This window comes from Paenibacillus sp. GQ49, from assembly GCF_059759055.1.
In genome coordinates, this window is record NZ_JCAXEL010000001.1 from 576,716 (window position 1) to 692,058 (window position 115,343).

Below are 115,343 nucleotides of genomic sequence, written 5' to 3' on the forward strand. Positions count from 1 at the left end.
CAGTTCATGATGATTTGGCTTCACCAGCAATGGTGCATGTTCAAGAGCTTCCATTAACGCAGGGCCAGTTGTATCAATCACAAATTCTGCACCCGTCTGCTTGCAGACTTTAATGAGACGATCATAAAAATCCGTTCCAAGTGAAGGCGGTACACTTCCGGAGAGGATGACAATATCTCCTTTTTCCAATGAAGACAATCTGTGAAGCAACTGCTCTGCCTCTTCGGCACTAATTGCAGGTCCAAGACCATTAATCTCTGTCTCTTCTCCATGCTTCAGCTTGATGTTAATGCGAGTATCGTCTGCAATTGTGACAAAGTCTGTCCGAATGTTATCTTCTTGCAACTTGTCATTAATGAAACGTCCCGTGAATCCACCAAGGAAACCAATGGCCGTGTTATCTGCTCCAAGTTGATTCAGTATGCGAGAGACATTAATGCCTTTGCCGCCAGGGAGCTTCAAATCCCGATTCATTCGATTCAATCCGCCAAGCTTCAGCTCATCCACTTCCACGATGTAATCAATGGACGGGTTAAGTGTTATCGTATATATCATCGTTATCCCTCAATTATTTTAGTTTTCTGGGCGATTCCAGGCCGCCAATGTTCTGGCATCTGCTCGGTAATCAAATCGGCCTCCTCCAAATCAAACAATTTGGCAAAAGTAATTTCCCCTATTTTGCTGGAATCAGCCAGCACATAAGATTTTCCCGACAATTGATGTGCACGCCTTTTAATCAAGGCTTCCTCCGGATCCGGTGTTGTATACCCCATTTCGGGATCAACTCCGTTGCTTCCAAGAAAACATTTATCAAAACGGAAATTATCCATGTTCTGTAATGCGATACTGCCAATAACTGCTTTTGTATGAATTTTCATCATACCTCCGAGCAAGTAACTGCGAATACGCTTGCTTACCAAAGCTTCAACATGTGAAAGTCCGTTAGTAACAACCGTTACGTCCTTAGCTTCAATGAAAGGAATCATGGCTAACGTTGTCGTCCCTGCATCCAGATAAATGCATTCGCCATTTTCGATCTCCTGTGCAGCCAAACGGGCAATCGTTGTTTTTTGTTGAATGTTTTTGAACGTTTTTTCTTCCATGCCCGGTTCTAGCGTTTTTTCATTCACCAGTGCGGCACCGCCGTGGATGCGTTTGAGCATCTGACGACTCTCCAGATCAATCAAATCACGTCTAATCGTTGATTCAGAAGCACCCAACACATCAACTAGTTCTTGTAATTTCACAATTCCCTGTAAATGTAAGCGCTCTATAATTGCAGCATATCGTTCTTCAGTCAGCATCTTCATTCCTCCAACTGCTTCTATAGTATCATAATCCACTCAAAAAACAACCACTTTCATTCAAAATAATTTAAAAACATTCAAAAACCCGCAACTTTCGACTTATTTTCTTGTCCAATTGTCCCTTCGCGTCTTCATTAAAAATCCTGCAGCTTCCAGCGCTTGATGCGCGGCGTTGCAGGATTTTGCTTATCATGGGAACTTTATGACGTTTATGACCCTACAAACATTGCATCCGGTTTGGGTTTAAGCCATTTTCCATCTTCATTAATAAAAGCCCCCTTGAAGCGGCCCATTTCCAATTGTTCTATCAACCGCTCCTCATTCATGACCAGAATCTCAGCCAATTGCCCCGAGGTGTAATAATGAGCGGGATTGTAATCGAGCAGCACAGGAACAGACGTATCATATAGTTCTTTGATCAGATTCTCAAAGGAATGCCGACCCAGGTTCTCCATGTCTCTATAAAACTGCAAATGTTGGGACACCATATTACGGAAAGATTTATTCTCCAGATGCATCCACAACGTATTGCAGGCCTGAACACTCATATGATTTTGTTCCACATCGTAAAATTGAACTTCTTCAATCTTCATGTATTTCTCTTGAAATGCAACGATTTTAATCAAAGGTACATTTCGTTTACGCGACGCTTTCTTCAAATGGGCTCTAAATTGTTCATAGTTCATTTCATTCATCTATTATCCCTGCCTTTAACATGTTCCAACCGACATTTTACAACAAATTAAAGGCAAGTGTAACCTTCATCATATGAAAAACAAAAAAACGTGCAGCATCAGATGCCACACGTTCACAATATTATAGAGTGCGATTACTCAGCGAGGGCACCACTTTTCACCCACGTAGCGGTAAATTCCTGTTCTTCATACGCATAGAATTGCTGCAAAATAATCTCCCGATCATCGAGGAACAACTGATCCGCTATCGCAGAGACCAGTTTCGGCACGGCACTCTTGGTTCCCGATATTGCCGATGCCGACAGACCACAGCTGGCAAGTGCAGAGTAGTTGAATACAAACAGTCCATGTAACGGTTTCTCACCCTGTTCACTCCTGCTGGTCATTGCAAACCCAGAACTCAGGTAAGGATGTGCATCCAGCAATGCATTGCGATGCTCTGGCGGAGCCTGGTAACAGTCCCCCCAGCGCGCGATGTATGGCTCCACAAGCTTCAGTTCAGGACGGAGTGCCGGATCACTAAGGAGACCTGTGCTAATAATCAGAAAATCAAACGTAAATGCTCCCTTTGCCGTGTGCACAATCGCACCTTGGTCCGTCGCTTCTACACTCAGCCAAGGCGAATTCAAATGTAGTTCGAATCCAGGCCAGGCTGCCGCACGATTAAACGTATCGTTGGTTGGCGGTTGATTGAATTTGAAGAAGTGAGAGATCACTTCATATTTATCAGCAACCGGAAGAGCGTGGTATCGCTCAATCATACCGGATTGTTCCATCTGACGAATGGGATTAATACTTGGCAGTTGTTCCCGCCGCACAAATACATGAGCTTCCGCCACACCCGTGGCAAGGGCATAACTCGCATTATCGAATGCAGAAGCACCGCCGCCAAGCACAGCAACCCTTTTACCTTTTAACCGATCAAAATCAATCGCTTCAGACGTATGGGCATACCGCTCCCGAGGTAATCTATCCGCAATCATGGATGGCACATGCCACTCTCCACCACCTTGTATTCCCGTAGCAAACACTACTTTGCGAGCAAGGATAACGTCCATCTGAGCTCCTGCCTTGTTCACATGAAGTCGATGTATTCCGTTCTCTATTGGCTCAACCAGCGTTAATTTCACCTCATTAAACACAGGCAGATTCAGCACTTTCCGATACCAGCGTAAATAATTCATCCAGTCTCCACGCGGGATCTTGTCTACCTCTTCCCAACCTTCGGGCCCAACCTGTGCTTCCCACCATGAGCGAAAGGTTAACGAGGGGATACCCAGATCGATGGAAGTCAGATGCTTGGGTGTGCGCAAAGTAACCATACGTGCATAAGTCTCCCAAGGTCCTTCAAGCCCCGATGCATTCTCGTCAATGACAACAATATTGGAGATCCGTTCCCGTAGAAGTCCAAATGCCGCCCCTAATCCACTCTGTCCTCCACCCACAATGACAACATCATAGACATGACCATCCGCATGTTCTCTTGAACGTACCCAGTTCGCTCCACCAAATGACAAATAATCCAGATCTTTCTTCACACGTTCATTCAAAGCTTCCAGGCTCATGATTCATCAACCCTTTCGAGATACATATATGAACTAGTCTTTCTTTGATTATTTGATGTAAGTTTTTTGTTAGATATTATTGAGGATGATTGTGATTTCACCTTGTATTGCTGAAATATATTAGCGTTATTATATGAGTTATCCGAGATCATTTGAAGTTCGCGGCAGCTTTATTGTCATCAAAACTAAAAATATCTAACATGCTTGTTAATATTCACGAAATACCTAATTAGATGGTACCTTCCTCTTTTGATGTGCTTCCTTTTAGACGGAAGATTTGCAGAAAACAAAAAAAGACAGACCAAGATGTAACCTTGATCTGTCTTTTAAAGGAATGCTATTGGCCGGCCTGTTCCCGGCGCTGCAATTTTTCATTGGTTAATTTCTCAGGGGTCACATCATGCCCCAGCGGGTCCACAACGGATACTGCCAGCATGGTTGTCAGTACCTGACCTCGAATAGCCTGCAAATATTGTTTTCTAAGCTCGTGCTGCTCGCTTTGTTCTGCTTTTGTCAAACCGACGCTGCTGCGTTGTTTTCGACTTAATTCGTTAATGCGTCCCAAAATAGGAATCATGAAATCCACCTCACTTGTTAGTCCAATTTCCAAAAGATATTTCGAATATCTTCAAACTAACTTATTACAACTTTACGAATTTGTCCATAGGCATAATCCGTTGAGAAGTGTTTAGGTGATCTCATGCACAGACCACACAATGCCATTTGTAGCACCACTGCCCAGGTTCAACGTAATCGTCTGAAACAGATTCGTACCATGCGGTACAAGAGTGTCTGTTCACTGCTGGAGAAGTTTACGCAATCGGGATTCCGAACCCAGCTTCGGACAACTGTCACAATACCCATGTGCGTGACTGCCGCTCCCAACCTGATAAGCCAAACAACAATATCGACGTATCAAGAACGGCGGTCCCTGCCAACTGGAATGTTCGAAGCACAGTAGCTCATTTGCAAATGTACATGCATTATCGTTTTGTCGTTCCAGCCAGAGGCTTTGATCTGCTTGAATCTTTGCAAGCCGTTCATCTGTCTTCCATATGCTCTGATCATTAATCATTCGTGCATACAATTGTTGCACATTATGCGCAACCAGAGACCACATGACCTTATCGTTCGCTCCTGTAGCGACGGCCACTGCTCGCAGAACAGGTTCCAGATGTAACAGCATTCTCTTCTTGAGCAAGCCGCTCTCTGATCTGCGCTGAACAGGATCTCCCCCCTCCAACAAGGAGCTCTTCAGCCGAGTCTCATATCGCATGCCACCTGCTCCATTCAATTCAAACCGCACATCATCGTCTGCAACGCTAAGTATAGTATCGTATAGACTGAAAGCTGAGATTACGGACATAACAAATACGGAGTAACGTTTGGCAAAAAGTGTACCGACGGCCACACTTCCTTTGCCGCCCAATTGAAGCCCTTGCTGCACAGCCTGTTCACGCAATATCAAGTTTCGTTTCTCTTCATTCAGCAGATCTTTCACATGGAAAGGATACTTGGAATCATCACAAGTCGCTTGGATCGTCGTCACAAAAAATTGCTGTAACGCTTCCGACATCTCTGAATAATCATGTCTTGGATAACGTCTCATCTATTAATCATGTCTTCAACTTCGTTGATAATCTCGCTTCGCCCAATTGCTCCCCAGCCCTTAAACAACCAGAAGGAATCTGTCGTATAGACCTGATCTGTACCAACAGCCGGTACTCCCTTCCAGAGTGAGCTTGCATTGATGTTGTTTAAATACTCATCGGCATTCGGGTCAATCTCCAGAACTACGAAATCAGCATCCACATCTGCAATTTTCTCCATGGACAAATCCTCACGTTGTTCGGCAGGTGTCACAGTCGTTGGCACAAATCCAAGATCATGATACAAAAGTGTGTTGGTTGGATGTCCTTTTGCCGCGTAAATTTGCAAGGTCTTCTCTCTTACACGCAGATAAGCCAACTTTTTTTGATCCAGTTGTTCGATCTTCGCTTTTAATTGCTTCGCCTGCTGCTCTACCTTGGCTATCTTTTCTTTTGCCAGATCCACTTTGTTGTACATCCCGGCAATGGTCAACAGATCCTCTGTCCAATATGTTGTATCATCAACAAAATCCAGCCATTCAGTACCAAGTACAATCGTCGGAGCGATTTTCTCCAACTGATCATACGTACTCTCCGCAGTTCGACTCTCAATAACGATGACATCCGGATCAATCTGAAGGATAGCCTCCAGGTTAGGACTGTCTGCAGACCCTACCGTTGGAATGCCGGCAAGCTGATCTGCAAAGTAAGGCAAATAATCTCCTCCGTAACGAACTTCTACATTAACGCCTGCTGGTTTCTCACCAATCGTCAACATGTGATCGATGTAAGCAGCAGATAATACCACCATACGCTCTATTTTTTGCGGTACAACCGTTGTTCCTTTAAGATGCTCAATCGTTTGTGTTCCACTCTCTTCCACAGGTGTATCCTGTTGCGGAGGCGTTGCTTCTGTTGCCTTGCTACATGCCGTCAGAACGAGCACAAGCAGGGCAAACAGTATCATCGTTGTTGCTCTCTGTCTTACCATTTGTAGTAAATCCCCTCTACTATTTAATAATAATAATCATTATCACTATAGTAGGGAAAAGCGTACAGGCTTACCATGGATTATTCCACTCTCTTCTCTTGCACAATATCACCGTAAGGTAACCCCAAGTTGCTCTGCCACATATCGCATGGCCCACATGCGTCCGGTGGGACCCAGCGTTTTGAAGAAAATATCTCCTGCATTATATACATGGCCTTCTTGAACAGCCTTTAATGCCAACCATGCACTGGATTGCTGTAATTGCCTCAGTCGAGCACGTGCGTCTTCTGTGGGATCGACCATTACAAACACATGATCCGCGTCGTATAACTGCAAATCGCAAACTTTACTCTCTACAGCCCACTGTTGTTCCGGAAAATCACGAGGCAAATAAAATCCCAGATCATCATACAATAGCGCCCCTGTCTGGTTGTTCAATCCATACATTCGGTAGAAATGAGAAGTCACCCGGATGAACATGGCACTCTGTTTCCCCCACCTCGATTGAATGCGTCCTCGAAGAACCCGGCTCAGTTCAGCATGTTGTTCTATCCACTGTACAGCCTGTTCGGTGCGACCCATAATGTCCGCCATATACAGAAGCCTCTCGCCAAAATGGTTGGTGTGCTCCAGCATGGTGGTAGGCGCGATCCGATGCAGGGAGTCATTTGGCTCCAAACGATCACTTGTAATGATCAGGTCCGGTTGGACTCGCCTCAAATCATCATAGTTCTGATTGAAGCTATCCAGAATAAGTCCCTGATGACTGTGTGCTTGAAGCGCAGGTATGGCAACATGACGAGCCACCCTCTGACCATAGGATAAAGCGGATACTGGCCTCAAACCAAGCGTTATCACATAATCGTCCAACCCGTAATACAAGGTCGCAATGCGATTCACTTTATTTTTCATATACAACGTTGGGGCGATTCCTTCATTTTTCTTGAAGACTCTGCTGAAATAGTGCTCGTCCTTATAACCTACTTGCTCCGCAATTTCCTTGATTTTATCTGAAGAAAATAACAGCTGCTTGGCCTTCGTCATACGTAGTTTCATTATATATTCAATCGGGGTCATATTTAATTGCCGTTTGAATGTTCTTATAAAATGATTCACACTAAGACCTGCCATGCGGGCCATCTGATCCATTCGAATGTCTTCCATATACTGATGCGTCATATATTCAAGTGCCAGATCCATCCCTGTTACAGGGGTAGTTGCTTCTTTCACGTGCATCATTAACTGAATCAACAACTCATGCAAAAGATGTTTCCTGCGCGTCTTCTCAAGACTCGTGATGGAGTACTTTCCATTCATCAGGGTATCCATCATCTCCTGAATATCACGTGTATTGGAAGGTACATTAAGCTTGCCCGTCACAGGGAGATCAAATGCCTCAGTATGCCAAGCATTCTGACGCCGGGTAAGTGTAACACAGGAAAATAAAATGATCTGATATCGGACAGGTGCTCCCATATCTGTCTGAAACTCCACATGCATTCCTGGCTTCAACAAAAACCACTCGTCTTGAGACACCGTATGTACAATGTTATCCATAGACACAGATCCCTTGCCAGCGATGACCCTGCAAATGGCGAACCTTTTCCATATCCGATGATGGACAGCCCCCGGATTGCTAAAGTAATGACAGACGTGGACAGCAGAGAAATGTAGTTGCTCCAGTTGTTTGATCCAATCATTTTTCTCCATGATGACGTCACCTCCCTGTTTGAATCGAACCTATAATCGCCTGATTAAACCATATCCTTTGCCTTTCAGTTAATTATAGATAGATTGATAACAATTCTCAATAACATAAACAATCAATATTAACTTATCCATTTGGACAACATATACGGACTGTAATGTAACATAGCGGGATAATAGCGCCAGCATCAGCAACATTTTCTAACCTGTTGCAAAATCATAAAAGGCATGATATATTAATTGAGCCATCAATGATTGACGCATCAAATATTGATACATCAATGATCGAGAGCATCCAAATAATCATTAGGCAATGGCATTGTATACTGCAACATTAATCATTGGTTAACATACGCCGTTGTTCATGATTCAGATTCACCCGGGAGGTCTAGTCATGACACGTATTGTTTCCAAAGAAGAACAAATCATCAATCTGTTGAACGTGTTGGGTAACAAAATCAGTCCCAAGTTTGAACGCTGTACAGGTATCAGTTCCTCTCGCTTCGAAATTCTGCATGAGCTGGATCAGGTAGATGAGATTAACCAATCCATGCTGCAGAAAATCATTAACATTGATAGTGCTGCGATTACACGGCACTTGAAACAGCTTGAGGCGGACCTGATGGTTACAAGACGCAAGAACCCCGAAGATAATCGGGTCACTTTTGTTCGTTTGACGGACCACGGTCGGAAGCAGATTGAAGGCTACAAAGCAGAGAAGACCAATTTTATCAACCAGATTTTACAGGATTTCAGTGAAGACGAAGTTCAGTCACTCGCCGATTTCCTGGAACGTATGCACAACAATTTCTAAACCCATATATAGAGGAGAGATCCATTCATGAGTACAATTCAAAGCAAATTCCAAAAAACCAATGATTTTAACGAAATTACCTATGGTCGCCGTTCTGTTAAACTTTACGATCCTGAAGTGAAAATTAGCCGTGAAGAGATGACAGAAATTCTGTCCGAAGCTTCCCGTGCACCATCTTCGATCAATCTGCAGCCTTGGCGTTTTCTGGTTGTAGATACGGCTGAAGGTAAAGAAAAGCTTGCTCCACTTGCGAGATTTAATCAAAATCAAGTGCTGACTTCTGCCGCTGTTATTGGCGTATTTATTGATATGAACAACGTTGAATACATGGATGAGATTTTTGGTAAAGCTGTAGAACTTGGTTACATGCCACAAGACATTAAGGATATGCAGCTCAAAACTGTAATGCCTTATTACGAAAAGATGGCTGCTTCCGATCTTCGTGACGTTAACCTGATCGATGCTGGCCTTGCTTCCATGCAATTGATGCTTGCTGCTCGTGCTCATGGTTATGACACCAACCCAATTGGTGGTTATGAGAAAGATCAAATTGCAGAAGCATTTGGCATGGACAAAGAGCGTTATCAACCCGTTATGTTGATCTCGATCGGTAAATCGGCCAAAGAAGGTCACCCTTCCTACCGTCTGCCTGTAGAAACCATCACAACTTGGGCATAATATCAGGGACGGTTTCCCTGTAAGTTCGATTATATTGGTTAGTAACCATACATTCTTAACACATTCCAAACAAACACAATATGGAGGTTATACATTATGATTATCATTCACGCGCATCTGCAAGTTAAACCGGACCAAGAGCAAGCATTCCTCGCATCTGCGAAAGAACTGATCGCTGCAACACGTCAAGAAGAAGGTAACATCAGCTACGATTTGGCAAAAAGCACAGAACGCGAACAACAATACACGATGATCGAACTGTGGAAAGATGAAGCTGCTACAGCTTCCCACAACACAAGCGCGCATTTCCAAGCTTTTGTTCAACAAGCAGCAGCATTCATGGCCGCTCCAATGAACGTTGAAGTATTTGCTGGAGAACAAGTTAAAGCTTAATAGCTCATTAACTGCCATGCGTATCTAACATGTGAATAAGCTGCTCTTGGTCATATGACCGAGGGCAGCTTTTTAGTTTTCTTTTTGAAAATAATTCACTTCAACAAGTGAACATGGACTACACTATCCGAGCTGGCGTGATGCTCTGCGGATTGTTGAACACATTTTTCGGGTCATACTTGGCTTTGACTCTCCGCAGTCTGGCATAGTTGGCTCCATAGTACACTGGACCGGAATTTTTGATCCCTTGGTCTGGAACGTTGATATAGGAACCCACAATGTATGGTTGCAATTTCTTGCGAGTATTACGAGCGAGTGCGATATTTTTGGCGGCATGGGATGGTTTGAGCCACGTACTGGTCCATTCCACATAGAACTTCTCTTTACGCCAGAAGAAGGCGGTTGATCTAGGTGATTTGCGACTTACTGCTCCGCCCCAGTTGAGGAAATAGAATCCGCCTGGTCCCTCTTCCAGGTTCTCCAAAAATGTTCGCATCGATTTAATGGCTTTCTCGGGGAATGGTTTTCGTCCAAAACCGGACGAGAACTGGTTACTATACCGTTGAGTCTCGGTCGGATCAGGTTGTAATAAGAACTTCACAACTTCCGTGTAAGGTAACAAACGAACAATGGAACTTGTCGGTGTGCCAACACTCGTAATCGGCTGCAATAGACGGAGTGCCTCTGTTTTTGACCCTAGGAACAGCCCCTCCATGACAACATTGCCACCCTTTTTCGGTCCGATGGACAACTCGCTGCCCAGTCTTGTATCCACAGAGGGAGCCCACCTCTGCCATACTTTGAGCACCTTTTCGAATTGAGCCCATGGCCAGGTGATTTTAAATACAGTCGCCTTCGCTGGAGCACGGCGCACTTTGAATTTGTAACGTGTGTATACTCCGAAGTTACCGCCTCCTCCTCCCCGCGAGGCCCAAAAGAGATCCGAATTACGATTTTTATTGGCCCGAATCACTTTTCCTTTGGCGTCCACCATCTCTACCTCAAGCAGGTTATCACTGATGAGACCGATGGTACGCTGGAGAGGCCCAATTCCCCCACCTAATGTAATTCCACCGATCCCTACAGTAGGGCTGTCACCAAAAGGAGCTATGAATCCTTGTTTCGCAAGGGTGTTTGCAATTCTTCCCACTCGGTTTCCTGTTCCAACAACAACCGTTCCATTTTTTTTATCAAGTTTGATGGAATTCAGATCACTCACATCAATCACGATACCGCCATTCACTTGGGAAAGATTCACTTCCAGCGCGTGTCTGCCACTCCGCGGACGAATCGGAACATTATTCTCACGAGCCCATCGGATAGCGTTGGATACATCCTTCGTCTTTTGGGCAAAAACAAAAACTTTGGGAAATCTGTCCGTATGCGGGTCCCAGTTCTTACGCGCCGCTTCATATCCTGGATCACCTTTGTAAATAACCCGTCCGGTAAGCTTGGTTGATGATTTCACACGTCCCACTCCCTGCTGAATAATTGTCCTACAGCCTCTGCTGCATCAAGCACTTTATACTGTATGACGGACATTCGCGGAGGGAATGGGCGGTTGCCCTTAATTTCAAGGTTCATGTTTCAGAGGAATCAATTCTGATTAACTTGCGCGCTTCCTGTTCTTTTTCACCATACCAGACGAGCACGTCGGCAAACAGATCCATGATGCGAACAAAGTTCTGCTTATCTGCTTCTGAAATCTGATCTGCATACTTGAAAATTTCATCAAAGCAAAGCTCCCTTACAAATTCGGTATACTTCGCATATACCTCGCGACCTTTCGGTGAAGGTTTGACGTAAATGTCTTTGCGGTTGCCGCTTAAATGAAATTTCTCGAGCAGCCCTTTTTCCGTCAGATTCTTCACATTCTTGGAAAATGTACTGCGGCTTACGCCCAGGCATGCGGCCATTTCCGACATCTTCTCTTCTTTGTCCTCAGCTTCCAGAATGTATTCCAGCGTCTGAATCTGTGAAGCCGAGAACATCATGTCTGTACCATAACTTCGTTGCAACTTGTACGTGTTCGAGTACGCATTACCGTATTTGATAATTTTCTCAATCAGTTCCCGATGGTCGCCCATCCAATCTAATTTCATGAGTAATCCCTTTCATGTTCAAATTCTCTCTTACTCTACTGAAATCAGATTCGTTTTTCAATCCATGTAATTGCTTCTTCAATAACATCATCACGAGTCGGTTCATTAAAGATCTCATGCATCAGATGAGCATAAATTTTGAGTGTTTTATCCGTTGAAGCGATATCGCCGTAAAAGTCACGGGAATCCTTTTCGCTGACCAGTCCATCATTGGCCCCATGCAGTACAAGCACGGGATCTGTAAACTGCTTGGGGTTCTCCTTGAGCCATGTTATTCCATTTCCCAAGCTGTTAAATAAATCTACAGAGATCTGCTTTTCAACCAGTGGGTCATTCGCGTAAGCGGATACAACTGCGGGGTCACTGCATACGCCGCTGCCCAGCTCATTTGGGAAATACGTGCCTGTAGGAAGTTCCATCGGCAGTTCTCCGGCAACTTTTGTATTGTAACGAGTGAGGGCTCCGGATAGCACGATGCCTTTGACCTTGCCTGGATATTTCGTTCCAAAGGACGAGGTTGCAAAACCGCCCATACTATGTCCGATGACAAACAGCGGAAGATCGCCGCTCTCTTGCAATGCCGCCTCGACAATGACACGAACATCTTCAATAAGATGATCAAATTCTTTATAGAACGTACGCTGTCCCTCGGATCTGGCATGACCCCGATGATCGAAGCGATACACATTAAAACCACGTTTATTTAGTTGTTCCGTCACATAATCGTAACGCCCTGCATGCTCAGCTAGTCCGTGAACAATAACGACAGCGGCTTTTGCATCACTAACTAAATTTTTACTAGAATATAGCCGAGTACCGTCAAAAGATTCAATTGTTGTTTCAATTATACTCATAATATTTCCCATCCCTCTCGTTACGCTCAAGCACCAAATAATTAAAATTCTTTAGCACAGGGCGTTATTCGTATACTTAAGAATGAAGTCCTTATAATTATATTTGATAAGAACAATATAGTTTCTTATAGAAACAATATATCATCCGATATAGCTGTTGTCCACAACAATTTTAAAGCGCTTTCAAATAAATAGTATCACTGCTATGAATCATAAAAAAAACCACTAAACACTTGAGAATCCTTGTGTTTAGTGGGGGCTTTTATTTTACTTTCTAATCATTCATTTCATCAACAGCAGTCTTACCAGCGATTCGTCCAAAAGTAAAGATATCCGTCAAGGCATTACCGCCTAAACGATTGCCTGCATGTATACCTCCTGCAACTTCCCCAGCGGCATATAGATGTGTAATCGGCTGACCATTTTCATCCAATACGCGAGTTTGGGTATCGATCTTGATACCACCCATTGTATGGTGAACCGCCGGTTTTCTAGGCGTAGCATAGAATGGAGACTTCTCAACTTTTAAGCTAAACGTATCCTTATGGAACTCCGGATCAAAGCCCGCATCCACATATGAGTTATACTTATCAATCGTATTTCTAAGAACTTCAGGTTCCATATTGATTTTCACGGCCAGCACTTCTAACGTATCGGCTCTGAACAAGGTACCTGCTTCGACTTGAAGGTCTATCTTTTCCTGGCTTGTATTTGCTGCGGTTTTCTTGATCTCATCATCCGCAATCAGGTAAAATAAACTTCCCTGCTCGATAGCCGCTTTGGTTAAGACATCTCGTCCAGAGAATTCATTAACAAAACGTTCTCCCTTTTTATTAACAATGACAAAGTTTTCAGGTGGTACTTGCAGTCCACTGAAAAGTTCGCCAGTTTCAGGATCGGCTACCGGCATCATTTGAGTGAAGCCCATGCCTGTCAGTGCTGCTCCTGCACTCTTACCAAGTGATATTCCATCACCAGTCATCGCATAGGAATTTGTTGTTTTGATATCATCGTCAATATGGCTCCAATACGTGTTGTATTCCTTGAGCATCTGTGTATTTGCACCAAAACCGCCGCTGGCAAGCACAACGGCTTTGGCATGAATGGTGATTTTCTGACCATTGACACCTGTTGCGATAACACCTGTTATTTTTCCATCTTTGATGATCAATTGTTTGACTGGGCTATCTGTAATTATTTTTCCTGAATGCTCTTCTACATATTTGCTAAGTGCAATGATAAAGGCAGAGCCATAACTTTTGACAGGTTTATGGCCGCGGCGCCAAAGGGCACCCACTGGAGCAAATACGATACTCTTATCATACTCAACCCCGATATCCTCAAGCCACGTTACACTTTCCAAGGCACGGTCTGTAAGTACTTTGACCAGATCGTACTGTCCATAGATCGTGTTTCCATTCAGATCCGTTCGTTTGCCCCCAAAATACGTTTGCATTCTGTGAAGAAGTGGCGAGTCGAATAAATAAGCCTTTTCTGTGCCGAACTTTTCCTGATACGCAGTAAACTCTTCTTTGAGTGCATGGAAATCATCGATATATTCCGGATGGATCAAGCTCTCATCGGTACTCAATAAATTCTCAATCGTCTGTCTTTCCCCTGGATTCTCAGTGAACTGTTGTTGCCATACAGGGTCTGCAGCATTGACAGGACCACCTGAGCGGATCGTGTTTCCCCCAACAGCAGGATATTTCTCAAGCACAATCGCACTTGCTCCTTGTTGTAAAGCTGTAGCAGCAGCACTAAGTCCTGCGCCGCCTCCACCTACAACGACCACATCGCAAGTGTATTCTTCGTCCTCTTTCATCTGGCTGCTAGCAGGTTTTGGACGTCTTTTCAGGATGTCAGGATTCACTCCGGCAAGCTTAACCGCTTTGGCTACACCATTGATGACAGCATTACTGGTTTCAGAAGCACCTGAGAGAGCATCTACATTCAGCGTCTGTCCCTCAATGATTTTATTCGGAATTCTTACAAAAACAACATCGGCGATGCCTTCGGTTTCACCCTTCGAATCGATATCGATGCTTTCAATTCTATTTTCACTAAAGGATACCTTCATCGGAAGATTGCCACTATGACCTATGGCATTGATCTCATACACACCGGGTTTGTAGGTAAACTCCTCTTCTTCGTTGAGCTGATTTGAAATTTTGGCAAACCGAAGGAATCGCAGGAAACATGTTTCCAGGAAATCAATCGTTCCTTCATTGTTCAGGTTACCTGATTCGTCAAATGCTTTATGTGCCGTTCCAAGCAAAAACTCATACCCTGGCATCACATTGGCTTCGACACCCGGTGCATCCAGGATTTGACGAAGATGCAACTGTGCACGCGAGGAACCTTGTGTTCCCTGTGACGCACCTATGATCATCACGGGTTTGCCAGCCAACGGATGGATTTCAAAGCTCAACCATTCCAGCAGACTTTTAAGGGATGACGGGATGGAATGGTTATATTCTGGAGTCGCAATAATGACACCATCACTTGCTATAATTTTTTCATTAAACGATTGTATAATTGCACTGTTTGTTTGGTTATCGGACTGATTAAACATCGGAACATCTGTAATATCGAGGATTTCAATGGCTGCTCTGGACTCAAAATGCTTTTGCATGAACTGAAGCAGTTTGCGATTATACGATTTCTTTGCATTTGTGCCAACGATCGCTATGATTTTCATTGTGATTAGCCCCCTACTCTTGCCAGGAAAATTTTTTCGTTTTTTTCTTCAACGTCCTTTTTGATAACAGTTCCGTAGTGATCTCCGTAAACAAAACAAACTCATTGAAGATTTCGGCAAGCTCGGCCACCTTTTGAGCGTCAATAAGATTGCCAATGTTATCAAATGCACTCTGGGATTTTCCCAAAAGAAACTCGCTGCTAGGCATCATTCTCGCACCAAGCTCAGGCGAATCCAAGATTTGTCTAAGATGCGCTTGTGCCCTGGAAGAACCGAGTGCACCATGTGAAGCACCCACAATCAGAACTGGCTTGTCTTTCAGGGTTTGAGTGGTATAACTGATCCATTCCAGCGCACTTTTCAACACTGCAGGGATCGCATGATCATACTCAGGAGTAGCGATAATGACACCTTTCGCTTTAGAGATTTGATCTAATAAGTCTTGTACCTTCACAGGAATATCAACTTCAGCATCCTCTAATTCATCTTTTTCAATAAAGGCAGGCAAATCCTTAATTTCAAACAAGTCAATCTGGGCTTCACTAGCAAAATACTTTTGCATAAATTGAAGCAGCATGCGGTTAGTTGACACATCCGAATTCGTGCCCACGATAGCTAAATAGTTCATCTTAATCCCCTCTCTGTCATTCGAGATGATGTTCGTAACTGTCAGGCTCAATCTTTCGGCCTAACTCTAACATATCAAAGCTCAAATGATCTAATAGTTATTCATTGCAGTTTGATAACTAATTTGTTATAATCACCTCAAATTCAAAGTTTGTTACTTTTTTCACAAAGGGTGAGGGACATGTCTAAGTTAGAATCTCAAGATATCTTGTGTTACATTGACAGCCTATTAAAATACAGCAACTATAGCAGGGCCGCCCAATCCCTTTACATATCTCAGCCCTACCTCACAAAGGTTATCAAAAAAATCGAAATTGAGTTGGGCTGTGAGCTAATCACTCGCAACAAACTTCCGTACCGATTAACCGAACAGGGGAAAATATATTATCAATACTTAACTTCACTCGAAAACAGCTACGTCAAGCTTATTAGGGAAATCTCATATGTATCGGATATTGGCAATAAGGTGATACGGATCGGCATTCTTCCGAGCCTCGGTGTGTACTTAACGCCCCTTTTTTTACCAGATTTTCTGGAGCTTCATCCTGCTTATAAAATTAATCTTGTAGAGGATTTACCTGAAAAAAATGAGAAACGTCTCCAAAATAATGAGCTGGACTTCTGGATCGGGCAAAATTCAAGCAGTATCTCCCCTAACTTGAACTCGTTTAACTGGGGCAGGCATAGTTACCAGGCCATCATTCCGCGTTGCTGCGAATTATATCAAGAGAATGTTGCAGTCATCCCGGAGGGCACAATTGAGATCAGCACCATTTTGAATCAAAAGCTTATTCTAACGTCCAAGGGTTCGGCAATCCGAAAACAGATTGATCAATTGCTCAGTGTCTACAAGATACAGCCTAATATCGTGATGGAGAGCAAAGAAATCTATACGGTACTGAAGCTGGCAAAGCATAATTTAGGTCTGACCTTTGTGCCTGAAAGTATTCATATCAAGGAGTGCCCTTCGGAATACAACATCTATCCAATCCCTATAGAGAAGATGAGTCTGGATTATTTTATAGCCCATCATGGAGCAAAAAAGCTGAATAGCGTGGATCATGACCTCATCCATACTTTTCTCAATCACGGACAACAATGTGCAATATAGGAGGCTATCATGAAATCTTTTACGAGAACGATACCGCTTATGGGAACTAACATATCACTCTATATCGAGGGGACAGATGCTGAAAAGCTTGCCGAGGAAGCAGTGAATATGCTTGTCCATTATGAACAAGTATTTAGTGCCAACAGTGGGCACTCGCAGCTTGCCATGCTAAAAAAAGAAGCCGCATCACATCCGCTTAGAGTAGACAAGGAACTGTATGATCTTATTAAGATAGGCAAAGAACACAGCCTGAATCAAGATTCATTTTTAAATATTGCTATAGGGCCTTTGATCAAATTGTGGAGAATTGGTTTCCGCGAGGCACATGTGCCGGAGGATGCAGAGATTAAAGCGGTGCTGGAGCTTTTGAATCCGGAGCATATACAGCTTGACGATGAGCTGCAAACGGTTCATTTATTCAAAAAGGGCATGGAAATTGACCTTGGAGCGATTGCTAAAGGTTATTTTGCTGATCAAGTTATGTCATTTTTCAAGAAAAACGGAGCTACATCAGCTATGGTCGATATGGGCGGCAATGTTCTGGTTCATGGCGATTCTCCCACCGGGTCCAGTCACTGGAAAGTTGGAATCCAAAATCCCTTTTTACCTAGAGGAAATGCAGCAGCACTCGTTAGTATACGGGAGCAATCCGTCGTTACATCAGGAATATACGAGAGAGTTTTAGAGAAGAAAGGGGGTCAGTACCATCATATATTTAACAGCGGAACAGGCTATCCAATCGAAAGTAATATCGCTTCGTTAACGATTATTGCGGATAGATCGCTCGACTGCGATATATATACTACAGAATTATTTGGGTTAGATGCGGTCTCCATTATTCATAAAGTTAATAATATGAAGGATATCGAGGCTGCCGTAATCACGACGGATGGAAATCTGGCCTATACCGATAATCTTAGGGGAAGAATTGAGCCCGTATTAAGGTAAAGTTAACAGCTACTTCTTTAGGCCAGGATCTAACGGCTTTTCCTGCTCACTGATTAAACAGATAATAAAGTGGACGGAACAAGTTCTTCCGCCCAACTTTATTATCTGAGTGAATCAATAGTAACTGCCTTATACTTAACGTGTCTACATCAAACCCAACAAATTATAGATCATCACTGCTGCTTCTGCACGGCTAGCATTCTTCTTCGGTGCAAACTCATCGTTACCTACACCGTTTATTATGCCTGCTCCCTGTATTGCCTCTACCGCTTGCTTCGCATAACTTGCGATGTTTGCTTCATCCTTGAAGGCTGTAGCTTCACCACTTGCTAACGCTAGTTGCTTAATTTGGATCGCCTTGTATACCATAACCGCCATATCTTCTCGCGTAATGTTCTCATGAACTCCGAATCGTCCATTTGGTTTCCCGTTCACAATCCCCAGCTTCTGCGCGGTTGCGATATTTCCATGGTACCATTCTCCTTGCTTCACATCACTAAAACTTGTCGTTGCGCTCTCATCCGATAGCTCAAACATATTCATCAGCATGGTGATGAATTCTGCTCTTGTCACTTGACCATTCGGATTAAACTCGCCGTCGCCTACACCCTTCACAATGCCTCTTGCTCCCAATGCTGAGATCGCATCCTTCGCCCAATCTTGGGTCACATCCTTAAAGCTCGTTGCAACATACGCTACCGTATACTTGCTTAGATACGTTGGCTTGAACTCTACTTTTCCTGTCGCTGCATTATATTTACCATTCGTCACCACTCTTAGCTCTCCGTTGTCCTTCACATCGTATACAACGACGTTGTTTGGATTTTCGCCAGCCTTTAGTGTGTATGGCAATTCAATCACGAGATCATCTCTGCCATCAAACTCTGTACGTTTCTTACCATCAATCGTTAGCTCGATATCGTATACGACCTCACCGGTTAGCCCAGCTTGTGCACTAGCTGGCAGTTGATTAGCTGTTATTTTCTTAATCGACAATCCTAACGTTTTCCCTGCACTTGTTCCTGTTCCAAGCAATTCGGTTGCCACGGTTACGACTGCAGAGCCTGTGTTGATCTCGATGCGATCTACCGTAGAAGATCCACTTGTTAAACGCGGATCTACTGCTAGCTCAATCGTTAGCCCGTTCAAGCTTTCATCAGCTTCGACTCGCACCCGTAGCTCACCGCCTGTCGTTTGATCAAGCGCACGCTTCACCGTATCCGCACTTAACTTCACTTCAGAAGTACCGCTCTCATTTACAACTGGTTTAATGTTTATTTGGCCGTTGTTCATGACCACTGGCTCATTTCCACCTGGAGCTGTTGGTACTGTAGGTGCAGGAATGTTACCGCCACCACTTCCATCACCACTGCTTGGTGCTTGTGGTGTTCCATCAATCGATGATGTTACCGTTACCGTAGCGCTGGATGATAACCCACCATCTACTGTAGTTACTGTAATGCTTGCTGTTCCTGATGCCACAGCTTTTACTTGACCTGTCGCACTTACAGTGGCTACTGCTGGGTTACTGGAACTCCATCTTACTGCTTTTTTCGTTGCATTTGCCGGTGCTATCGTAGCTGTCAATTGCCCTAATTGACCTTCTACGATGGACAATGTCGTTTTGTCCAAGCTAATTCCGCTAACCGGTACGTTCTTCCCACTGAGTGCATCATACTCACTTTGTGTAATTGGAATTACCGTTCCGTGACGAGGACTAGCGGGTAAGTTGTAGTTAGAAGATAATGTCCAGACACCTGATGCAAGATTGGTTGTCTCGAATGGAACATAACCTCTTCCACCAAACTCATCTACGAATAAATACCATTTTTCATCTGTATTTGATTTGAAGATCGTTGGACCCTCAACCCATTTGATGTTACCAACGCCTTGATTAATCATCTTGAAGGCTGGATCTAGGATCGAGTCACCCGCCTCTTGAAAGATCATCTTGCCAAATGGAGCAGAAGCTCCATTGTCTTGCTCATCCTTCGTAAAACGATACACTTTTCCATCATGCTCAATCATCGTTGTGTCAATGATGGAATATCCATAATCCAAATATACTTGCGGTTCAGTAAACGTATAGAAATCTCTTGTCTTGCTATACATCATTTTTTGATATGCACTGCCTGTATGGGATGCATCATCAAACATTCTTGATGCCCAAAATACGATATATTCACCCGTTGTCTTGTCGTACATAATTTCTGGTGCCCATGTATTACCCGCTTCTTCTGGTGCAACCTCTACCATGCGTTGATTTGTCCAGTTGACTAGATCATTCGATTCCCAAACCATAATGGAACGACTGCCCCATGTCTGTGCTCTACCCCAGTTACCATTGCCGTTAATTTTCAGATCGGTAGCGATCATGTAGAACTTATCACTTTCAGGCGAACGAATAATGAACGGATCACGTACACCCTTCTCCCCTAAGGTAGAGGTCAATACAGGTTTACCATTATTCAATTCTCGCCAGTTCAACGGATCATTGCCGTTACTTAGTGCAAAGTAAACTTGCTCCCCTGTTGCAGTACCTTCTCCAGTGAAATATGTGAAAAAGTATCCCGCATATTTTTCATCAGCAGGCAGTTCCTTCACCTTCGCAATGAATTCCTTCGTCGTGGATGCTGAATTTAATGTAATCGTAGCTGTAAGCTTCACGTCTACATTTCCACTACCGTGTGCCGGACGTTTTACTTCTCCAATAACTGAAACAACGTTCGGTTGAGCAGAAGCCCAAGTAATTGTTGTTCCGTATAGTCCAGATGCTGGTAGTGTTATATGACCTCTTACATCATTAATGTTATGAACGACTAGTGCTGCTTTTGCTTCATCTACAGAAGTGACATCGTTTGGCAATGCCTTAACCGTCAACTGAAAAGTTTTGTTAACTGTCTCTGTACCATCTGTAAATACTGCTGTTAACGTTACAACTTGATCACCTTTTGCGTTAGCTGGTCTGGTTACAGCACCTGTAGTTGAGATGACATTACCCTTATCTGAAGTCCAGCTTATTGTTGTGCCATAAGCACCTGATGTTGGCAAGGTTACATTGCTTATAATCGTATCTTTTGATGCATTAGAAGCAAGAAGATCATGAATCGTTAATTTCTCCGTCGCAGCCGATACAAGCATGCCCTCCATTTTAGCAATCTTCTGATCTGAATGGGCCTTAAGTGATGTAATATCTGCCGCAGTCATAGCACCATCATAGATTTGGAAGTCTGTAATCATACCACCGAAGTATGGATCAGCTGGATAGAATGACTTAGCGATGGTTCCACTACTGCCTGAAGTATTTTTTATTTGTTCTAGTGTCATTCCATTCGTTGAGCCTGATGCAACTGCAACACCATCAATATAAAGCGTTAGTGTACCATCCGTGCCTGAAACAACAGTCGTAACGACTTTCCATTCATTATTCTTTAAGCCCGTGGTAGAAGTTGAAGACTCATTATTCCAAGCATTCGTCGCGATACCTAAACGAGCTAGACCGTTAGCGTTATAACGTGGTGTGAAGTACGTATAGTGCGTATTATTGTTTGGTCTTCCTAATGCATATAACCACTCCGCAGCGTTTTTACCGCTCCAGTTCACAATGGATGAAACGGTCATATCCGTTAATCCATCGAGAACTCCTTGTGGTAGTTCTACATAAGAGTTAGTTGTGCCACCAGTAAAGCTTAGTACACCAGCATCTTGTGTACGAATCCATTCTGCTTTAGACGGATTCATCCATTTTCCATTGAAGTTTCCTGTTTGATCAATAACCGTCGCACCATCGATATCATTCATATCGTAGTGAAGAATGAGCTCTGCCCCAGATGGCTGCTCTACTGGAGGAGTAACGTCTTCATCAGCTAATGTTGCAATCTCTTCAACGGATAATGCACGATTATAAATACGGAAATCATCAAATTTACCATCAAATAAACTATGAGATCCGTTTCTCGATTTACCAATATAATTCATCGTTGTTTCCAGTAACATTCTCGGCTCCACGTTAAATGTCGAGCTACGTTTAACCTCTCGACCATTCACATACAATACTGCATCAAATTCATCCATTGTAATGGCAACATGCTGCCAAGTCCTTGTTGGTAATAACCCGGAATTTCTCACCGCATATTTATATTCTGATCCCAGTCGAGTGCTGTCATTGCTAAATTTCTCTGTAAAAGGGGTTACGACAGCAAACTCTAGACTACCTGTATCACCTTGTGTGCTCAAGTACATGGTGTTGCGGTTAACCTGTCTGCCTGTGTCGGAAGCAAAATCAAATATTCTTTGATTTGCTTGATTTCTGTCCATTTGAACCCATGTAGAGAACGTAGCCTTCTCAAGATTCAAGGATTGAATCAAGTTATCTGGCAGCTTCACATATCCTGTTGATCCATTAAGCTCTAATGCACCACCCGTTTTACCGATGCGATCCTCCTCATTAATCGTTGCTCCATCTACTAGTGTTGCGTGATGACCATTACCAGAAATGTCATTCACCGTTGTACCATTCACTGTATTTGCATCAAATGAGTAATGTACAACCGGGTCTGTTGATGGTGCTGGACCTTTCCAGGCATACTTCTCTTGCAAAGCATCATACTCTGCACGTGAGATTGGAATTACGGTTCCGTGTCGTGGTCCTGGCGGAAGTGCATATTGATCACTACTTAATACATTGTTCATATATTGCGTACTACTATCCAGATCTGTTGTATATCGGACATGATATGGCCATGAATCAAGGAACAGATACCATTTGTCTTTATTATTATCTTTAAAAATCGTCTGCCCTTCGTTGTTTCCATTATTTCCGATCAAGCCAAGTTTATTATCACGTGTACCCGGAACAGCGTCGTATTGAAGGCCGTTTGCTGCAATACCGTCCTTGTCATAATAAAAAGTTGGTGCTTTCTCCACATACACTTTAGTATTCACTTCTGATTTGGTGAATCGGTACAACATATCATTATGCTCAATAAACGTCGTATCAATGGTTGGAAGTGACTCATCAATCATGACCTTTGGCTCAGAGAAGTTATAGAAGTCTCTTGTTGTTGCGTAGTACATCACATTGTACTGACCTTCCGGTCTTCCGTTATAGTCACCATATGTCTCTGTGTTTTTCATCGATGATGCCCAGAATACGATATACTCTCCAGTTACTGGATCATAGATAGCTTCTGGTGCCCACGTATTTCCTCCAGTCTTAGGAGCAACCTCAATCATACGCTGCTCGCTCCAATGAACGAGATCCTCCGACTCCCAAATCATCATGTAATGACTACCCGTAATTTGAGCTTGGTCAAAATTTGTACTTTCGCCCATTTTCAAATCGGTTGCCAGCATATAGAATTTATCACCTTCTGGTGACCGAATAACGAATGGATCACGAAGTCCTTTTTCACCCATATCGGATTGAAGGATCGACTTACCATTATTCAGCGCTTTCCAGAACAATGGATCTTCAGCTGTGGCGAAGGATATCTCTTCACCACCCTCATATTCACCTGTAAAGTACGCAAAGAAGTAAGCATCATGCTGCACTGGAGCAGCTGCTTGTTTAATCGTAACGTTAAACGTAAGCTCTTTAGAAGCTGCACCATTCGTAATTGTAGCTATTAGCGTAACGGGCGTATCCGTAGCTTGACGGCTTACCCAGCCTAGCTGTGTAGCGTCACCAGCCGCTTCAGCCGTTCCTTTCACAACCGCAGGTTTGCTAGATACCCATGTAATTGTGGAGCCTTGTTCACCTGTAGTGACAAGACGTAAGTTACCTTTAACGTTGTCAGCATTGTAGATCTCTATTTGTTCAGCGTCCAGATCAACCTTCTGCTGATCATCGAATTGCTTCAAGATCGTAACAGGGAATACAGCTGTAGTTGATACGCCTTGATACGTTAAAGTAGCCGTAAGCTCTGCTTGAACATTACCTGCTTGAACAGCTGGACGTTGTACAATGCCATGGTTAGAAATGACAGTAGGATGACTAGAACTCCAAGTAATGCTCACGCCGTTTTTACCGCTTGTTGGTAATGTAACGTTTCTCGTTATCTTATCCGTGCTCTTATCGCCTTCACCTAAGTAACGATTGAGGTTAAGTTGATTTGCTGCATCATCAACAGTGAGCTGACGTATTTTTGAGATGTGAGTTGCTGCTTCTTGTTGATATAACTCGCCTACTTCTTGCTCTGTCAAGGCGCGATCATATACTCGAAAATCAGCTACGCTACCTTGAAGGTATGGATCGTTTGAGAAGATTGATTTACCGATAAAGCCAGAGAAAGTAGCATCCGGATTAATAATTTCTGACAGCTTTAGTCCCTTTGCATTACCCGAAGCAACCTTAGCTCCATCCACGAATAACGTTATCCTATTGCTAGCTTCGGACAAGGACACCGTTACATGCTTCCACTGCCCACCGATAAGGTTTGAGTTTGCGCTACCTGTAAATAATGCTTCGTTCGGCCAGCCATTTTTAGAGATACCTGTAGCAATCATATTACCTGATCCACTACCGTGACGTGGTGTTACGAAGAAATATTTGTTCGTTTCTGGTGTTAATACAGTACCCAAACCGAAGATCCAGCGATTAGTCCCATCATTCGTCCAGTTCACGATTGAAGATACTGTAATCTCATTCAGACCGTGTAGTAGATCTAGTCCATTTGAGCCCTTAGGAATCTCAACATGCCCACTATTAGATGTAGAGCTTCCACCATTGAAGGAAATAAAACCAACCTCACTGTTTGAAATGAATTGTCCATTGTTTGGATTTCTAAATATTCCGTCAAATGTAACTGCCTTATTGGCAACATCCTTCAGTACGAGTTGACCGTCTACTTCTTCAGTCGACTTCATGTTGTAATGAAGAATAAGATCATCTTTTAGCGATTTTCCCTTAACGGTAACGGCTGATGTAGCTGTAAACTCTCCATCTTCAGTCTGTACCGTAATTGTGGCTGTACCTTCACTAACAGCTGTAACTTTACCCGTTGAATTGACAATCGCTACACTGGAGTCACTAGATGCCCAGATAACTCTTTTATTTGTTGCATTTGAAGGTGAAATAGTAGCTACTAATATCTCACTGTCCCCCGCTGATAAAATAAATGTAGGTTCATTAAGCAAGACACTCTTAACGGCAATCTGCTCAATAGAGTCATCCTTAGGTAGTAAGGTAACAATAAACTCCTTCGTTGTTTGGGTTCCACCTAAAGAAATGGTTGCAGTTAACGTCACTTGTTGTTCAATTTCTCGTAAGATTACTTCACCAGTCGGACTGATCGCACTCTCATCACTAGAAGTCCATGAGATCATTGCGCCATTCTTATCTTGAGTGGGCAGTTCAAGAGATTCTGTAACTGCTGATATGTCTCCTAACGTTAGCTCTATTTTGCCTTGTTGTACTTGCTTTTCATTAAACGATTGTTCATATACTACAGCGATATCTTCATTATTTAGTGCCTCTCCGTAAATTCTTAAATCTTGAAAGCTGCCCGCAAAAGTAGCATCCCCTAAATAATTGGAGCGCCCGATGTAAGCATGCAAATCAGTACCAAAGCTTGCTGTTGTTTTCTCTTTGGCGATCGTGCCTATACTTACACCGTTAATGTAACCTGTAATAGAGCGTTCTGTAATAACCGTCGTATAGTGAACCCATTGACCTTCGTACGGTGACGTTGAAGTGCCTGATACCCCTACCTCAGTTGTCCAAGGCTGGTCAACATTATTGTTATTCGTAAATACTGACTTAAAATCACCACTTGGATTCGATGGATTAAACATCCAGTAATTCGTTGGCAAGTTATTGCCAGCTGCTGGAGTACCGTAGAATAATGCTGAGTAGTTCCCACTTCCAGTGTTACTCTTGATCCATACAGATATCGTTGTATTTTCTTGATTATCAAACAAACCAGTAGGAAGCTGAACGTAATTTGTATTACTATCTGTTCCCCCAGGCAGAGTGAGACCATCCGTGTACGTAATGTCTCCTACGGCCGTTCCATGCTTTTCATTCCCTGATATATCCTGTACATCCTCAAGCAATGGATAATGTGCCAACATCGTTGGTGTTATTGTGTCCGCTGAAGCTTGATTGCTAAATGGCAGAACAAGATTAAACCAGCTACTGAAGGTCATAAGTAAAACTAACATTAGGATTGTAATTTGCTTCCGCATAGCATTCTTCCCTTCGATTAATTTTCAGAAGCATACAACCCATATCTCTCACCTTTAAAACCAGACCCCCTCGCTCAAGGAAATAGAGATACGGCTTAAAAAAGAATGCGCTTACATTTCTTCTCATATTACGTCTTCAACACTTCCAATTCAATGTAGTATCTTGTTAATAAGGTGGATTTTTTTATTGATTCACTCAAACTTCAACACTATCCCTATACTCCGAAGTAATCGTTTTCATTATAAATATACTCTATGTTTAAATTAAAGGATTGAACGCCTGATAAACATAATATATATAGTTGGGCGCTTGTCATATGCACAACGTGTCCGAATACGATGCGGTAAGCCATGGGCGCACCGGATCGAAAAATAAGGAGGATTTTCATTTATGCCAAAACGATTTAGCAGAATGCTCGCGTTCCTCTGTTGCTTGGTAATGGTGGCATCGCTAATGCCTACCAGCTATGCCGCCGCCACTGACAACATCGAGAACGCAGAAGCGAATGAAACACCCACCGCCATTTTTGGAACTCCCGAACTCGGGTCGAACGACCCACTCTGGGGCCAGACCATGGAGCATCACATCAACAAAAGCACTGTGCCCGCCGATCCCAGACCCCATGCCACGGGCACAGCCAGAATCCTTTGGGACCATGACTACCTATATTCCCGAGTACTTGTGAATGACAGTAATCTATATCAGGGAGCTGGCGGAGATCACCAGTACGACAGCCTGGAGTTTTATGTCGGCACCGGAACCGGAGGCTCAAACCAATGGCGCGTCAGCGCGACGGGTGTGTTCTCAGGGCAGGCAGCTCCGGGCAGAGCTGTATGGACCCAGATCACGGAAACAGGATATATCGTGGAGATGAGAATACCCAAAAGAACCTTGACCTTTGAGGAGGGCAAGCTTACCTTTGAGGTTTACATTAATAACTCGACGGAAAAGGGCGGTGACCGATATGAAGTCGTTTCCTCTTTTGGAGTTCCAGACGCAGCTTATACCAGCTCTGATTCATTTACAGACAGCCTGCAGCTCATCTCAGCCAATGAAGTGGACACCAGATTATCAATCACCGCCACTGCGGGACCGGGCGGCTCAATCATGTCGAACCCACCCGGCGATGTGCTGAGAGTAGATCGGGGCTCTAACAGAGAAATTACGTTTACTCCCGATTCCGGCAAAATTGTGGATACTGTAACGGTAGACGGCGAGACCGTGACTCTATCTGCTGGCACTTATACCTTTTCGAATATTGAGACTAACCATACCATTCATGTGACATTCAAAAACGATCCGGACGCGGGGCTGCTTCCCTTTGTTGTATGGAATGACAACTTCGCCAGTGGCGAGTACACAACGGCTGTCATCATTGACTTAGGCAAGGGGAAGGCAGCGTTAGGCTCCGCGCTTAATCCGGACTTGTTTGCCTTATCGGCTAGGAACACGACCCTGAACGGCGAAGCAGTGACCTTTGAAGGACCACGCAAAATCACAAGGGTATACGCTAATGACGAGCCGAAAGTACGCGGCTATCTGGGGCAGGTTAACAATTCACCAGATTATCAGGACGGACTGGCAAGCGGCCGTTACATCGTAGTTGAGTCTGAGTTTTATTCAGCGAGCGGCGGCAAAACAACGCTGGATGGCAGCAGTAACTCGACAAAGCAGGTTTACAACATCGTCCCAAACGGAGAGATCGTACTGACAGAGGGGAGTCCACTTCGCAACGTGGTTTTTGAACAGGAAAAAGTTGTGAATCCGATCCTTGACAAGTTTACAACATTCACGGACAATTCGGTCAATCGCTCGCTCTACCTTCACAAGGATGAAGACGGTAAAGTGATCAAAGGATTGCCGCTGTATGTTTATACTCACGGCATGTCACGCGGCGGTACAAACGCTGCGACAGACCAAAAAGCGGCCATGAAATCCGCCAACGGCTCGGTCGCTCTAATGAAGAAAATGGAGAAAAATCCTGACAAGTACGCCAGCCATGTACTGAATATTTCCTATAATGGCGTATCTGTTCCCTCAACAGAGAATGTTAAGAAGGTCATAGACGCCCTGATTGCCAGTGGCGAAGTAGACCCTAATCGTGTTTACGCGGCTGGCTTCTCATGGGGCGGCCAGTATACAAACAACTTAGTTAACAGCCATCCTGGCTTCTTCGCCGCCGCCGCACCTATGGCCCCGGTAAGCGGTTCACCGAATGCTAAGGACAACGACGCTCACAACAATCTGGCCTATTGGATGTTTGTAAATGCTCATAATGTTGCAGGCTACCAGACTAACCTCAATAACTTCATAAATAACAATATGCCGAAAATGATCAACGCGAGGGCTTCGCGCTTTGAGAGTAATGAGGTCCTTACGTGGCCCAACAATCAATTTGATCAGCCAAATCTGAGGCCGAATCCGGCCAACACACCTGTTCTGGCTGATTACATAGCGCACGAAGTTGAAGCGGCGGTTCTTTACAACGAGATAACTATGGGGAATTGGAGCATAGCTCCCACGGCGCAGTCCTCTAACTTGCCGGCTTGGAACAATGACTACACAGACGTCTTTGATTGGATGTTCGCGCAGAGAAAACCGGTCGTGCCCGGTGCTCCGAGCGGCTTCAAGGCGACAGCCGGTGACGGACAGGTCACATTGAGCTGGACCGCCCCTGCTGACGACGGTGGCAGTGCGATCTTGGGCTACAAGGTATGGTATGGCAACGTGACGCCGGTCACACTGGATGCGACGGAGACCCAATATACCTTTAAGAACCTGACAAACGGCCAAGGCTACAACTTCAGGATCATCGCGGTGAACGCGAAGGGCGACGGCGCGGAGATCAGTGCGACGACGACGCCGATGAAGACGACGACTCCCACTGTGCCTGATTCTGGCGGCAATACGGGCAATACCGGAAACATGGGTAATACCGGCAACACCGACAATACGGGCACCGGGACAGACGCTGGAACGTTGAAGTCGACCTACACAGTGAATACACCGAAGGATAAACCCGTGGTCACAGACAAAAACGGCAATACCACCCTCCCCGGTGGTGGCGAGATTGCGACCAAAGGCGGGACGAAGATTAAGGTACCCGAAGGCACAACGATAGACTCAAACGGTAAGGTAACCATTCCAGCAGACAAGAGCGCCGAAGTAACACTACCCGGCGGCAACAGCACAGTGACCATTTCGGGCGGCTCAACGATCGCGAGCGACGGTACGGTTACAGTAGGCGGCAAAGACGCGCATGTGAACCTGCCAAACGGCAACCGTGTGGATATCCATGGCGGATCGAAGATACGGAGCGGCGGAGCGGTTGTGGTAGGACCGAGCGGCGCAAAAGTTAGCTTAGATAACGGCATGTCGCTGAACATCCGTGAGGGTACGGAGCTGGCGTTTGATGACGCCACCCCACTGGGCTTCCTCGTGATATCGGGCAATCCTTTCAGGGATGCCAACATGGACGACTGGTTCTACAACGATATAAATTTCGCCTACACATACAATCTTTTCAACGGCACGACGTCCACAACGTTCTCACCTGGCAACGCAATGACGCGTGCAATGTTCGTGCAGGTACTGACCAATCTTGAGAACGTAAACCTCTACAGCTACACGAGTTCCCGCTTTAGCGACGTGACGGACGGACAATGGTACACGGCAGCAGCCGAGTGGACAGCCGAAAAAGGCATAGTCAACGGTACAAACGCAGACCTGTTTGATCCCAATTCACCGATGACGCGCGAGCAGATGCTGGTGATACTGTACAACTACATGAAGTACAAGGGCTATGAGCTACCTGATAGCCACGCTAAGTCCTTCACAGACGAGAGTGAGATCAGCTCTTGGGCGTTGGAGGCCGTTCAGGCACTACGGGACATCGGCATTGTAGTAGGCAAGCCGGACAACTTTTTTGCTCCCAAAGCCACCGCCACCCGCGCCGAAGTAGCCACGATCTTTGTAAGGTTCGTCGAATATCTGGCTAAGTGAAAGCGTATACAGATAAATGCAGACCCTTCCGGTTGGACAATATCCAGCCGGAAGGGTCTCCTTGTTTTCAAACTGAAATTTTTTTGACAACTCCACAGTCAGGACTTTAAACCCTCTATTTTTGCATCTAGAATATTCGTCACCAGGCTCGTCACCAAGTCCAAAAATTCTAATTAATTAATGCATGTTCTGATTTATTTCACCACAAAAAAACGCCATCACAATAATGTGATGGCGTTCTTGACTATGGAGCCTAGGGGGATCGAACCCCTGACCTCATCGCTGCCAGCGATGCGCTCTCCCAGCTGAGCTAAGGCCCCAGGATATGAAATAGATAACTTGTCCAGCACTGCTACGTTCCACAGGCGACTCCTATATCATATAAAATCCAGCTTTCGCTGTCAATCACTTTCTCAAGATCTAAAGTGATTGGAGAAGAACAACCGATTTCTCTGGTACACACGGACTGGAACTCCAGACTGCTCTTCTCCCTTTACCAACTTCACTAATCCTCCAGATCGTCTTTGGACAACAGGGATTTCAGCTCTTTCATGAACATATTGATATCTTTGAACTGGCGGTAAACCGACGCAAAACGGACATACGCCACTTCATCGACTGGAAACAACTGTTCCATCAACAACTCACCAATCTGGCGACTCTCAACTTCAGCATCTGCTGTATTGCGCAGAGATTTCTCTACTTCAGATACCATCATCTCCAGGGTCTCTACGGAGACTGGACGTTTCTCACAGGCACGAATAAGCCCGCGGAGAATCTTGTCCCGGCTGAACTCTTCCCGGCTGCCATCTTTCTTAATGACGATCAGTGGAGTCTCCTCAATCATCTCAAACGTTGTAAATCTTCGGGCACACTGCTCACACTCACGGCGACGACGAATGGATTTTGCCTCGTTGGCCGGACGCGAATCAAGCACTTTGGTACCCATATAACCGCAATAAGGACACTTCAAATCAGATCACTTCCCACGTTTTACTTTTTACCACATATTCCCTGTCTTGATTTTGTAATGAAAAATGCATTGCCGACACATAATACTTTTACCAACCCGCGAGGAGGTGAACAGCAATGGCACAAAGCAATGGTAACTCCAACAACCTGGTGGTAACTAAAGCTTCCGCAGCACTCGAGCAAATGAAATATGAAGTTGCTCAAGAACTCGGAATCAGCATCCCACAAGACGGATACCAAGGTAACATGACTTCTTACGAGAACGGTTCGATCGGTGGATACATCACGAAGCGTCTGGTAACAATTGCAGAACAGCAATTGGCAGGTCAATACCAATAATATCTGCATCGTAATAGGCTACACAGAGGAGCATGGAGCGGCCGGTGAATAACCGGCCTGCTCTGTGCTTCTACTTATATACTTAGAACGTATTATAGATCTTTACATACTGATTATAATAGTAAATGACTCTTTGTACATAGTGACGCGTCTCACCAAACGGAATATCTTTCACCGTATCGAACGAGCCATCCCACACACCATCTCTAAGCCAACTGTTTACTTTGCCTGGTCCCGCATTATAGGCAGCGATCATAACTGCTTCATTGCCATCGAATTGATCGGATAGATTCCGTAGATACCATGTACCTAACTGAATATTGCGTTCAGGCTCGTGCTTTAATTCCTCCAGCGAAGTGTCGGGAATTTTGGCTTGTTCCAGTATCCAGTTTGCCGTGTCTGGCATCAGTTGCATGAGCCCAATGGCACCTCGTTTGGATTCCTTGCTTGTCTTAAAATTGGTCTCCACTTTGATAATGGAAGCAATAAGAAACGGATCAACCTCATAACTCTGAGATTGGGCACGAATCTCTTCCTTATAATGAATGGGATAGAACCATGCCATCCAGTTTGTATTCAGAAATAACACCAGTACAAAGGACACAAACATCAACAGCAGTACACGTTTCTTACGCAATATTCTCATAACAAACCCTTACGCTGTAGATATGAGTCAATTTGCTGCTCCGTCGCAGACCATAAGCCGCTGTTATCGATGACAATGTCTGCCAGCTGTTTTTTGCGCTCAATATCCATCTGTACATCCATTCGAGCCTCGGCCTGTGCTGCAGTCATTCCATCCCGACTCATCAAGCGATCTCGTTGCACCGATCTCGGGACATATACGACCATGACTTCCTCGAAACCGTCCTCCAGACCTGATTCGTAGAGCAATGGAATATCAGACACCACAAGTTTATCCGGATGTTGCAATTCGTATGCAGCAGCCCGTTCGCGCATCTCTCTTCGGATCGCCGGATGTGTAATGGCCTCCAATGCCTTCCGTTCCTCTGGTTGTTGAAAAACAATGCTTCCGAGCTTTTTCCGATCCAGTGTTCCATCTTCGTTCAGTATGGCTTGTCCAAACCGCTTAACAGCGGCGGCCAACACGGGATGCCCGGGCATCATAACTTCCCGGGCAATAACGTCTGCATCGATGAGCAACGCTCCCTTACTGGCGAGATAGGCGGAAACACTGCTTTTGCCTGTCGCGATCCCGCCGGTTAAGCCTATATTCATCGTTTCACCTCATAACAACTTCATTATTCCCATAATCATTAACAATAGCGCTGGCAATACAGACAGTCTTCGCATCCAGCGCAGAGCTGAGAATCGTAGGCCAACCTTCATGCCGAGTGACAGAAACGCCCCACTAAACAGTGCAATAATGAGTGCTGTCCATAGTGTAGGGAATCCCAGAAGTGCCGCTCCCAATCCTGCCCCAAACGCATCCAGAGACAGGGCAATACCAAGCCACATCGCTTCCTGGGCAGATATACTCCCGGAGTTATCCATATCCGCCTTGGAGGGACTGCGAAGGATCTGAATGACAACGCCCAGCTTGCGCAGCTCCAGTGTAAATACCATTCGTTCCAGTGATCCACTTGAAGCCGACTGTTCCAGATTCAGTGCAAGCACCTGATTCCTGCCCTTTGAATCCGACAGTCTCTCTTGTGCTTCTACTACCCCAGTTACCGTTGCTTCTGTTCCCTCACCCGTTCCAGCGTCTGTTTCCAGTTGTTCTTTGCCTTGCTTTCGAATAAGTTGCAACAGTGACCATGCACCAATACCTATCAATATAACGGCTCCCACAATAGAAGCGATCTCCGGTGACACCACATGGGACAACAGCACTCCTACTTGCATCGACAAGGCAATAACCAATCCCGAACAGATCGAAATAACAGCGATAGATAACAGGGGAATCTTAGTCCTCCGTAACCCATATGTAATCCCGACTCCAAAACCATCTAAACTAAGCGCCAAAGCAAGCGCCAGCAATGAAATAAAATGATGCAGCACCCCGGACTCCTCCTCTGTGCGGTACTCGTGCCAACTGAAGATGCCAGTATGGGTATACGCCCGCTTATTTCTGCCATATCAGTATATGGAGGGAGGAATCCAAGGGTGCTATGATTTCATCATTTCGTTCATTCAGTTCATGTTACAGCAGCTGACAGTTCGGACAAAAATGCGTGCCACGGCCACCAACCACCGTTTTTTCAATTAACGTACCACAAGTTGTACAAGGTTCTGATTTGCGTCCATAGATTTTCAGTTGATGCTGGAACATTCCCATCTCACCCTGTCCATTCACATAGGACTTGATGGAAGATCCACCTGCATTCACTGCATCTTGTAACGTAGCCACGATGGCTTCATGAAGCACCGTTAACTGAGTTTCGGTCAGTGTCTTGGCGATAGTCTCGGGATGGATACCTGCGCGAAATAGAGCCTCGTCCACATAAATATTCCCGATACCAACCACATATGCCTGATTTAAAAGTACAGCCTTGATTTTGGTTGTACGCTTGCCAACCGCCTCTCGGAATGCAGTTACCGTAAAGGCGGGATCAAGCGGCTCCAGTCCAAGCTTCAGCAAAGGTTTGGACACCAGTTCCTCACCTGCATTAAACAGATGCATCGTACCAAACTGTCGCACATCCTTATAACGCAATTCCGTACCATCATTAAAATGGAAGATCACATGTGTATGCTTCTCCACATCTTCATGCTGCTCGTACACACCGTACCTTCCTTCCATCCGCAGATGGGAGACAAGCACCAGCCCGTCCAGCAAAATACGCAAAAACTTGCCTCGACGCTCCACCCCAATGACGGTATGTCCCGCGAGTTCCATTGCAAATGCATCTATGTCGTCCGGCCGCTGAATAATCCGCGGCAAGCTAACGGTAACATGATCAATCGTTTTGCCCACAATAAGTTGATTCAATGTTCTTCTGACTGTTTCGACTTCCGGTAATTCCGGCATGATGTTCTCACCTCCCCTATATTATAACGGAAGATGGCACTCAGCGGGACCCTTTTCTTATATCTCGGACATGGAAGGGCCTATTGTAAAATACCGGAAAAACCGCGTAGCGCTTGAATTATTTCGCTTCGTACCAGTTATCACCAAAGCTGACTTCTGCTTTCAGAGGAACGGACAGTTCCAAAGCTTTTTCCATGACAGAAGGGACTAACTCTTTCATCAGTTCCAATTCATCCGCAGGCACTTCGAATACAAGCTCATCGTGCACCTGAAGCAACATACGGCTCTTCAGCTTGCGTTCCCGCAGCGCTTCATCCATCTGTACCATGGCCAGCTTGATGATATCTGCCGCTGTTCCCTGAATCGGTGTATTCATCGCCGTACGCTCTGCGAAGGAACGCAGATTGAAGTTGCTGGCATTAATCTCTGGCAGGTAACGACGTCGTTCCAATAACGTTTTAACGTAACCATCCTGGCGAGCTTCCTTCACAATGTCATCCATATATCGGCGGACACCCTGGAATACTTCAAAATATTGATCAATAAACTGCGCAGCCTCTTTACGCGTAATGTGCAGGTTCTGGGACAAACCATAATCACTTATTCCATACACGATACCAAAGTTAACTGCCTTGGCGGAGCGACGCATATCTCCATCCACATCCTCAGGCTTCACGCCAAATACATCCGAAGCGGTCTTTGTATGAATATCCATATCGTTGACAAACGCTTCCTTCAAGCGCTCATCGTCCGAAATGTGGGCCAGTACACGCAGTTCAATCTGGGAATAGTCTGCTGCCAAAATGGACCATCCTGGCTCGGAAGGAACAAATACCTTCCGGATTTTGCGACCTTCCTCCATCCGAATCGGAATGTTCTGCAAGTTCGGGAATTGACTGCTAAGTCGTCCGGTAGCGGCGATGGTCTGACGATAATACGTATGCACCTTGCCATCCCGATTGGATATCTCTTTGAGTAACCCTTCCACATAAGTGGATTGCAGCTTGGCAAGCTGACGATATTGCAGAATATGCTTGACCACATCATTATAAGGAGCCAATTTCTCCAATACTTCCGCATCTGTGGAATAACCCGTTTTTGTTTTCTTCACTACCGGCAAGCCCAGTCTATCAAATAAAATCTCACCCAGTTGCTTTGGTGAATTCAGATTAAATTCCGTTCCTGACAGTTTGTAAATCTCAGCCATCAACCTGCTGATCTGTTCTTCAAACTCACTGCCCAAAGCCTGCAGATCGGCCGTATTGGCCTTGATGCCCTGTTTCTCCATATCCGCCAATATGCGTGACAACGGCATCTCTAGTTCATGGAACAATGAATTCATCTCATCCGTTTCCAGCACCTGCTCCTGAAGTGGAATAATGGCTGCGACTGCAGCAGCTTTGCGGCACAGGAAATCACCCAAGATCTCCACTTCCGGCACCTTGTACTTGGCCCCTTTGCCCATAACCGTGTCATCCTCTACGAGCGACGGCAGACCATACTTGGTCGTGAGTCCACTAATCGTCTGGTTGGATTCCGTTGGATCAAGCAAATAAGCTGCCAGTTGTACATCAAAGGACGCACCAGCAAATTCAATGCCATGCGCATGCAGGGCCAGGTCTACACGATGAAGATCATAACCGCGCTTTGGCTGGTCTGAATTACCAAGCCATGCCCGCACTGGAGCCGCTGCCTCGGAATGAAGCAATTCGGGAGATATGAACGTATAGGTTCCAGCGGAACCTACAGCTAGTCCAATCAATCTCGCTTGGTGCGGGTTATCCCCATGTGTCTCCACGTGGAGTACATCAATGGAATCGAGGGAACTGAACAGCTCACTGATGTTCTCCTCTGTTGCAATGGAGGATTCAACTTCGGCAGCAGGGACAGCTTCCTGTTCAGAACCAATGCTGCCACTGAATGACAGGCGTTCGAGCAAGGATTTGAATTCCAGCTTGGCCAGTGCAGGGCCAGCATGTTCTTCTTTTAATCCAGCGAATTGCATATCCTCCCACGTCTGCTCCAGCGGAACTTCCCGGTGAATCGTCGCGAGTTGTTTGCTCATCCGGGCATCTTCGGCATGGGCCTCAATCTTTTCTTTCATCTTGCCTTTCAGCTCACTTGTGCCGTTCAGCACATCCTCTACCGATCCGAACTGGTGCAACAGTTTCAACGCTGTTTTCTCTCCAACCCCGGGAATCCCCGGAATGTTATCGGACGCATCGCCCATCAGACCCTTGAGATCAATGATTTGCAATGGCGTCAGACCATAACGCTCTTTAATCTGAGCAGGATCATACAGCTCGATATCGGTTACCCCTTTACGTGTCAGCCCGATATGTACATGTTCGGAAGCAAGCTGCAGCATATCTTTGTCACCCGATACAACAAGCACCTGTCTGCCCGCTTCATCTGCGCGTTTGGTTAACGTTCCGATGATGTCATCCGCTTCGAATCCAGCCAGCTCAAACTGAGCAATACCAAGTCCTTTCAGCAGTTCTTTGAGCAAAGGAAATTGCTCTGACAACTCTGGTGGTGTTTTCTCCCGTCCGCCCTTGTATTCCTGGTACCCTTCGTGGCGGAACGTGATTTTGCCTGCATCAAATGCAACCATGACATGTGTAGGCTTATGCTCTTCAAGCAGTCTCAGCAGCATCGTAGTGAAACCATATACCGCATTGGTATGCAGACCTTTCGAGTTGGTCAGAGGCGGCATTGCAAAAAACGCCCTGTAAATAATGCTATTTCCATCTATGAGAATAAACTTGTCCATTCCAGCACCTCGCGTATTATATGGTCAACCTCTTCAAATTACATCTACTCTCATGATACCATACCCACCAGTCACATCAAAAAAGAATAGCCATCTTTTCACTTCCGTTTTCTCAGCAAAAAAAGAACCTTCTCCGCAGACAGCCTGTGCACAGGCCAACCGAGAGAAAGTCCTTCATTTTTTATGATGCGTTCTTATCAAGCACTGATTCCCCAATTCCAAAACAAAGCCCTACCTATTGGTTCAGATCCGGACGTTTGCCTGTCACCAGGTACACCGTGCTCTCACCAATGTTGGTCGCATGATCACCAATACGTTCGATGTAGCGTCCAACCATCATCAGCAGCATAGCCTGTGAAGCCTGATTAGGATGGTCTGTCATTAACGTGTAGAGGTCACTGATCATGTGGCTGTACAGTTGATCGACCTGATCGTCTGTCTGAGCCATTTTATAGGCCAGATCTGTGTTTTCTTTCAGGAAAGATTCGATGGATTCATCAATCATGGATTTCACGATTTCTGCCATTTGCGGGATATCCACCAGCGGTTTAATCAGCTGCTGTCCATCCATCCGGAGTGTCACCTTCGCCACGTCCAGAGCAAGATCTCCCATACGCTCCAGATCACTGGAGATTTTAAATGCCACGATAATACGTCTAAGATCCTTCGCCACCGGCTGTTGTGTGATGATCAGTTTGGAGCCAAGTTCCATAATTTTGTCTTCAAGGGCATTCAGATTCGCATCATTCTTGATGATGACCTGAGCTTTCTCCGCGTTCATCGTTTGTAAACTCTCAATGGCACCATCCAATGCTGCTCCTACATGTTCACCCATTTGTTTGAGCAAGGTACGCAGCTCTTCAAGCTCCTGATCAAATTCTTTTCTGCGAATCATAGATTTCATGTCCTCCTTATCCATCATCTCCGGGTATGCCGGGATCATTCCAATTCAGCTCGCTTAACCGAACCTTCCAGATATATAATCCTCGGTCCGGGAATCTTGCGGTGTGGAGAATAACGTCTCCGTATCAGCTGCCTCCACCACTTCACCATTCAGGAAAAATACCGTGCGTCCAGATACCCGTGCCGCCTGGTGCATATTGTGGGTAACCATAACGATCGTGTACTTGTGATGCAATTCTTTCACCAGTTCCTCAATCTTCAATGTGGAGATCGGGTCGAGTGCAGACGTTGCTTCATCCATCAGCAGAACGTCAGGCTGTACAGCCAGCGCCCGTGCAATACAGAGACGCTGTTGTTGTCCGCCGGACAAACTAAGTGCCGACTTTTTCAATACATCCTTCACTTCATCCCAGAGTGCAGCATGGACAAGACTTTGTTCTACCAACTGGTCCAGTTCAGCCTTTTGGGTTACCCCGTGCAAGCGCGGTCCATAAGCCACGTTATCGTATATGGATTTTGGAAAAGGATTCGGTTGTTGGAACACCATGCCCACTCGTTTGCGCAGTGTCTCCACTTCAATCTCATTACTGTAAATGTCAGAGCCATTCAGCATAACCTGTCCTTCCACACGAACACCCGGAATCATGTCATTCATCCGGTTCAACGTGCGAAGCAATGTCGATTTACCACAACCTGACGGCCCGATGAACGCAGTAACGGTTTTTTCCGGCAGATCCATCGATATATTTTTAAGCGCGTGATGCGTATCATAATATAAATTAAGATTTTCAATGTGAATGAGGTCCTTCATGGATGTTCACTTCTCCTTCGCTGCAGGGACACGGAAACTCCCTTTACGTTGAGACCGATACTGATAATCTTTCATCGCTGCTCGGCCATCTTTAATATCCTACCCTTTCATTGTAAAAACAGTATCACTTTCATGTTAACGGAATGTAAAAAAGACATCCTTAACCTTCATGATCTGCTTGATGGATCAATCTGGTTGCTGATGCCTGCCTTATTGACTACTTTATATTACTCACTATTCGAAACCATCTCATCCAGCTTCGTACGAATGTGCTCTGCAACTTCTCCAGCTTTCCCGCCTTCCATGGCGATCTCCTCTGCTATACGAGACAAACCACTCACCGCACTGTTCAGTTGTCGGAACGTTGCTCCTCCTGCGGTGACATGCACCGAACTGTCGTCAATCTCCGCTCCGCTTGCCTTAACCAGTTCAACAGTCTGAAGGGTCAATCCACCAATATTCTCTAACAAAGAAGACATGTTCCCCGCAACCTCACGGGTCTGTTTTGCGAGCGCTCGAATCTCGCCTGCAACAATCTGAAAACCTCGTCCATATTCACCGGCATGAGCTGCTTCGATGGAAGCATTCAGGGCGAGAAGACCACTCTGATCTGCCAGGGAGCGAATGGATTGTGCCATCCCTGAGCCTGTTTTGATCGAATTCAGCATGTGATCCGCATGTTGTCCTTGACTCTCCATATGCTGATGTACCCGGTTATAGGAAGCATCAACGTGTTTCAAACTCTCTTCGCCCTGTTTGGACAATGCCATGATCTCACGGGCCTCATGAACGGTCTGATTCGCTGCATTCACCAGCTTGGTGACCGCATTATTGATTCTGGATATCTCCTGTCTGCTCTCGGTTACTGTACGTATGCGCTCTGCCGAAGAAGCCTGTTGCAGCCTGCGGGAGAGGGACATCACATCACGCATCGTCAGCACACCAAGCAACCTGTCTTGTTCCGTAACCAGCAGACAATCGTAGAAATGCTGTTCATTCCGTCCAAGTGCGATATCAATAATCGTTGAGGCTTCCATATGAATATCTGCTATGACCGGAGATGTATTCACTACTTGTATGACCGGCTTACTGTAGAATAGATCTGCGGCAAAACGGCCATTTAACATCCGATATAACGTCTCTCGCATTAACAATCCAGTAGGTTTCATCTGCTCATCACACAATACAATACATGGGTGCTCCTGATCCTGATTCATCATCGTCGCTGCTTCTCCACAGGTCGTATGGACCCCCGCGACAGGTACCTGACGATAATAGTCATGCAAATGGATTACAGATTCTTCAGCAACTAATGCTACTTCAGTTTGCTCCATTATGGGTGTCGTTAATTCTTCATTATGTAAAACAACATGAGGCTGGTCGGGTTTCACTTCGAGCAACATGGGCATAAATGCGCAATCTCCTTTACGTATTAGCTCCGTCTTGAGGTGGGAGGTATAGGTATAAAGTATCACTAATATAAGTCCATGCTACTCCCTCTACGTAAAGTAAAATCTTCCTTTATGTTAAATGAACGTAAAATAAAACTCCCCGATCATTGCTAACTTGAATGATGGGGAGTTTTTCTTTTGACAACCAATTTATAACCTACACCGCGAATCGAATCAATGTGAACCGATTCCGGGTCCAGCTCCAGCTTTTTACGTAATGAGCTGACGTGAACATCCACGGTTCGTTGACCTCCGATATAATCGAAGCCCCACACAGCGTTCATTAGATCATCCCTTGTCAGTACCACCCCCGGCTTCTTGGCCAAATACAGAAGTACTTCGAACTCTTTTGGACGCAGACTGATGGATTGTCCACCCAGTGTCACTTCATATTTCAAAGGATAAATCTCCAGCTCTCCCAGAATAATTCGTGAGCCATCCTTGTCCTCAAGCTGTGGTAAATCTTCACCATTGGAATAACGTCTTAATACCGCATCCACTCGGGCTAATAGCTCAGACACACCAAACGGTTTGGTAATATAATCATCGGCACCTGATTTCAGTCCCTGTACAACCTCGGCTTCACCGTTCTTGGCCGTCAGAATGATAACAGGTGTACTAACACCCTGTATTCTTAACTTGCTCAGAATGTCCAGACCATTCATGCCCGGAAGCATCAAATCCAGCAAAATGAGATCAAATTCCTGGGACAAGGCCCGATCATATCCTGCAGATCCGTGATCCTCTGCCGTAACGTCATAACCTTCCTGTGTCAGGTTATACGTGAGTAATCTTGATAATGTAGGTTCATCTTCAATAACTAGCAAACGCTGTGCCATGATACCCCTTCTCTCTTCATAGGTTGTCTGTTGCCACAACACTTTTTCTATCATAGCACTAATTTGTTAACGCGGTGTAAAACAATACACACTTTTTACATTTTGATACCAGACGCCTACATCTCTTCGTCTTGAATGATTGGAAGGATCACACGGAACGTTGTCCCCATGCCCAGTTCACTCTCTACAGACAATTTGCCATGATGCAATTCCACCAGATGTTTAACGATGGAAAGTCCAAGGCCTGTGCCCCCTGAATTACGAGATCTGCCTTTATCAACACGATAGAACCGCTCGAAGATTCGCGGCAAATCTTTTTTCGGTATGCCAATTCCTGTATCTGACACCGCAAAGATGACTTCATCATCGTTATCCATCGTCACCTGTAACTTCACTCGTCCACCATCGGGGGTATAGTTGATGCCGTTCGATAACAGATTGATGAATATCTGCTTCATCTTATCCTCATCTGCTTCAATGTACAGTTCCTCCGGAACATGCATTTCCAGACGAATCTGCTTTTTCTCCGCCACCTTGGACAAGGTGCCCAGCACCATTTCGAAGAAAGAGTGTACATGAACAGGTGAGCATTGCAGTGGTGCGCGTTTCGATTCAATTTTGGATAACTCCAGAATATCCCCGATTAATCGGTTAAGTCGATCTCCTTCATCATAGATGATTTTCAGGAATGATCGCTCTGTCTCCTTATCCTGTACCCCGCCGCTAAGCAGCGTTTCGGCAAACCCTTTGACTGCAGCAACTGGTGTCTTGAGCTCATGAGAGACATTTGCAACAAACTCACTGCGCATGGACTCCAATCGGCGAATCGCCGTCACGTCCTGCAACAGGAACAACATGCCTCGATAACCGCCATCATCTTCAGACATCGGTACTCCATCAATACGGATCAGTTTTTCCTCCGGGTTGAACACACTCACTTCTTCATGCATCCGTTCTTTCAGTGCAACACTCTCTTCGATTGTACGTGTTAATTCGTAGTGTCTTTTCAATTCAGTATAAGGTTTACTCGTAACCTTTCCTGCCTGAATACCAAGCATACGCTCCGCTTCCCGATTGACCAGTGCAATGGATTGCCATGCGTCGATCATGACAATTCCTCCGGTCATGTTCGCGAGGACACTCTGTAACAACGCTTCATTGTCACGAATCGTCTTCAGCTGGGACTGCAAGCTGTCTGCCATTCCGTTTATGGCAAGCCCCAGTTGTCCGATCTCATCTCTACGCGTTACATCAACTCTGGCATCGTATTCCAGCTTGGTGATCCGATGGGCCACTTTTGTAATATGCTCAATCGGGGAGGTTAATCCGCGTGCAACCCGATAACTGACAAACGCGACAATTAGGAACAATAGTCCAAGTGCAGCAAACATAATCATCCAACCACGCTGAAGCCCTTGATCCACAGCCTGTAGACTCATGGATAGACGAATGTAGCCATCAAATTTGCCGCTAGGGATTTCAATCATGTCACTTTGATCCGAATTCACAGGTAGTGCTACATACAGCATGTCTTGTCCCAATGTCTCACTGTAACGTATGGATTGCCCGTACCCATCTCCAACGGCACCCTTAATCTCCTCACGGTTCAAGTGATTATCCATGGAGGCCGGATCACTCTCGGAATCCCCAATGACCATGCCGTCTTTATTGATGAAGGTTACCCGGGAATCCGTCAGACGATCCAGTTCCAACGCCCGATCTGAATAGTACTTTCGTGTGGCTTCCGAGGTTGGATCACTTGCATCATGGAATGGAAAAGTTGCTTTGAGCAAATTAATCTCGCGCACCATGGTTTGCTCCAATGCGGCTATATGCGTAGTCTTAAACACTCTGCCCATCGTATATCCAGCCACAATGACAGATACACCGATCAGCATCATCATAATGATGGCAAGGCGAATTCGGAACGGTCTCATCTATCTCTTCCTTTATGATCAGATTAATATCTTATGAATTGCTCTACATTGAATCCAGTTCAATTCGGTCCCCACGGGTACCTGGATTGGAAATTACGAGAAACTCCACTTCCTCGTTGCTCCGATTCATCATCTGATGCGGCATTCCGGGTGCAATCTCTATTCCTTCATGGGTTTCCAGCACAAACGTCTCTCCATTAAGTTCTATACACGCTTCACCGCTGAGGATGAAAAAAAACTGACGGCTTACCGAATGAACATGTCGTATTTCAGCCGTTCCTGCGGGCATTCGTTCATGAATAATGCTCAGTGTTTCATTTTGAACAAGGTGCCAACCATCGCACTGTGCACCCCATATATAATGTGCTGCATTCTGTTTGCTCATTTTCATATGACTTGTCCCTCCGAGTATTAATGCTCAATCTATCATATCACAGATTAGGGGACTCCCAATCTTTTCAGTCAGTACTGTGCAATACGCTATTCGACTGTAGTCAGACAAGGCTAATAATAAAATATCATAGTTGCATCAACAGAGATGCCGACTTTTGTAAACAGGTGCTAAACCGCATCTTTGACATACATATTCACTTGATATCAAAAAGGCGCACCGCTCAGTCATGCTGAAAGCGATACGCCTCTCTATATAATCAATCCTATCCTGAGTCTAAATATTCTTTACGTATTATCCGTTCACCACTTCGCCGCCATTTACATGCATCACCTGTCCGCTCACATACGAAGAATCATCTGAAGCTAGATATACATAGGCGGGAGCCAGTTCATCCGGTTGTCCTGGCCGCTTCATTGGCTGCGTTGCGCCGAACTCACTTACTTTCTTCTCATCAAATGTGGATGGAATGAGTGGTGTCCAGATCGGCCCTGGTGCAACGGCATTAACACGAATTCCCTTCTCAATCACATTCATCGACAGCGAACGAGTGAACGAAGTGATTGCTCCTTTGGTAGACGAATAGTCAAGCAGTGTCGGGCTGCCGCGATAGGCTGTGATGGAGGTTGTATTAATTATCGTACTGCCCTGCTTCAGATGTGGAAGGGCTGCTTGTGTCACATAGAACATGCCAAAGATATTGGTACGGAATGTACGCTCCAGCTGTTCTGGCGTAATATCCTCCAGATTCTGCTGTGGATGCTGTTCTGCTGCGTTATTCACAACAATGTCCAGTTTGCCCAGTTCATTCACTGTCTGCTGAACCGACTTCTTCGCAAAGGCATCATCACCAATATCACCTGCAATCAAGATGCACTTGCGCCCTTCTTGTTCAACCTGACGCTTCGTTTCCTTGGCATCTTCGTGCTCGCTAAGGTATACAATGGCAACATCCGCGCCTTCCTTGGCATACGTAACAGCAACAGCACGTCCAATTCCGCTGTCACCCCCTGTAATAAGCGCCACCTTACCCGTCAGTTTACCTGCTGCCTTGTATTCAGGCTTCTCAAATTCCGGTCTGGGATGCATCTCTGATTCGATTCCGGGACGTTGATCCTGATGCTGCGCTGGCATTGTTTTTTGGTTTTGTGGTGTAGTTGACATCTAACATTCTCCTCTCAAAATGTGAACATATTTGGATTACAGAAGACATGGACATAACTGCACACTTCCTTGTCTTTCGTTCTCTGAAAAAAGTCTCATTCTGTAGGATGGCAGTAACAGTCCAGATTATTCTTCTGTGATCAACAGCAACTCAAGCCTCAGCGTGCTGTCTCTAATCGTTATTTACCACTCTCTTTGGATATCAAACAACCGATTTGCTTTAATGCCTGTTTTGCTATAATTCGAAATTTATTCGAAATTAGACTGTTTCATGATACAAAGTGTATTCCTATGCTGCTTGGGCTGATGTACAATGTACAGTATACTGATGTGCTTTAACTCTTATTTTTATTGGTTTAATCATTCTAAACTAACATGGAGACCTGACAATGGAATCGCATATTAATTCATATATAACACTCGTAGCTACTTCAGCCGTGCTGAATGTCTTTTTGTGTTTATATACCTATTTCAGAAGATCCGAGATCCCCAGTTCCAAAATATTCATTCTCTACACAGCAGCACTCTCCATATACACTTTTGGTTATGCGATTGAGCTAGCCAGCAACACGCTGGAGCAGATGATGTTTTGGACCACCGTGGAGTATATAGGCATGCCCTTCTCCGCATCTCTTGGCCTCATGTTGATGATAAAGTACACAGGAAAAACGTTATCCAAAAAGGTAACTGCCTCATTGTTTGTAATCCCTTCCATTACACTAGCTATGGTTGCAACCAATGACTTTCATCATCTATTTTATAAAAAAGTATGGCTGAGAGAAGATAGTCCCGTTCCTCTGATGGATATCGCAGTGGGTCAATGGTATGTTGTACACGGTGCATTCACCTTTTCCTGTCTGTTATGTGCCTGCCTCATTCTGATCGGACAATGGAGACATACCAAGAAGATGTATCGTCGTCAATTACTTACTCTCATTACTTCACAGATTATTCCTATGGTCGCAGCTTTTCTGTATTTGCTTGGTGTGACCCCCGGCGGGATGGACCCCGTACCCGTACTCATGTGTATCACGTCTGCCATGTATATCTGGGCGATTCTATCCTCACGTCTACTGACCATCGTACCCATCGCCAAAGACAGTATTTTCGAGAGCATGCGTGAAGGTGTTATTGTACTGGATAGTTTCAATCGACTGGTCGATTACAACCGATCTCTGCGTGACATGTTGCCAGAGCTTGATACAACCATGATTGGCCAACCCTTGGATGAGATCTGGCTCAATCTTGCTGGAAAGACGTTTCCCGTTGAATACGGAAGAGAAGGATTGCAAACCGATCTGTACTGGCAGTTAAATGGAGAGACCGTCTGTTACCAGGTCAGGACATCTTACGTGTATAACAAGGATGCACAGACTGTGGGCAGTCTAATTATGTTAATCGATATAACGGAACAACGATTCTTGCAAGAACAGCTGAAACAACTGGCTTATTTCGACGGTCTGACCAAAATCTATAACCGCACTCAATTTTTACATAGAGGACGGGTGATTTTGAGTGAAGCTCAGCTTAATCTGCAACCTGTTTCATTTATTTTATTTGATATTGATTACTTTAAACGCATCAATGATACGTACGGGCATGATGTTGGCGATCAGGCCATCATTCATGTGGTCTCTGTTTGTAATCGATATTTAAGCCCTGAGATGTTGTTTGCCCGTTATGGAGGCGAAGAGTTTGTCATCGCTCTTCCGAATACCTCGCTTCAAGAAGCCGAGAAACTTGCCGAACAACTGAGAGTTGCCTTGTTGAATGACCCCCTGGATGTTAAGGGTGTGCCTATTACGCTGACCTCAAGCTTTGGTATTGCCCAGTACAATGGAGGTTCGGATTCGTTGGAGTCCTTGTTACGCGATGCTGATACTGCCTTGTACGAATCCAAGCGCAATGGTCGAAATGCAGTGCGTGCGTATACTGTGAGTACAACCTAAGCACTGTAGAGCGTTTCTGATGGAATATGCATGCTGTTATGAATGGTAGTGATCCCTCTAGTTCCAGCTCAAATACACCGAGGACTGCTGATTTCATCTTGATAATAACAGAAAATAGACAGCCAATGAGGCTGTCTATTTTCTGTTTATTTCAACGAAACACCATCTTACATATCATCCGGCTTGTCCTAATTAAGTCTGCAAACGCTTAACCAACAACTAACAATACTTCTTCGTAGGATGGATTAATCGTCCACAACGCACTTAGATCACCTGATTATTCACCATCAGGTACACCATGATTAGCAAGAATACAGCCAGAAGTGTACTGAACATACGGATCTTGCTTTGCTCAGGACCCACATCACGCTTGTTTTTCACACCTTCTGCAGCGAGTCGCAGCGGTTTACCCATAATTCCTCCAATAGCCGCAATAGCCAAGAGCAGAACAACAACGACAGCCATCCAGACATGAGAATACTCACCTTTGGTCATCAGGTAACCACCAGTAAGAAGTTGGATTACAAGTCCATACTGCGCAACTTTGTTCAAAGAACGAAGCGATGCAAAGGCTCCCTCTTGTGCTGCAGCATTCAAGGTACGGATTTTACCGACCACAAATGGCAGAATCAAATAGAATCCCATCGCCAGTGCTCCAACAATATGGAGCAAATACATAATCATTGTCAAAATTTTCATCCTCCTCAACATTTTCGGTGTGCTATACATCACATTCCATTATACTGGGGAACTTATCCAAAGAAAAGAAAACCTCCGGGTTTACCGGAGGTTTTCTTTTAGCTTCTGTTCAAAAAGTTTTCAAACTTACAGGTTTACTACCGAAATGACGTTGCGAACCGAATCAGCCGATTTATCCAACCCTGCTTTTTCTTCCGTTGTCAGTTCAAGTTCGAATATTTTCTCAATGCCGTTACCACCCAAAATGGTTGGTACACCGAGGAACAGATTATTATAGCCATATTCACCTTCAAGATAAGCGATCACTGGAATGATACGTTTCTTGTCCTTCAAAATCGCTTCGGTCATCTGAACAAGTGAAGCCGCCGGTGCATAATAGGCACTGCCGTTACCCAGCAAATTCACAATCTCGCCTCCGCCAACACGTGTGCGTTGAACAATGGACTCAATGCGGTCTGCCGGAATCAGCGTGTCAATCGGAATACCACCTACGCTCGAATAACGAACGAGGGGCACCATGTCGTCTCCGTGGCCGCCAAGAACGAATCCACGAACATCTTCAACAGATACGTTCAACTCTTGCGCAATGAAGGTACAATAACGTGCTGTATCCAGAACACCTGACTGACCGATAACACGGTTTTTAGGAAAACCAAGGGTCTGATAAGCTGCATAAGTCATCGCATCCACCGGGTTGCTTAGAATAATGACGATGGAATCAGGGCAATATTTTTTCACATTTTCACAAACGGACTTCACGATACCCGCATTCGTATTGACCAGATCGTCGCGGCTCATACCCGGTTTACGGGCGATACCAGCGGTGATGATTACAATCTCAGAACCTGCAGTATCTTCGTAGTTGGAAGTACCGACGATATGACTGTCAAATCCTTGAACAGGACTTGCTTCCATCATATCGAGTGCTTTCCCCTTCGTCGGGTTCTCCAGTTGAGGAATATCAACCAGCACAACATCCCCGAGTTCTTTTTGGGCAAGCATTAATGCGGTCGTAGCACCGGTAAAACCGGCGCCGACTACTGTGATTTTTTTGCGCTGAATAGTCAAGATTCACATCTCCCCTTACAGGTTTTTAATGATTTGATCCGCGAATTCAGAACATTTCACTTCAGTAGCGCCGTCCATCAGACGTGCAAAGTCATACGTTACTGTTTTATTGTTAATGGATGTTTCCATACCTTTGTAGATCAGGTTAGCTGCTTCTTGCCATCCCAAGTGCTCAAGCAACATTACTCCGGACAGAATAACGGAACCAGGGTTCACGACATCTTTGTCCGCGTATTTAGGTGCAGTACCGTGAGTTGCTTCGAAGATAGCATGTCCTGTTACGTAGTTGATGTTCGCTCCAGGAGCGATACCAATTCCGCCAACTTGCGCTGCAAGTGCATCGGACAGATAGTCACCGTTCAGGTTCAATGTTGCGATAACATCAAATTCGCCTGGACGAGTCAATACTTGTTGCAGAGCGATATCGGCAATCGCATCTTTTACGATGATTTTACCAGCATCTTCAGCAGCTTTTTGTGCTGCATTCGCTGCATCTGTACCTTCGTTTTCTTTGATGATGTCGTATTGTGCCCATGTGAATACTTTGTCAGCGAACTCTTCTTCAGCCACTTCATATCCCCAGTTTTTGAAGGCACCTTCTGTGAATTTCATGATATTACCTTTGTGTACCAATGTAACCGTCTTACGGTTATGGTCAATTGCATACTGCACTGCTGCACGTACCAGACGTTTCGAACCTTCGGAAGAAACTGGTTTGATACCAATACCGGAAGTCTCAGGGAAACGGATTTTGTTAGCACCCATCTCCTGTTGAAGGAACTGGATCACTTTTTTCACTTCTTCAGAACCTTCAGCATACTCGATTCCTGCATAGATATCTTCCGTATTCTCACGGAAAATGACCATGTCTACCAACTCAGGACGTTTAACCGGAGAAGGTACACCGTCGAAATAACGAACAGGACGCAAGCATGTGTACAGGTCAAGCTCTTGACGCAGGGCTACGTTCAGGGAACGAATACCGCCACCGATTGGCGTAGTCAATGGTCCTTTGATCGCTACGATATACTCACGAATGGCTTCCAGTGTATCATTCGGCAACCACTCACCGTATGTATCGAATGCTTTTTGTCCAGCAAACACTTCATACCATGCGATTTTTTTGTTGCCATCATAAGCTTTTTCAACAGCTGCATCCAATACACGTTTGGAAGCTTTCCAGATATCACGGCCTGTACCGTCACCTTCAATAAATGGAATGATTGGATTACTAGGTACTTGAAGTGTACCGTTATCAATTTGGATTTTTTCGCCTTCAGTTGGGTGAGCAAATTTTTCTAATTTCATAGTTAAAATTCCTCCTAGGATTCGTATATGCAGTATTCATCATACCACTAGTCTTGTTGAGAGAAGGGTCCTGAGAGCTTAAGCCAGTAAAGCCTCTGCTTTCCAACCCTTCACCTCGTCCATATTATTATACTGTTTTTGCGGCTATTAGCGAAGTTCAATAGAAACGTATTTCTGTTCTGTAGGGCCAGTGTACTCCGCACGTGGACGAATGATGCGATTGTCCGCAAGCTGTTCCAAAATATGCGCTGTCCATCCAGACACCCGGCTGATGGCAAAGATCGGAGTGAACAATTCCTGTTCGATCTCCAGTTGGGTATATACAGAAGCAGAATAGAAGTCTACGTTAGGCTTCAGTCCTTTTTGTCCTGTTACCAGTTCCTCGATCTTCACAGACATATCATACAAGCGCGTATCATTGTTCATCTCGCCAAGTTCCTTGGACATCTTCTGTAGATGTTTGGCGCGTGGATCACCGTTTTTGTACACCCGATGTCCAAAGCCCATGATTTTTTCACGATTATTCAGTTTTTCCTGAATTGCCGCTTCAAGACGATCAGGCGTACCGATCTCATTCAACATTTTCATAACAGCTTCGTTAGCACCGCCATGCAGTGGTCCCTTCAGTGCGCCAATGGCGGAAGTTACACCGGAATAGATATCTGACAGCGTAGCAACCGTTACACGGGCTGCAAATGTTGATGCGTTTAACTCGTGATCCGCATGCAGGACAAGGGCTTGATCCAGCGCTTTAACTGCGGTCTCGGATGGTTCTTCACCAGTCATCATATATAAAAAGTTCTCTGCGATGGAAGCGCCTTCTTTTGGAGCTACAGGTTCTTTGCCCTGACGGATACGGGCGATGGCTGCCACAATCGTTGGCAACTGTGCTTGCAACTTAACCGCTTTGTTCTCATTCGCTTCCGTTGTCATCTCATCCGCTTGCTCGTCGTACAGTGCAAGTGCAGAGACAGCGGAACGAAGTGCTGCCATGGTGCTGACGTTTTTCGGATACAATTGGATTTGTGCAATCAACTCGCTCGGAATCGGCGCGTAATCGCTCAGGCTTTTACGAAGGGATTTCAATTCATCCGTTGTTGGCAATTTACCAAACCACAACAAATAGGCAACTTCTTCAAAGCTGGCATGTTCAGCCAAATCATCGATATCGTAACCACGGTATGTGAGCACACCGTCTACAATAGAACTGATCGAAGAGGTTGTCGCAACGATGCCTTCCAGACCTTTGGTAGCTGTCATATACATCTCTCCTTTAATAAGCGAAATCAGGAACCATTCCAGAGTGTCATATAAGTGCCAAAATGCACCTATTCTCTTTTTGTAAACATTTTCATTTTAAAATTAACAAATATTTCAAACTACGGTTTTCCTATCTGTCAATCGGTATTTACTTATAACATCATACTGGATTTTGTCGTTTATGTGAACATGATGAGAGTTCATTCGCACATCAAACTTCTTTATCGGTCCGATAAAGCATTTTTGAAAGCCTTTACAAAAACAAGGTTGACATTTAATGTTTTTTAACCAATCCTGTCGTATGAAGAACTTTCTATTGCTATATTCTGTAATACTAAAGCATACTCTAGGCAAAAGAAAGAATCCCCGCAGATCTTGTTCAAAAGTCCGCTTTTGAACAAGATCTGGTAACATCCCGGCGTTTCAAAACCTTGTAAATGCTCTATATTAATTAAGATAGCCATCTATTTCTAATACTGCTTTATGGATCATACATAGGTCGGCTTAATTAAACTAAGGAGAGTTGATGCTTGGATAGAATAATAATGAAACGCCTGCTCCGTGGCTTATGGGTTATCATTGCGGCCGTTCTGATCGCATTTGCCATATACTTGCTGTTCCCACTTTTGTACCCTTTTGCGATTGCCTGGATTATCGCCTATGCCATGAATCCTTTAGTGAAACTGCTTCAGCATCGAGCACGATTCCCCCGCTGGCTGGCTGTGACTCTTTCATTGATCCTTTATTTTGGAGCCATTGCGGTAGTGCTGTCTGCGGCGATTACCCGCATGGTAAAAGAAGTCATTTCACTTACGACAAGCTTTGATCTTCATGTTGATGAGATCAAGGACACGTTTGTGCGCTGGACCCAGAATGACACCATTCAAAGTTTGACTGCGCAGATCAATGAATTTTACAAGGAAAATCCCAACTATCAGGAAACCATCAACAGCAATATTAGTAAAACGACTGAGACGGTGGGTACAGCCGTGACAGATCTGGTCACCGGATTTTTCAATATGATTCTGAGTCTGCTGACCTCCCTGCCGAACATGGGCGCGGTATTAATCGTTGTTCTGTTGTCTACATTCTTCATTAGCAAAAGTTGGACCAGGCACAACATCACCGTATCGGGATGGGTGCCCTCTTCCATTCGCAAGCCGATCTCCGACATATGGACTGACCTTAAGAAGGCCCTGTTCGGATACGCAAGAGCACAATTAATCATGATTTCGATTACAGCACTGTTTGTCATGATTGGGCTGCTTATATTGCAAGTCAATTCAGCCTTCACCATCGCTCTGATGATTGGTTTGGTCGATCTGCTTCCTTATCTGGGTGTTGGCCTTGTCATGGTGCCTTGGGCAGCATACCTCTTTATGAATGGGGACCTGTATCTGGGTATTGGCATTAGTATTATTTATCTGATCTTACTGATCGCTCGTCAGATTATTGAACCAAAGGTACTTGCAAGCAGTGTTGGGCTCGACCCACTCGCCACGCTGGTTGGCATGTTTGTGGGTTTGAAGTTGTTCGGTGTTCTGGGCTTGATCATTGGCCCTGTCAGTCTCGTGATTCTCGATGCGTTCAATCGGGCTAACGTATTACGCGATCTCAGAACGTATATCATCAACGGTCGTGTCCGATGAGGCATCATCTTATATGCACCCAGGAAAAATAGAAAAAGGCTTCATTCAACAGAAATTATCTGCTGAGCGGAGCCTCTTCCATTATGCAAAACAACTAGTGTTTCATTTCGGACGACGATAAAACGTAATTTTTCCACTTTTCATTTTTTTCTCCAGCCACCCCAGGAAGAACAGACGGTAAACCGGACGTGTTAATGGAAATATTAGTGTAAACCCGATCAGATCCGTTACAAAACCTGGAATCAACAGCAAGAAACCACCGACAAAAATAAAAAGACCATCGACCATTTTTCTTCCAGGTACCTTGCCACGTTCCATCTCGGATTTGGCGTCCACAAGTACTTTTCGCCCTTCAAACTGCAACATTGCTATACCAATCAAGGACGTGAGAATCATGAGAAGCAATGTCTTTCCGGCTCCGATCCAGTCACTCATCAGAATAAAACCAAATAATTCAATCACCGGAATGATTAAGAGTAAAGCCCACATCCATTTTCGCATTGACGTATTACCCCTTTCCAGAAAGCCACACCTTTTCAAGCGAGCTGTATAGCTCAGAGGCTGCCTTATCCAGCCGAACTGGCTTCCAGTCCCCATTCACCCATACATGCTGGGTAGAACCTGTAACTAGCCTTTCACCGGGGAGTGATTCATCAGCTGACCATACCCGTTCTCCAATCGCCATATGCTCATCAGGTTCTTCAGACATGCGTCTTACGTCATACTCATAGTTCAGTCGCAGACCACTAAATGCAGCAATACGGGTGAAAATGATAATCTCATCATCATATCGGGCAGGCTTGTGATACTTCACATCCAGTCCGGTTACGGGAAGCAGTAGCCCCTGTTCCTCCATTTTACGATATGTATACCCCATTTGGCGAATCATCTCAGTTCGACCGATTTCAAACCAATTCAAATAGTTCGCGTGATACACCACGCCCATCTGGTCACTTTCTTGATAGCGTACACGAAGACGTGCCGCATACCAGCTACCATTGCTCTGTTCTCGCACGTTATCGGCCTCCTTCGTTCTATCATTCATACGTGTTACTTCGTTGTAAAGTGTCAATAAGATGGAAAAAAAGCAACGGGACAATAAAGCCCCATTGCTTCTTTCCTGCTGCTCTCCATCCAAAACGCTATTAAGCGTTGTTTGGAATTTGGCTTACTTTAATCAGGTTGGTAGAACCGGAACGACCCAAAGGTACACCTGCTGTGATCACAACCAGGTCTCCTTCTTTAACAAGTCCGGATTTTACGCCGCCTTCAATTGCGTTTTCGAACAAAGCATCCGTGGAATCAACCAGTCTTCCTTTGACAGGAGTTACACCCCAAGCCAGAGCCAAACGACGGGAAGTTCTGTCTTCCGTAGTCACAGCAATGATTGGAGATTCTGGACGATACTTGGAAATCATGCGTGCAGTGTGTCCTGATTCAGTTGAAGTGATGATCGCTTTTGCGTTCAAATCTTGAGCTGAGAGGGCAACCGATTGGCTGATTGCTTCTGTAACTGTTGTTTGTTGAGCAACACGTTGTTTCAGGTACAACTCTTGGTAAGGCAGAGCAGATTCTGCTTTTTCAGCAATACGGGACATCGTCAGAACAGATTCAACCGGGTATTTACCCGCAGCTGTCTCACCAGACAACATGATTGCGTCTGTACCATCGAAGATTGCATTCGCCACGTCACTTGCTTCCGCACGTGTTGGACGCGGGTTACGTTGCATGGAATCCAACATTTGTGTAGCTGTGATAACCGGTTTACCTGCAACGTTACATTTTTGGATCATGCGTTTTTGCACCAAAGGTACTTCTTCCGCAGGAATCTCAACACCCAGGTCTCCACGAGCAACCATCAGGCCGTCAGACACTTCAAGGATTTCGTCGAGGTTATCGACACCTTGTTGGTTTTCGATTTTGGAGATGATTTGGATATGTCCAGCATTGTGTTTTTCAAGCAATTCACGAATCTCAAGTACGTCACTTGCTTTACGTACAAAAGAAGCCGCGATGAAATCGACACCTTGTTCGATACCAAATACGATATCGTTAGCGTCTTTCTCGGTGATACCCGGCAGAGAAATGGCAACGCCCGGAACGTTAACACCTTTTTTGCTTTTGATCGATCCGCCGTTAACGATACGGCATTTGATCTCGGTGCCTTGCACTTCCACCACAGTCAGTCCGATCAGACCGTCGTCGATCAGAATTGTAGATCCTGGTTCAACATCATTCGGAAGATCTGTATACGTAATGGAAAGACGTTCTTTGGTGCCCAGAATTTCTTCTGTTGTCAAAGTGATGTACTCGTCTTGAACCAATTCGATTGGTTCAACTTCGAGTTTACCTGTCCGAATTTCCGGTCCTTTGGTGTCCAGCAGGATCGCTACTGTTTTGTTCAACTCTTCGCATGCTTGGCGAATCGCAATGATCCGTCCGCCGTGCTCATCGAAATCACCGTGGGAGAAGTTCAGACGGGCCACATTCATACCGGCCATAATCAATTTTTTGGTGTTCTCCAGAGATTCACTGGATGGACCAATGGTACATACAATTTTCGTTTTACGCATTTTGGGTTTCCTCCGATTTTAAAGGTATTACTCTTTATCTATTTTTCTTTTTCCAACTATTAAATTTACTATACTTTCGCTCATTTGTATAGGAAATTCGTCACATTATTCAGCATTTCCCGACAAATTACTCGCAACATCGACTTTTACAAGCTCTTGAGGGGCTTCAATGGAGGCTTTAGGTTCAAACGTGACCGATCCAATTTTACGGAATTTCTCATAACGATCCTGTTTCAGCTGATCCCCGCTCCAACCCTTCATATCGTCCAGATGACGGACCAAGGCTTCACTGATGAAAGCAGCAGACGCTTCATAATCCCGATGAGCACCGCCGCGTGGCTCAGGGACAATCTCTTCAATGACTTCCATCTCCAGCAGGTCTTTGGCTGTTATTTTCATTGCTTCAGCCGCCTGATCTGCCTTGGATGCATCCTTCCAGAGAATCGAAGCAGCGCCGTTTGGAGAGATTGCAGAATAGATCGCATGTTCCAGCATCAACACACGATTACCCACAGCCATAGCGAGGGCACCGCCGCTTCCACCTTCGCCGATGACCACAACAATAACAGGAACCGATAGCTTCGCCATCTCCATAAGGTTGCGAGCAATCGCTTCCGATTGACCTCTCTCTTCAGCAGTATTACCCGGATACGCCCCTTTAGTATCAATAAACGTAATAATAGGACGGCCAAATTTGTTCGCTTGTTTCATCAGACGAAGTCCTTTTCGGAAACCTTCTGGATGAGCGCTACCGAAAAAGCGGGCGATATTATCCTTCGTGTCTTTCCCCCGCTGTTGTCCGATTACCGTTACTGTCTTTCCATTCAACTTGGCAAGTCCGCCAACAACCGCAAGATCGTCTCCGAACATGCGATCACCGTGCAGCTCAATGAAGTCCGTAAATATCAGCTGGATCAGATCCAACGCCGTTGGGCGCTGCTGATGCCGGGCCAGATGCATCTTCTGAGCTGCTGTTATGCCAGTGTAGATCTCTTCTTCAAGTCTATGGTAACGTTCTTCCAGGCGGGCAATCTCGTCCGTGAAGTCGATGCCTTTTTCCTGTCCAAACTGTACGAGTTCATCAATCTTTTTGCGCATCTCAACCAGAGGCGCTTCATATGGCAACTCACCCGCCATTTAGACCCCTCCTTTTTCACTATGCATATCCAGAAGCTTACCAAGAGTGGTCCGTAGTTCTTTCCGGTGCACAACCATGTCCAACTGACCATGTTGCATATTAAATTCAGCCGTCTGGAAATCATCAGGTAACTTCTGACGGATCGTCTGTTCGATAACGATTCTGCCGGCAAAACCAAATACAGCGCCAGGTTCGGCAATATTAATATCGCCCAGGCTCGCAAAACTTGCCGAGACTCCACCTGTCGTTGGGTCCGTAATGACCGAAATGTACAGCCCGCCCTGTTCATCCAAACGGGATAACGCTGCACTTGTTTTGGCCATTTGCATGAGGCTGAGAATACTCTCTTGCATCCGGGCACCACCTGATGTGGAGAAAATAATCAATGGTAACCGTTTCTCTGTTGCATGCTCAACGGCACGGGTAATTTTCTCCCCTACAACAGAACCCATGCTGCCTGTGAAGAAATCAAAGCTCATGACAGCCACAACTACAGGCAGGCCATCAATGGTTCCTTCCCCTGTAATTACCGCTTCCTTCAGGCCCGATTTCAGACGCTGTTGTTCCAATTTGTTGCTATATCCAGGAAAGCCAAGTGGATCAACCGATATCATATCAGCGTCAAACTCAACAAATCCTTGATCATCAAGTACCATAGCAATGCGCTCCATAGCGTTAAGACGCATATGGTAACCGCAGGCAGGACATACTTTCAGATTTTTCTCCAATTCCTTGCTATATTGAATGGTGCCGCATTTGCTGCACTTGTTCATAAGCCCTTCAGGTATTTCACGTTTTGGGCGTTCTAGGACTTCCTGGCCTTCACCGGGAAGTGCACGCTCGGAAGGTATGGTAGCGTACTTCCGTTTCTTCTGGAATATATCTTTGAACACAACTACACCTCTCCAGCCGTTGATTTGATGGCCGCAACATGCAGAGCGCTGCTTGTGGCAGCTTCATCCGCGTGCTACGGTAAACCGCTTACGACCCACACGCTGCCCTGGGCCTTGTCCAGCATTCACAACAAAAAAATCCGCCGGTACAGGGCAAGGATCAGCGGCTTCTGTCAGCACGATTGATGTTACCTGCAAAAACCGAAAGATTGTTGCGCCGATGTTTGAATCTATCTTGGTAGGGTCTCAGGGAGCAACCAGGTCGGTCCTTGTCCTAACAAAAAAAGAAGGAAGGACAGCAGCATACAATACATGCAAGTCGATTCCTCTCTCCGCTTACGCGATTAGTCCCTTATGTACCGATGGTACTTCTTCATCTGCCAAGGCACGTTGATGTCGAACAAATCAGGAATGCAGAATGGAATTCAACACTTCCTGGACCTCTTCCAATTCCCCAGAAGGGACGCGAATCTCAAATTGCTGCTTGGATAAACTGATGGGACGGGTCTGTACCAGAAAACCTTCTTCCGAAAGCTTGGTCTTGATCTTGTCCGCAACCTTTGCTGTCGGTGCAATGTAAATCACCGTCCACATGCCTTGTCCGCCCCCTAAGCTAATGTTCAGAGCCCGTATATTGGACTAATGATAACATACCTCACTTTTTTTCTGCAAGAAAGGGTTCAGGACCTTTGGGGAGAATTTGGGATCATGAGGGACATTAGTCCCCCACGAATAACTCATATGGTTGACGAAATCTTCTTGTTCCTACCTCTTCCATAAACAGCCACAAGCTTATCAGGGCAGCGTCAGCAGCCCTTGAAGACCTTCATATGAGCCATTAGATTAACCAAACAGGCAAGCATGGAAATACAGAAGGTTAAAGGTCTGAGGGGTATTTTTTGGCTTTAATATTTTTGTGTGCAATCCGGGCAGAAGCCGCAGCGGCCACCCCTGCGACCAGATCATCCAAAAAGACATGAATGGCTGTTGTGTGTTCGTTCAAATCATGAATTACACCTATTTTTTCTTTATCCAGGTAACCAAAGCTGGTTAAACCGATCATACCATACACATGAGTAATGCCGAGGGCCAGAGTCTCGTCCACTCCATACAGGGATTCATCCGCTTCCATAATAGCCTGTAACGGTTGGGGCAAGAGTTTTTTCTCCGCAAGTTCGTCGAGAGCAATACCCGTATAGAGCGTATATTGCACCTCTCGTTTCTGCAGAACGGATTTCACGCTGGTTACACAGTCGTCCAAGGTCAGTTCGGGGTGGTACCCTTTTTGCAGACGGTATACAATTGCTGCGATTGCATCAATCTGTACACCCCGCCGGGCCAGCATGGCTTCTACGATTTCATATGACATATCTCGACCTCCCGCATCAATCCCCCGAGGACCGCGAGGTCCTTCGGTGTTCTCAAGTGTATGCAGCAACCTGTTAAAATGTTCATAAAATGTGTGGATGGTTGAGATCTATCACATCCTTGACTTGTTGCAGGATTGTACATTCCGCTCTGGTCTGTAGCTGGCCTATAACAAGTTGCAATTCGTTTGTTTAAACCTTGTCGTCAGGGAACGGCGCTAAAATAATCACAAAAAAACCTGTTCAGCATTGAGCCAAACAGGTTTCATAATATGGATAAGTGCTATCACTTATGGAACAGCCTCTTATTTAATTTTGACTGTTCCTTCCCCCAGCATTTTCTCCATATCGGAGAATAAGGTTGGTGATGGCTTAATCCGGTAGGCATCACTTAGCGCAAGCAGCTTCTGCTGCTGCTCATAGAAGAGCACTGTCGCCACAGGTCCGGGATGCTCCTGAAGCAGCTGCTTCAGACGTGCCAGAAGCTCAGGCTTCTCCGCATGCGGGGCAATCTTCACGAACACCCGCTGCTCCACGGCCCGCGGTTCGCGACTCTGCTCCGGGCTGCCTGTCGCCTCAGCGGCACCGCCAGGCCGGGAAGCCGCCGCCGTGGCTGCGCCCGTACCCGCCGCATCGCTGCGCGTCGCTGCTGAGCCTTGGCTCCCGCTGCTACGCACAGCGGAAGCATCCCCGCCTGCGCTGCTGCGCTGCGCTTCGGCTCCTGCGCCCGCTGGTCGCCGCGGCGAAGCCGACTGCGCCGGGCGCGAAGAGCTGCCGCTGCCGGGCTTGACGCGCCGGTCACGGCTGCGCAGCTGCTGCTCCAGTGCCGCCGTTGACAACGGCACCACTTCCTCAGCCAGCAGCTTAAACCCTTCGTCCTGCTGCTGCACTTTGGCACGCACGACGAGCAGTTCACCTTTCCCGACATGTTGCTGGCTACGCCGCCATACCTCGGGAAAGAGAACCACTTCACAGCGTTCAATCTGGTCTTCCAGCTCCATGAACGCCATAGCCTTGCCCTGTTTCGTCGTAATCGACTTCACGGACACAACCATACCCGCGGCGACGGTCATCGTGTCGTCTGCCGCCTCGGTCAGCTCCATGATCCGGTCAGCCCCACTCGATTCCAGCACATCTTCATAGTCATCCAGCGGATGCCCGGAGAGATACAAGCCTAACAACTCACGCTCTAACTCCAGTTGTTGCCCTGAGGAATAAGGAGGAATATCCGGATACTCAATCTCCCAGTTCGGCGTCTCAACAAAGTCGAACAATTGAATCTGCAGATCCTCGCGTTCCTTGCGCCATTTCAGAGCCGCTTCAACAGTCTCATCCAGCATCGCGAGCAACTGGGCCCGGTGCCCAGGTAGTGTATCAAAAGCTCCGGCTTGGATCAGCGATTCAATCACACGTTTGTTGCATACACGCAGATCCACACGACGACAAAAATCGAGCAAACTGTCGAACGGTCTCTCCTGCCTTACGATCATAATGCTTTCCATTGCCTGGGTACCGACATTTTTCACAGCGGCCAGACCAAATCGTATTGCACCCGTTAATTTTTCCTCATCCGAATTATCATTAGACACTGCAATGTTCTTCTCCACAGAGGACAGTTCCTCTTGTTCCGCGCGCGAAGAAGACACCTCCTGTCCTTCGTTATTACCATTTTCCATTGAAGAAGCCGTCACCAATCCAGGTTCCTTCCGGTTGTCGGATGTCTCAGGCATGGATGTTGCTGCCTGCCACTCATATTCCCCACTGTTCTCTTCCGGTCCAGGACCGGGATCATCCGGCAGAGGTGCTTCACCATATTCGGCTTGTCCCGAATGCCCATCATGCTCATGAACGTGATCTTCCCTCAAGGAACTCCCGTTACCATTCGCGGCATGTTCATCGGCAGGGCTTCCGGCGTCACTCTCTGCATCTGCTCCCGCAGTCTGCTGCGATGCATTGCTCTGATCCCCGGCTCCTGCGCTGCCGGACGGCACAAATACAGGTGTAAACAGAATACCGCTCTCATTCACATCCGGAGGAAGCACCTCCATGTCCATACGCCGACATTCCACCACGTACTCTGCCACTTTCCGATGACTGCCCATTACAGCTGTTAACATGGATGCCATAAAATGAACCGGATAATGCGCCTTCAGATACGCCGTCTGGAACGCAAGCACACCATATGCCGCGGCATGAGCACGCGGGAAGCCATAGTTGGCAAACTTGACGATCATATCATAGACCAGGTCTGCCTCTTCTTCGCTATACCCTTGTTTCAGGCTGCCTTGTACAAAGTGTCCACGCTCCAGATCCAGCACTTCCCGTTTCTTCTTGGAGACCGCTCTGCGAAGCAAATCTGCCTCACCCAGCGAGAAACCCGCCATCCGGGAGGCTATCTGCATGATCTGCTCCTGATACACGATGATGCCGTACGTATCTTTCAGGATAGGCTCCAGATCCACATGGGGGTAATCCACTTCAATCTGTCCATGCTTGCCCTGAATGTATTTGGATATGAACTCCATCGGGCCCGGACGGTACAAGGCAAGTACAGAGATTACATCTTCAAAACCACTTGGCTTCATCTCTTTCAGCACACGGCGTACCCCGGCAGATTCCAGTTGGAATATGCCCATCGTGTCCCCTCGCCCAAGCATCTCGTACGTTAACGGATCATCATCGGGAATAAGACGGAAGTCCGGAATTTCTCCATGTTCCCCAATCCAGCGCACACAACGCTCAATGATCGAGAGGGTACGCAGACCAAGAAAGTCCATTTTAAGCAGACCAATAGACTCCAGGTTTTCCATGGAATACTGGGTTAATGCTGTCCCTTCACTGCCCTCCTGAAGTGGCACCACATCGGTTAGCGGGTCACGGGATATAACCACTCCCGCTGCATGCGTCGAAGCATGGCGTGGCATACCTTCTACCTTCATCGCCATATCCAGCAGCTCACGTGTCTTAGGCTTGGTTTCATACAGCGCCTTCAGTTCAGGTGTAGCTTCCATGGCCCGCTCAATGTTAATGCCAAGCTGCGCCGGAATCAGCTTTGCAGCCTTGTCCACTTCACCATAAGGCACATTCAGTGCCCGTCCAACATCACGTACGGCTGCACGGGCAGCCATCGTTCCAAACGTAATAATCTGGGCGACATGGGCTTTGCCATATTTATGCGCGACATAATCAATGACTTCATCCCGCCGCTCATCGCTGAAGTCAATATCAATATCCGGCATGGATATCCGCTCGGGATTCAGGAATCGTTCGAAGAGCAGGTTGTATTTCATCGGATCAACATCGGTAATATGCAGCGTGTACGCAACCAGACTTCCTGCCGAAGACCCCCGGCCTGGTCCAGTAACAATGCCTTGCTTATGTGCATAGGCGATAAAATCCCAGACAATCAGGAAATAATCCGAGAATCCCATGCTGTCGATTATACCCAGCTCATACGCCAATCGTTGTTCGAGTTCGGATCGAAGCTCCGCATCTGTCCAACGTGTGGACTGCGCATAACGCTCCTCCATTCCTTCTTCGCACAGCTGACGCAGATACACCGAAGGGCTGAGTCCATCGGGAAGCGGTCTGTATTCCGGCAAAATCGATTTGCCGAATTCCAGCTTCAACTCACAGGAATCCGCAATACGGACGGTGTTTGCCAGAGCTTCCGGTACATGAGGAAACAAACGAGCCATCTCTTCTTCACTTTTCAGATAGAGCTGATTGGTTCCAATCCGAAGCCGAGTCTCATCATCCACGGTCTTGCCCGTTCCGATACAGATCAGCACATCCTGAAGCTCAGCATCCTCTTCCGACAGATAATGCGCATCATTGGTCGCTACAAGCGGAATCTCAAGCTCAGCCGCCAGTTTGATCAACTGCGGATTTACCCTTTTTTGCTCGGAAAGCCCGTGATCCTGAAGTTCCAGATAGAAGTCGGCACCAAAGATATTTTTGTAGCGTAACGCGGCACGTCTTGCCTCTTCTTCTCGCCCATGCAGCAAATGTTGTGGTACTTCACCACCAAGACACGCACTTAGACAGATAATACCCTCGTGATGGGCAGCCAGACTTTCCATATCTACACGGGGTTTGTAATGAAAACCTTCGAGATGTCCAATGGAGCACAATTTCATCAGATTACGGTAACCCGTCATATTTTTGGCCAGCAAAATCAAATGATGAATCGGTTGATCCTTGCGGCTTCCCCGCTCTTTGCGGGACCCTGCTGTCATGTATGCCTCGCAACCTATAATCGGCTTGATGCCTCGCTCCATACATGCTTTATAAAAAGGAATTGCACCATACATCACGCCATGGTCGGTCAGCGCAAGTGTCGTCATTCCGAGATCTGCAGCCTTATTCACGAGATCCGGAATACGCGCAGCGCCGTCCAGCAAACTGTATTCGCTGTGAACGTGCAAATGCACAAAAGAACTCATGTTTTTTTCTTCCTTTCGCCGCAGATAGTCGCAGCATCGATCTTCTGATCCCTCTGCTACCCTATCTATCTCATATATATGAATTAAACAAATAAAAAATGGAATCCCCATATTAGAATTTGTAACAACCTCTTAAAAGGAGACTTTATTATTCTATTTTATCATAACGTTCGGGGGCACGCCCATACAATAGAAGTACAAGCCGCTCCCCCTGTGACAGACCGAAGACAGGAGGTGTGCTGCTAGGCCTGAAAGGGGTGTTGCCAGTGAGCACATTTTTGTCCAAAGCCATTCTTGATTTCTTTATTGCGTTTGGAATCGTGCTGGGCGGCGCGATGATCGGAGGTATTGGAGCAGTGATCTCTCTTCAGCCTCCAACACAGACGATGCTCGATATTTCCGGGAAAATAAAGATATGGGCACTCGCAGCCGCTGTTGGCGGCACAATAGATCCCATGCGTGTCATCGAGAGCAATTTTCTGGATGGTAACCTGTCTCCGGCGGTCAAACAAATCCTGTATTTGATCTCTGCTTTTATGGGCGCACATATGGGAACCGAATTAGTGAAATGGGTGTGCGGCGGAGGCCGGAGCTAATATGAGACAGGAACAGCGTTCATGAGAGTTCCGCCATTTTCTCGTTACCGCCCGCTGATGCGAATGACCGCTGTGTTTGTTCTGGGAATGATCGCTGGATGTGTCGTCTACAACGGTGTATTTCACCTGAGTTACAATGCGTTGTGGCTGAACAATCAGGAGCTGCAGCTTCAGCTGCATCAGAATGAGGAGGATATCAAAACGCTGAAAAAATACAGTAAACGCCAAACCGTTATCAAGGAAATCAAGGTCCGTGCAGAAGAATCGGATAAGGGGCCAGACGAGGCTTCTCTGAAAGTGATGTTACAGAAACTCGGAGACGAACTTGAGGTACTTCGGGGCAGAGATGTATTCAACATCGATGAGTATAGCAAAATGACACGAATCATGCTAAATCAGAAAGTCTACTCGGTCAGGGAAAAGGAGTACACCGTTCAGGTCAAAACGATGCTGGTTATGGAAGGCGTACTGCAAGTTTGGGTACAGATTCGCATGCACGTTCCTGCGTAACAGCAAAAAACTGCCCTTGTCTGCATCTCTGCATGGTACAATAAGGGCAGTAAATGCTTTCCAGAAAAGGAGCTGCGTCTTTGTGTTCATTGATGTACTCAAATATGCTCTAATCGCCATCTTTGCTGTTGCCATGGTTTTTGCAGCGTTGAACAGCATTCGTTCACACAGAAGTTCAGATGCTGCCAGCGCCGGTCTGTACCGTTCGTGGACAAATATCTGGATGGGTGGCATGCTTGTTGTGCTTGCACTGATTCTGATGTTTGTCTTCACGGGCTCCACTTTATCCGTGATTGTGGAAGCGCTATTTCTGATTATGGGTGCGTATAATGTATTTGCCGGAATACGTAACCGCAGTTATTATGCGCGGCTTCGACAACGGTCCAGTAACGGATCAGGTAAAACCTCCGGACAATCTGCATGATTTGTTGAAGCGTAATCGTTGTGACTGCAAAAAGAGAGTACTTCCCCTTCATTAAGCGAAGCCAGAACCGCGCGACAACGCAACCCGGCAGAGCTTCTTGATCAGGAAGTACTCTCTTTGTCTATGCCCGAGGCAACGTACCCTGCTAGGCATGGTCAATCGACTGCAATGTCATTACCGCTTTGCATACCACACTGCCTTCACGGGTAACCACAATGTCCATTTTGCACGTTCGACGACTGGTTTCCAGAATTAACGGTCGAACCAGGATCTGATCCTCAATCTGTACCGGTCGAACAAAATACGTCGTTACATTATCGACCACATGGTCGTTCCCTGTAACATCCCACGCTGCCCGCCGGCCAGCCTGTGTCATCACATTCAACAGAACACCTTCGGAGATCGTACCCAGATCCGTTGCCATCTGAGGAATGATGAATCCGTGAAATAACAGTTCGTTCTGTTCACCGCGCTCCTCGGCAAACCCGTTCCAGATCAGATGATCAAACGTCTCTCCCAGTTGTGGCTGCTTCTGTGCATCCCGCATGGCCTGAAGCACTTCCTTGCGTGTGACGGACGCAATCAGTTTGCGGTTCCGATCCACGATTGGCAGAAAATCGATGCCTTCCCAGGTCATAATCTGGGCAGCAGAAGCAAGAGATGTCTGCAACGAGGCCGTAATCGGGCGGCGTATCACACATTTCTCAATACTTTGATCTTCTTTCAGCTCACTGACATCCTTCAGACTCACAATCCCGATGACCCGGTTCCATTCATCCACCACCGGGAAGCGATGTTCACCCGTCTCCGAAACCAACATATGAAAATCTGCGGCTGAACTGGTCACCTTCAATACCTGCAAGCGAGGTTTCTGACCAATGATATCCTCAACAAGCATAATTTTTTTCTTAATCAGCCGGTCGAAGATCGCACGGTTAATCATTGAAGCCACCGTGAATGTATCATGTCTGGATGAAATAATCGGTAGCCCAAGCTCGTCAGCCATAATTCTTACTTCACGACTTGTCCCAAAACCACCCGTAATCAACACGCCCGCTCCCTGTTCAAGGGCAAGCGAGTGAGCATCTTCACGGTTACCCACAATCAGCAGACTCCCAGCGTCGATATAACGGGCCATTGCCTGTTCCTTCATCGCACCAATCACATACTTGTGCAGCGGTTTGGCGAGACCTTCGTTCCCCCCCAGCACATGGCCCTCAACAATGGTCACAACATCAGCAAAGGTCAACTGTTCCGACATGCCCCGAGGTCTCTTCTCGATCCGCACCGTTCCAATTCGTTCCTTGGTCACGACCAGCCCGAAGTTCTCCGCCTCTTTCACCGCACGATATGCTGTCCCTTCACTTACACCCAGCTCCCGCGCAAGTCCACGTACTGATATTTTGCTGCCAACCTTCAGTTGTTCAATATGTTGAAGTAACTGTTCATGCTTCGTGACGTTCTCTTCCTGTCCGTCCAACTGTACCACCCCCGAAGATGCATCTGTACTATACTGTATCTATTATAACACGGCTTTAGGAAAATAACCCCACCCCTACCCATTCTCACAGGCAAGTTCGCCATCTGAATTTAATCATCCCATTAACCTCTAATTCTGTATGTACCAAAAAAGACCGGGGCCCCTTTGTACCAAGGGATTCCGGTCTTCCATGTTGGATCTCATTCTGTACCTTATACAGACTCGCTCCGCTCCTGCTTGTCCAGCAGTTTCATCTCCCACTGCCGCAGCTTCGCCCGGCGAACGGCTTCCAGTGCACGCTTCTTCTCTTCATCTACACCGAGAATAAAATGCAGATGTGCACCAACGATTAATAAGGAGAACAGCACCCATACGATGCCAAAAATATTAACCCAGTTCATTCCTCCAGCAAAGGAAATCCGCGGCAGTGCAATGACCAGCATCGACAACGCAATAAGCAGATAGATTACATGTTTTGCTTTTTTCAACCTTTTCACCATTCACAGCTCCTTCGTTCTTGATCGACTCTATATGTCTAGTCTATGAACGATAAGGAGCCAATATGAAAGGTTCAGGTAAAAAAACAAGACAACCTTTTTGAACTACCTTTTTACGCTTCAGCGCCACCGTACAGATGACCCAGGCTATCAGCAATAATTTTATTCACGTCTTCAATGATGACACTGAGGCGACGCTCCGCATCAAACAAACGACGGATGTTCAGATTCAAGCTCAGTACTTCAAACAGTTTCTCCATTTTCTCCATCTCATCCGGAGCTGGCATATCCCCGCTCATCATACGTTGTTGCAATTCCATTTGTTGATCACGGAAGTTATCCAGCATTGCTTTTGCATCCGGATCAGCTTCAATCAGCTTCATCGCGGAAGTAATCTCTTCCACCTCGCTGCTTTCTCTCAGTGCTTTGGCCAAATCATTGGCTTTGTCATAAATGTTCACTATTATTCCTCCTCAGATTGGTTTGTTCATCCGTGTTAATACACGCTTTTCTCCGCTGTCAAACAAGGACGATCTGAAACAGGCCATCCATAACCTGCCTCGAAATCAAATGCATTTAATCCATATGGGTCAATCACCAAGGGTTATATGTCCTCATATGATGAAGCACATGCCATGTTCAGATGCCGTTCAACTTCGAGATCAGACATCAAGTTGCCGCCCGGAAGGAGATCCGTGATGTCCACTAAAAAAGTAACGATTCAGGTTACCGGCTCGGGCATCCTGCAGGACGACGTCATCATGCTGGGCGAAGGGGTGCTTAAGGCGCTTAAAATCCCTTCAGGAAGGCCGCTTCAGCTGCAATTTGGCTCTTTCCGCCGCGAAGTCACTGTTATTCCGGTACCAAGGTATGACGGGCTGCGCATCAATCAGACAGTTGCCAGCAAGACCGGTCTCGTTCCACGTTCGGTTCTAAGGGTATCCTATCGTTCAGCCAGCCGTACGCTTCGCCTTGGACCCTACATCAGTGTACTGGTTAGCCAGGATTATCCCGATCAGCCCGATCGGCCCTTTGGCTCCATCACGATGTTCTGTCAAGAACTGGTGAACGCCTGCCGTAAGCGAGGCGCCTATGTATCCTTTTTCACACCGGAGGATATTGGAGCGGTAACGGGTTATATGAAAGGCTGGGTGTATGATGACGGCTGGAAAAAGACTGTTCTGCCTGTAGCAGACGTCGTCAATAACCGGCTAACGTCCCGCAAGCTTGAGAACAAACCTAGCGTACAGCATTTTATGAAAGAAGTAAAATCGCTCTACGGCACGCAAACCTTCAATGAAAAGTTTCTGGACAAAAACGAAGTGTTTGACGCACTCAAGTCCATTTCAACGCTTAAACGAGTTCTTCCCGAGTCTCATTTACTCAAGACGTCCGCCAAGCTCAAGACGATGTGCAACCGACATCCGGTTGTATTTCTGAAGCCCGTACGTGGTTCTTTGGGTAAAGGGATTATCCGGGTCTCACGTCAGACGGACGGAAGCTTCCTGACTCTGGCGACTGGCGTCGGGGGCACCCGGAAACAAACGTATACTTCTCTGGATAAACTGTATGCCAGTATGTCTGGGAAAATGAAAACAACGCGTTATCAGATCCAACAAGGGCTGACTCTCATTGACAACAGTGGCAGACCCGTGGATTTCCGTGCGCTCGTGCAAAAGAACCGTACAGGTAAATGGAGTGTAACCTCCATCGTCGCCCGGATTGCAGGCGGGAGTCACTACGTATCCAATCTGGCACGGGGTGGAAGTCTCAGCACCGTCAAGGATGCTGTTGCCAAAACACAGTTGTCTGGATCAGCCAAAGCTTCCGCTTATGCAGGATTGCACACCGCAGCACTGGATATCGCTAAAGGGATTGAGAGTGCCATCCCTGCCCATTTTGGTGAACTTGGTATTGATCTGGCTCTGGACACCACTGGGCGCGTATGGCTGCTCGAAGTCAACTCCAAACCATCCAAGAATGATAATACACCACTGAGTGAGAGCAAGATCCGCCCTTCCGTCAAAGCCATGCTTGAATATTCTACGTACCTGGCGGGTTTTTGAAAAGTTATTTCCTATTGGAAACAAATCTGATAGAGGAGAGGTGCAGCGTAATGTTTCCATCATCTCAGACCAAGACACTGGCCATTCTGGTACGTGCAACCGAAGGCTCACCTCCCTTTACAGATGAACTTTTCTGCCGTCGTCTCAGTGTGGGGAGCATACGATACGCCCTTCAGATTATTGTGATCCCGATATCAAATGATGCAGTCCATCTCCCTCTTCAATGGGGATATGCCTATCATCAAGGGAAGTGGAATTCGGTACCTGTTCCTGCAGTCGATCTCATTATGGATCGTTGTCTTCGCCCAATCTCCAGGTACGTCAGACAACAGCTTAAGGAATGGATACCAACCAACGGCACAGATCAACATCGTTATTGGTCTGCTTCCCTTCCAGGAAAATGGGAGGTGCATCGTGTGTTGTCCCGAAATCCTGACTTGAGGTCACAACTTGCTCCCACAACCCGGATCGGATCACATATTCCTTGGGAAACATGGCTGGACCGTTGGCCCAGAGGACTGTTCTTCAAACCGGTATCCGGGACTCATGGCAAAAATACTTTTCGCCTGTCTCGGGGAACGACCCCATCGACATGGATCGTGGAGGGGCGTAACGAAGACAATGAGCCCTTTTTTCTTACATTCAACCATACCCAGGCTGTATCTTCCTGGCTAGCATTACATCAGGCTGAGCGTAAGATGATCGTGCAGCCATATCTGGAGCTTAGCCATCATGGAAGAGCATTCGACATACGGGCTCTAATGCAAAAGAATGGGCAAGGTCGCTGGACACTTACCGGATGTATGGTACGGGAAGGACCCGAAGGTTCACTCACGTCCAATCTTCACGGTGGGGGTAAAGCATATCCTGCCCACGCATATCTGCTCCAGCGATATGGAACGATCCGCACGGAAACTCTGCTGAAGAGCATCCGGCAGACTGCTACTCTTATCCCCACCCTGCTGGAAAGCCGTTTCGGCAGGTTAGCCGAATTGGGGCTTGATTTCGGAGCAGATGCAGAGGGCCAACTCTGGCTAATTGAAGTCAACTCCAAACCAGGCCGCACCTCATTTGCAGAAGCGGGCGACCGACGCATGCATACCCTGACTTATACGCGGCCGCTTGCCTATGCCCGTTATCTGTTGCAACAACATGTTCTCACGGACGTCATTCGTCCAATGAAATTGCCGAATACATCCAGCAAAGCTGGCCTGAAACCCATCCCGATTCACGGCGGCTGAGGCCCGCAGCGCCCGCTTGCCATGGAGCCCAAGGATCTTTTCAGGATAGGAGGATAAATCATGAGTTTGACCTTTTGCAATCTGCATTTCACCAAGCAACCGGATAAAGTGGTTTATGTATCCAACGCTTTAATGAAGAGCCTCAACCTGTCCGGCAAAAAAACGGTGCACCTTCGCTTCGGGCGTGACCGGGTACCTGCAACGATCAAACCAATCAAAAAAGCAGGTAAACATCTGTATCTCGCTTCAGGTATCCGTAATATGATGAACGTTCCGAAACGGGGCAGTATTTATCTCCGGAATTTGCAAAATGACGAGGTCCAGTTAGGTCCACTGATCGGCGTACTCTCTGACGGGCCTGCGACGAGCACGAATCCATTCGGTTCCCGTACTGGTTTCATCAAACAGTTACTCCGTGAAGGCAGCCGAAAATCCTATATTTATGCCTTTACTCCCCGGGATATCAATTGGCAGAATGAGACGGTATCCGGTTTTTTTCTGAATGAAAACGGAAGCTTTACCCGCAGAACGGTACCTCTGCCCGATGTTGTCTACAACCGATTGCCGAGCAGACGCTCAGACTTCTCACCAGCAATCAACCAGCTGCGGGAACGATTTGTTCGCCGAAAAATTCCGTTCTTCAACTGGAGCTTTTTCAACAAATCGGATATCTATACGTTGCTGGAGAACGAACCGGCAGCAGGACGGTATATCCCTGAATCGATTACCAACCCGTCGGTGGAACAGATGAAGGAAATGTTGGAACGCCATCAGTTCGTCTACTATAAACCTACTGCAGGAAGTCTGGGGAACGGGATCTACCGCCTGACTTACTCGCCCAAACGTGGATATTTCGCACGTTATCGCAAAAAAGGCGGTAATGCACTCCTGCGTTTTGGGTCCTTCAACAGTCTGATGCGCATGCTTCAGGGAAGACATGGCAAACAGCTACGCGGATATGTTGTTCAGCAGGGAATACGTCTAATTGAGATTGATGAATGTCCAATTGATTTTCGTTTTCACATGCACAAAAATGGTAACAATCAATGGGTTGTTGTCGGGATTGGAGCCAAAAAGGCAGGACGTGGCAGCGTCACAACACACATCAAAAATGGCGGCTCCCTAATGACTCCTGAGCAGGCGCTCAGTCGCAACTTCGGCGATCGTGCGGGAGAAGTTCTTCAGCAGGCCAAATCCGTCGCTATTACACTGGCCCAGGCGATTGAAACCCAGCACCAGCATCTGATTGGTGAGATTGGCTTTGATCTGGGCATTGATCAGGAGGAACATGTATGGATGTTCGAAGCGAACGCCAAACCCGGGCGCTCCATTTTCCGTCACCCTTCACTCCGGGTGGAGGGCAAATCGTCGGTGGAGCACATCTTGGAACACTGCCTGTATTTGAGCAAGTTCCGGAAGAAGGAAGAAATTTGATGAGCCTTCATGATGATTTCAAACCTGTCATTGCTGTTTTGACCATGCATGATAAACAGCGAATGTTCAGGGGAAATCATCAAAATTTTCAGGATATCTTACAGACAGGCGAGAGCATGGGATACGTGGTGTACATTGTGACTGTGCGGGATCTGAACGTGAGTGGTCCCACCGTGAAAGGATATACGTACAACAAGGGGAGTGGAAAGTGGGTTTCACAACCTTTCCCCCTTCCCCATGTTCTGTACAATCGTATTCCCAACAGGGAAGACGAAGGAAAACCTTCCGTTCAGCGCAAGATTGACGAATGCATGCAATCCGGAATCGAACTGTATAACCCATTCTTTTTTAACAAATGGGATCTGTTCGAATGGCTTAAGAAGTCCAAATCGACTCAGCAACTGATCCCTTATACTCGGCGGATGCGAAGTGCTTCTTCTCTGGGTGCCGTTTTACGGGCGTATCCCTATCTATACCTTAAGCCCGAGAGCGGCAAAGCTGGCAAAGGAATCATGATGCTTAAATTCCAGGAAAAAGAACGGCTTCCCTACCGACTCAAAATACAAACCACACGTAAAAGCACGACATATAAAGCAGCTACACTTTCCAAGTTATGGGCACGAATTCGCAAAGAAACCGGACATACGCCCTATATCATGCAACAAGGCATTGAATTGGCATCCTCTCGTAAACGCCCCTTCGATTTGCGTGTTCTTGTACAAAAGAATACCAAGGGCCAATGGAGCGTAACCGGTGTAGGAGCGAGACTTGCTGGCTCCCGCAGCATTACAACTCATGTACCACGCGGCGGGAGCGTAGAAGACCCTGAGAAGCTGCTGACTGAGCTTTTTGGCGAAGAAATGTCAACAACCCTGATGAAACGTGTGAAATCCACTTCATTAATGATCGCAAGACAGGTAGAACGGGGATCAGGTTACACGCTCGGAGAAATGTCCATGGATCTGGGCATTGATGACCTGGGGGAACTCTGGTTTTTCGAAGCCAATGCAAAGCCCATGAAGTTTGATGAACCACAGATCAGACGGCGGTCATTGGAACGTATATTTCACTACAGCGCTTATCTTGCCCGTCAGTCCAAACGATGATAGACAGGAATACTGCAAAAAGAAGGTGATTGTTTGTGTCCTCACCTGTTCTGGGCATTATGACGTTGTACTTAAATGAACATCGCGCTCTTGAAGAACGAAGCGTCTATCGCAGAATGATTCTTGAAGGGCGCAAGCGGGGACTCGATATCTATGTATTCACACCAGCCGACGTACACCCCGGCGGCAAACAAATTGAAGCCATGGTTTTTCATGAGGGAAAAGGCTGGTCCAGGGAGTGGCGATCATTCCCGGACCTGATCTTTGATCGCTGCCGGATTCAGCGTAATCGAAGGTTCCAGCAATTGCTTGCTTTTCGTGAGAAATATGGGCATCTGCTCTTTCTGAACAGGCCACTGCGCAATAAATGGACCATCCATCAGACCCTTTTACAAAAAGCCAACTTTCGTGAACACCTGCCGGAAACCGCTCTATTTCAGGATATGTCCGATGTAAACCGGATGCTCAAAGTTTCTTCTCTGGTCTATCTCAAACCCATTAATGGAACAGGCGGACGTGGTATTCTGCGCATTGAACGCAGCAGTAGCGAGGCTAATACAGTGCTTGTTCAGGGGCGGGATCAGAAGCGTCGTATCATCACTCCACGTAAAGTTCATTTATCACGACTTGGCGCGTTGCTCCAGCACTGGAACATGAAAGACAAGTATCTTGTACAAAAGGGCATTCAACTTCAGCTTCCGAATGGACGTGTGCATGATTATCGCATGCTCGTTCAGAAGAACGGTGAAGGACAATGGGAGCTTACTGGATGTGCTGGACGCATGGGTGCAGAAAAAAGCGTGACCTCCAATCTGCATGGCGGCGGTCAGGCAATAGCGATGAACCGACTCATGAAGCAATGGATCGAAGATGACGACCTCCGGGCAGAAATTAACACAACTGCAGAAACGTTTGGCATTGATGTTGCTTCGTTTCTGGAAGATACGTATGGGGACCTTTGTGAGCTGGCACTGGATTTGGCGATTGACCGAAGCGGACGTATCTACCTGCTTGAAGTTAATCCCAAACCTGCGCGTGAAGTATTCGCTCGCATCGGGGAGCGGGATATCTATTATAAAGCCATCACTCAACCGCTGGAGTATGCCTTATATGTATATCGCAACAGACCTCCCGGAACGTCCAGAAAGCCAGCCATTCCCAAGCCCGTTTCGCAAAAAAACGCCAAAGTAAAAAGAAAAAGGAAAGTCAAGTGAATGGATAAGACAAAGCAGGAGTGTATGTTCGCCAAGTGCGAGCATCTGCTCCTGCTTCACTGTTTTTTATTTCTGTTCTTTCGTCCATTGCAGCGTGTCGTTGTCAATCACAATATACCCTTTTTCCTCACCTTGCACATAAGATAATGTCAATCTCATCAGGTCAGGTTCTAGTTGACATGTGGTAACACGTGTAACCTGGTCAATATGATCCGCAGGCAGGCACAACGTCAGAATACCCACTTTACCAGAGAAATCAGTCTTGCCCTGAATGACCGATGTTTCCGACTTGGAACCATACACCTCAGATACCCAGCCGGGCTGCTCCGTCAACGCGAAGGCTCCCTTCCCGATGCCTGCCGTAACCCATTGCATCGTCAGCGTTATGGAATTTGCCTCATAGCTCATATCCGCCGTCATTTCTCCAGCTTCATTCATTCTCAACGCAATATCCGCTTGCGGATGCAAGTGAAAACGTTGCTCCAGAGTATGCTCTGCTTCTGCTTCCAGCCAATCCACAATTAGTAGTATAGGGATCTCCACCCCTGCCAGCATCCACCGACGATGTGTAACTGGATCTGGCAAATGTGTATATCCATCCTGTGAAGCATCAATGAAGTGATAGCTGTCATTGCTCTCCCAACGTAGCGTTGTGGCCTGAGCCTCCGGTTCACCCCATTGCTGTGTGGAGAGATAAGGTGTCTGATCCAGACCATCCACCGTGACGGTATTGTGCGCCCGCGTACTTTTGAAATACCGCCGCCATTTCCCTTCTTCATACGTATAACGTCCGGTGTCCGTGAAGAAAAGCTGGTTCTTCCACATCCACTCCACATTCAGCGCATCCGCATGTCCGTGTGCTCCGCCCATGGCAGCCGCATCAAAAAAAAGATATTGATACTTGTCCCTCATAACATAATATCCTGTCTGCGGAAAAACCCGGCTCGACAACGCCGGAGAAGAAGAAGCCTGTAGTCTGAGGCATCGCTCATATTTCTCCACACCCAGCAACCAGAGACACTCCGAGCTATCTGTTCCGCGAGCCATCAAATCATCATCGTCCAGAATCGCTCCAAGCAGGGTCAGTCGTTGTCGTCCATCACCAACCCAATCCGAATCACCAATACCGGTAGACTGATGATCTGGTCGAATCAGCGCCTCGGTGAATGCAGCCATTTGGCGCAGACAGCGGGCATACCATGCCGAGAAAGGATGTCCTGATATCTCGCCCAACCGATAAGGGGTGCCAAACATCTCGATGCTGGCATTGTGGTAATGTGTTGTCAGTTCAATCTGTATCCCTTCTTCACCCAACTGATGCAGCAAACACAGCTCAAGACGTTCCATCGCCACTTGACGCCAGTGTGGACTTCGGGGGTGCTGGTGGTAGAACGTGGCAATCATGAACAAACCTTGCATATGCATAATGGCATGATTGATTTCCGTGCTGCCAAGGTAACGGGTCAAAAACTCGGCGTGCTCGTCCAGACCTTGTCGAAACTCCGCCTGAAAGCCTTCGTCTATCAGTGAACTCGCTTCCATATATTTATATGCCGATATCCAGGACTGCACACGTAGTCCCGTCTCCAGCAGGCGCCACGGACCGGGTTTTTGAAAGAACACGGCCTCGTCGTAAACCAGATTTACAGGTACCGGATTCTGCTGTCTCCAGCTACGGAAGTGGTCAATGAAAGCTGTCACATATAGTGGATTGCCCTTCATCAGATACGCCTTTCCCAGATCGAGCATATGCCAGTGTCGATTGATGCCCCATGTGAACTCCAGATCATTGGTCGGGTTGTGAAGCCAGTCCACAGGTGTCCCCATCGGAATCCAGCGATTCAGATCGTTGGTATAAGGAACGATAAATTCATTCAGGATGGCACGATTGGCAATCGTGAGCGAATTTCGGGCTTCTTCTGGAAAATGTTTTTCATAATATTGGGCAGCCCGTTGCAGATCCGTTGCCGAAAGGTAAAAATCGCTCATTGGGACGCCTCGAGGAAATCCTGACGGAATGGGGTAAACACATCCAGAATGACGGAGTCCTCCAGTGCCTTGACCCCATGCGGGGCGTTAAAACCGGCATAAAAGCTGTCCCCTGCTTTTAAGATGCAAGTTTCTTCACCGACCTGTACCTCAAAGCTGCCTTTGACGATATAGCTGACCTGCTCGTGCGCATCATGGGAGTGAACTTCTCCAATACCCCCTTTAGCAAAGGTAACCTCCACCATCATTAATGTACCGCCCATGCCCAAGATCTTGCGGGAACTCGTTTCGTTAATGATATGTGCATCGATAGACGCATGATTAATAATCATTTTGCTTTTCCCCTTTCCTTGTGAGTAAGCGACCGAAGTAGTTAAACCACGGCCGCTATGAACGTTTATTAGTCTTCTGTGGAAAATTTGCCCTGAAGCTTGGAAGAATCAAACGATGGATCAGCAGTTATATTGGTCAGCCCTGCTGCTTTGGTTTTCTCCAGAGCTGCATTGTATCTCGTATCCAGATCCTTGATTACACTATCGAGATCACCACCCGTGAATACATAGATGGAGAATGCATCGCTCCATTTATTTCCTTCCAGTGAACTCTCGGTCACCACACTTGGATTTGCCGGGAAAATGGCATCATAACGTTTGGGCAGGAAACCTTCAATGCCCGGAATGCTTGGTTTTTTACCAGAGCTTAGTACAGCAGGAATCAGTGAAATCCCATATCCTTTTTCGTAATACTCACTCTGAAGATCTGTGCTGTACACATACTCCATAAACTTCCATGCCGCTTCCTTGTTGGCAGAATCTGCATTGATGCCGATGTAGGAGCCCCCGATGACTTGCGAAGCGCCCTTGATCGTTCCATCATTAGTCGGTACAGGAGCGGCTGCCCAATTTTCTTTTGTAGGAAACTGATCTTTATATACACCTGGTTCACCGGAGTGGTTAATGTACATTCCGATTTTACCTTGAGCAAACTGGGCTCTGAGCGGATCGATGTCCAGACTTTCAACACCTGGCAGCATGCTGCCATCCTGATTCATCTGACGAAGTGCCATTGCGATATCCTTGTACATCCCAAAATCAAATTGGCCAGTCTTGTAGTTGTAACCATCAATACCAACATTATTGCTTGCACCTGCAATCGTATTGGCTGCTCTCCAGAAACCGCTGCTGCTCTTGAACGGGCTGGCAAAACCATAGATGCCTTCACTTTTACCAACTTCGGTAATTTTTTTGGCATCTGCAACCATCTCAGCCAACGTTTTTGGCGGACTCTCGATCCCTGCCTTTTTGAAAATATCCTTGTTATACACAAGCCGCCAGACCTGCCCTGTATTGGGGAGGGAATATATTTTTCCATCAATCGTGTTTTTATTTTCAATCATGCTGTCTTTAAACACGGCCTTCATCTCATCACTCATGTATCCATCGATCGGGGCGAGATACCCCTTCTGATAATACGTCTGAAAATCATTAACTTGCAGCACATCGGGTGCCTGCTTGCTGGCAAAAGCAATATCGACCGCCTGTGGATAGTTGTCCCCCATCACGGTCATCTCCACTTCAATGTTGTCCTTGTTCGTCTGGTTGAACTCATCGATCTTGGATTTCATAAAATCAGCATCATGGCGGTCCGGTGTCCAATATATGATTTTGGTTTTCCCTCCGGCATTCTCCCCGTTGGTCCCCGATTCGCTATTTGCTGAAGTACCACTGTCAGCAGAACAACCTGCCAAACTTAGCGCCAGCAATGCACTTAGCGTAGTCACCATCCAATTTTTAACCATTGATATGCCCCCTTATGCTTGTCTGGACAACCCGTTTGGTTATCCGTTAACGTAATGATAATCGCTACGCTTTCATGGAGGTGAGGGACATTCTGACTTTGCATGGTGGGAAAAATGACGATCCGTATCGGTTTCAATTCTCATACATTTGCCGGAAGCAGGTTGGCGTCATGCCGCAATATTTCTTGAACAAACCGCTGAAATAAGGCCTGTCCTCATAACCCAGCCTCTGGCAGATCTCTTGCACCTGTACACCTGCAACCAGCAACTCTTTTGCTTTTTCCATCCTCATCTTAGTAATATATTGAATCGGCGTTATGCCCGTTTCCTTTTTGAAGGCATTGGCAAAGTAACTCGGACTTAAATGCACAGATTGGGCACAGGCATGCAGCGTCAGATTTTCTGCAAGATTCAGACTGATATATTCCTGTGCTTTGCTAATCGCCTGTTTGACATCGGTGAGTCGTTTTTTGTCCATAATCTCGCAACCCATACTGCTAAAATGCTTGATATATCCCCTCCAGCCCTCAAACGTCAAGGAGCGCATCGCCTCAAGTACTGTCAGGTCGGCCTCCAGACGCAAGCGTTCCTCTGCTGTAATCTCATCACAAAAGGCACGGTAGATGGCAAAAGCCAGTCCAGACAGCAAACGAATCATCGTGAGCGGCTCGGGAAAACCTTCGGAAACCTGCCATTCTTCGAGAATTTCATCAATGATGCGGTGACAGGTGCTCTCATTACCACATTTCAGTGCGTAAAAAAGCTCTTTTTCCTTCTCCAAAGGATATACCGGGGCCACACAGGCCTGATTCTCCAGTTCAGCATACTGGAGGATGCAGTTTCCTTCACTGTAAAAACGATAGGATATCGCCTGATCTGCATGTGCGTAGGACGTCCAGATTTCCTGTGGTCTGCGGGCAATCGTACCCACACCAATCGAGACTGTTTTTTTGCTGAATCGCTCCACATTTTGGCGGCATTGCTCCAGTAGCTCGGAGACGTCGATCTGACTTGGTGTGTTGAATATGGCGGCAAGCCGGAATCGGTTTTCCCGTAAAACAACGCCCTTGGTATAGCGGTTCAAGGTTTCTCCCACAATATTTTGGACCGCAAAAGGAACGATTTCGGCATCCAAATGCATCGTGTATCCATATCGCGTATAACCATCCACCTCGATAACCATCACGAGAAGATTGGAGGAATCGAGATCAATATGCAGCTCATTCCAGCGACTTTCATTCAGGAAACCCCCGATTTCATGACGCAACAAGCCCAGTAGATAGCTGTGACGCTCGTACTGGCTGCTACTCTCCACCTTCTGCTCCAACTGTTCCAACTGTTTGCACTGTGCCTGCTCTTCCTTAATCACCTGTCTTACCTTCAACACCGCACCGAGTATTTCTTCAGGGGTAAACGGTTTGAGCAAATAATCCGATGCCCCCAGCTTGATGGCCTCCTGTGCATATTGAAAATCCGAATAACCACTGATGAAAATAAATTTGGCTCGCAGTCCGGCATCCAATGCCCGCTTCATTAGCTCCAGTCCGCTCAGCTTGGGCATCCTGATATCACTAATCACGATGTCGGGTTGCTGCTCCAGCAACAAGGACCAACCGCGCTCTCCATTGCCCGCCGTGCCTACAATCCGAACCTGATGATCTTCCCACGGAATAGTTGAAGATATGCCCTTTACAACTGCCTGGATATCATCCATAACACACATCGTCAATTGGCCCATACTGCCCCTCCTCAGGTGATCGGAATCGTGATAACAACCGTTGTTCCCACATCTGTACTGCTATGAAACACAATCGAGGCCACATCCCCGTAGTGCAGGCTTAGTCTGCCCTGGAGATTGGATAGGGCATAACCTTTGCGTCCCCCGTCAGGAGCATCCTCAGCATAGATGCTGGCTACATCCATCCCACATCCATTGTCAGCCACCTCCAGCCGTAGTGTGTCACCCTGACGATCAATGCGGATCAGGATAACGCCCAAATCTTCTTTGTCATTGAATCCATGCAGGATGGAATTCTCGACCAAGGGCTGAAGCAATATTTTTAAAATATCAACAGCGTAACAAGAGGGGTCCCCCACCTCAATTCGATAAACGAACAGATCCTCATAACATTTTTGCTGAAGCTGCATGTATTGTTCGACATGTTTGATCTCCTGCTCCACACTGGTGATGTCTTTCCCATCATTCAGTCCCAGACGGAATAATAAGGATAAGGAGACGATCATCTCACTTACATCCTTCTTCTCTCCGCTCTCACTTTTCCAGAACATCGTATTCAGCGTATTGTAGAGGAAATGAGGATCAACCTGCGCCTGAAGCGCCTTGACCTCAAACCGCCGTTTGTCTTGCTCCGTTGTCCGTACTTCTTCAAACAGAATCTGAATCTGGTCCAACATCCGATTGAAACGATGCCCTACAGCGCTGACTTCATCGTCATACTTGCTGCGAAACCGTACATCCAGATCATTGGACTCCACCTCAACCATCAGACGTCGCAGTTTGTTCAGCGGCTTCAGCAGAGCGGAGGCCACTAGCCTGGACAACCCGAGTGCGAGTAAAATGCAAAACAACATAATCAGGATGATCAGCCAGCGTATCTTTTGGAGGGGGGACAACAAGTCAGCCTTGGACTGCACACTTACCATGACCCAATCCTCGTTCATCGACAATGCCGAATAGTTAACAAGCATGTCCTCCCCCTGCTCGTTCCTGTAGGTAAAATCTCCAGCATCGTCACGGCTAAACTGTTGGGTAAAGTCAGGCTCCATAATGAAATCGTCATTTCGGGACCTGGGCCGAATGACTTCATTTCCGTTTTTGTGCAGCAAAAACAGTTGAATCTGGTTATTCATGAGATCCTGCGTCAGAATGTCCCGCATCGCCTCTTCCTTCATATTGACGACCATATATACATTCGAATAGGTATGATTATCGATCACAATGGGTTTGAGCAACAGAGATAACACATTTCCTTGGGATTGAAACAACTCACTCTGATGTGAACCAAACCACATCGTATTCCAGCCTTGGAGCTTCACGTAGCGTCCGTATTCCCTGTTGAACGAATTATTGCGATTCGGAAAATCTTTGGTCGAGAAAAAATCACCGATGGGTGTTGTCAGATATGCGGTATCAATCAGCGGCTCTACGAGCTTCAATTGAGCAAACGATGTTTGCAGCAGCGAGAGATTCTGATAATAATGAGATGTGTTATTTTTTCCCACGTCCTTCATGACCTGGGTGAACGTTTCATTGAGCATAAAAGAAAAAGAGGATACAACAATGTGCCTTAGATGTTCATCCATAACCTGCACGGATTTGTTCAGAATGCTTTGTTTCAGTTCAAGTGCATTCTGCTCAATGCTTCGTGCAGCAAAGAGATAAGAGCATATACCGGTCACACTGATGCACAAGACCACGAGAAAAATGTACAGCAGCTGTATTCTTTTTTTCAGGGACATTTTATAAAAGTCGAATATCATCGGCGCTCGCTCCTTGAACACGGCTTGGCCCGTCCGCTGTGAATTAAAATGAGTATAGCACAGTGGAATTACCCGTAAAACCGTTTCCATGATTGTGCTCACGCCTATCCTTTCACAGCTCCCAAGGTCACCTGCATGAATGATTTGTTGGCAAAAATATAAACGATGAGCAGCGGCAAAATGGACAGACAGGCTCCGGCCATCATCAGTTGGACCTCAGCCGCAGCTCCGATGCCATATCGCAGATTAGCCAGCCCAACCGGCAAAGTCTGCAAGTCCGGATTGCTCATGGTGAACACAAAAGGAAGAATATATTCATTCCAAGAACTCTGGAATACACCCAGACCTGCAACGGCGAGTCCGGGCCGCAGGAGCGGAAGAATAATGCGCCAGTATGTGGTGAAGAAATTACAGCCATCAATCATCGCCGCTTCATCCAGTTCGCGTGGAATGCTCTTGAAGAAACCAATCAGAATAAAGTATGTGGCAGCGTGTGCGCTGATCAGTATAATAATAACGCCCCACAACGTGGTATTCAGCCCCAGCTTGACCATGAGGTCAAATTGCGGACGCAGCACAACTGCGCCTATGGAAATAAAGAGAGTAGATGCCATGAGCAGGGTGTATCCCTTTTTCCCTTTGAAATTCACTCGATCCACAGCGTAGGCTGACATCGAAGCTACCAGCAAAGTGCCAACTGTTGTACTGATGCTAACAAACACGCTGTTCATCGTAAAACCCGAAAAATTGGCGGTTTTCCAAGCCTGAGCATAGTTGGAGAACTGCCAAATCTTCGGCCAGATGGTAGCTCCTCCGGTCAATTCCTGGTTTGTTTTGAAGGAACCGAGCAATACAAGTATGATGGGGAACAGCGACAGCAGAGCGATTGTGATCAAAAACAACCAAAGTACCGTTCGTTTGGTCCAGCGAATGAGTTGGGGAGACCCTGAGGGCGCAAGCACGTTTTGAGTCATCATCGTTTCCTCCTGAATGGGATTAATAGACATCATTGAGCTTTTTGGATATACGGAAGTAAATGAGCGTCACAGCCCCTACGATGAGAGCCGTTGTGAAACCGACCGCGCTGCCATAACCGAGCTGCTGGAGTGATTGGGTGTCAGCCGACACGGGAAACAACAGTTTGAACAAATACAGATACATCACCTCTGTTTTGCCATACGGCCCCCCTTCGGTCAGCACCATAATACTCTCGTAACCTTTCAGCGCCGTAGTAATTGCCAGCATGATGATCATCTGCAAGACAGGACCCAGCAACGGAATCGTTACATTACGCAGTTTCTGAAACTCACTCGCTCCATCCAGCGATGCCGCCTCATAAAGCTCTTCAGGAATGCTCTGAAGACCCGCAATGAACAACAACATATAGTTGCCCACAGCCCCCCAGATGGCGATGATGATGGTTGTTAGCATGGCATGTTCAGCCCCCAGCCAGCTAATGGATTCGGAGATCACATGATACTTAAGCAGCAATTGGTTCAATATTCCGTTATAGGAGTTGAAAATAATAAAAAATACAATCGCCATGACCGAAGCGCTAAAAATAGTGGGAAGATAATAGATCGCCCTAAAGAGGGATCGCCCTCTCCATTTGCGATTCAGAATAATCGCCAAAGTTAACGACAGTGGAATTGTAACAACGAGTTTGCCCAGGGCATACACACCCGTGTTGCCTACAGAATCCCAGAATTGCCCGTCACGCAAAATGCGTCCAAAATTATCAAGCCCGATAAAGACAGGCGTCCCAATGCCTTGATAATCATAGAACATGTAACGCAGCGCCCATAACAGCGGATAGATCCCAAATACAAGAGTTAGAAAAAGACTTGGAAAGATGAACATATAGGCATGTATTTTGGATGGTTTCACCAGAATCGGACCCCCTATAGCTTTTGAATGAAGTATAGAGGGAATATGGAGAAAAGCGGGATAGGGAAATCAACTTTCTACAGGGGAGAATGTGACTGCATGACCAAACAAAAAAACCTGTGTTCAACGGATTTCGTTGAATACAGGTTCATATCATGTGGTTCATAATCTTAAATCTCAGTATACGTATGCAGCGTAGAGGCTACTCTGCTTCATCATACAGACGCAGCAGTTCTGTAAAATCAGAGATAAGAACATCTGAGCCCGCAAGCTCCTCATCACGACCGAACCCGGCATAAGCACAGCCGATGACCGCCTGACCGTTCATTTTACCAGCTTCCACGTCAGAAGAGCGATCCCCTACCATCCATGCGTCCTGAATACGATGTTTCTCAAGCAGGATCTGCACCAGATTAATTTTGGAAGGAGTCTTGTACTGGCCTGCACTGTATACCCCTTCAAAGAAAGGCATGATCTCGTGTGCAAACGCCACACCCTTCACATAGTCCTCCAGCCCGTTACTTGCGACAAAAAGACGCACTCCTTGTTGTTTTAAGGCTTGCAGCGTTTCTTTCACACCCGGATACAATTGAGAACTTCCTTGATCAAGCCCCTCAATCTCCAGTTGAAGCAACAGTTCGTCTGCCCGGCGATGTGCCGCTTCCGATGCCTCAGGCATAACCACTTTCCATATATCTTCGAGCAACATGCCCAAACTTCCCAGCATCCGTTCCTCGGGTGGAGTTTCTCCTTCAAAGTGCCCTTCGGCACGCAATGTATCAAATAGTTGCTGGTAAGCTGGCAACAACAGGGTCTCTGTCTGGAACAGCGTACCATCCATGTCAAAAATCATCGCTTCCGGTTTGAGCAAAACCTTCTCTTTATTCATGTCCAATGTTCCTTTCGGATTGGGATATTGTATATGTAATTGGAATCGTTCCCTTCCCATGATAAACATAACGTTTGAACGTGTAAACCAACGAATGTAAAAGATCATCAACCCCAACCTTATACAACATCAACCAAACATTATATTGTAGTTCAACAAACTATATACAAAAGAAGTTTCTTTACGTATAATACTAAAAAAATAGTGCTTTAGACACCTAATCTAAAGACCTACAATTATCACATTTCCGGTTTTTTCGACAACTACATATACCCCATAGAGAGGAATAACAAACATGAAAAAGCGAAAGACCTTTAAGATTTTTTATAAGATCGGATTAGGATATTTACTTGTACTGGCTGTACTGGCTGGTTGCATCCTGCTGATTCAGAACAGCACAAGTCAGCTCCAACGGGAACTGGATTTTCTGGTCGATCACGATATGAGGGTACATGCCCTCACCTATGAACTCGAAAGAAACATGGTAGATATGGAAACAGGTCAACGCGGTTACATCATCACGGGTCAGGACAATTACCTCGATCCTTACACCCAGGGAAAAGAGCAACTTATTACACTCAGAGATGAACTTGCGGCTTTAATTTCGGATAATCCGGCTCAACTTGCACTTTTGGAAGACATACATACTACTATGGAGAACTGGGTCCAGGTCGCTGCTGAACCTGTGGTCGCCCTTCGCCAAGCCAATAATACGCAGGCCATTCGAGATTTTTTCGCAGATGATCCAGGTAAAAGAGACATGGACCAGATTCGCACTGCTCTCGATACGTTTCGAACCAACGAGCATACGTTAACCGATAACCGTACAGAAGCACTGAAGCAAAAAAACACACTACTGAACTTGGAACTGTATGGGGCACTTATCGTTGTGGCCATTATCTCGTTCATCACTGCTTTGGTCCTGTCACGTGCCATTGTTAGAAACATTCGTACCGTAAAGCAGGCATTAAATGACATCGGTTCTTCCAATGGTGACCTGACACTGAGAATCGCTACGCCAATGAAAGACGAAACTCGTGAACTCGCGGAGGCAGCCAATACAATGCTCACTGGTTTGCAGCAAATGATGCTGGACGTTCAGAGCAATGCCATGATTCTGAGCACAGCTTCGGATCGATTGGATAAAGGGGTTGCCGATAGCCATCTTGCAGGAAAAGAAGTTGCCACTGCCATGGAACGTGTCGCTGAAGGCGCTGATGAACAGGTTGCTCTTACGCAAACCATGGTGGCTGCGATGCAGCAATCCCTCAACGGGCTTAATCGTGTTGCCTCCTCGGCAAGTGACGTGGCAGGCCGTGCAGTTCGTACCGAATCCATTGCCGTGGATGGGCAACAGCGCATTGACAATGCTGTAGGTAAAATGAGTTCCATTGAACAATCCTTCCTCTCTGTACAGGAAGCCATTAATGAAATTTCGAAGATGTCTGATCAAGTGATCAACATTGCAGATTCAATGTCGGGTATTGCGAGACAAACCAATCTGCTTGCACTTAACGCCGGAATTGAAGCTGCCCGCGCTGGGGAAAATGGACGCGGCTTCGCTGTCGTTGCCGCGGAAATTCGTAATCTTGCAGACCAAAGTGCAACATCAGCCAAAGAGATTACAAGTATATTGGAAACCGTGGTAGCAGGTGTTCAAAGTACGGTGCAGGTGGTTGATGAGAGCACTCTACATGTGAATGAAGGGTTACGAACCATTGAGGATGCAGGTAATGCTTTTTCAACCATTACTCAGCATATTCATAACCTCAGTGGTGAAGTTCTGGAGGTATCTGCTGTTGTCGAGGAGTTAACTTCCGGTAGTGAGGCTGTGATGAAGTCCATCAATGAAGTATCGGCTGTTGTGGAAGATACTGCATCAGCCACGGAAGAAGTATCTGCAATGACGGAGGAACAACTTGCTTCTCTGCAGGAAATGTCTGACACGTCCAAGCAGTTGAATGAAATGTCCGACGCGCTTGATCAACTGGTTAAACGCTTTAAACTTGCATAATCCGACTCAACCTACTGATCGAGTATCTAAATAGCTGTATCATGAGCATATATCAAAGGAAAGAAGCATCGCAGACAGACTCACCCAAGCCTCTGCGATGCTTGTTTGTGTTAAGGAGAGCTGAATCAGGAAAAGGTGCACTGGGCACCTCATATGAAAAAACCTGACACTCCTTTTCTTATCCTGATTGTTCCGTGTTCCGTAGCGCTTCCAGTACCAATTGTGCCTGATACCCATCGTTAAAGTCATATATCTTAGCTGGTTTGCCCTGTATACGGGCAATGACATGTTTAAGAACCGGCAATTCACTGGCGGATTCAAGCACTTCTACTGGAGAAAGTGGCTGCCCCACCATGCCAGTCTTCAATTCTTCCCAATTTTCCAGAGCAATCGTGCCTTTTGTACCGTACACCACCATGGATACACGTTCTTCCCCCGCAAATTGAGAGATGCCGTTTAGCTGAATTCGGGTTCCGTCTTCCAGTTCCATTGCAGCCTGTACTTCTAGTTCACAGTCACCATTCTCAGGATATTGAACCTGAGTGCTAACAACCCGGATGGCACCAAACACCTTTTGAATCATATGAATCCAGTGAATCCCCACTTCAAGAATAAATCCACCCTGTTCCCGGCTCGTAATCCATGCATTCTGTTGCCATGATCGTGGCCACTGCGGGAATTGCAAAATGAGATCTATTTTGCGAATTGTCCCCACTGTACCCTGCTCAATCATCTCTTCCAACTTCAGCACGGAAGGTTCATGCGGCATCGAGAAATGGATGGCATGAACAACGCCCGCCTGCTCTGCTGCATCCAGCATCCTTTTGGCTTCTTTTATACTATTGGCAAGCGGTTTCTCGCAGAATACATGAATTTTGCGCTCCAGCGCCTCCATGACAACCGGATAATGAAATTTCGGCGGAACTGCAATATACAACAGATCAATCTGATGTTCATTCATCAATTGCTTGTAATCCGTATACGTCCTAACTCCCCGATGAGAAGCTGCAAAAGACGCCAAACTTTCCTCATTCGCATCACACACCGCAACAATCTCAATCTTCGTGTCCATCTTTGTATTCTCGATGAGATGAACCATATGTAATCCCATTTTACCCAGCCCAATCAGAGCCATCTTGATGACTGTCATTCCATCCCCTCCCAATTCCTTTCCAGTATAGCAGAAAGCAAAGAATTGCGAATGCGATGCGTTGATACGAAAAAAGATAAATCCCTAGCTTTCAAGTTGCTATTAGAGGCTGAAATTCATCATTGTTAGTCATATTTTTACATTATTTGTAACTTAGTAACAACCGGGTAATTCGTTCCAGGGATATATAACCAATTGTTTTCACTTTATCCAGCAACACTTAAAGCGTTACCAACTTAAGAATCAGGAATTTAGACTCACAAAAACAGGTTGACAAAAAACCACAAAAAAAGATACTCTTCCTAATAACAATGAATATTTCCTCTTACAACCTTAGACAGTAACTTGCATTCAACAAATGGAATATGCGTATGGTTCTAATAACCTATTTCATGAAGCGAGGTGTCCCGCATGAGAACAGTTGCGGACTATTTGGCAGAAACTCTGCGTAATCTAGGCGTTACTCATGTCTTTGGTATTATTGGTAAATCCATCTGCCCTGCTGTACTGAAAATGGTGGATTACGGATTAGAGTTCATTCCAGGCCGTCATGAATCCAGCTCAGGTTTTGCCGCATCCGGTTATGCATTACAGACGGGTAAACTCGGCGTTGCCTTTGCCACATCCGGTCCAGGCGGAACCAATCTGCTTACTGCAGCAGCACATGCAAAGGCCAACAATCTGCCTGTACTGTTTATTACGGGTCATCAATCCATCCAGGAACTGGGGTTACCTCAGTGCCAGGATTCCTCTTCCTATCTGGCTGATCTGGCCGAGATGTTCCGGCCTGCCACATTATTCAGCAGACTCGTTGAGCGTGGAGATCACTTCGGCACACTGCTGAATCATGCTTTATCCATTGCCCTTGGTCCGAATAAAGGTCCTGTTCACCTCTGTCTTCCTTTTGATGTACAGACCGAGTTGTTATCCCAATGCCGGATTGTCATTCCCGAACCGGAACCTCTTTTTAGTATATCTAACCTGAATCGCATTCTTCCTCTCATTCAACAATCCAACCGCCCTTTAATTATTGCTGGTAAAGGTGTAAGTCGCGCCAGAGCCCATGATGAATTGCTTCAATTGGCCGAATTGTTCAACATTCCTGTCATTACTACGCCTGGTGGAAAGGGAGCGATTGCGTGGGACCATCCCCTGTACCATGGACCTTGTGGTGTTGGAGGTTTCCCGCATGCAGACGACATGTTGAACCAAAGTGACCTTTATATTGTACTCGGTTCACGTCTGAGTGACATGACCCTCTGCAATCTGAAGCCTGAACATCACCCGGCACACCTCATTCAATTTGACGCTGATCCTACATTTGTAGGCAAGATTCTGAGCGCTCAAACCTTACATATCACCGGTGATTTGAAGGACAACCTGCAATATTTGCTGGGTACATTAGAAGACCTCCCTACTCCTGTGAGAACCACGGCACCCATCGATTACACTGTCCCTTTACCAGATCTCCCCCAACTGTCTCTGGCTTCTGTGTTAGACGGAATGAGTGATCTGCTTCCGTACGATCATAAGCTGTTTGTTGATGATGGCAGCCATGGATTTCATGCGGTTCAGCGATATAAAGTCAAGAAACCAGGCAGCTTTGTGTTTGACGCTTACTTTGCCTGCATGGGGAACGCCATTGGTATGGCGATAGGTGCAAAGGCCGCTTCACCTGAAGAGACCGTTGTATGTATCACCGGGGATGGATGTTTCATGATGCTGGGGACGGAGATCAATACCGCGGTATGCAACAATCTGAACGTCATTTTCATTGTCGTTAACAACAAACAACTGGACATGGCTCTCAAAGGAATGGAAAAAACAACAGGCAGAATTGATGGCACATTATATGAAGTTCCTATGGATGCCTTCAAATTTGCCGAATCTCTCGGTGCGGTTGCGTTTCAAGCAGAAACGCTTGCTGAATTCTCATCTGCGCTGAACACAGCCCAGACGTTGAATCAGGTAACTGTTATTGAGCTTCTGACCGATCGAGATGAAATTCCACCCACGGCTCACCGCACCGTAACTTTGAATTAGGAGGAGTAGATCATGAGTGAACATGTAGCTCAGGGACTAGACCGTTTCGCGAAACTTTCTGGAGAGTACGGCGCAAGAGCCCTCGCACCCATCAAAGAACATTTTCCCGAATTGTCGGAATTTATTATGGGGACGGCATACGGGGATATTTTTCAGCGCACCACGATTACGGATCAATGGAAGGAAGTTGCTATCATCTCTTCGTTGATCACCCAAGGACAGTATGAACAACTAGGAGTGCATTACACAATGGCTCTGAGCGTGGGAGTAACGGTGGATCAGCTCAAGGGAATATTGCTACATCTGGCACCCTGTGTGGGTGCTCCACGCATTATTAGCGCATTTAATATTTTGCTTGCTACCTTGGATGAAATACAGTAATTCACTTTTCTACATTTTTATACATGATTCGACTTTTTTATTGATCTTTTTACATTCCTACCTTTATAATATGGTTAAATTATCCTTCGAACCAGCTCTCATCTTAGAAGCTTTCAGCAGAGGCCCTATGGGGCTGTGTATCCATTAGCAGGATAGCCTTAACTCATTTATAAGGAGAGAGATCAAACATGGGAAATTTCATTCTTAAGACTGACGTTCCAAACAAGGTGTTAAACATTGAACTGGAGGGTTCTTTCTCTCAAGAAGACGGTTTGCGTTCCATCTCGGCCTATCAGGATACGATCGCTCCTCTTAACACCAAGGAGTATGACCTGAACATCGATTGCAAAAAGTTGAATGTTACTGCTCCGGAGATTGTTCCTCTTCTGGAAGGTTGCCTTCAATTGTTCAAAAAAGATGAATATAAAAAAGTCGTGTTGACCCTCGAGAACAACGCGATTCTAAAAATGCAATTGGCCCGGCTCGGCCGGTCAGTTGGTCTGGACAATCTCGAAATCATATCTACCGTTACCACTTAATAAACCAGGCGGACAAGCTGTGAATTCACCCTTCCGCTCAAGAGGAGAATGAAGATGGCCGGAATTCGTATTGTAGATATCGATATCTATCATCCAGCAACCAAGGTGCACAATGATTTTTATATTGAACATTTTGATGCAAGAGGTGTAGATATTCGTGGATTGTTAAAGGCACTTGGTCGTGATACACGTTATAAAATTGACAACGATGACGAAAATTCACTAAGCATGGCCTTTGAGGCAGCCAGTAACCTACTGGAGAAAACCGGACTCACCGGTGCAGATATTGATCTGATTGCTTATGCAAGCCAAACGCCAGAATACATCTTTCCTACGAATTCCTTAATGATTCATCGCCTGATTAACGGAGCTTCCCACACGATCTGTATTGACAGTAACGCCAACTGTGCAGGCATGACCGCTGCATTCGAACAGGTTAGCCGGCAGATGCTGGGCAATCCTCGAATTCGCCGGGCATTAATCATCGGCTCGGATTACGTAGCTCCTCACGCCAGTCCCGATGATCCTGTATACTTCGCCAATTTCGGTGATGCAGCAGCGGCGGTTATTGTAGAGCGGGATGAACATGCTGTCGGTTTCATTGATTCCATCTATCAGACGGATACCTGCGTGTATGGTAATTCTCTTTTTCCTGCAGAAGGCTTGGCGAAGCTGGGCAAAACGGGTGTAGATGCGGGTGCCTTTCATGTGAAATTCATCCCATTTGATGATTCCATCTGTGTGGATGCCGCTTCCAAGTCCATTCGTACCTTGCTGACACGTAACGAGATTGGACCAGACGAGATCAGAGCCGCCTGCTTCTCCCAGCTATCCATTAGTAACATTCGGGCTGTATCCGAGAATGTCGGCATTGGTGACGATATTGCCGTCTATATCGGAGATGAGTTCGGATATACCTCAACCAGCAGTCCATTCATCGCATTACATCGAGCGGTTACAACCGGTCAGATTCAGCGTGGTGACAAAGTTCTGTTCTGGACCGTTGGAGCCGGGTGGCAAAATGTTGCCATGGTGGTTGAATATTAGGCCTTACTTCGCCAAAATATAATAAACAGGACGGTTCTCTTTCTTCCAAAGAGGATCGTCTTTTTATTTGAAAGCAATCCACATTTCAGCACATACACTTCTTCTAGCTTCTACATTTCTTCAAAGCAAAAAGCAGCCCTCACCGGACTGCCCGACTTCTGCTTTTATACCAAATGTTCAAAAAATCTTCTTTGTCTCCCGATCGTCTTTCAGAATCTCTACTGCCTCCCGAAAACGCAAGGAATGCACAATCTCGCGTTCCCTTAGAAACTTCAGACTATCCTGCAGATCCACGTCATCGGTCAGGTCGATCAACCATTGATATGTAGCCCGGGCTTTCTCTTCTGCTGCAATGTCCTCGTACAGATCCGCAATTGGATCACCCTTGGCTTGAATATACGTAGCGGTAAACGGTACACCTGCTGCATTACTGTAAAAGAGGGCCTTATCGTGATTAACGTAGTGAGCATCCAAGCCAGCTTGCTCCAGCTGCTCCACTGTAGCATCTTTGGTGAGCTTATAGATCATCGTGGCAATCATCTCTAAATGAGCAAATTCTTCTGTTCCAATGTCGTTTAACAGGCCAATAATTTTGTCTGGAATCGTATAACGCTGGTTCAGATACCGCAGGGCAGCTGCCAATTCCCCGTCTGCTCCACCATACTGCTCCATCAGTAATTTGGCCATATGAGGGTCACATTTACTCACTCGAACGGGATATTGTAGCTTTTTCTCGTATACCCACATTACAAGACTCCTCCTTTAACGTTTATACCTGCCAAGGCCATGGTGTCTGGGACCACTCCCACGGATATTTCGAGAAGGCATGACCAAAATTCATCAGCGGTCCATACAACTGTTGAAACTCATGAGCTACCCGCATTCGCTCCTGGCTGAACTTGTTGTACTGCTCAATGCTTTGGAAATCACCTGGATGGGTATCCAGGTATAGATTCAGTTCCACTAACACGAAGTCCAGCGCCTGAAGTTCTTCCAGCAACTCGTAGTATTTTGCATCACAGGCTTTCGGTGCTTCAGGTTCCATCTGCCTCCACCTTCCTCTCCTTTGATTTCTTGGATGTGTAAGGGCTATATAATGCAGGCCATAATGTTCCCAGTCTTAACGCTTCTGCCGGACTGTATTGCGGCCAACCCATGGGCTGGAAAGGTATAAACAACTGCGGTGGAACTAGATACGTGCGGATTTCCATCGGTTTGCAAGGATCAAACGGCCCCACAAAAGGAGCATAGGCTCGAAGCTGTGGATCCTTCACTCGAAACGCCTCCTTCAACGATGTTTACGTGCATTCCCCATACCATTCAAACCATTGCTTCCCGTCTCTATTATGTATATGTTTCAGTTCTACAGGTTAATCCCCATTTATCCAAACTTCATAAAGGAATTTCTCATGCCAACTTCACTCTCAATCAAAAAAGACCTTTGGAAGTACCTCTTACGGCACTTCCAAAGGTCTGTATTTCGTAAAATGAGTAACATGTTCACACTTGCTCATCTCACTCATCATCAGATTATTACAAAATCTATTCTACTGGTTTTTCTTCCGAATTCATGTCTTGAGGAACAGATTGCTTGTACACTCGAACCCGGGTAATTCGCAAACGAGTGGACTCCTCCACTTCAAAGACGTATCCATTCAGATCCCGAGTTTTGCCCTTGGCTGGACTACCTCCAAGTTCTTTAAACAACCATCCGCCGATGGTATCCACTTCTTCATCCTCAATGATGGCTCCGGTCCACTTATGAACTTCTTCAATAAGCGAACGACCATCAATGGAAAATGAATCTCCACTCCGTTCCATATGCGGACGCTCATCCTCAAACTCGTCATACAAGTCTCCAACGATCTCTTCCAGAATTTCTTCCGCAGTCAGCAATCCAGCTGTGCCGCCATATTCATCCACAACCAGCGTCATCTGAGAATGTTTCTTCTGCATCAGACGTAGCACATGGCTGATTTCCATGGATTCAGGCACGTTCAAGATTGGACGAACAAGTGAAGCCAGATCATGTTGTTGCTCCGGTTTAGCCAGCAACAGATCGGTGATGTGTATGAATCCGATAATCTCATCCTTGTCTTCTCCTGCCACAGGATACCTGGAATGTTTGGTTGCATTAATAATCTCCAGGTTCTCTTCCAAAGACATATGGGTATACAGACAATCCATGTCTGTACGTGGCAACATCACTTCACGTGCCAGCATATCAGAGAAATCAAAGATGTTATCCATCAGTTTGATCTCATCTTTATCAATTACACCACTCTTCGCACTCTGCTTCATCAGAATACGAAGTTCATCTTCCGAGTGAGCCTCCCCTTCACTGGCAGGTTCGATACCAGCCAGACGTAGCAAAGCATTCGCCGAAACATTCAATACCCAGATGAATGGGAAGAAGATTTTGTAGAACAACAGCAAGGGTGCAGATAAGAACAAAGCCACTCCGTCTGTTTTTTGAATCGCCAACGATTTAGGCGCAAGCTCACCCAACACAATATGCAGAAACGTAATGATACAGAAACCGATAATGACGGACACGGTCGATATCAGCCCTGTATCTCCTACACCGAGCTTAAACATGAGAGGCTCAACGAGCAATTCAGAGATGGCTGGCTCTCCCAGCCACCCGAGTCCAAGTGATGTCAATGTAATCCCGAACTGAGTTGCCGATAGATAGGAATCCAGTTTACTATTCACCTTCAGTGCATAACCAGCCAAACGGTTGCCTTCACTCTGCAATTGAGTTAAGCGTGTCTGCCTTACTTTCACAAGGGAAAATTCCGCTGCAACAAATACGCCATTCAAAAATACGAGCAAAAAGACACAGACCAGATTAAATACTAGCTGTCCAAGATGAAATTCAGTATGAATATCCAAGTTGAAACTCCCCTTTTCTATCTATTTCAGGAATACACCTGGAATATCAACGTGTGATTGCCTTTCTCGATTTGAAATCCACACCCTTGTAATACATATCTGCCACTAGCAGGTTTGGTCCGCAACAGGATGCAATATCGCAATGGCAATTGACCGTTTGATTCAACGGATGTTCAGCTGACCATTCATGGAACACATCATCCAGTTTACGATCACGAATGTTACCAAACGCCGGGATATCCGCAAAATCCGTCACATACACATTACCCGTGAACATGTTGACGTTAACGCGGTTACGTCCGTCCGGATCGTTACGTACCGTCACATTTGGTTCGCTGTATAAACGGTTGATCAGTTCCCGATCCTGCTCTGCTGCACTGCACGCGAAGAATGGCAGGGTCCCGAATAACATCCACATATCTTTGTCACGCACATCAAGCAAACGATGAATCGCTGCTCTCATATGATCCAGTGATAACACGGGCAGTGACGAAGCAAAGTTCGAATTATACATCGGATGCACTTCATGACGGACACAGCCCATCTCACGAATCAATTGGTGAATACCATCCAGCTTGTCGTGCGTACGGAAGTTAATCATTGATTCCGCAGAGATAAACATGCCTGCTTCACTCAGTTTGCGGGAATTTTCAATCATTTTCTCATACATTTTCACCGCGACTTCACGTTTCACAGGTCTGCCACTATTCGCAAATCCAACTTGATGGAAATCGTCAGCATTCAGATAGTTGAATGAGATATGCATAACGTCCAGATAAGGTAAAAGTTGCTCATACCGGCTGATATCCAGCGTTAAATTCGAATTGATCTGGGAACGAATTCCACGTTCCTTGGCATATTTGAGCAGCGGGATGATCATCTCATCCACTGTTTTCTGGCTAAAGCTTGGCTCGCCACCCGTCAGACTAATCGTCTGTAGATGCTCCACTTCATCCAATCGTTTCAGCATCAGAGGGAGCGGAAGAGCCGGTGCCTCACGCATCGTAAGCATATCTCCCACGGCACAATGCTCACACCTCATATTGCACAGATGTGTCACGGTCATTTCTACACTGGTCAGCACATGGCGTCCATATGTACGCAGAGAGCCGATCGGATCCCACGGATCATTCGTTGGCGATAAAGGCATCGGTTGTACCGATCCTGAGTTTAGCATGGTCATTGTTCTTCACCTTATTCCTTTTATTAACCTAAAAAGTTTTATTTACATCATACCTTGTGTTTCTCTTTTTGGAGTTATCTTTTATCATAGCACAATTTTGAATGCTCCGGCATACGTAGACCCCGTCCATTACATGACAAAAAACACTCAGGTAACTCCGGGCCGAATCACGAAACGGCCCCGATATTACGACATGAGCGCTAATCATTTCTAAGCTTGTTCAGCTTTCCAACCGTTCACTTTGAGCCGCTGAAGGTGTATCCTCCACACCCTCTACACCTGTGATCATCACAGACAGTGCTGTGGACAGGTTAATTTCGTAGGGCGAAGATAAGGTCTGGCCGTTGGCATCCTTGAGCACCCGGATAAGTGGACGTTGAGGAACACGTGGATGAATCGCTGCGACCACCCCAACCTCTCCCGTACTGAGCGTGACCGATAGACCCACGGGGTAGATCGCTACACAATCCCTGAAACTCTCCAGCATTCGTTGTTCATAAAGCGTTCCTGAGCCCGTATACAGCACCTCTACGGCCTGATGTGGCAGCAAGGCTTGCTTGTAGACTCGATTCGTTGTCATGGCATCATACGAATCAGCAAGCGCAATCCATTTGGCATATTCATGAATTTCCTTGTCTTTCAAACCAAAGGGATATCCACTTCCATCAATTCGTTCATGGTGCTGCAATGCACAATGCGCAGATAGAAGTGGTATACCTGGTTCATCTTTGAGAATACGGTGTCCATATGTAGTGTGCTGCTGAATGATTTTGAATTCCTCGTCACTTAATCTGGAGGGTTTATGCAAAATTTCTGGTGCAATCTGTGTTTTGCCGATATCATGCAGCAAAGCGCCCAGACCAATCTCCATTAACTGCTGGCGTGTGTAACCCGAAGCGACACCAAGAACCAGCGTGTACACACATACATTCAAAGAGTGGTTATACAGGTCAAAATCGCTGGAGTTCATGTCCATCAGCATAATCATGGCTTCCTTTTGACTGCCGATGTCTTCCAGAATCGCATTCATCACACCACTAAGCGCTTTACCGAAATGAGGAATCCGACTTTTGGTTTTCAGTCCTGACATACTCTGAAATTGCTGTTTGATCTCGACCAGTGCCTTCCTTCGGGTCTCTTCCTGCAACATTTCGGGAACGATGATGTCCTCTGTCGCAGCATCTTTAATATACACATAACCGACCCCGAGATCCTTAAGGCGTCCAATCAATCGACTGGTTAGCTCTACATCCTCACTAAGTAATACAAGGCCTTCTTCACTATAAATACGTTTCCCCAGCTTCATGCCAGGCTGCAATAAGTTTATATGTACTAAACGCACAGCCTATCCTCTCCCGCTCCGTAGATGTAATTACCACTAGCCGCCGCTTCAGCAGAAGGCAAGTACTTTAAATTTAGCTTTGATGCCAGCGGGCTCGCAGGCTGTCGTCCAGAGCCCCTGGTCGTTTTATTTCCGTTTCCAGCAAATCTCGTATGAATTCCGGAAGATGATAGAGCGTACGGGTTCCATGAGCAAGAGGAGGATACCCCACATTGAACGTAAACATGTCCAGTGTCCCAACAATATACTCACATTGTTCGTCCATAGGCTCCCCATTGATGGATATGGCCTGGATCTTCTCATAGGCTGGCGCATCTGGATTGTATTGAACTTCCATTCCGTCCATACATAACGTGCCTAGAATATGACCACGAAAACCAAATCCCACAATGGGCTTACCTGAAAACTCGTCCAACAAGGACTGCTCAAGTGCTTCACGAATATGACTTCCACTCAAGCATATTGTACAAGCATTTATAGGAGATGGACATAGGGAATGCAACATTCCTTTTGTAATATTACCTTGTGGAAGATCTCCCAGAAGCTGACCTGCATTCACCAGAGACAGCTGTGCCCCCGTGAAATGACGAACAGCTTGTGCAAGCAAGGTTGCAAACGGGGATTCCCGGTCATACGTGATGGGCAGCACCCGATCCGTTATCACTGCCGTCTGATTGAGTGTCCTTTCGGCTTCCGTACGATTCGTAGCGATTGCCAGCGCGACCTGATCATCCAGTAATATACTCTTGGCAGCCATACAACCGCTACTTACCAGTTGGAGAGGTTCTCCCACACTTGTTCGTTCCAGAACCACTTTCCCAAGCCATTGGCCAAATTTCCCAGCTGCACCCAGCACGGTCTGACCAATGACTAAGGGTTCTTCGAGAACATGATGGGTATGCCCACCGAGAATAATATCAATTCCAGTAATCTGCTCCGCCAGTCTACGATCTGTCGAAAACCCCAGATGTGAAAGAATAACCACCACATCCACTTCATCACGTAATGCTCCCACTTGAGCTCTTAATGACTCCACAGGGTCCAGAACATCCCACCCGAGCAGTTCGTAAAACGTGGTAAAAGGGGCCGTTGCCCCCAGCAGACCAACGCGAAATGGACCTTTCTCCACAATCAGAGAAGGTTTCATCCACACTGGCGGAAGGCCAGTATCTTGCTCCACAACATTGCTGCATACCACAGGACACAGAAGTCCAGCGTAGGACTGCGAGAGCTGATCTGGCGTGAAGGTTAGTCCTTCGTTGTTACCGATTGTAATGGCATCGTAGCCAGTAAGGTTAATAACATCAACATTAGCCGTCCCCAGTGTTCCCTCTGTTTCAACGGCCATCCGGTCCATATGATCGCCGATATCCAACACAAGGAAGTTGCCACCCTGGTCACGTTCCTCATTGATCATAGCGGCGATGGTGCTCATGGAGCCGAAGTGGCTATGAATGTCATTGGTGTGCAGAATCGTTAACGTTTGCTTCTCCCTGGTGCTCATCACACCGCCTCCCCTGCTCTTCAATAAACGTTCATTCTTCTAATGGATAAGCATAACATTTTCCGCGTCGTTATGATATATTTATAGGGTTTAGAGATCAAAAAGAGGTGAGTCATATCTATGAAATTGACAATTCAACTATTTGCAGGCATTGCAGAACGTTTAAATACATCCCTTCTGGAGTTCGAGTACATTGGAGACATTCCAACCGCTGCCGATTTAAAAGAAAAACTGAGTCTGGCCTACCCAGAGGCAGCTTCTCAGATAAAGACATCCTTTTTGGCAGTTAACCAGCAGTACGCTCCTGCCGATACTATACTTAGCTCAGAAGATGAACTTGCGTTGATCCCTCCCGTCTCTGGCGGCGATGGTACGGATATATCCGATGAAAAGCAACGCTCTACCGTACCGGAGCATCGGACTGAAGATGGCTTATTTCTGATCACAGAGTCCACCTTGTCCGTGGAAGCAACAACGGCGCTAGTGATCACCCCGAATCACGGGGCAGCTCTTACTTTTGTAGGTACGACTCGTGAAATGACCGGTGAACAGCGCACCGTTCATCTTGAATACGAGGCCTATGTGCCGATGGCTCTTTCTCAGATGGCTGCCATTGGTGTGGAAATCTCCGATCGCTGGCCTGGTGTGTTATGTGCAATCAGTCACCGAATCGGCAAAGTGGATGTGGCAGAGATTAGTGTAGTCATTGCCGTCTCCTCGCCTCATCGCAACGACTGTTATGATGCAAGCCGTTACGCCATAGAGAGACTCAAACAGACCGTTCCGATCTGGAAAAAGGAAATTTGGGAAGATGGATCTGAATGGAAGGGACATCAATTAGGACCATGGAACCCCATGGAGAACTAAATAATGAGCCTTTACACCTTTTAGATTGAGTGGGTTAATAGTAAATAAGTCGTTGTCAACCCATTTTTTTCTTGTTATTATAATTATATGTGTCGATATTAGTCGAGAAAAGGTGGTTTATACGTGAGAGTGCATGTTACTGATCTTAAACCGGGTGACCTGTTAAAAAATGATGTATACAACAGTTCGGGTCTCCACATGCTGATGAAAGGTTCCACCCTCAGTGAAGATGACCTATCCAAACTGTTGCAACATGGAATTGAGTACGCAGATGTAGAACACACAACATCCGACCTACACTCTGATGCACAAACCTTACCTTCCGATCAGACCCGTCTGTTAACTAACTTGTTTAACGATACGATCAAAGGTACTGAATCTCTATTTCAACAAGCGATGGAGAAGGGTTTTATTGATGAGACACAGGTCGATGAGATTTTGTTTACCCTAACAGAACAGTTGGAAAAACAAAAAGATGTTGTCTCCTTGTTGCTTATGCTGGACGGGGATAGCGATTATACGTACAACCATTCATTGCAAGTCGGAATGCTCGCTTTTTATATCGCCGGCTGGATGGGTTACAACCCCGAGGAATGTCTAACGGTAGCCAAAGCAGGATATCTTCATGATATCGGCAAGTCCAAGATTCCTTCTGAGATTTTACATAAACCTGGTAAATTGACCACGGAAGAATTTGACGAAATGAAGAAACACACATTCTATGGGTACGATATCATTAAAGAATCCACGCAGGATGAAATTCTGGCAATGGTTGCACTTCAACATCATGAGCGCGAGGATGGAAGTGGTTATCCTCATGGACTGCGAGGGGACGAGATCCACCCATATGCCCGTATAACTGCTGTAGCAGACGTTTACAGCGCCATGACGACCAATCGGGTATACCAGACCAAACAGGAACTGATCTCTGTTCTGTGTGAACTGTACAGCCTCAGCTTTGGTCAGTTAAATGCTGAAGCAACGCAGGAACTGATCAAGCACATGCTGCCTAATTTTATCGGTAAAAGGGTTCTGCTCACCACGGGTCAGACGGGACTCATTGTCATGAATAATCCTGCGGATTATTTCCGACCACTCGTTCAGACCTCTACGGCCTTTATCGATTTAGCGAAAGAAAGAGATATTGCTATCGTTGAAATTTATGTACAGTAATGGTGTAACAAGCCTATCTGTTCATTGTACACAGCACACAGGATGGATACGAAGCAATAAACAGGAAGTAGCTTGAATTACCAACTCGTAGGTTGGCATATGACAAAAGGGAAGCCGTAATCGGCTTCCCTTTTGTCTATTCCGATTCAATCATGTTGGATTACACGCAGAATGCTTTTGTGATGATAACCAACAGAATGAACAGTACCAAGATTGCACCAGTGTTTGTGAACATATTGTATCCACCAACGCCGCCTACTCCGCCTACGTTGCCACCACAGCCATATCCTACTTCGCTCATGTGATTGCCTCCTCTTCATCAGGTATACCCTAACATATGACGTTTCCGTTGGAATGAACCGGGCGAACAGGCAACATTCGATAAATGGTTGTCTGTCTGCATCTACCTGAGTGGATCAGCCTTTTGTTACTCCCTGTTCTTTGCAGGGATCTATATGTCGGAATCCGAATGAACCTGGATGCCTTTTTCCTTGCGGTACATGATAACAAGTAATCTCCAAAATTCATAACTGCCTTTGTCGTTCATAATAAACGGTCGATAATAATCAAACGCTTGCTGCGCCCATGCGGGACAATCCATATTGGAAAGTTGCTCCTGTTGCTGAATCCATCCCCCTTGAATCTCCAGCGTTTTCTGCATGGATTCAAACATTTTTTTCTGCTCAGTGGTCATCGGCGGAGCCTCCTGTTCCTGAGATGCAGTTCCATATTCGGCCTGTAGATACGCACCCGGTTCCGTCACACCCTCTTCGCTGGCTGTATACCCGTAAGATGGTGCACTTGTTTTACGAATCTCATAATGTACATGCGGACCAGTACTCTGACCTGTGCTCCCCTGATTACCGACAAGCTGGCCTCGCTTCACCTGCTGTCCAACGCTTACAGCAATACGTGAAAGGTGCGCATAACAATGCAAGTAGCCACGATGATCTTGAAGGGCAACTGTAAGCCCGTAACCGCCGAATCCGGAGCCTGTAACTCCTTCGGAAGCAAAACGTACCCTACCTTCCATAAAGGCATAGACAGGGCCATTCCAGGGCTCTGTCACGAGATCAATTCCACGGTGAAATGTCTGTCCACCATGAATAGGATGAATTCGATAGCCGAATGAACTTGTAATCCGATAGCCCTCGAAGGGGTTTACGCTCATACACTCACATCCTTTTCTATCATTAAATGCTTAAATCTATGAAATGGCTTGTGCTATTGGTCTTATTTTATTCCACAAAAATACCGCTCAGAATATCATTAGGGAAACCTTATGGTCTCCAACGTATATTCCAAGCGGCGCGCTATGCTATTATGAACACTCTATCAGTTACATATACTATGTTTTTATTTCAACCATTATACACTCCTAATTCAGAGGTCTGTATATGACCCCTAGCTGATCCAATTCCTGGCCTGCTCTTCCGTAAAATCCGGCTATATACCACCCTGCTGGTGCCTCAAGTTTGATTTGATCCGATGTCTTTTGTCCGCCTTCAATTTTATTTCCAAGATTGGTCGACAGCTCCACATAAAAGATCCGTTTATCTCCATTACGTGTCCCCTGACCAATTGTTGCCTCGGTTAAGAACTCTCCATCTGCCAGGTTCAGTGTGGCAATGTTGGATTGACCACCATGTGCCAGGTTCGTTCCATCCCTGTACAGCGTTGAAATGCCGTCTACACGATTGCCCGAGTTAAGCACGACGGAGCTGGGTCTGGCATCCGGAATATGATTTAGGTCATTAAATCCAGTTCCTCCGGATCCTCCGATTGTTGAACTTAATTGGTACTGAGAAGAGGTGCTGTACACAAATTCCGCTGTAATCGGATAATGATCGGAGAGTTGCTTCCCACTCGGGTCAACAAATGTTTGATTTTCTAACCGATAACTCTGTGCATTCAGGGACAACGCTTTACTTCCACGATACAAAATTTTGTCCACGATCTCATAGTTGGGTCCATTTAAATTGCTTGCATCCATAAGGGCGTCTCCATCAGTGGGAATACTCCCACCACGAATCAAATCGATCCACGGATCTCTTAAACCATTCTCAGACATGAGCAACTCTATATTGTCAGCCGCACGAGTGTACCGTGTATTGGTATCCCCAAATACGATAACCGCATTCCCGTCCGAGTGCTCCTTTATGTAATTGGAGAGTTGTCTGATATTATCTCGTCTGGCCTCAAGCGATTTATCATCGCTACCTGCGTCCGCATGCAAGTTGTACACGTCCACTTTCACCTGAGGTGTGATCTCATATGTAGCTGCTGTAAATCCTTTTGGAGTCAATTCATCACTTCCATTGTCAAAAAGACCTGATCGCTTATCCCAGGTTACACGCTTCAAGTCACGGAATGGATATTTGGACAGACTGTTCAACCCACTACCAAAACCCGCAATTCCGCTTGTTGTCGTCAAATACGGCAGAGTGACTTGGGATATCAGCTCATTATGATAATTAAAATCCTCTTGCACATTAATGATGTCATAGTCATTTAATTTGGGGGAAATCTGAACGGTGTACTCCTTGGGGTTGGAACTGGATACCAGCTCCGGAAGGCCACCTACATTGTAACTAAGTACCTTGAATGAACCCGATACCGATCCACCTTCTGCAGCACTCGCCGTTGATAAAAATAACGGAGAGCTCGTAAAGGCAACAACAGCAGACAATACCAGGGCTGCTCCTTTTTTAACTATACTTCTTCGCATCATACCCCTCCTCATATTAGAATCTATTCAAATATATGTAATATTCGTTAATGGAAGAATAACGCTGGTCTATTCATTTGTAAATATACAATTTGAACTAAAGAATATTTACACTTGCCACTCCAATAACGGAATAACCTTCTGATCGCTGTTATCCCCAGATTTTTTGAATAAAAATACCCCCTAGAGAGACTTTTTAAAGAGTCTGCTCTAGAGGGTATTCGATCACATGAAACTATATCTAACGCTTAACATCAGCAACTAGCTTCAGCTTTACGGATTCGAAAGGTGCTGCATTGGATTAACCAATGGAGCCCTCCATTTCGAATTTGATCAATCTATTCATCTCAACGGCGTATTCCATTGGCAATTCCTTCGTGAATGGCTCAATGAAGCCCATGATAATCATCTGTGTTGCTTCTGCATCAGTCAGACCGCGGCTCATCAGGTAGAAGAGCTGATCCTCAGACACTTTAGATACTGTAGCTTCATGCTCCAGCATGATGTTATCATTCATGATTTCATTGTAAGGAATTGTATCCGATGTGGACTCATTATCGAGAATGAGTGTATCACATTTGATGTTGGATTTCGCGCCCTCAGCTTGACGCCCAAAGGAAGCCAAACCACGGTACGTTACTTTACCACCATGTTTACTGATCGATTTGGAAACGATCGTAGATGTTGTATCCGGAGCCAAGTGAATCATTTTCGCACCTGCATCCTGATGCTGGTTTTTACCAGCTACAGCGATGGAGAGTACGGAACCTTTAGCTCCACGGCCTTTCAGTACAACCGCTGGATATTTCATCGTCAGTTTGGAACCGATGTTACCATCGACCCATTCCATCGTTGCATTTTCTTCTGCAACCGCACGTTTCGTAACGAGGTTGTAGATGTTTGGTGCCCAGTTTTGGATCGTTGTGTAACGAACACGAGCATTTTTCTTACAGATGATCTCAACAACCGCACTATGCAGTGAGTTCGTGCTGTAGATTGGAGCTGTACAGCCCTCTACATAGTGAACGAAGCTGTCTTCGTCGGCAATGATGAGTGTACGCTCGAATTGTCCCATATTCTCGGAGTTGATCCGGAAGTAGGCTTGCAGAGGCACTTCACATTTAACGCCCTTAGGCACGTAGATGAAGCTTCCTCCGGACCAAACCGCACTATTCAATGCAGCAAATTTGTTATCTGCTGGTGGAATAACCGTTGCAAAATATTCACGCAGGATTTCTGGATGCTCTCTAAGAGCCGTATCCGTATCCATGAAGATTACACCTTGGTCTTCCAATTCCTTTTGCATGTTGTGATATACAACCTCGGACTCATACTGAGCCGATACACCTGCAAGGAACTTTTGCTCTGCTTCAGGGATACCCAATTTATCAAAGGTTTCCTTGATTTCGGAAGGAACTTCCTCCCATGTTTTACCTTGTTTTTCAGAAGCACGCACATAATACTGAATTTCATTGAAATCCAATCCGTCGAGATCTCCGCCCCATTTCGGCATTGGCATCTTTTCGAATTGTTTCAAGGATTTCAAACGGAATTCCAACATCCAATCCGGTTCATTCTTAATCTTGGAAATCTCGGTAACCACTTCTGCAGTCAGACCTTTACCGGTTTGAAAGATGGATTTGTGCTCGTCGCGAAAACCATATTTGTACTCTTCCATTTCTGGTGCTTTTTTAGCCATCTTGCTCTACCTCCCTATCGTTATTGTACTTTGTTCTCTTCGTCAATCCCTTTGCGTAATGCATTCCAGGCCAGAGTGGCACATTTGATGCGTGCAGGGAACTTGTTCACACCGGATAGGGCTTCGAGATCTTCATAATCGTCGAAATCGACTTCTTCACCTTTCATCAGTGAGGAAAAACGGTTAGCGATATCGAGTGCCTGCTCCATCGTTTTGCCTTTGACAGCCTCTGTCATCATCGATGCAGAGGACATGCTGATGGAGCAGCCTTCACCCGTATATTTGGCTTCCTGAACGATTCCGTCTTTCAGCAAAATTTGCAGTGAAATCCGGTCGCCGCACGTTGGATTGTTCAAATTCACCGTGACAGCGTCATTATCAAATGTTCCGCGGTTACGCGGGTTTTTGTAGTGGTCCATTATAACACGTCTGTACAGATCATCAAGTTGCATCGCCAAAATACTCCTTTGTCTGGATTAAGGCGCTGACAAGCCGATCTACATCTTGTTCGTTATTGTATAGATAGAAGCTGGCACGAGCTGTTGAGCTAACTTCAAGCCAACGCATTAGCGGTTGACAGCAATGGTGTCCGGCACGAATGGCTACGCCACTCGCATCCAGCACAGTTGCCACATCATGCGGATGAACATCCCCCAGATTAAAGGTAACAACACCCACATGCCGCTTGGCTGGGCCATAGATGGTTAACCCATCGATCTCGGCCAGTCGTTCTGTTGCATAAGCTGCCAGCACACTCTCATGATGTGCGATCTCATCCATACCAATCTGCTCCAGAAAATCAATGGCAGCTCCCAACCCTACCGCACCTGCGATAATCGGGGTTCCACCTTCGAACTTCCAGGGAAGCTCTTTCCAGTTGGATTCGTACAGACCCACATCATCAATCATTTCACCACCGAACTCAATGGGTTCCATGGACTCCAGCAGCGCCTTTTTGCCGTAGAGTGCACCGATTCCGGTTGGTCCGCACATTTTATGACCGGATAATGCATAGAAATCACAGTCCAGATCCTGAACGTCCACCTTCATGTGAGGTGTGCTTTGTGCGCCATCAACAACGATGACAGCACCATTGCGGTGTGCAATTTCAGCAATTTGTTTCACAGGATGGATCAGACCCATAACATTGGATACATAAGCGATTGCTACAATTTTAGTATTGTTCGTAATCGTCTTCTCGACATCAGCCAATTCAATATGACCGTCAGGCTGAAGCGGGATGTATTTCAATGTTGCACCTGTCTCCTTGGCAACTTGCTGCCAAGGAATCAGGTTACTATGGTGCTCCATTTGCGTGATAACAATTTCATCGCCTTCTTTGCAATTGGCGCGGGCATATGATGAAGCCACCAGATTCAGGGCTGTCGTTGTCCCGCGGGTAAAGATAATCTCCTGTGTACGGGAGGCATTGATAAACTTGGCTACCTTCTCACGTGCGCCTTCGTAGGCGTCAGTTGCACGGCTTCCAAGGGTATGAACACCGCGGTGTACGTTGGAGTTCTCATACTCATAATAATGTTTGACTGCTTCAATCACAGCACGAGGCTTCTGTGAAGTTGCAGCACTATCTAAATATACGAGCGGGTGTCCGTTAATTTCCTGGTGGAGGATCGGGAACTGCTCGCGAATGGACGGGTTCATTGTCCCAGCTTCTTCTCAATCAGGGACTGCAATTGGGTGCGCAGTGCTTCCAGAGGAATATCCGCCACCACCGGAGCCAGGAAGCCATAGATGATCAGGCGTTCGGCATCCGTACGGTTAATTCCGCGCGACATCAAGTAATGAATCTGCTCGGCATTGACTTGACCAACAGAAGCCGCGTGACCTGCTGTTACATCATCTTCATCAATAAGGAGGATCGGGTTCGCATCTCCACGTGCTTTAGGGCTCAGCATCAACACTTTCTCTGTCTGCTGTCCATCAGCTTTGGTAGCGCCTTTCTCAATCTTCGTGATGCCGTTGATAATTGCAGAAGCTTCTTCACGCATAACTGCACGTGTAATCATCTGGCTTGGCGTATTCTTGCCGAAGTGACGAGCTTCTGTGGTGTAGTTGATTTTCTGCGAACCGGAACCTACAGCGATGACTTTGGAATCAGAACTTGATCCATTGCCTTTCAGCACGGTCATCGTGTTGCTCGCTGTGTCGCCATCGTTCATTTCGCCTACAATCCACTCGATGGAAGCATCATTCTCCAACACTGCACGACGGAATGAAACATCGGTTACATTCACACTCAGTTGATGAACCGATGCGAAACGTACTTTAGCACCGGATTTTGCGAATACTTCCACAACACCATTATGGAAAACAGGTGCGGACAATTCGCCAGATACATAGTTATCAACATAAGTTACTGAACTGTTTGCTTCTGCAACTACAAGCACGTGAGGTGCAAACGTTGCAGATGCGTCATCCGTAAGCAACACTGCTTGCAGTGGTACTTCGATTTCGACATTTTTCGGAACATACAGGAAGACCCCGCCATTCCAAAGTGCCGCATGCAATGCAGCGAGGGAATGCTCATCCGCTTTCACCGCTGTGTTCAGATATTGTTTTACCAGATCGCCATGTTCGCGAACCGCTGTAGCCAGATCCGTGAAGATAACTCCTTTTGCTGCCAGATCAGCAGACACCTTGGAGTATACCGTACCGGAATTGCGCTGGATAACCAGACTACCTTCAGCTTGATCCTGAACCAGATCTTTGATAGAAGCAGGTACTTCTGTCAAAGAAGAAATGGCTTCACTTGTTTTATATGTTCCGTACTCGCTGACATTCCAGCGTTCGATTTTTTGTTTTTCCAGTTTAGGAAGCGCAAGCCCGCTCGCAAGCTTTAAAGCTTCGAGCCGCTGTTCGGTCAACCAGCCGGGTTCATTGTTGCTTTCCGACAAGGCGCGAAGCGCTTCAGATTCAACCGGAAGAATTGTTTGTGTAGTCATTAATTAATCCTCCTCCGTTTTGTCTTTACGCTTCTTGGCCTACAGTTTCGTCTGTAATTCCCAGCTCTGCCTTTACCCAGTCATACCCTTCCGCTTCCAGACGGTGAGCCAATTCAGGTCCGCCGGATTTCACGATACGACCTTGCATCATTACGTGAACATAGTCAGGTGTAATGTAGTTCAACAGACGTTGGTAGTGAGTGATGATCAGGAAGCCACGATCATCGCTCTTCATAGCGTTCACACCGTCAGCCACGATTTTCAAAGCATCGATGTCCAGACCAGAGTCAATTTCATCAAGTACTACGATTTTCGGATCAAGCAGCATCATTTGCAGAATCTCGTTACGTTTTTTCTCACCACCGGAGAAACCTTCATTCAGGTAACGGTGAGCGAACTCAGGGTTCATGTCGAGTTCTTTCATTTTACCTTCCATTTGACGAATGAACTTGATCAGGGAGATCTCGTTACCTTCGCCACGACGTGCGTTAATTGCACTACGCAAGAAGTCGGAGTTCGTAACACCTGCAATTTCACTTGGGTATTGCATAGCCAGGAAAAGACCTGCACGTGCGCGCTCATCTACAGCCATGTCCAATACATCTTCACCATCAAGTGTAATTGTACCGTCTGTTACTTCATATTTAGGGTGGCCCATCAGTGCAGAAGCCAGAGTGGATTTACCTGTTCCGTTTGGTCCCATGATTGCGTGGATTTCTCCACCTTTCATTTCCAGGTTGATGCCTTTCAGGATTTCCTTACCTTCGATCGTCGCTTTCAGACCTTCAATGACGAAATTCGTAGCCATGTGTATTGTTTCCCTCCATTGATTAAATTGATGTTGTTGTCGAAAAAGAAAAAGCGCCTATTATATCTGAACAGGGCTTCCCCTGAATTTCTCCTGTACTTGAATCTTTCAAAGCAAGAACACTTTAGAATAATTCTAAACTGATTCTCAATGATAATCAAGTCATTTCCTAAGAACGTTTGTCCCATGCAGGAAACATTATTCTTTCTGATTCTATATTAAAAGACAAATTGAATCAAATTAGAAAACATCTTACTCACAAATGTACAGTGAGAAAAATCACAGCAATTCAAGCTTTTATGTCATCTGCTGTACACTAATCTAAAAAAAGGACTTATCCATATCATGGACAAGTCCCTCCGTTAAATAACGTTACTATTTACAATTTGAGCATCTCGTTAATCTTCTGTACCTGTTCGTCAAAATCCGCAACGTCCACCACCGGCGTCATTTCGCGCGGCATCGGACCATTCGGAATAGAAATCCATGAACGGCAACCGTTATATTCAGGCAGTACGGGGATTTCCATCGGTTCTTTCAAAAGGTACACACGTAAAATCAATACATGGAGCGGATCTTTGCGTTTCCATTTCAAACGATCTTCAGCAAAATCCGCTGTCCACATATGAAAGTCAAGAAGTCGATCCAGCATCTCCTGATCTCGTATCTCCAGATCCTGCGTTACTTCGGCATATGCAGTAATACGGATTGTCGAAGCTTCGGGCACCCATTCGGCCAGTGATTCTTCAACATAGGATTGATCCGAGGACTTAATCAGTTCTTTACGCTGATGTTCATAAGTCGGATACAGGTAAAACGCCGGACTTTTCAGCTCAAAATGTCGGGTTTCCTCTACGATTCCACCTTTGCGCATCACCATAATTTGGCGACCCGTTTCCAGTGCTTTGATTGCAGAAGCCCATTCTTTTAAAGCCGGTATCGTTGGTTCTAACATAAGCGGTTCCCTCCCCTATCGTTCTTGTCAGCAGTATAGACGCTCAGGGCGTTTCTGACAACAAAGATCCGAGCTCAGAAAGCTTACGTAAGAGACCCACTTGTATTAGGCAAAATCTTGGCTATATTAACCCAGGAAAGAACGAAGCATCCACATGTGTTTCTCCAGGTCCGCCTTGAAGCCTGTGAGCATATCGGATGTCGGTTGATCCTCAGCTGCATCTGCAACATCGATACCTTCCTGATATTCATTCGAAAGTGTAGCGAAGTCCTCGATCAGGTTTTGCACCATTGTTTTTGCGTCTTCTCCGCCTGCTGCTTCCTGGATAGAGGAAAGCTCCAAATACTCTTTCATTGTAGCCGCCGGGCTACCTTTCAGCGTAAGGATACGCTCTGCGATTTCATCCATTTGTACTGTAACTTCGTTGTAGAACTCTTCGAATTTCACATGCAACGTGAAGAAGTTGGGTCCTTTAACGTACCAGTGGTAGTTATGGATTTTAACATACAATACGTTCAGGTTAGCTACCTGACGATTAAGTACTTGTTCCACCGATTTTGCTTGATCTGTTTTGTTTTTTGTAGCCATATTAATCCCATCCTTTATTTAAAATTAGTCTGTCATGCCGTTATAAGCAGGTTGTCCCGCAATGCATAACAGAGAGTTAACAATGTGTCACCGCTTGGTAGCGGAGAGGCTTATGAACAGTGTTTCTCTCAACTGTCCGGCCTATTTGTTTTTACCCTTGAACAGGAAGTTCGAATCAGGATCAACTTGACTTGTCTCAAAAAAAAGTTCAAAAACCGCGTTATTTCCGATATACTGACATATACCAAGCAAAGAAGTGGGTTTTCCTGTTTCTTCATATATATGGAGGTGGCACCTTTGTCCCAATATCGCCCGTTTACCCCCCAGGATGCAATTGAACTGGCCAAAACATTACCGGGTCCATTTGCGGCAGATGCGAATCTGGATTGTCACGAGATCGGCGATGGCAATCTGAATTTGGTATTCCACATCACGGATCAGAACTCCGATAAAAGTATCATTATCAAACAGGCGCTTCCTTATGCGAAAGTGGTTGGAGAATCATGGCCACTCTCTCTGGTACGTGCCCGCATTGAACGTGAGATTCTGCAGGAAGAGTATCGTCTGTGTCCAGGGATGGTACCCGAAGTGTATCATTACGATGATGACCTCGCGTTAACGGTTATGGAAGATCTAAGTGATCATGTGATCATGCGCAAAGGCCTGATCGAAGGTGTTACCTATCCTCTTTTTGCACAGCATATTGGGGAATTCATGGCAAGAACGCTGTTCTTCACATCAGACTTGGGCATGGATCAGCAATTGAAGAAGGAACAACAGGGCAGATTCATTAATCCGGACCAATGCAAAATAACGGAGGATCTGATCTTTGATGAACCCTACCGGATCGCTGAGAAAAATAATTATGACGCTTCCATTGAAGATGAAGCTGCAGCGCTTCGTTCCGATGGAGAGCTTCACCTTGAAGTGGCCTTGCTGCGGGAAAAATTCCTGACACATGGGCAGGCACTGCTTCATGGAGATCTGCATACAGGAAGTATTTTTGTTACACCTGAATCAACCAAAGTCATCGATCCCGAATTTGCATATTACGGCCCCATGGGATTCGATGTTGGTGCAGTCCTCGCGAACCTGCTCTTGAATTACGCATCCCTGCCAGGATGGATTCAAGATGAGACTGCTTTGCGTGAGCGTGAAACGCTTTTGCTGAATATGGTTCGTGATGTATGGACTGAATTCGAATCTCGTTTCCGTGCCCTCTGGGTTAATGACCTCGTTGATCCGATGGCAAAAACGTCGGGGTATCAGGATCTATATGTGCAACAATTGTTCAGAGATTCGATCGGCTTTGCAGGTGCCAAAATGGTTCGTCGTATCGTGGGACTCGCTCACGTGGCGGATATTGATACCATTCCAAATGCGACTGAACGTGAACATGCTCAGCGTAAAGCATTGTCCATTGGTAAAGCATTGATCAAGAACAACCGTCGCTTGAATACCATCGGCGAAGTACTGGATATTGTATCCACAGCTGTTACTACTACTAAGGCTTAACATAAGGAACGGAGGAACCACCCATGACAACCCCTGATTATCAGCCTCTGTCCTCTCTCATCTGGAAAAAGGACAAGCTTGAAATGCTTGACCAGCGTCTGCTGCCCGAAACGATCCTCATGTTGAAACTGTATACACCCGAGGAAGTATGGGAATCCATCCACTCCATGAAAGTACGCGGTGCTCCGGCGATTGGTATTGCTGCTGCATTTGGTGTTGTATTGGGTGCCAAATCATATGACGGAACAACCGTTCAAGGTTGGTTGGATCACGTAAAATCCATATGTGCTCATCTGGCTACTTCCCGACCAACAGCGGTGAACTTGTTCTGGGCACTGGATCGCATGATGCAAAGAGCAAATGAGGTCGTTGAATCCGGCTTGAACCTGGATGAGGGCAATGATGCTCTTGAAGTAGAAGCTCTGTTGATTCAGAAGGAAGATGAAGAAGTATGCCGCATGATCGGCGAGAATGCACTGCCTTTGTTCGAAGATGGTATGGGTGTACTCACTCACTGTAATGCAGGCGGACTGGCTACTGCGAAATATGGTACGGCTACTGCTCCAATGTATCTCGCACAGGAACGTGGCATTCACCTGAAAGTATTTGCAGACGAGACTCGTCCCGTACTTCAAGGTGCACGCCTGACTGCATTTGAGTTACAGCAAGCCGGCATTGACGTTACGCTGCTCTGTGATAACATGGCAGGCATGGTGATGTCCAAAGGCTGGATTCAAGCCGTTATCGTCGGAACAGATCGTGTTGCTGCCAATGGTGACGTAGCTAACAAAATCGGAACATACAGCGTGGCTGTACTTGCCAAAGCTCACAATATTCCGTTCTATGTAGCGAGCCCATTGTCGACTATCGACTTGTCCACTCCATCCGGCGACCTGATTCCAATTGAGGAACGTGCTGCGGAGGAAGTAACTGAAGGATTTGGCAAACGTACAGCACCGCAAGGTGTTAAAGTATACAATCCAGCATTTGACGTAACGCCTAACGAATATGTAACAGCTATTATCACGGAAAAAGGCGTTGTTCGCGCACCTTTCCAAGAAAATCTGGCTGCCTTGTTCGCGAAGGAAGAAGCTTAATTTAATAAGAGTATTCAAGAAGAGTATTCAAGAAGAGAGTGTCGTGTATAGAGCTAGTGGCTACTGATGTGCCAGCCTCTGCATTACGACGCTAAAGAAGGGCTTCCCATACGGGGAGCCCTTCTTTAGCTTGATTAGATCATTTTCAACAAAGCCTCTACACCTGTCATGCCAACCGTAATGCCCATGGCCTCGGCCTCTGTTGTCACCGACTCCATAGGTGCATGCAACAATTGCTCCAGTGTACGCACACCAACCGCCCGAGCTGCAATAATTTTGCGATCCCCGAGCTTCTCATTAAGTAATCCCACGTCGAGTGCTCCGCACATGATATATCCTTTGGATGTGTTAATGGTCAACAACGTTGTTTTGGGCAGCTTGACTTCTACCCCTACCAATACATGCTCTCCAACTACAATGGGCTCCATCGTCACCATAATTTCCCGATCCACCTCCTCTTCCACAGGTCACGATAATTGTATGCCTCATTCTGGATTGTCGTGTGGACACCTGCCGTGTTTGAGAAAATGTAGGTACTTACAGTTCAAATATATTGTTGGTAATTCTCTTCGCAGATTTAGATAGTAGAACTATGCTTCATTGAAATATAAAAAGACCCTCACCTAAGGTGAGCCAAAGTGGGTCTACTTTAAAACGTATGCTCATCATTCTTTAATCGCCTTATCTCCGTTAACTCTCTTTTAATTCCCAGTACACGTCTATGAAGTACATTGCGGTCTATTGATTCAGCTACCGACTTTTTGAACTGGACATCCAATTCACTTAATTGCTCCTGAGCTAGTTTCTTTTTATGTAATGGTTTAACTTGGACTTTTGTAATTTCAGGCTTGATAGGCTTCAATCTTTTCTGCTTCATAATCTGTTCAAATACACTGTCCTCTTGACGCATGGTCTTCATTCCTTAATATGTGATGAACACATTGTATCATAATGAGAAGATGACTGTTACACAATAAAGTACAGATGCTTAGAGTTGGGCAAAGCTTAAACGCAAAAAAAAGAGGGCCAACGCCCTCTTTGATGATGTACTCATTTTATAAAATGTAAAAATAAGCTTGATTCCCTAGACTCTTCACAATTATTGTGGTCACTAAATCACTGGCATCCCGTTTACGGATACTTGTGATCGAATCTAACTCTTCATTCGCAATAACTCTTGGTAAGACATACGCGGCCAGATCAGGCTTGGAAATTGTCACTTCAGTAGCCATATCGACAATCTGTCTCACATCTACTGTAGACTGCATATCCTTCCACTCTCGCACCTGAAGATAGCCATCCAAGTATTCTCTTTCCTTGATACTAATGTGGCTATCCAAAACATCCATATACTTGACTTCAATGCTGGAAAATACATCAGGTCTGGAGATATATAATTGCCCAGGCTGTTCTTCCAGATAAGGAATCTCGAGACTGCCTGCCCTCTCATCATGATCTAATGCTCTGACTTGAAGAATACTATTCAGATCAGGCTTATTAACCATAATCTCCGAAATCACAGTAGAATCATCGTCGTACATAACCGTAAGCAAAGACCCCAACGTTGAAGTTGTTTTTATATAATCGGAGACTTCTAATGAAGCATGAAGATCAGGTATGGACACAATTAAACTCGTATCCCGTCCATCATCGAACAACTGTGATATCGTTAACGTACTGACCAGAGACATTTGTCTATCTACCGTAATAACTGAAGGCAAGTCAGGATGAGACACTGTGATTTCTACAGTTTTTTCGTCGTCCAGACCTGTTCTAACGGCAAGATTACCGTCTGTATCCTTAGTTGTTCGTATAGCAGTAATGAACTGCGAATGAAGCTCGGGTTTAGAAACAGCAACCCATGTTTCCTTCTCTTCTGTCCTACTTTCAGCAATAGAAATGTTCGAATCCAGTTCCGCATCTATACGTTTAGCTATTATCAGATCTACACCCAGGTCCGGACGACTGACCGCGATTAATTGAGGTATATCATGATGCATGTGATCCTCATAGCGGTGGACGTACAACTGAGATTTGAGCCAATCCAGCCCAATATCACTGTGCACAACTAACGTTGAAGCAATATCCTTGCGACCTGCACCATAAATAAAAACTTCACTTTCAATTTCGGTTCGACCGATGGAATAGATCTGAGAAGTGATATATTTGATCTGCAAAACAGGTGGTTTGGAAGACTCACGAGTGTTGAAATAAATCGGCGTGTTACCGCTAGACTGAATAATCATTCCAACATTTGAAAGAATACCTTCTCTCCACATTTGAAGTAATACCATCATATCAAACTCAACATAACGTTCAGTTTTATTAATGATATAACTGGACGATAAGAGCTGAATGGACTGAGGTCTGTTCGCATACGTAATCCCGTACTCACGCCACAATGTATCAGGCTGATGCAGCTCAATGTGTGCTCCAGATGCCAGGGTTCCTGTGTAATATAACCTCAATTTAGCTTCTTCCAAATGTAACAAATCGGGTATTCTGGTATCCAAATCACCGAAATGTATAAACGATTCGAATTGCTCCATCTCGTCTCTACCGATCATCATACGCTGTGTATCACCAAAGTTGATCGTCTGCAAGTGAGTTTGACTTCGCGTGGTTGCATCAGCAACAGGCTTAAGATTAACAGTTACACGCGGTGCTTCAAGTAATTCATATTTGCCGTGTGCACGGTTATGTGGCCGAACGTACAACATGCCTTCAAGATCAACTTTGGATGCCGCTTGAATGGTTGCGCTCAGATCTCCTTGCGCCTTGTACATTACATATAGCGAATTGCTCAATTCCTGTGACCGTCTGACACGTACGGATACACTGGATACAATCTCGGACACTTTTCTTGTAGCAGCTATTAGAGTCGAAGACAGGTCGTCATCCACTTGATTGTACAGGATATACTTTGCTGCAAAACGATTTTCCGGACTTTTAATATGTATAAAACTATCTAATAGAGTCTCCCCGTTATTAATTTCACTCACTTCCTGTCTCATTGTATTGAGAGCT

Annotated in this window: 98 protein-coding genes and 1 tRNA gene (2 of these 99 running past the window's edge); 26 read left to right on the forward strand and 73 right to left on the reverse strand. The window is 46.0% G+C overall.

Annotated features, from left to right (window positions below):
- The 8 genes from pfkB to AC6CIF_RS02745 form a co-directional block, all read right to left on the reverse strand.
- Positions 1-555, reverse strand: partial view of a 1-phosphofructokinase gene (gene pfkB / locus AC6CIF_RS02710; RefSeq protein WP_339300441.1) — the 5' portion only. 357 nt of this gene lie to the left of the window's left edge; 555 of the gene's 912 nt are visible here — the first part of the coding sequence; it begins with the start codon at positions 553-555; the stop codon falls past the left edge of the window.
- Between the two features lie 2 nt (positions 556-557).
- Entirely contained in the window at positions 558-1,304 is a 747-nt protein-coding gene (locus AC6CIF_RS02715; protein WP_017689448.1) for a DeoR/GlpR family DNA-binding transcription regulator, read from the reverse strand.
- A gap of 212 nt (positions 1,305-1,516) precedes the next feature.
- Positions 1,517-2,002: a hypothetical protein gene (locus AC6CIF_RS02720; protein ID WP_498197748.1), complete on the reverse strand. Its 486-nt coding sequence runs from the start codon at positions 2,000-2,002 to the stop codon at positions 1,517-1,519.
- A gap of 134 nt (positions 2,003-2,136) precedes the next feature.
- Positions 2,137-3,567 (reverse strand): NAD(P)-binding domain-containing protein, encoded by a 1,431-nt coding sequence (locus AC6CIF_RS02725; protein ID WP_498197750.1) that lies wholly within the window; start codon positions 3,565-3,567, stop codon positions 2,137-2,139.
- A 337-nt stretch (positions 3,568-3,904) separates the two neighbouring features.
- Complete coding sequence (locus AC6CIF_RS02730; protein WP_036670038.1) at positions 3,905-4,144, reverse strand: DUF896 domain-containing protein; 240 nt, start codon at positions 4,142-4,144, stop codon at positions 3,905-3,907.
- A 219-nt stretch (positions 4,145-4,363) separates the two neighbouring features.
- The gene (locus AC6CIF_RS02735) at positions 4,364-5,176 is read right to left on the reverse strand and encodes a hypothetical protein (protein ID WP_498197752.1); all 813 of its coding nucleotides are present in this window, start codon (positions 5,174-5,176) and stop codon (positions 4,364-4,366) included.
- Complete coding sequence (locus AC6CIF_RS02740) at positions 5,173-6,147, reverse strand: ABC transporter substrate-binding protein (RefSeq protein WP_498197754.1); 975 nt, start codon at positions 6,145-6,147, stop codon at positions 5,173-5,175. The genes AC6CIF_RS02735 and AC6CIF_RS02740 overlap by 4 nt, the downstream gene beginning before the upstream one ends.
- Before the next feature lie 108 nt (positions 6,148-6,255).
- Entirely contained in the window at positions 6,256-7,857 is a 1,602-nt protein-coding gene (locus AC6CIF_RS02745; protein WP_498197755.1) for a helix-turn-helix domain-containing protein, read from the reverse strand.
- A 391-nt stretch (positions 7,858-8,248) separates the two neighbouring features.
- Here AC6CIF_RS02745 and AC6CIF_RS02750 point away from each other — a divergent pair, with 391 nt between their 5' ends.
- From AC6CIF_RS02750 to AC6CIF_RS02760, 3 genes are all read left to right on the forward strand, one after another.
- The gene (locus AC6CIF_RS02750) at positions 8,249-8,668 is read left to right on the forward strand and encodes a MarR family winged helix-turn-helix transcriptional regulator (RefSeq protein ID WP_366345662.1); all 420 of its coding nucleotides are present in this window, start codon (positions 8,249-8,251) and stop codon (positions 8,666-8,668) included.
- A 27-nt stretch (positions 8,669-8,695) separates the two neighbouring features.
- Positions 8,696-9,346 carry a nitroreductase family protein gene (locus AC6CIF_RS02755; protein ID WP_076209073.1) on the forward strand — a complete coding sequence of 217 codons (651 nt, stop codon included), beginning with the start codon at positions 8,696-8,698 and terminating at the stop codon, positions 9,344-9,346.
- A gap of 96 nt (positions 9,347-9,442) precedes the next feature.
- On the forward strand, positions 9,443-9,739 hold the full coding sequence (locus tag AC6CIF_RS02760) for a putative quinol monooxygenase (RefSeq protein WP_253507171.1): 297 nt from the start codon (positions 9,443-9,445) through the stop codon (positions 9,737-9,739).
- Positions 9,740-9,857: 118 nt separating this feature from the next.
- On the opposite strand, the gene AC6CIF_RS02765 is transcribed toward AC6CIF_RS02760, so the two are convergent.
- From AC6CIF_RS02765 to AC6CIF_RS02785, 5 genes are all read right to left on the reverse strand, one after another.
- Entirely contained in the window at positions 9,858-11,207 is a 1,350-nt protein-coding gene (locus AC6CIF_RS02765) for an FAD-binding oxidoreductase (protein ID WP_498197758.1), read from the reverse strand.
- A 112-nt stretch (positions 11,208-11,319) separates the two neighbouring features.
- Positions 11,320-11,841, reverse strand: coding sequence for a MarR family winged helix-turn-helix transcriptional regulator (locus tag AC6CIF_RS02770; RefSeq protein ID WP_498197760.1), 522 nt, complete (start codon positions 11,839-11,841; stop codon positions 11,320-11,322).
- A gap of 44 nt (positions 11,842-11,885) precedes the next feature.
- Positions 11,886-12,695 (reverse strand): alpha/beta hydrolase, encoded by an 810-nt coding sequence (locus AC6CIF_RS02775; protein ID WP_498197762.1) that lies wholly within the window; start codon positions 12,693-12,695, stop codon positions 11,886-11,888.
- Positions 12,696-12,969: 274 nt separating this feature from the next.
- Complete coding sequence (locus AC6CIF_RS02780) at positions 12,970-15,396, reverse strand: flavocytochrome c (protein ID WP_498197764.1); 2,427 nt, start codon at positions 15,394-15,396, stop codon at positions 12,970-12,972.
- 13 nt (positions 15,397-15,409) lie between these two features.
- Positions 15,410-16,024 carry an NADPH-dependent FMN reductase gene (locus AC6CIF_RS02785; protein WP_498197766.1) on the reverse strand — a complete coding sequence of 205 codons (615 nt, stop codon included), beginning with the start codon at positions 16,022-16,024 and terminating at the stop codon, positions 15,410-15,412.
- Positions 16,025-16,204: 180 nt separating this feature from the next.
- On the opposite strand from AC6CIF_RS02785, the gene AC6CIF_RS02790 reads away from it, so the two are divergent.
- Both AC6CIF_RS02790 and AC6CIF_RS02795 read left to right on the forward strand, forming a co-directional pair.
- A complete protein-coding gene (locus AC6CIF_RS02790; protein ID WP_498197768.1) occupies positions 16,205-17,134 on the forward strand; it encodes a LysR substrate-binding domain-containing protein in 930 nt (309 codons plus the stop codon).
- 9 nt (positions 17,135-17,143) lie between these two features.
- On the forward strand, positions 17,144-18,082 hold the full coding sequence (locus AC6CIF_RS02795; RefSeq protein WP_498197770.1) for an FAD:protein FMN transferase: 939 nt from the start codon (positions 17,144-17,146) through the stop codon (positions 18,080-18,082).
- 144 nt (positions 18,083-18,226) lie between these two features.
- Here the strand turns inward: AC6CIF_RS02795 and AC6CIF_RS02800 are convergent, their stop codons facing one another.
- Positions 18,227-26,269, reverse strand: coding sequence for an immunoglobulin-like domain-containing protein (locus tag AC6CIF_RS02800; protein ID WP_498197771.1), 8,043 nt, complete (start codon positions 26,267-26,269; stop codon positions 18,227-18,229).
- A 391-nt stretch (positions 26,270-26,660) separates the two neighbouring features.
- On the opposite strand from AC6CIF_RS02800, the gene AC6CIF_RS02805 reads away from it, so the two are divergent.
- Complete coding sequence (locus AC6CIF_RS02805; protein ID WP_498197773.1) at positions 26,661-30,272, forward strand: S-layer homology domain-containing protein; 3,612 nt, start codon at positions 26,661-26,663, stop codon at positions 30,270-30,272.
- Between the two features lie 247 nt (positions 30,273-30,519).
- On the opposite strand, the gene AC6CIF_RS02810 is transcribed toward AC6CIF_RS02805, so the two are convergent.
- A tRNA-Ala gene (locus tag AC6CIF_RS02810) sits at positions 30,520-30,592 on the reverse strand.
- A 185-nt stretch (positions 30,593-30,777) separates the two neighbouring features.
- Entirely contained in the window at positions 30,778-31,245 is a 468-nt protein-coding gene (gene nrdR, locus AC6CIF_RS02815; protein WP_036609807.1) for a transcriptional regulator NrdR, read from the reverse strand.
- Between the two features lie 116 nt (positions 31,246-31,361).
- Between nrdR and AC6CIF_RS02820 the strand changes: the two genes are divergently transcribed.
- The gene (locus AC6CIF_RS02820; RefSeq protein WP_017689472.1) at positions 31,362-31,583 is read left to right on the forward strand and encodes an alpha/beta-type small acid-soluble spore protein; all 222 of its coding nucleotides are present in this window, start codon (positions 31,362-31,364) and stop codon (positions 31,581-31,583) included.
- 82 nt (positions 31,584-31,665) lie between these two features.
- On the opposite strand, the gene AC6CIF_RS02825 is transcribed toward AC6CIF_RS02820, so the two are convergent.
- The 12 genes from AC6CIF_RS02825 to AC6CIF_RS02880 all read right to left on the reverse strand — a co-directional run bounded on the left by AC6CIF_RS02825 (position 31,666) and on the right by AC6CIF_RS02880 (position 44,844).
- Positions 31,666-32,229 (reverse strand): lytic transglycosylase domain-containing protein, encoded by a 564-nt coding sequence (locus AC6CIF_RS02825; RefSeq protein WP_036609809.1) that lies wholly within the window; start codon positions 32,227-32,229, stop codon positions 31,666-31,668.
- Positions 32,226-32,822 carry a dephospho-CoA kinase gene (gene coaE, locus AC6CIF_RS02830; protein ID WP_036670004.1) on the reverse strand — a complete coding sequence of 199 codons (597 nt, stop codon included), beginning with the start codon at positions 32,820-32,822 and terminating at the stop codon, positions 32,226-32,228. The genes AC6CIF_RS02825 and coaE overlap by 4 nt, the downstream gene beginning before the upstream one ends.
- 9 nt (positions 32,823-32,831) lie before the next feature.
- The gene (locus AC6CIF_RS02835) at positions 32,832-33,605 is read right to left on the reverse strand and encodes a manganese efflux pump (protein ID WP_498197777.1); all 774 of its coding nucleotides are present in this window, start codon (positions 33,603-33,605) and stop codon (positions 32,832-32,834) included.
- 142 nt (positions 33,606-33,747) lie between these two features.
- Positions 33,748-34,575 carry a DNA-formamidopyrimidine glycosylase gene (gene mutM, locus AC6CIF_RS02840; protein ID WP_289391883.1) on the reverse strand — a complete coding sequence of 276 codons (828 nt, stop codon included), beginning with the start codon at positions 34,573-34,575 and terminating at the stop codon, positions 33,748-33,750.
- A gap of 118 nt (positions 34,576-34,693) precedes the next feature.
- Positions 34,694-37,348 (reverse strand): DNA polymerase I, encoded by a 2,655-nt coding sequence (gene polA, locus AC6CIF_RS02845; protein ID WP_498197779.1) that lies wholly within the window; start codon positions 37,346-37,348, stop codon positions 34,694-34,696.
- A gap of 235 nt (positions 37,349-37,583) precedes the next feature.
- A complete protein-coding gene (gene phoU / locus AC6CIF_RS02850; protein ID WP_498197781.1) occupies positions 37,584-38,243 on the reverse strand; it encodes a phosphate signaling complex protein PhoU in 660 nt (219 codons plus the stop codon).
- A 63-nt stretch (positions 38,244-38,306) separates the two neighbouring features.
- Positions 38,307-39,062 carry a phosphate ABC transporter ATP-binding protein PstB gene (gene pstB, locus AC6CIF_RS02855; RefSeq protein ID WP_036609821.1) on the reverse strand — a complete coding sequence of 252 codons (756 nt, stop codon included), beginning with the start codon at positions 39,060-39,062 and terminating at the stop codon, positions 38,307-38,309.
- A 227-nt stretch (positions 39,063-39,289) separates the two neighbouring features.
- A complete protein-coding gene (locus AC6CIF_RS02860) occupies positions 39,290-40,471 on the reverse strand; it encodes a methyl-accepting chemotaxis protein (protein ID WP_498197783.1) in 1,182 nt (393 codons plus the stop codon).
- Positions 40,472-40,623: 152 nt separating this feature from the next.
- Positions 40,624-41,352, reverse strand: a complete 729-nt coding sequence (locus AC6CIF_RS02865; RefSeq protein ID WP_036609823.1) for a response regulator transcription factor — start codon at positions 41,350-41,352, stop codon at positions 40,624-40,626.
- Between the two features lie 116 nt (positions 41,353-41,468).
- Complete coding sequence (pnpS, locus tag AC6CIF_RS02870; protein ID WP_498197785.1) at positions 41,469-43,289, reverse strand: two-component system histidine kinase PnpS; 1,821 nt, start codon at positions 43,287-43,289, stop codon at positions 41,469-41,471.
- A 43-nt stretch (positions 43,290-43,332) separates the two neighbouring features.
- Entirely contained in the window at positions 43,333-43,680 is a 348-nt protein-coding gene (locus AC6CIF_RS02875) for a cupin domain-containing protein (RefSeq protein ID WP_498197787.1), read from the reverse strand.
- 294 nt (positions 43,681-43,974) lie between these two features.
- Positions 43,975-44,844, reverse strand: coding sequence for an SDR family oxidoreductase (locus tag AC6CIF_RS02880; protein ID WP_339300382.1), 870 nt, complete (start codon positions 44,842-44,844; stop codon positions 43,975-43,977).
- 389 nt (positions 44,845-45,233) lie between these two features.
- Between AC6CIF_RS02880 and AC6CIF_RS02885 the strand changes: the two genes are divergently transcribed.
- Positions 45,234-46,793 carry a histidine kinase N-terminal 7TM domain-containing diguanylate cyclase gene (locus AC6CIF_RS02885; RefSeq protein WP_498197788.1) on the forward strand — a complete coding sequence of 520 codons (1,560 nt, stop codon included), beginning with the start codon at positions 45,234-45,236 and terminating at the stop codon, positions 46,791-46,793.
- Between the two features lie 264 nt (positions 46,794-47,057).
- Here the strand turns inward: AC6CIF_RS02885 and AC6CIF_RS02890 are convergent, their stop codons facing one another.
- The 4 genes from AC6CIF_RS02890 to citZ form a co-directional block, all read right to left on the reverse strand.
- Positions 47,058-47,483 carry a hypothetical protein gene (locus AC6CIF_RS02890; RefSeq protein ID WP_017689485.1) on the reverse strand — a complete coding sequence of 142 codons (426 nt, stop codon included), beginning with the start codon at positions 47,481-47,483 and terminating at the stop codon, positions 47,058-47,060.
- Positions 47,484-47,618: 135 nt separating this feature from the next.
- On the reverse strand, positions 47,619-48,560 hold the full coding sequence (mdh, locus tag AC6CIF_RS02895; RefSeq protein WP_498197790.1) for a malate dehydrogenase: 942 nt from the start codon (positions 48,558-48,560) through the stop codon (positions 47,619-47,621).
- Positions 48,561-48,575: 15 nt separating this feature from the next.
- Entirely contained in the window at positions 48,576-49,868 is a 1,293-nt protein-coding gene (icd, locus tag AC6CIF_RS02900; RefSeq protein ID WP_036609828.1) for an NADP-dependent isocitrate dehydrogenase, read from the reverse strand.
- Between the two features lie 147 nt (positions 49,869-50,015).
- Positions 50,016-51,128 (reverse strand): citrate synthase, encoded by a 1,113-nt coding sequence (gene citZ / locus AC6CIF_RS02905; protein WP_017689488.1) that lies wholly within the window; start codon positions 51,126-51,128, stop codon positions 50,016-50,018.
- Positions 51,129-51,658: 530 nt separating this feature from the next.
- Between citZ and ytvI the strand changes: the two genes are divergently transcribed.
- Positions 51,659-52,777, forward strand: coding sequence for a sporulation integral membrane protein YtvI (gene ytvI, locus AC6CIF_RS02910; RefSeq protein ID WP_498197793.1), 1,119 nt, complete (start codon positions 51,659-51,661; stop codon positions 52,775-52,777).
- Positions 52,778-52,879: 102 nt separating this feature from the next.
- Here the strand turns inward: ytvI and AC6CIF_RS02915 are convergent, their stop codons facing one another.
- From AC6CIF_RS02915 to AC6CIF_RS02950, 8 genes are all read right to left on the reverse strand, one after another.
- The gene (locus AC6CIF_RS02915) at positions 52,880-53,278 is read right to left on the reverse strand and encodes an FxsA family protein (RefSeq protein WP_076209101.1); all 399 of its coding nucleotides are present in this window, start codon (positions 53,276-53,278) and stop codon (positions 52,880-52,882) included.
- A 7-nt stretch (positions 53,279-53,285) separates the two neighbouring features.
- Positions 53,286-53,792, reverse strand: a complete 507-nt coding sequence (locus AC6CIF_RS02920; protein ID WP_179088482.1) for an acyl-CoA thioesterase — start codon at positions 53,790-53,792, stop codon at positions 53,286-53,288.
- A 130-nt stretch (positions 53,793-53,922) separates the two neighbouring features.
- Complete coding sequence (gene pyk / locus AC6CIF_RS02925) at positions 53,923-55,350, reverse strand: pyruvate kinase (protein ID WP_405131857.1); 1,428 nt, start codon at positions 55,348-55,350, stop codon at positions 53,923-53,925.
- 105 nt (positions 55,351-55,455) lie between these two features.
- Positions 55,456-56,487: an acetyl-CoA carboxylase carboxyltransferase subunit alpha gene (locus tag AC6CIF_RS02930; protein ID WP_498197795.1), complete on the reverse strand. Its 1,032-nt coding sequence runs from the start codon at positions 56,485-56,487 to the stop codon at positions 55,456-55,458.
- Positions 56,488-57,381, reverse strand: coding sequence for an acetyl-CoA carboxylase, carboxyltransferase subunit beta (gene accD / locus AC6CIF_RS02935; RefSeq protein WP_221823132.1), 894 nt, complete (start codon positions 57,379-57,381; stop codon positions 56,488-56,490).
- 405 nt (positions 57,382-57,786) lie between these two features.
- Positions 57,787-57,975: a hypothetical protein gene (locus AC6CIF_RS02940; RefSeq protein WP_017689496.1), complete on the reverse strand. Its 189-nt coding sequence runs from the start codon at positions 57,973-57,975 to the stop codon at positions 57,787-57,789.
- 283 nt (positions 57,976-58,258) lie between these two features.
- Entirely contained in the window at positions 58,259-58,750 is a 492-nt protein-coding gene (locus AC6CIF_RS02945) for a phosphatidylglycerophosphatase A family protein (protein ID WP_076209104.1), read from the reverse strand.
- A 303-nt stretch (positions 58,751-59,053) separates the two neighbouring features.
- Positions 59,054-63,193, reverse strand: a complete 4,140-nt coding sequence (locus AC6CIF_RS02950; protein WP_498197797.1) for a DNA polymerase III subunit alpha — start codon at positions 63,191-63,193, stop codon at positions 59,054-59,056.
- A 266-nt stretch (positions 63,194-63,459) separates the two neighbouring features.
- On the opposite strand from AC6CIF_RS02950, the gene AC6CIF_RS02955 reads away from it, so the two are divergent.
- The 3 genes from AC6CIF_RS02955 (at position 63,460) to AC6CIF_RS02965 (ending at position 64,723) form a co-directional block, all read left to right on the forward strand.
- On the forward strand, positions 63,460-63,789 hold the full coding sequence (locus AC6CIF_RS02955; protein WP_026081169.1) for a YtrH family sporulation protein: 330 nt from the start codon (positions 63,460-63,462) through the stop codon (positions 63,787-63,789).
- Positions 63,790-63,810: 21 nt separating this feature from the next.
- Complete coding sequence (locus AC6CIF_RS02960) at positions 63,811-64,299, forward strand: sporulation membrane protein YtrI (RefSeq protein WP_036609856.1); 489 nt, start codon at positions 63,811-63,813, stop codon at positions 64,297-64,299.
- 82 nt (positions 64,300-64,381) lie between these two features.
- The gene (locus tag AC6CIF_RS02965) at positions 64,382-64,723 is read left to right on the forward strand and encodes a YtpI family protein (RefSeq protein ID WP_498197799.1); all 342 of its coding nucleotides are present in this window, start codon (positions 64,382-64,384) and stop codon (positions 64,721-64,723) included.
- A gap of 145 nt (positions 64,724-64,868) precedes the next feature.
- Here the strand turns inward: AC6CIF_RS02965 and AC6CIF_RS02970 are convergent, their stop codons facing one another.
- From AC6CIF_RS02970 to AC6CIF_RS02980, 3 genes are all read right to left on the reverse strand, one after another.
- Positions 64,869-66,203 (reverse strand): DRTGG domain-containing protein, encoded by a 1,335-nt coding sequence (locus AC6CIF_RS02970; RefSeq protein WP_036609860.1) that lies wholly within the window; start codon positions 66,201-66,203, stop codon positions 64,869-64,871.
- 212 nt (positions 66,204-66,415) lie between these two features.
- Entirely contained in the window at positions 66,416-66,700 is a 285-nt protein-coding gene (locus tag AC6CIF_RS02975) for a hypothetical protein (protein ID WP_498198195.1), read from the reverse strand.
- Positions 66,701-66,813: 113 nt separating this feature from the next.
- A complete protein-coding gene (locus tag AC6CIF_RS02980; protein ID WP_036609862.1) occupies positions 66,814-67,161 on the reverse strand; it encodes a YlbF/YmcA family competence regulator in 348 nt (115 codons plus the stop codon).
- A gap of 237 nt (positions 67,162-67,398) precedes the next feature.
- On the opposite strand from AC6CIF_RS02980, the gene AC6CIF_RS02985 reads away from it, so the two are divergent.
- Genes AC6CIF_RS02985 through AC6CIF_RS03005 form a run of 5 tightly spaced genes read left to right on the forward strand, consistent with a single transcriptional unit; the run spans position 67,399 to position 73,761 of the window.
- Complete coding sequence (locus AC6CIF_RS02985; protein ID WP_498197801.1) at positions 67,399-68,766, forward strand: YheC/YheD family endospore coat-associated protein; 1,368 nt, start codon at positions 67,399-67,401, stop codon at positions 68,764-68,766.
- Positions 68,767-68,816: 50 nt separating this feature from the next.
- Complete coding sequence (locus tag AC6CIF_RS02990) at positions 68,817-70,007, forward strand: YheC/YheD family endospore coat-associated protein (RefSeq protein WP_498197803.1); 1,191 nt, start codon at positions 68,817-68,819, stop codon at positions 70,005-70,007.
- 60 nt (positions 70,008-70,067) lie between these two features.
- Positions 70,068-71,441, forward strand: a complete 1,374-nt coding sequence (locus AC6CIF_RS02995; protein ID WP_338593327.1) for a YheC/YheD family endospore coat-associated protein — start codon at positions 70,068-70,070, stop codon at positions 71,439-71,441.
- The gene (locus AC6CIF_RS03000) at positions 71,441-72,547 is read left to right on the forward strand and encodes a YheC/YheD family endospore coat-associated protein (RefSeq protein WP_091032561.1); all 1,107 of its coding nucleotides are present in this window, start codon (positions 71,441-71,443) and stop codon (positions 72,545-72,547) included. Before AC6CIF_RS02995 ends, AC6CIF_RS03000 begins: the two co-directional genes overlap by 1 nt.
- Positions 72,548-72,582: 35 nt before the next feature.
- Positions 72,583-73,761, forward strand: coding sequence for a YheC/YheD family endospore coat-associated protein (locus AC6CIF_RS03005; protein ID WP_498197806.1), 1,179 nt, complete (start codon positions 72,583-72,585; stop codon positions 73,759-73,761).
- A 66-nt stretch (positions 73,762-73,827) separates the two neighbouring features.
- On the opposite strand, the gene AC6CIF_RS03010 is transcribed toward AC6CIF_RS03005, so the two are convergent.
- From AC6CIF_RS03010 to AC6CIF_RS03045, 8 genes are all read right to left on the reverse strand, one after another.
- Positions 73,828-75,750: an alginate lyase family protein gene (locus AC6CIF_RS03010; RefSeq protein WP_498197808.1), complete on the reverse strand. Its 1,923-nt coding sequence runs from the start codon at positions 75,748-75,750 to the stop codon at positions 73,828-73,830.
- A complete protein-coding gene (locus AC6CIF_RS03015) occupies positions 75,747-76,082 on the reverse strand; it encodes a cupin domain-containing protein (protein ID WP_498197809.1) in 336 nt (111 codons plus the stop codon). The genes AC6CIF_RS03010 and AC6CIF_RS03015 overlap by 4 nt, the downstream gene beginning before the upstream one ends.
- 68 nt (positions 76,083-76,150) lie before the next feature.
- Positions 76,151-77,548 (reverse strand): ABC transporter substrate-binding protein, encoded by a 1,398-nt coding sequence (locus tag AC6CIF_RS03020; RefSeq protein WP_498197811.1) that lies wholly within the window; start codon positions 77,546-77,548, stop codon positions 76,151-76,153.
- Between the two features lie 133 nt (positions 77,549-77,681).
- A complete protein-coding gene (locus AC6CIF_RS03025; protein WP_498197813.1) occupies positions 77,682-79,286 on the reverse strand; it encodes a helix-turn-helix domain-containing protein in 1,605 nt (534 codons plus the stop codon).
- 11 nt (positions 79,287-79,297) lie between these two features.
- Entirely contained in the window at positions 79,298-81,049 is a 1,752-nt protein-coding gene (locus AC6CIF_RS03030) for a sensor histidine kinase (RefSeq protein ID WP_498197815.1), read from the reverse strand.
- 104 nt (positions 81,050-81,153) lie between these two features.
- Entirely contained in the window at positions 81,154-82,023 is an 870-nt protein-coding gene (locus tag AC6CIF_RS03035; protein WP_498198197.1) for a carbohydrate ABC transporter permease, read from the reverse strand.
- Positions 82,024-82,045: 22 nt separating this feature from the next.
- Positions 82,046-82,936, reverse strand: coding sequence for a carbohydrate ABC transporter permease (locus AC6CIF_RS03040; protein WP_076209116.1), 891 nt, complete (start codon positions 82,934-82,936; stop codon positions 82,046-82,048).
- Between the two features lie 202 nt (positions 82,937-83,138).
- Complete coding sequence (locus tag AC6CIF_RS03045; RefSeq protein ID WP_047844222.1) at positions 83,139-83,825, reverse strand: HAD family hydrolase; 687 nt, start codon at positions 83,823-83,825, stop codon at positions 83,139-83,141.
- A gap of 295 nt (positions 83,826-84,120) precedes the next feature.
- On the opposite strand from AC6CIF_RS03045, the gene AC6CIF_RS03050 reads away from it, so the two are divergent.
- Complete coding sequence (locus AC6CIF_RS03050; protein ID WP_498197818.1) at positions 84,121-85,839, forward strand: methyl-accepting chemotaxis protein; 1,719 nt, start codon at positions 84,121-84,123, stop codon at positions 85,837-85,839.
- Positions 85,840-86,017: 178 nt separating this feature from the next.
- Here the strand turns inward: AC6CIF_RS03050 and AC6CIF_RS03055 are convergent, their stop codons facing one another.
- Entirely contained in the window at positions 86,018-86,989 is a 972-nt protein-coding gene (locus AC6CIF_RS03055; protein ID WP_498197820.1) for a Gfo/Idh/MocA family protein, read from the reverse strand.
- A 411-nt stretch (positions 86,990-87,400) separates the two neighbouring features.
- Here AC6CIF_RS03055 and AC6CIF_RS03060 point away from each other — a divergent pair, with 411 nt between their 5' ends.
- From AC6CIF_RS03060 to AC6CIF_RS03075, 4 genes are all read left to right on the forward strand, one after another.
- On the forward strand, positions 87,401-89,032 hold the full coding sequence (locus AC6CIF_RS03060; RefSeq protein WP_498197822.1) for a thiamine pyrophosphate-binding protein: 1,632 nt from the start codon (positions 87,401-87,403) through the stop codon (positions 89,030-89,032).
- Positions 89,033-89,044: 12 nt separating this feature from the next.
- Positions 89,045-89,413 (forward strand): carboxymuconolactone decarboxylase family protein, encoded by a 369-nt coding sequence (locus tag AC6CIF_RS03065; protein WP_017689521.1) that lies wholly within the window; start codon positions 89,045-89,047, stop codon positions 89,411-89,413.
- Between the two features lie 188 nt (positions 89,414-89,601).
- On the forward strand, positions 89,602-89,952 hold the full coding sequence (locus tag AC6CIF_RS03070) for a hypothetical protein (protein ID WP_498197824.1): 351 nt from the start codon (positions 89,602-89,604) through the stop codon (positions 89,950-89,952).
- 54 nt (positions 89,953-90,006) lie between these two features.
- The gene (locus AC6CIF_RS03075) at positions 90,007-90,999 is read left to right on the forward strand and encodes a 3-oxoacyl-[acyl-carrier-protein] synthase III C-terminal domain-containing protein (protein WP_498197826.1); all 993 of its coding nucleotides are present in this window, start codon (positions 90,007-90,009) and stop codon (positions 90,997-90,999) included.
- A gap of 177 nt (positions 91,000-91,176) precedes the next feature.
- Here the strand turns inward: AC6CIF_RS03075 and AC6CIF_RS03080 are convergent, their stop codons facing one another.
- The 7 genes from AC6CIF_RS03080 to AC6CIF_RS03110 form a co-directional block, all read right to left on the reverse strand.
- Entirely contained in the window at positions 91,177-91,746 is a 570-nt protein-coding gene (locus AC6CIF_RS03080) for a manganese catalase family protein (protein ID WP_076209122.1), read from the reverse strand.
- 22 nt (positions 91,747-91,768) lie between these two features.
- Positions 91,769-92,044 carry a spore coat protein CotJB gene (locus AC6CIF_RS03085; RefSeq protein WP_076209123.1) on the reverse strand — a complete coding sequence of 92 codons (276 nt, stop codon included), beginning with the start codon at positions 92,042-92,044 and terminating at the stop codon, positions 91,769-91,771.
- Entirely contained in the window at positions 92,034-92,273 is a 240-nt protein-coding gene (locus AC6CIF_RS03090) for a spore coat associated protein CotJA (RefSeq protein WP_179088483.1), read from the reverse strand. Before AC6CIF_RS03090 ends, AC6CIF_RS03085 begins: the two co-directional genes overlap by 11 nt.
- 268 nt (positions 92,274-92,541) lie before the next feature.
- Complete coding sequence (locus tag AC6CIF_RS03095; RefSeq protein ID WP_498197828.1) at positions 92,542-93,894, reverse strand: hemolysin family protein; 1,353 nt, start codon at positions 93,892-93,894, stop codon at positions 92,542-92,544.
- Positions 93,895-93,940: 46 nt separating this feature from the next.
- Positions 93,941-95,077: a radical SAM/CxCxxxxC motif protein YfkAB gene (gene yfkAB / locus AC6CIF_RS03100; RefSeq protein ID WP_091032604.1), complete on the reverse strand. Its 1,137-nt coding sequence runs from the start codon at positions 95,075-95,077 to the stop codon at positions 93,941-93,943.
- A gap of 220 nt (positions 95,078-95,297) precedes the next feature.
- Positions 95,298-96,419, reverse strand: a complete 1,122-nt coding sequence (locus tag AC6CIF_RS03105; RefSeq protein ID WP_498197830.1) for an HD-GYP domain-containing protein — start codon at positions 96,417-96,419, stop codon at positions 95,298-95,300.
- Positions 96,420-96,492: 73 nt separating this feature from the next.
- Positions 96,493-97,923: a bifunctional metallophosphatase/5'-nucleotidase gene (locus tag AC6CIF_RS03110; RefSeq protein ID WP_498197832.1), complete on the reverse strand. Its 1,431-nt coding sequence runs from the start codon at positions 97,921-97,923 to the stop codon at positions 96,493-96,495.
- Between the two features lie 120 nt (positions 97,924-98,043).
- Here AC6CIF_RS03110 and AC6CIF_RS03115 point away from each other — a divergent pair, with 120 nt between their 5' ends.
- Both AC6CIF_RS03115 and AC6CIF_RS03120 read left to right on the forward strand, forming a co-directional pair.
- Positions 98,044-98,790, forward strand: coding sequence for a molybdenum cofactor biosynthesis protein (locus AC6CIF_RS03115; protein ID WP_076209127.1), 747 nt, complete (start codon positions 98,044-98,046; stop codon positions 98,788-98,790).
- A gap of 123 nt (positions 98,791-98,913) precedes the next feature.
- Positions 98,914-99,963, forward strand: a complete 1,050-nt coding sequence (locus AC6CIF_RS03120; protein WP_076209128.1) for an HD-GYP domain-containing protein — start codon at positions 98,914-98,916, stop codon at positions 99,961-99,963.
- 160 nt (positions 99,964-100,123) lie between these two features.
- Here the strand turns inward: AC6CIF_RS03120 and AC6CIF_RS03125 are convergent, their stop codons facing one another.
- The 10 genes from AC6CIF_RS03125 to AC6CIF_RS03170 form a co-directional block, all read right to left on the reverse strand.
- The gene (locus AC6CIF_RS03125) at positions 100,124-100,264 is read right to left on the reverse strand and encodes a hypothetical protein (RefSeq protein ID WP_017689533.1); all 141 of its coding nucleotides are present in this window, start codon (positions 100,262-100,264) and stop codon (positions 100,124-100,126) included.
- A 150-nt stretch (positions 100,265-100,414) separates the two neighbouring features.
- Entirely contained in the window at positions 100,415-101,134 is a 720-nt protein-coding gene (locus AC6CIF_RS03130; protein ID WP_498197835.1) for a M23 family metallopeptidase, read from the reverse strand.
- Between the two features lie 207 nt (positions 101,135-101,341).
- On the reverse strand, positions 101,342-102,691 hold the full coding sequence (locus AC6CIF_RS03135) for a jacalin-like lectin (protein ID WP_498197836.1): 1,350 nt from the start codon (positions 102,689-102,691) through the stop codon (positions 101,342-101,344).
- A 301-nt stretch (positions 102,692-102,992) separates the two neighbouring features.
- Positions 102,993-104,390 carry a Fe-S cluster assembly protein SufB gene (gene sufB, locus AC6CIF_RS03140; RefSeq protein WP_076209130.1) on the reverse strand — a complete coding sequence of 466 codons (1,398 nt, stop codon included), beginning with the start codon at positions 104,388-104,390 and terminating at the stop codon, positions 102,993-102,995.
- A gap of 20 nt (positions 104,391-104,410) precedes the next feature.
- Entirely contained in the window at positions 104,411-104,842 is a 432-nt protein-coding gene (sufU, locus tag AC6CIF_RS03145) for a Fe-S cluster assembly sulfur transfer protein SufU (RefSeq protein ID WP_017689537.1), read from the reverse strand.
- Positions 104,832-106,052 (reverse strand): cysteine desulfurase, encoded by a 1,221-nt coding sequence (locus AC6CIF_RS03150; protein WP_498197838.1) that lies wholly within the window; start codon positions 106,050-106,052, stop codon positions 104,832-104,834. Before AC6CIF_RS03150 ends, sufU begins: the two co-directional genes overlap by 11 nt.
- Positions 106,049-107,353: a Fe-S cluster assembly protein SufD gene (gene sufD / locus AC6CIF_RS03155; protein ID WP_498197839.1), complete on the reverse strand. Its 1,305-nt coding sequence runs from the start codon at positions 107,351-107,353 to the stop codon at positions 106,049-106,051. Before sufD ends, AC6CIF_RS03150 begins: the two co-directional genes overlap by 4 nt.
- 25 nt (positions 107,354-107,378) lie before the next feature.
- Positions 107,379-108,161, reverse strand: a complete 783-nt coding sequence (gene sufC, locus AC6CIF_RS03160) for a Fe-S cluster assembly ATPase SufC (protein WP_076209131.1) — start codon at positions 108,159-108,161, stop codon at positions 107,379-107,381.
- Positions 108,162-108,540: 379 nt separating this feature from the next.
- Complete coding sequence (locus AC6CIF_RS03165; RefSeq protein WP_498197841.1) at positions 108,541-109,116, reverse strand: DUF1802 family protein; 576 nt, start codon at positions 109,114-109,116, stop codon at positions 108,541-108,543.
- A 126-nt stretch (positions 109,117-109,242) separates the two neighbouring features.
- A complete protein-coding gene (locus AC6CIF_RS03170) occupies positions 109,243-109,704 on the reverse strand; it encodes a Dps family protein (RefSeq protein ID WP_076209133.1) in 462 nt (153 codons plus the stop codon).
- 297 nt (positions 109,705-110,001) lie between these two features.
- Here AC6CIF_RS03170 and mtnK point away from each other — a divergent pair, with 297 nt between their 5' ends.
- Both mtnK and mtnA read left to right on the forward strand, forming a co-directional pair.
- On the forward strand, positions 110,002-111,219 hold the full coding sequence (gene mtnK, locus AC6CIF_RS03175) for an S-methyl-5-thioribose kinase (RefSeq protein ID WP_498197842.1): 1,218 nt from the start codon (positions 110,002-110,004) through the stop codon (positions 111,217-111,219).
- 23 nt (positions 111,220-111,242) lie between these two features.
- A complete protein-coding gene (gene mtnA / locus AC6CIF_RS03180) occupies positions 111,243-112,316 on the forward strand; it encodes an S-methyl-5-thioribose-1-phosphate isomerase (protein ID WP_498197843.1) in 1,074 nt (357 codons plus the stop codon).
- A 134-nt stretch (positions 112,317-112,450) separates the two neighbouring features.
- Here mtnA and AC6CIF_RS03185 read toward each other — a convergent pair whose 3' ends face one another.
- The 4 genes from AC6CIF_RS03185 to AC6CIF_RS03200 all read right to left on the reverse strand — a co-directional run.
- Positions 112,451-112,753 carry a YunC family protein gene (locus AC6CIF_RS03185; protein WP_017689545.1) on the reverse strand — a complete coding sequence of 101 codons (303 nt, stop codon included), beginning with the start codon at positions 112,751-112,753 and terminating at the stop codon, positions 112,451-112,453.
- A gap of 212 nt (positions 112,754-112,965) precedes the next feature.
- Positions 112,966-113,226 (reverse strand): hypothetical protein, encoded by a 261-nt coding sequence (locus tag AC6CIF_RS03190; protein WP_498197844.1) that lies wholly within the window; start codon positions 113,224-113,226, stop codon positions 112,966-112,968.
- 145 nt (positions 113,227-113,371) lie between these two features.
- On the reverse strand, positions 113,372-115,318 hold the full coding sequence (locus AC6CIF_RS03195) for a CBM96 family carbohydrate-binding protein (protein ID WP_498197845.1): 1,947 nt from the start codon (positions 115,316-115,318) through the stop codon (positions 113,372-113,374).
- 23 nt (positions 115,319-115,341) lie between these two features.
- A protein-coding gene (locus tag AC6CIF_RS03200) for a hypothetical protein (protein ID WP_498197847.1) crosses the window boundary here: on the reverse strand, positions 115,342-115,343 show a 2-nt sliver of it. It continues 1,594 nt past the right edge of the window; just 2 of its 1,596 coding nucleotides fall inside the window; its start codon lies beyond the right edge, outside the window — the gene reads right to left on this strand; the stop codon is cut by the window's right edge — 2 of its three bases fall inside, at positions 115,342-115,343.

What these genes read in the sequence shown, in the direction of transcription:
- pstB (WP_036609821.1), bottom strand. Translation starts at nt 39,062, where the DNA reads ATGAAGGACCTCATTCACATTGAAAATCTTAATTTATATTATGATACG.
- AC6CIF_RS03110 (WP_498197832.1), bottom strand. Translation starts at nt 97,923, where the DNA reads ATGAGCACCAGGGAGAAGCAAACGTTAACGATTCTGCACACCAATGAC.
- AC6CIF_RS02985 (WP_498197801.1), top strand. Translation starts at nt 67,399, where the DNA reads ATGTCCACTAAAAAAGTAACGATTCAGGTTACCGGCTCGGGCATCCTG.
- AC6CIF_RS03015 (WP_498197809.1), bottom strand. Translation starts at nt 76,082, where the DNA reads ATGATTATTAATCATGCGTCTATCGATGCACATATCATTAACGAAACG.
- pnpS (WP_498197785.1), bottom strand. Translation starts at nt 43,289, where the DNA reads ATGAGACCGTTCCGAATTCGCCTTGCCATCATTATGATGATGCTGATC.
- AC6CIF_RS02725 (WP_498197750.1), bottom strand. Translation starts at nt 3,567, where the DNA reads ATGAGCCTGGAAGCTTTGAATGAACGTGTGAAGAAAGATCTGGATTAT.
- AC6CIF_RS02750 (WP_366345662.1), top strand. Translation starts at nt 8,249, where the DNA reads ATGACACGTATTGTTTCCAAAGAAGAACAAATCATCAATCTGTTGAAC.
- icd (WP_036609828.1), bottom strand. Translation starts at nt 49,868, where the DNA reads ATGAAATTAGAAAAATTTGCTCACCCAACTGAAGGCGAAAAAATCCAA.
- AC6CIF_RS03055 (WP_498197820.1), bottom strand. Translation starts at nt 86,989, where the DNA reads ATGACAGTCATCAAGATGGCTCTGATTGGGCTGGGTAAAATGGGATTA.
- AC6CIF_RS03010 (WP_498197808.1), bottom strand. Translation starts at nt 75,750, where the DNA reads ATGAGCGATTTTTACCTTTCGGCAACGGATCTGCAACGGGCTGCCCAA.
- AC6CIF_RS03115 (WP_076209127.1), top strand. Translation starts at nt 98,044, where the DNA reads ATGAAATTGACAATTCAACTATTTGCAGGCATTGCAGAACGTTTAAAT.
- yfkAB (WP_091032604.1), bottom strand. Translation starts at nt 95,077, where the DNA reads ATGACCATGCTAAACTCAGGATCGGTACAACCGATGCCTTTATCGCCA.
- AC6CIF_RS02950 (WP_498197797.1), bottom strand. Translation starts at nt 63,193, where the DNA reads ATGAGTTCTTTTGTGCATTTGCACGTTCACAGCGAATACAGTTTGCTG.
- AC6CIF_RS02715 (WP_017689448.1), bottom strand. Translation starts at nt 1,304, where the DNA reads ATGCTGACTGAAGAACGATATGCTGCAATTATAGAGCGCTTACATTTA.
- AC6CIF_RS02860 (WP_498197783.1), bottom strand. Translation starts at nt 40,471, where the DNA reads ATGCCCATGTTGCTCGAAGTGAAACCCGACCAGCCTCATGTTGTTTTA.
- AC6CIF_RS03045 (WP_047844222.1), bottom strand. Translation starts at nt 83,825, where the DNA reads ATGAATAAAGAGAAGGTTTTGCTCAAACCGGAAGCGATGATTTTTGAC.
- AC6CIF_RS03000 (WP_091032561.1), top strand. Translation starts at nt 71,441, where the DNA reads ATGAGCCTTCATGATGATTTCAAACCTGTCATTGCTGTTTTGACCATG.
- AC6CIF_RS03190 (WP_498197844.1), bottom strand. Translation starts at nt 113,226, where the DNA reads ATGCGTCAAGAGGACAGTGTATTTGAACAGATTATGAAGCAGAAAAGA.
- AC6CIF_RS02880 (WP_339300382.1), bottom strand. Translation starts at nt 44,844, where the DNA reads ATGTCAACTACACCACAAAACCAAAAAACAATGCCAGCGCAGCATCAG.
- sufB (WP_076209130.1), bottom strand. Translation starts at nt 104,390, where the DNA reads ATGGCTAAAAAAGCACCAGAAATGGAAGAGTACAAATATGGTTTTCGC.
- coaE (WP_036670004.1), bottom strand. Translation starts at nt 32,822, where the DNA reads ATGAATATAGGCTTAACCGGCGGGATCGCGACAGGCAAAAGCAGTGTT.
- AC6CIF_RS02885 (WP_498197788.1), top strand. Translation starts at nt 45,234, where the DNA reads ATGGAATCGCATATTAATTCATATATAACACTCGTAGCTACTTCAGCC.
- AC6CIF_RS02915 (WP_076209101.1), bottom strand. Translation starts at nt 53,278, where the DNA reads ATGCGAAAATGGATGTGGGCTTTACTCTTAATCATTCCGGTGATTGAA.
- AC6CIF_RS02735 (WP_498197752.1), bottom strand. Translation starts at nt 5,176, where the DNA reads ATGAGACGTTATCCAAGACATGATTATTCAGAGATGTCGGAAGCGTTA.
- AC6CIF_RS03170 (WP_076209133.1), bottom strand. Translation starts at nt 109,704, where the DNA reads ATGGCTACAAAAAACAAAACAGATCAAGCAAAATCGGTGGAACAAGTA.
- AC6CIF_RS02745 (WP_498197755.1), bottom strand. Translation starts at nt 7,857, where the DNA reads ATGGAGAAAAATGATTGGATCAAACAACTGGAGCAACTACATTTCTCT.
- AC6CIF_RS03085 (WP_076209123.1), bottom strand. Translation starts at nt 92,044, where the DNA reads ATGGAACCTGAAGCACCGAAAGCCTGTGATGCAAAATACTACGAGTTG.
- AC6CIF_RS02875 (WP_498197787.1), bottom strand. Translation starts at nt 43,680, where the DNA reads ATGAAAATGAGCAAACAGAATGCAGCACATTATATATGGGGTGCACAG.
- AC6CIF_RS02930 (WP_498197795.1), bottom strand. Translation starts at nt 56,487, where the DNA reads ATGGCGGGTGAGTTGCCATATGAAGCGCCTCTGGTTGAGATGCGCAAA.
- AC6CIF_RS03125 (WP_017689533.1), bottom strand. Translation starts at nt 100,264, where the DNA reads ATGAGCGAAGTAGGATATGGCTGTGGTGGCAACGTAGGCGGAGTAGGC.
- AC6CIF_RS03150 (WP_498197838.1), bottom strand. Translation starts at nt 106,052, where the DNA reads ATGAACCCGTCCATTCGCGAGCAGTTCCCGATCCTCCACCAGGAAATT.
- AC6CIF_RS03070 (WP_498197824.1), top strand. Translation starts at nt 89,602, where the DNA reads ATGGGAAATTTCATTCTTAAGACTGACGTTCCAAACAAGGTGTTAAAC.
- AC6CIF_RS03050 (WP_498197818.1), top strand. Translation starts at nt 84,121, where the DNA reads ATGAAAAAGCGAAAGACCTTTAAGATTTTTTATAAGATCGGATTAGGA.
- AC6CIF_RS02865 (WP_036609823.1), bottom strand. Translation starts at nt 41,352, where the DNA reads ATGGCACAGCGTTTGCTAGTTATTGAAGATGAACCTACATTATCAAGA.
- AC6CIF_RS03035 (WP_498198197.1), bottom strand. Translation starts at nt 82,023, where the DNA reads ATGACTCAAAACGTGCTTGCGCCCTCAGGGTCTCCCCAACTCATTCGC.
- AC6CIF_RS02795 (WP_498197770.1), top strand. Translation starts at nt 17,144, where the DNA reads ATGAAATCTTTTACGAGAACGATACCGCTTATGGGAACTAACATATCA.
- AC6CIF_RS03130 (WP_498197835.1), bottom strand. Translation starts at nt 101,134, where the DNA reads ATGAGCGTAAACCCCTTCGAGGGCTATCGGATTACAAGTTCATTCGGC.
- sufU (WP_017689537.1), bottom strand. Translation starts at nt 104,842, where the DNA reads ATGCAACTTGATGATCTGTACAGACGTGTTATAATGGACCACTACAAA.
- phoU (WP_498197781.1), bottom strand. Translation starts at nt 38,243, where the DNA reads ATGATTCGCAGAAAAGAATTTGATCAGGAGCTTGAAGAGCTGCGTACC.
- AC6CIF_RS03135 (WP_498197836.1), bottom strand. Translation starts at nt 102,691, where the DNA reads ATGCGAAGAAGTATAGTTAAAAAAGGAGCAGCCCTGGTATTGTCTGCT.
- AC6CIF_RS02945 (WP_076209104.1), bottom strand. Translation starts at nt 58,750, where the DNA reads ATGTCATATGAAATCGTAGAAGCCATGCTGGCCCGGCGGGGTGTACAG.
- AC6CIF_RS03065 (WP_017689521.1), top strand. Translation starts at nt 89,045, where the DNA reads ATGAGTGAACATGTAGCTCAGGGACTAGACCGTTTCGCGAAACTTTCT.
- AC6CIF_RS02940 (WP_017689496.1), bottom strand. Translation starts at nt 57,975, where the DNA reads ATGTGGACGGTGATTTACATTGCACCGACAGCAAAGGTTGCGGACAAG.
- sufC (WP_076209131.1), bottom strand. Translation starts at nt 108,161, where the DNA reads ATGGCTACGAATTTCGTCATTGAAGGTCTGAAAGCGACGATCGAAGGT.
- polA (WP_498197779.1), bottom strand. Translation starts at nt 37,348, where the DNA reads ATGGACAAGTTTATTCTCATAGATGGAAATAGCATTATTTACAGGGCG.
- AC6CIF_RS02960 (WP_036609856.1), top strand. Translation starts at nt 63,811, where the DNA reads ATGAGAGTTCCGCCATTTTCTCGTTACCGCCCGCTGATGCGAATGACC.
- AC6CIF_RS03025 (WP_498197813.1), bottom strand. Translation starts at nt 79,286, where the DNA reads ATGGGCCAATTGACGATGTGTGTTATGGATGATATCCAGGCAGTTGTA.
- AC6CIF_RS02755 (WP_076209073.1), top strand. Translation starts at nt 8,696, where the DNA reads ATGAGTACAATTCAAAGCAAATTCCAAAAAACCAATGATTTTAACGAA.
- AC6CIF_RS02995 (WP_338593327.1), top strand. Translation starts at nt 70,068, where the DNA reads ATGAGTTTGACCTTTTGCAATCTGCATTTCACCAAGCAACCGGATAAA.
- pyk (WP_405131857.1), bottom strand. Translation starts at nt 55,350, where the DNA reads ATGCGTAAAACGAAAATTGTATGTACCATTGGTCCATCCAGTGAATCT.
- AC6CIF_RS02775 (WP_498197762.1), bottom strand. Translation starts at nt 12,695, where the DNA reads ATGAGTATAATTGAAACAACAATTGAATCTTTTGACGGTACTCGGCTA.
- AC6CIF_RS03020 (WP_498197811.1), bottom strand. Translation starts at nt 77,548, where the DNA reads ATGGTTAAAAATTGGATGGTGACTACGCTAAGTGCATTGCTGGCGCTA.
- AC6CIF_RS03165 (WP_498197841.1), bottom strand. Translation starts at nt 109,116, where the DNA reads ATGTTAGAACCAACGATACCGGCTTTAAAAGAATGGGCTTCTGCAATC.
- AC6CIF_RS02760 (WP_253507171.1), top strand. Translation starts at nt 9,443, where the DNA reads ATGATTATCATTCACGCGCATCTGCAAGTTAAACCGGACCAAGAGCAA.
- AC6CIF_RS03030 (WP_498197815.1), bottom strand. Translation starts at nt 81,049, where the DNA reads ATGATATTCGACTTTTATAAAATGTCCCTGAAAAAAAGAATACAGCTG.
- AC6CIF_RS02820 (WP_017689472.1), top strand. Translation starts at nt 31,362, where the DNA reads ATGGCACAAAGCAATGGTAACTCCAACAACCTGGTGGTAACTAAAGCT.
- AC6CIF_RS02825 (WP_036609809.1), bottom strand. Translation starts at nt 32,229, where the DNA reads ATGAGAATATTGCGTAAGAAACGTGTACTGCTGTTGATGTTTGTGTCC.
- AC6CIF_RS02805 (WP_498197773.1), top strand. Translation starts at nt 26,661, where the DNA reads ATGCCAAAACGATTTAGCAGAATGCTCGCGTTCCTCTGTTGCTTGGTA.
- AC6CIF_RS02770 (WP_498197760.1), bottom strand. Translation starts at nt 11,841, where the DNA reads ATGAAATTAGATTGGATGGGCGACCATCGGGAACTGATTGAGAAAATT.
- AC6CIF_RS03060 (WP_498197822.1), top strand. Translation starts at nt 87,401, where the DNA reads ATGAGAACAGTTGCGGACTATTTGGCAGAAACTCTGCGTAATCTAGGC.
- mtnA (WP_498197843.1), top strand. Translation starts at nt 111,243, where the DNA reads ATGACAACCCCTGATTATCAGCCTCTGTCCTCTCTCATCTGGAAAAAG.
- AC6CIF_RS02720 (WP_498197748.1), bottom strand. Translation starts at nt 2,002, where the DNA reads ATGAATGAAATGAACTATGAACAATTTAGAGCCCATTTGAAGAAAGCG.
- AC6CIF_RS02780 (WP_498197764.1), bottom strand. Translation starts at nt 15,396, where the DNA reads ATGAAAATCATAGCGATCGTTGGCACAAATGCAAAGAAATCGTATAAT.
- AC6CIF_RS02790 (WP_498197768.1), top strand. Translation starts at nt 16,205, where the DNA reads ATGTCTAAGTTAGAATCTCAAGATATCTTGTGTTACATTGACAGCCTA.
- AC6CIF_RS02740 (WP_498197754.1), bottom strand. Translation starts at nt 6,147, where the DNA reads ATGGTAAGACAGAGAGCAACAACGATGATACTGTTTGCCCTGCTTGTG.
- AC6CIF_RS02990 (WP_498197803.1), top strand. Translation starts at nt 68,817, where the DNA reads ATGTTTCCATCATCTCAGACCAAGACACTGGCCATTCTGGTACGTGCA.
- AC6CIF_RS03075 (WP_498197826.1), top strand. Translation starts at nt 90,007, where the DNA reads ATGGCCGGAATTCGTATTGTAGATATCGATATCTATCATCCAGCAACC.
- AC6CIF_RS02800 (WP_498197771.1), bottom strand. Translation starts at nt 26,269, where the DNA reads ATGCGGAAGCAAATTACAATCCTAATGTTAGTTTTACTTATGACCTTC.
- sufD (WP_498197839.1), bottom strand. Translation starts at nt 107,353, where the DNA reads ATGACTACACAAACAATTCTTCCGGTTGAATCTGAAGCGCTTCGCGCC.
- AC6CIF_RS03080 (WP_076209122.1), bottom strand. Translation starts at nt 91,746, where the DNA reads ATGTGGGTATACGAGAAAAAGCTACAATATCCCGTTCGAGTGAGTAAA.
- mutM (WP_289391883.1), bottom strand. Translation starts at nt 34,575, where the DNA reads ATGCCGGAATTACCGGAAGTCGAAACAGTCAGAAGAACATTGAATCAA.
- AC6CIF_RS02785 (WP_498197766.1), bottom strand. Translation starts at nt 16,024, where the DNA reads ATGAACTATTTAGCTATCGTGGGCACGAATTCGGATGTGTCAACTAAC.
- AC6CIF_RS03185 (WP_017689545.1), bottom strand. Translation starts at nt 112,753, where the DNA reads ATGGTGACGATGGAGCCCATTGTAGTTGGAGAGCATGTATTGGTAGGG.
- AC6CIF_RS02730 (WP_036670038.1), bottom strand. Translation starts at nt 4,144, where the DNA reads ATGATTCCTATTTTGGGACGCATTAACGAATTAAGTCGAAAACAACGC.
- citZ (WP_017689488.1), bottom strand. Translation starts at nt 51,128, where the DNA reads ATGACAGCTACCAAAGGTCTGGAAGGCATCGTTGCGACAACCTCTTCG.